This window comes from Hyphomicrobium sp., assembly GCF_019744875.1.
Taxonomy (GTDB): domain Bacteria; phylum Pseudomonadota; class Alphaproteobacteria; order Rhizobiales; family Hyphomicrobiaceae; genus Hyphomicrobium_C.
The window spans coordinates 397,739-513,081 of record NZ_JAIETU010000006.1 but is presented as its reverse complement, the minus strand read 5'-3'; the positions used below and the strand labels follow the sequence as shown (position 1 = coordinate 513,081).

68 protein-coding genes and 1 pseudogene (2 of these 69 running past the window's edge) are annotated in these 115,343 nt (G+C 65.6%); 27 read left to right on the top strand and 42 right to left on the bottom strand.

Features of this window, described 5'->3' with window-relative positions:
- The 9 genes from thrC to coxB form a co-directional block, all read right to left on the bottom strand.
- Positions 1-491 carry the beginning of a threonine synthase gene (gene thrC, locus K2Y42_RS17275; RefSeq protein WP_291154722.1) on the bottom strand. 964 nt of this gene lie to the left of the window's left edge, so 491 of the gene's 1,455 nt are visible here — the first part of the coding sequence; the start codon lies at positions 489-491; its stop codon lies beyond the left edge, outside the window.
- A gap of 31 nt (positions 492-522) precedes the next feature.
- Positions 523-1,287: an SURF1 family protein gene (locus K2Y42_RS17270; protein WP_291154720.1), complete on the bottom strand. Its 765-nt coding sequence runs from the start codon at positions 1,285-1,287 to the stop codon at positions 523-525.
- Positions 1,288-1,290: 3 nt separating this feature from the next.
- Positions 1,291-1,695, bottom strand: coding sequence for a DUF983 domain-containing protein (locus K2Y42_RS17265; protein WP_291154719.1), 405 nt, complete (start codon positions 1,693-1,695; stop codon positions 1,291-1,293).
- A gap of 105 nt (positions 1,696-1,800) precedes the next feature.
- Positions 1,801-2,760: a cytochrome c oxidase subunit 3 gene (locus K2Y42_RS17260; protein ID WP_291154718.1), complete on the bottom strand. Its 960-nt coding sequence runs from the start codon at positions 2,758-2,760 to the stop codon at positions 1,801-1,803.
- 223 nt (positions 2,761-2,983) lie between these two features.
- Entirely contained in the window at positions 2,984-3,622 is a 639-nt protein-coding gene (locus K2Y42_RS17255) for a cytochrome c oxidase assembly protein (protein WP_291154717.1), read from the bottom strand.
- 72 nt (positions 3,623-3,694) lie between these two features.
- The gene (locus K2Y42_RS17250) at positions 3,695-3,832 is read right to left on the bottom strand and encodes a hypothetical protein (RefSeq protein ID WP_291154715.1); all 138 of its coding nucleotides are present in this window, start codon (positions 3,830-3,832) and stop codon (positions 3,695-3,697) included.
- Between the two features lie 38 nt (positions 3,833-3,870).
- Positions 3,871-4,800 (bottom strand): heme o synthase, encoded by a 930-nt coding sequence (locus tag K2Y42_RS17245; RefSeq protein WP_291154713.1) that lies wholly within the window; start codon positions 4,798-4,800, stop codon positions 3,871-3,873.
- A gap of 149 nt (positions 4,801-4,949) precedes the next feature.
- Entirely contained in the window at positions 4,950-6,566 is a 1,617-nt protein-coding gene (gene ctaD, locus K2Y42_RS17240; RefSeq protein WP_291154711.1) for a cytochrome c oxidase subunit I, read from the bottom strand.
- Positions 6,567-6,655: 89 nt separating this feature from the next.
- Positions 6,656-7,552, bottom strand: a complete 897-nt coding sequence (gene coxB / locus K2Y42_RS17235; RefSeq protein ID WP_291154709.1) for a cytochrome c oxidase subunit II — start codon at positions 7,550-7,552, stop codon at positions 6,656-6,658.
- Positions 7,553-8,128: 576 nt separating this feature from the next.
- Here coxB and K2Y42_RS17230 point away from each other — a divergent pair.
- A complete protein-coding gene (locus tag K2Y42_RS17230) occupies positions 8,129-8,662 on the top strand; it encodes an invasion associated locus B family protein (RefSeq protein WP_291154707.1) in 534 nt (177 codons plus the stop codon).
- 95 nt (positions 8,663-8,757) lie between these two features.
- Here K2Y42_RS17230 and K2Y42_RS17225 read toward each other — a convergent pair whose 3' ends face one another.
- Positions 8,758-9,243 (bottom strand): hypothetical protein, encoded by a 486-nt coding sequence (locus K2Y42_RS17225; protein ID WP_291154704.1) that lies wholly within the window; start codon positions 9,241-9,243, stop codon positions 8,758-8,760.
- 377 nt (positions 9,244-9,620) lie between these two features.
- Here K2Y42_RS17225 and K2Y42_RS17220 point away from each other — a divergent pair, with 377 nt between their 5' ends.
- A complete protein-coding gene (locus K2Y42_RS17220; protein ID WP_291154703.1) occupies positions 9,621-11,627 on the top strand; it encodes a PhoX family phosphatase in 2,007 nt (668 codons plus the stop codon).
- Positions 11,628-11,688: 61 nt separating this feature from the next.
- Here the strand turns inward: K2Y42_RS17220 and K2Y42_RS17215 are convergent, their stop codons facing one another.
- Entirely contained in the window at positions 11,689-11,979 is a 291-nt protein-coding gene (locus tag K2Y42_RS17215; protein WP_291154701.1) for a hypothetical protein, read from the bottom strand.
- A gap of 412 nt (positions 11,980-12,391) precedes the next feature.
- On the opposite strand from K2Y42_RS17215, the gene bioB reads away from it, so the two are divergent.
- Genes bioB through K2Y42_RS17195 form a run of 4 tightly spaced genes read left to right on the top strand, consistent with a single transcriptional unit; the run spans position 12,392 to position 16,468 of the window.
- Complete coding sequence (gene bioB, locus K2Y42_RS17210; protein WP_291154849.1) at positions 12,392-13,471, top strand: biotin synthase BioB; 1,080 nt, start codon at positions 12,392-12,394, stop codon at positions 13,469-13,471.
- Positions 13,444-14,577, top strand: a complete 1,134-nt coding sequence (locus K2Y42_RS17205) for an 8-amino-7-oxononanoate synthase (protein ID WP_291154700.1) — start codon at positions 13,444-13,446, stop codon at positions 14,575-14,577. The genes bioB and K2Y42_RS17205 overlap by 28 nt, the downstream gene beginning before the upstream one ends.
- A complete protein-coding gene (bioD, locus tag K2Y42_RS17200; RefSeq protein ID WP_291154698.1) occupies positions 14,574-15,215 on the top strand; it encodes a dethiobiotin synthase in 642 nt (213 codons plus the stop codon). Before K2Y42_RS17205 ends, bioD begins: the two co-directional genes overlap by 4 nt.
- Complete coding sequence (locus K2Y42_RS17195; protein ID WP_291154696.1) at positions 15,215-16,468, top strand: adenosylmethionine--8-amino-7-oxononanoate transaminase; 1,254 nt, start codon at positions 15,215-15,217, stop codon at positions 16,466-16,468. Before bioD ends, K2Y42_RS17195 begins: the two co-directional genes overlap by 1 nt.
- A 3-nt stretch (positions 16,469-16,471) precedes the next feature.
- Here the strand turns inward: K2Y42_RS17195 and K2Y42_RS17190 are convergent, their stop codons facing one another.
- The 5 genes and pseudogenes from K2Y42_RS17190 to K2Y42_RS17170 all read right to left on the bottom strand — a co-directional run bounded on the left by K2Y42_RS17190 (position 16,472) and on the right by K2Y42_RS17170 (position 19,958).
- Positions 16,472-16,621 carry a hypothetical protein gene (locus tag K2Y42_RS17190; RefSeq protein WP_291154847.1) on the bottom strand — a complete coding sequence of 50 codons (150 nt, stop codon included), beginning with the start codon at positions 16,619-16,621 and terminating at the stop codon, positions 16,472-16,474.
- 73 nt (positions 16,622-16,694) lie between these two features.
- A pseudogene (locus K2Y42_RS17185) lies at positions 16,695-17,300 on the bottom strand (hypothetical protein); the annotation flags it as partial.
- Positions 17,269-18,516: a bifunctional glutamate N-acetyltransferase/amino-acid acetyltransferase ArgJ gene (argJ, locus tag K2Y42_RS17180; RefSeq protein WP_291154695.1), complete on the bottom strand. Its 1,248-nt coding sequence runs from the start codon at positions 18,514-18,516 to the stop codon at positions 17,269-17,271. The gene argJ and the pseudogene K2Y42_RS17185, both read right to left, overlap by 32 nt.
- A 62-nt stretch (positions 18,517-18,578) precedes the next feature.
- The gene (locus tag K2Y42_RS17175; RefSeq protein ID WP_291154693.1) at positions 18,579-18,911 is read right to left on the bottom strand and encodes a multidrug efflux SMR transporter; all 333 of its coding nucleotides are present in this window, start codon (positions 18,909-18,911) and stop codon (positions 18,579-18,581) included.
- A gap of 63 nt (positions 18,912-18,974) precedes the next feature.
- Positions 18,975-19,958, bottom strand: coding sequence for a peptidylprolyl isomerase (locus K2Y42_RS17170; protein ID WP_291154691.1), 984 nt, complete (start codon positions 19,956-19,958; stop codon positions 18,975-18,977).
- A 403-nt stretch (positions 19,959-20,361) separates the two neighbouring features.
- Between K2Y42_RS17170 and secA the strand changes: the two genes are divergently transcribed.
- The 11 genes from secA to K2Y42_RS17115 all read left to right on the top strand — a co-directional run bounded on the left by secA (position 20,362) and on the right by K2Y42_RS17115 (position 33,179).
- A complete protein-coding gene (secA, locus tag K2Y42_RS17165; protein ID WP_291154689.1) occupies positions 20,362-23,394 on the top strand; it encodes a preprotein translocase subunit SecA in 3,033 nt (1,010 codons plus the stop codon).
- Positions 23,395-23,982: 588 nt separating this feature from the next.
- The gene (locus K2Y42_RS17160; RefSeq protein ID WP_291154688.1) at positions 23,983-24,153 is read left to right on the top strand and encodes a Flp family type IVb pilin; all 171 of its coding nucleotides are present in this window, start codon (positions 23,983-23,985) and stop codon (positions 24,151-24,153) included.
- 219 nt (positions 24,154-24,372) lie between these two features.
- Positions 24,373-24,543, top strand: coding sequence for a Flp family type IVb pilin (locus K2Y42_RS17155; RefSeq protein ID WP_291154686.1), 171 nt, complete (start codon positions 24,373-24,375; stop codon positions 24,541-24,543).
- 71 nt (positions 24,544-24,614) lie between these two features.
- A complete protein-coding gene (locus K2Y42_RS17150; protein WP_291154684.1) occupies positions 24,615-25,094 on the top strand; it encodes a prepilin peptidase in 480 nt (159 codons plus the stop codon).
- 107 nt (positions 25,095-25,201) lie between these two features.
- Entirely contained in the window at positions 25,202-26,008 is an 807-nt protein-coding gene (gene cpaB, locus K2Y42_RS17145) for a Flp pilus assembly protein CpaB (RefSeq protein ID WP_291154682.1), read from the top strand.
- A gap of 148 nt (positions 26,009-26,156) precedes the next feature.
- Complete coding sequence (locus tag K2Y42_RS17140; protein WP_291154680.1) at positions 26,157-27,626, top strand: type II and III secretion system protein family protein; 1,470 nt, start codon at positions 26,157-26,159, stop codon at positions 27,624-27,626.
- A gap of 23 nt (positions 27,627-27,649) precedes the next feature.
- On the top strand, positions 27,650-28,387 hold the full coding sequence (locus tag K2Y42_RS17135; RefSeq protein ID WP_291154678.1) for a CpaD family pilus assembly protein: 738 nt from the start codon (positions 27,650-27,652) through the stop codon (positions 28,385-28,387).
- 14 nt (positions 28,388-28,401) lie between these two features.
- Positions 28,402-29,700: an AAA family ATPase gene (locus tag K2Y42_RS17130; RefSeq protein WP_291154676.1), complete on the top strand. Its 1,299-nt coding sequence runs from the start codon at positions 28,402-28,404 to the stop codon at positions 29,698-29,700.
- 7 nt (positions 29,701-29,707) lie between these two features.
- Positions 29,708-31,180, top strand: coding sequence for a CpaF family protein (locus K2Y42_RS17125; protein WP_291154674.1), 1,473 nt, complete (start codon positions 29,708-29,710; stop codon positions 31,178-31,180).
- On the top strand, positions 31,173-32,183 hold the full coding sequence (locus K2Y42_RS17120; protein WP_291154673.1) for a type II secretion system F family protein: 1,011 nt from the start codon (positions 31,173-31,175) through the stop codon (positions 32,181-32,183). Before K2Y42_RS17125 ends, K2Y42_RS17120 begins: the two co-directional genes overlap by 8 nt.
- Positions 32,184-32,201: 18 nt before the next feature.
- The gene (locus K2Y42_RS17115) at positions 32,202-33,179 is read left to right on the top strand and encodes a type II secretion system F family protein (RefSeq protein WP_291154672.1); all 978 of its coding nucleotides are present in this window, start codon (positions 32,202-32,204) and stop codon (positions 33,177-33,179) included.
- A 400-nt stretch (positions 33,180-33,579) separates the two neighbouring features.
- On the opposite strand, the gene K2Y42_RS17110 is transcribed toward K2Y42_RS17115, so the two are convergent.
- A complete protein-coding gene (locus tag K2Y42_RS17110; protein WP_291154671.1) occupies positions 33,580-34,596 on the bottom strand; it encodes a tetratricopeptide repeat protein in 1,017 nt (338 codons plus the stop codon).
- A gap of 94 nt (positions 34,597-34,690) precedes the next feature.
- The gene (locus tag K2Y42_RS17105; protein WP_291154670.1) at positions 34,691-35,347 is read right to left on the bottom strand and encodes a glutathione S-transferase family protein; all 657 of its coding nucleotides are present in this window, start codon (positions 35,345-35,347) and stop codon (positions 34,691-34,693) included.
- 131 nt (positions 35,348-35,478) lie between these two features.
- Here K2Y42_RS17105 and K2Y42_RS17100 point away from each other — a divergent pair, with 131 nt between their 5' ends.
- Both K2Y42_RS17100 and K2Y42_RS17095 read left to right on the top strand, forming a co-directional pair.
- Positions 35,479-36,930 (top strand): leucyl aminopeptidase family protein, encoded by a 1,452-nt coding sequence (locus tag K2Y42_RS17100; protein ID WP_291154669.1) that lies wholly within the window; start codon positions 35,479-35,481, stop codon positions 36,928-36,930.
- Entirely contained in the window at positions 36,927-37,895 is a 969-nt protein-coding gene (locus K2Y42_RS17095; RefSeq protein ID WP_291154667.1) for an NlpC/P60 family protein, read from the top strand. The genes K2Y42_RS17100 and K2Y42_RS17095 overlap by 4 nt, the downstream gene beginning before the upstream one ends.
- Positions 37,896-37,921: 26 nt before the next feature.
- Here the strand turns inward: K2Y42_RS17095 and K2Y42_RS17090 are convergent, their stop codons facing one another.
- From K2Y42_RS17090 to K2Y42_RS17060, 7 genes are all read right to left on the bottom strand, one after another.
- Positions 37,922-38,371: a hypothetical protein gene (locus tag K2Y42_RS17090; protein ID WP_291154665.1), complete on the bottom strand. Its 450-nt coding sequence runs from the start codon at positions 38,369-38,371 to the stop codon at positions 37,922-37,924.
- Positions 38,372-38,506: 135 nt separating this feature from the next.
- Positions 38,507-40,138: an ABC transporter ATP-binding protein gene (locus tag K2Y42_RS17085; protein ID WP_291154663.1), complete on the bottom strand. Its 1,632-nt coding sequence runs from the start codon at positions 40,136-40,138 to the stop codon at positions 38,507-38,509.
- Positions 40,139-40,152: 14 nt separating this feature from the next.
- Positions 40,153-41,352, bottom strand: a complete 1,200-nt coding sequence (locus K2Y42_RS17080; protein WP_291154845.1) for an ABC transporter permease — start codon at positions 41,350-41,352, stop codon at positions 40,153-40,155.
- A gap of 75 nt (positions 41,353-41,427) precedes the next feature.
- The gene (locus tag K2Y42_RS17075; protein ID WP_291154661.1) at positions 41,428-42,546 is read right to left on the bottom strand and encodes a microcin C ABC transporter permease YejB; all 1,119 of its coding nucleotides are present in this window, start codon (positions 42,544-42,546) and stop codon (positions 41,428-41,430) included.
- Between the two features lie 57 nt (positions 42,547-42,603).
- Positions 42,604-44,427: an extracellular solute-binding protein gene (locus K2Y42_RS17070; protein WP_291154659.1), complete on the bottom strand. Its 1,824-nt coding sequence runs from the start codon at positions 44,425-44,427 to the stop codon at positions 42,604-42,606.
- Positions 44,428-44,431: 4 nt separating this feature from the next.
- Complete coding sequence (locus K2Y42_RS17065; RefSeq protein WP_291154658.1) at positions 44,432-46,453, bottom strand: extracellular solute-binding protein; 2,022 nt, start codon at positions 46,451-46,453, stop codon at positions 44,432-44,434.
- Between the two features lie 246 nt (positions 46,454-46,699).
- Positions 46,700-47,269, bottom strand: a complete 570-nt coding sequence (locus tag K2Y42_RS17060) for a c-type cytochrome (protein ID WP_291154656.1) — start codon at positions 47,267-47,269, stop codon at positions 46,700-46,702.
- Between the two features lie 479 nt (positions 47,270-47,748).
- Between K2Y42_RS17060 and K2Y42_RS17055 the strand changes: the two genes are divergently transcribed.
- The 3 genes from K2Y42_RS17055 (at position 47,749) to K2Y42_RS17045 (ending at position 50,270) form a co-directional block, all read left to right on the top strand.
- Positions 47,749-48,504: a 3-deoxy-manno-octulosonate cytidylyltransferase gene (locus K2Y42_RS17055; protein WP_291154654.1), complete on the top strand. Its 756-nt coding sequence runs from the start codon at positions 47,749-47,751 to the stop codon at positions 48,502-48,504.
- 107 nt (positions 48,505-48,611) lie between these two features.
- The gene (locus tag K2Y42_RS17050; protein ID WP_291154652.1) at positions 48,612-49,511 is read left to right on the top strand and encodes a prephenate dehydratase; all 900 of its coding nucleotides are present in this window, start codon (positions 48,612-48,614) and stop codon (positions 49,509-49,511) included.
- Positions 49,512-49,520: 9 nt separating this feature from the next.
- The gene (locus K2Y42_RS17045) at positions 49,521-50,270 is read left to right on the top strand and encodes an SDR family oxidoreductase (RefSeq protein WP_291154650.1); all 750 of its coding nucleotides are present in this window, start codon (positions 49,521-49,523) and stop codon (positions 50,268-50,270) included.
- A 130-nt stretch (positions 50,271-50,400) separates the two neighbouring features.
- Here the strand turns inward: K2Y42_RS17045 and K2Y42_RS17040 are convergent, their stop codons facing one another.
- The 10 genes from K2Y42_RS17040 to K2Y42_RS16995 all read right to left on the bottom strand — a co-directional run bounded on the left by K2Y42_RS17040 (position 50,401) and on the right by K2Y42_RS16995 (position 62,546).
- Positions 50,401-51,213, bottom strand: coding sequence for an RNA methyltransferase (locus tag K2Y42_RS17040; protein ID WP_291154648.1), 813 nt, complete (start codon positions 51,211-51,213; stop codon positions 50,401-50,403).
- Positions 51,210-52,160, bottom strand: coding sequence for a class I SAM-dependent methyltransferase (locus tag K2Y42_RS17035; RefSeq protein WP_291154646.1), 951 nt, complete (start codon positions 52,158-52,160; stop codon positions 51,210-51,212). The genes K2Y42_RS17040 and K2Y42_RS17035 overlap by 4 nt, the downstream gene beginning before the upstream one ends.
- A gap of 165 nt (positions 52,161-52,325) precedes the next feature.
- Positions 52,326-53,000, bottom strand: coding sequence for a leucyl/phenylalanyl-tRNA--protein transferase (gene aat, locus K2Y42_RS17030; protein ID WP_291154643.1), 675 nt, complete (start codon positions 52,998-53,000; stop codon positions 52,326-52,328).
- Positions 53,001-53,177: 177 nt separating this feature from the next.
- Positions 53,178-54,524: an acetyl-CoA carboxylase biotin carboxylase subunit gene (gene accC / locus K2Y42_RS17025; RefSeq protein ID WP_291154642.1), complete on the bottom strand. Its 1,347-nt coding sequence runs from the start codon at positions 54,522-54,524 to the stop codon at positions 53,178-53,180.
- 92 nt (positions 54,525-54,616) lie between these two features.
- Entirely contained in the window at positions 54,617-55,096 is a 480-nt protein-coding gene (gene accB, locus K2Y42_RS17020; RefSeq protein WP_291154844.1) for an acetyl-CoA carboxylase biotin carboxyl carrier protein, read from the bottom strand.
- A gap of 53 nt (positions 55,097-55,149) precedes the next feature.
- On the bottom strand, positions 55,150-55,593 hold the full coding sequence (aroQ, locus tag K2Y42_RS17015; protein ID WP_291154640.1) for a type II 3-dehydroquinate dehydratase: 444 nt from the start codon (positions 55,591-55,593) through the stop codon (positions 55,150-55,152).
- 256 nt (positions 55,594-55,849) lie between these two features.
- Positions 55,850-56,701 carry a DsbA family protein gene (locus K2Y42_RS17010; protein WP_291154638.1) on the bottom strand — a complete coding sequence of 284 codons (852 nt, stop codon included), beginning with the start codon at positions 56,699-56,701 and terminating at the stop codon, positions 55,850-55,852.
- A gap of 68 nt (positions 56,702-56,769) precedes the next feature.
- Positions 56,770-58,155 (bottom strand): M48 family metalloprotease, encoded by a 1,386-nt coding sequence (locus K2Y42_RS17005; protein ID WP_291154636.1) that lies wholly within the window; start codon positions 58,153-58,155, stop codon positions 56,770-56,772.
- Positions 58,156-58,461: 306 nt separating this feature from the next.
- Positions 58,462-59,067 (bottom strand): D-Ala-D-Ala carboxypeptidase family metallohydrolase, encoded by a 606-nt coding sequence (locus K2Y42_RS17000; RefSeq protein WP_291154634.1) that lies wholly within the window; start codon positions 59,065-59,067, stop codon positions 58,462-58,464.
- A 416-nt stretch (positions 59,068-59,483) separates the two neighbouring features.
- Positions 59,484-62,546 carry an Rne/Rng family ribonuclease gene (locus K2Y42_RS16995; protein ID WP_291154633.1) on the bottom strand — a complete coding sequence of 1,021 codons (3,063 nt, stop codon included), beginning with the start codon at positions 62,544-62,546 and terminating at the stop codon, positions 59,484-59,486.
- A gap of 912 nt (positions 62,547-63,458) precedes the next feature.
- Between K2Y42_RS16995 and K2Y42_RS16990 the strand changes: the two genes are divergently transcribed.
- From K2Y42_RS16990 to prfB, 3 genes are all read left to right on the top strand, one after another.
- The gene (locus tag K2Y42_RS16990) at positions 63,459-64,700 is read left to right on the top strand and encodes an N-acetylmuramoyl-L-alanine amidase (protein ID WP_291154632.1); all 1,242 of its coding nucleotides are present in this window, start codon (positions 63,459-63,461) and stop codon (positions 64,698-64,700) included.
- A gap of 433 nt (positions 64,701-65,133) precedes the next feature.
- Positions 65,134-67,695, top strand: a complete 2,562-nt coding sequence (locus K2Y42_RS16985) for a penicillin-binding protein 1A (protein WP_291154630.1) — start codon at positions 65,134-65,136, stop codon at positions 67,693-67,695.
- Positions 67,696-67,841: 146 nt separating this feature from the next.
- A protein-coding gene (gene prfB / locus K2Y42_RS16980) for a peptide chain release factor 2 (RefSeq protein WP_291154629.1) occupies positions 67,842-68,973 on the top strand; the annotation gives its coding sequence in 2 pieces (ribosomal slippage) (positions 67,842-67,910 and positions 67,912-68,973; 1,131 coding nt in all).
- Positions 68,974-68,979: 6 nt separating this feature from the next.
- Here the strand turns inward: prfB and K2Y42_RS16975 are convergent.
- The 7 genes from K2Y42_RS16975 to K2Y42_RS16945 form a co-directional block, all read right to left on the bottom strand.
- A complete protein-coding gene (locus tag K2Y42_RS16975; protein ID WP_291154627.1) occupies positions 68,980-69,174 on the bottom strand; it encodes a hypothetical protein in 195 nt (64 codons plus the stop codon).
- Between the two features lie 271 nt (positions 69,175-69,445).
- Positions 69,446-69,619: a hypothetical protein gene (locus K2Y42_RS16970; protein WP_291154626.1), complete on the bottom strand. Its 174-nt coding sequence runs from the start codon at positions 69,617-69,619 to the stop codon at positions 69,446-69,448.
- Between the two features lie 223 nt (positions 69,620-69,842).
- The gene (locus K2Y42_RS16965) at positions 69,843-89,246 is read right to left on the bottom strand and encodes a non-ribosomal peptide synthetase (protein WP_291154624.1); all 19,404 of its coding nucleotides are present in this window, start codon (positions 89,244-89,246) and stop codon (positions 69,843-69,845) included.
- Positions 89,243-108,898, bottom strand: a complete 19,656-nt coding sequence (locus K2Y42_RS16960; protein ID WP_291154622.1) for an SDR family NAD(P)-dependent oxidoreductase — start codon at positions 108,896-108,898, stop codon at positions 89,243-89,245. The genes K2Y42_RS16965 and K2Y42_RS16960 overlap by 4 nt, the downstream gene beginning before the upstream one ends.
- A complete protein-coding gene (gene fabD / locus K2Y42_RS16955; RefSeq protein ID WP_291154620.1) occupies positions 108,895-111,285 on the bottom strand; it encodes an ACP S-malonyltransferase in 2,391 nt (796 codons plus the stop codon). The genes K2Y42_RS16960 and fabD overlap by 4 nt, the downstream gene beginning before the upstream one ends.
- Complete coding sequence (locus tag K2Y42_RS16950) at positions 111,282-112,934, bottom strand: cyclic peptide export ABC transporter (protein WP_291154618.1); 1,653 nt, start codon at positions 112,932-112,934, stop codon at positions 111,282-111,284. Before K2Y42_RS16950 ends, fabD begins: the two co-directional genes overlap by 4 nt.
- 1 nt (position 112,935) lies before the next feature.
- The gene (locus tag K2Y42_RS16945; protein ID WP_291154616.1) at positions 112,936-114,591 is read right to left on the bottom strand and encodes a cyclic peptide export ABC transporter; all 1,656 of its coding nucleotides are present in this window, start codon (positions 114,589-114,591) and stop codon (positions 112,936-112,938) included.
- Positions 114,592-114,871: 280 nt separating this feature from the next.
- Between K2Y42_RS16945 and K2Y42_RS16940 the strand changes: the two genes are divergently transcribed.
- Positions 114,872-115,177, top strand: a complete 306-nt coding sequence (locus K2Y42_RS16940) for an acyl carrier protein (protein ID WP_291154614.1) — start codon at positions 114,872-114,874, stop codon at positions 115,175-115,177.
- 48 nt (positions 115,178-115,225) lie between these two features.
- On the top strand, positions 115,226-115,343 hold the start of the coding sequence (gene asnB, locus K2Y42_RS16935; RefSeq protein WP_291154612.1) for an asparagine synthase (glutamine-hydrolyzing). It continues 1,880 nt past the right edge of the window; only the first 118 of its 1,998 coding nucleotides appear in the window; the start codon lies at positions 115,226-115,228; the stop codon falls past the right edge of the window.

Below are 115,343 nucleotides of genomic sequence, written 5' to 3'. Positions count from 1 at the left end.
ACCGCCGCCCCGCCCGTATCGCCGGACGTCGCGCCGACGATGGTCGCGCGCTGTCCCCGCTTTGACAGCGCATGATCCATGAGCCGCGCCAGGAGCTGCATCGCGACGTCCTTGAACGCCAGCGTCGGGCCGTGAAACAGTTCGAGCACCCACCGGTTGCGATCGATCTGCACCAGCGGCGTCACGGCAGGATGATCGAACCGGCTGTAGGCATCGGCCGCCATCTCATGCAGCGTGGCGCGATCGATGGAGCCCTGCGTGAACGGCAGGATCACCTCGGTCGCGACGTCCGCGAACGGCTTTCCGGCGAAGCCCGCGATGGTCTCGGCCGAAAGCGTCGGCCAGACGTCCGGCAGATAGAGGCCGCCGTCACGCGCGAGACCGTTGAGCAGCACGTCTTCGAACGTCAGCGAAAGCGCTTCGCCCCGGGTGGAGATGTAGGTCACGTCTTCGAAATCCTGGGTTGTAGGGCCGCCATGGCGCGCGGCCATTCTAACGCTGTAACGGTCGCCCCGCCCGGGATCAAGGCGCGCTCCGGCGCCCCAGCCGCGGCCAGGCAAAAACCGCGAAAATCACCACCAGCGTAGCCGCTAGACCAAACCACGTCAGCGCGTATTCCATGTGGCGATTGGGGATTTCGAGCCGCGTCACGCCGCCCTTCGGCCAGCCGCCGGGATTGGCCGGCTCGGCCAGCGCATCGACGAAGAACGGCAGCACCTTGGCCGGATCGACATCGCTGCCGAGCGACGCCGTCAACCCCGGGAGATCGCGCCAATACCAGACGTTGCGGGCGAGGTCCGCGTCCGGCTCGAACCAGCCGTGGACGCCGGGCTTGCGCAAAAGCCCACGTACCTCCACCACGCCGTCCACCTGCCCCGATGCGCGCGTTGCCGCGTCCTTCATCGTGTCGGGCACGAAGCCGCGATTGACGAACAGCACATGGCCGCCCTCGGTCTCGAGCGGCGTGTAGACGTGCCAGCCTGTTGCCCCGTCGGCCGACGCGAAGAGGTGGCGCTCATCCGCATGCCGGAAACGCCCCCTGACCGACACCGGGCGATATTCTTCTGTTTCGAGCGTCTTCCACGCATCTGCCGGCTGTTCCAAGGGCAGCGGCGCCTTGCCGACCTCTGCCGCGATCGAGGCGATCAGCCCTTCCTTCCACGCCAGCCGCTCGAGCTGCCAGACGCCGAGCCCGATCAGGATCGGCAGCGACACGAGCGTCATCAGTCCCGGCCACAACAGGCTGCGCCACCCGGCGAGCGCGCCCGCGCTGTTCTCCGTCGTCATGCTTCAGTCCTTCGCCAGCCGGCCCTCTTCCGCCTTGTGCAGCCATTGCAGTCCGATCAGCGTCGCCTTGAGAAATCTCAGCAGCGCGAACGCGAACAACGGCGTGAGAATGCCCCACAACAGCGCATGGACCCAGACCGGAGGCCCGAACCTGAACTCCACGAACAGCGCCGCCCCGAGCACCACGAACCCGAGGATGAGGATTGCAAACACCGCCGGGCCGTCTCCGGTGTCGATGAACGCATAGTCGAGGTCGCATCTCTCGCACTTCGGCCGCAGCATCAGCCCGTTCCGGAACAACGCGCCGCCCCCGCAGCGCGGGCACCGCGCCAGCAGCCCCGACAGAAGCACGCCCGGCAACCCACGTCCGCCCGACGTCCCGGCATGTCGCTCGTCTTGCCCGGTCATGACCCCTCCCGGATGCTCGCCGCGTCTGCGAGGCGATGCCTGAAATGCAAAGGGGCCGGACGCAAGTCCAGCCCCTCGCTCGTTCCTAGATCCACCGGCAAAGCCTTAGTGGCCAACGCCCGGGTTAGCGCCTGCGCCCCAGATGTAGATGGAGGCGAACAGGAACAGCCAGACGACGTCGACGAAGTGCCAGTACCAGGCAGCGGCTTCGAAACCGAAATGCTGCTGCGGCGTGAAGGCGCCACGAATTGCACGCACCAGGCACACGAGCAGGAAGATCGTGCCGATGATGACGTGCGCGCCGTGGAAGCCGGTCGCCATGAAGAACGCCGAGCCGTAGGCGTGACCGCCGAAGGTGAAGGCGGCGTGCATGTACTCGTAAGCCTGCAGCGCGGTGAAGATGGCGCCGAGGATGACGGTGGCGAGAAGGCCGAGCACGAGACCGCGGCGATCGTTCTTGAGCAGCGCGTGGTGCGCCCACGTCACGGTGACGCCCGACAGGAGCAGGATCAGCGTGTTGACGAACGGAATGCCCCAAGGGTCGAACGTGCCCTTGAAGTAGCCGTTGACGGGCGCGCCCGTGGCGGGAATGACGGCATCGGTCGACTCGACCGGCACCGGCGGCCACTGTCCGCCGAACAGCGTGTTGCGCTGAACCATGCCGAGCGCTTCCTTGACGTTGTCGGGCGTATAGATGTCAGCCGGGAACAACGCGAAGTCGAAGTAGGCCCAGAACCAGGCCACGAAGAACATCACTTCCGACGCGATGAACAGCAGAACGCCGTAACGGAGGTGCAGCTGCACGACCGGCGTATGGTCGCCGCGGTTCGCTTCGATGATGACGTCGCGCCACCACAGGGTGGCCGTGCCGACGAGACCCAGGAAGCCGAGGGCGAAAACCCAAGGTCCGTGCACGCCGAACAGGCCGGTTGCGCCTTCGCCCAGAGAGCGCATCCAGATGACCGCTCCGATGGCCGTCACGAACGCCGAGAGCGAAGCCGTAATCGGCCACGGGCTCGGGTCGAGCAGGTGATAGTCGTGTTGCTTGCCGTGCGCTTGGGCCATTTTCGTCTCCGTAAATCCCCGTTCGCTTTATTTTCCCCCGGCCTCCTCACGCCCCGCGCCCATGATCCCAGAAGATCAGTTCGGCGGCGCGTGTCTCGGCCCGTCCTTTAACCCGAGGCTTGCGGCCCCGGGGTTCCGTCAGATCGAAGGTCCAGCGCCAATCGGCGGAACGCTTCGATCCGTTCGTCTCGTACCGGCGACGAGTGCCCGTCACCGGAAAAACTCATCCGCCCTTTCCCGCCTCGCCCGTCTTGACCTCGGCTTTCGCCCCGGTCCCGTCGATCGGATAGAAGGTGTAGGACAGCGTGATCTCTTTCACGAGCGACGCATCGCGGTCGTTCTCGATCGAAGGATCGACGAAGAACGACAACGGCATCTCGACGCTCTCGCCGGCTGCAAGCGTTTGCTCCGTAAAGCAGAAGCACTCGATCTTGCTGAAATACGCCCCCGCGATATCCGGCGATACGTTGTAGGTCGCCGACCCCGTGATGGCATGCGCCGACGTATTGTGCGCCTTGTAGAAGGCCAGCGCGTTCTCGCCAACCTTGACCTCCATCGTCCGCTGCACGGGCTGGAACTCCCAGGCCATGCCGGGCGACACGTTGGCGTCGAAACGGATGATGATCTTGCGCTGGCCGACAGCGTCCGGCGCCTTGTCGGCGCGCATGGTCGTGCCGCCGTAGCCCGTCACCTGGCAGAACAGCCGATAGAGCGGCACGGCCGCCCACGTCATTCCGCCCATGGCCAGCAGCGCCACGACGCACGTCAGCACGACGCCGCGGTTGGTGCCGCGCCGTACGGGATCGGGCTTTACGCCTTTGGCCGCCGGAGCGGGCCTTGTGCTGTCGTCGTCTGCCGTCACGTCAACTCCTGGCCGGTTGAAGCGCTTCTGATCCGGTAGAACCCGTCTCGATCGAAGCGCGACCGAACAAAACTAGTTTCCCATCCGCACGATCGTCGCCGCGTAGAACAGCAGCACGAGAAAGCCGAGACCGAGCGCAATCGCCACGGAACGGAGACGCTGGCGCTGAAGGCGCTTCGTGTTTTCGTCCTGGTCTTGCGTCACTGCCACCGAGTCTCCTTGCGCTTCGATTGTCTACGTCAGCCAGACTATTGGAACTTGAGCGCGATGTGCTCGCCGAGCAGCACCGCGAACAAGAGGAACAGATAGAAGATCGAGAACACGAAGAGCTGCTTGGCCGCGTGATCGCCTTCGCGTCCTTCGCGCACGCGCCAGACCTTGAAAGCCAGATAGAGGAAGATCAGCCCGAGAACCGTGGAGACGGCCGCATACGCGATGCCGCCGAGCCCGATGAAGTAAGGGCTGATGGCAAGCGGCACGAGCGCGAGCGAATAGAGCAGGATCTGCCGGCGCGTCTCGTCGGGTCCAGCGACCACTGGCAGCATCGGCACGCCGACGCGCTCGTAGTCACGGCAGCGATAAAGCGCGAGCGCCCAGAAATGCGGCGGCGTCCACATGAAGATGATGAGGAACATGAGCACGCTCTCAATCGACACGCCACCGGTCACGGCAGCCCAGCCGATCATCGGAGGAAACGAACCCGCGGCCCCGCCGATCACGATGTTCTGCGGCGTCCGCCGCTTCAGCCACATCGTATAGAAGAACACGTAGTAGGCGATGGTGAGCGCGAGCAGCCCGCCCGCAACCCAGTTGACCAGAACGCCGAGCGTCAGCACCGACACGACCGACAGCACCGAGCCGAAGGCCAGCGCTTCGTCGGCGGTCACGCGACCGCGCGGAATGGGCCGCGCCGCCGTGCGCGCCATGCGCGCATCGATGTCGGCGTCGTACCACATGTTGAGAGCGCCCGACGCGCCAGCGCCGACGGCGATGCAGATGACCGCGATCACGGCCAGCACCGGATGCAATTGGCCGGGCGCTGCAAAAAGTCCGGCTAGCGACGTAAAGACCACGAGCGACATCACGCGCGGCTTCATCAGCTCGAGAAAATCACTGACCGAAGGCTCCGCCGTGGTGATCCGGCTGTCGAGAGTTCCTTCGGCGATAGACGTCGTCATTGGCTTCAGTCCTCCCGGGCGCGGGTTGCCCCCGCAGGTGTCGCTCGCAATTCTGTGTTGCGGCCTTCGAGGTGGCGGCGGACGCGTGAGCGTCCGCCGCCGAGTGTCGTGAAATGTAGCCGGCGAGGCTTCCGTCCCCGCCGATCACACTAGTGGTGCGAGCTGCCCGTGATGCGCGGCAGCGTCTCGAACGAGTGATAGGCAGGCGGCGAAGGCAGCGTCCACTCGAGCGTCGTGGCGCCCACGCCCCACGGGTTGTTTCCGGCCGGCACCTTGCGGGCGAGCGCGACGAACACACCGATGAAGAAGCAGAGCGTACCGACAGCCGTCATGTACGAGCCGATCGACGAGACGTGGTTCCAGAATGCGTAGGCATCCGGGTAGTCCACATAGCGGCGCGGCATGCCGGCGAGGCCGAGGAAGTGCTGCGGGAAGAACAGCACGTTCGCACCGATGAACGTGATGAAGAAGTGCAGCTTGCCCCAGAAGTCCGAGTACATGTAGCCGGTCATCTTCGGGAACCAGTAGTAGTAGCCCGCGAAGATCGAGAACACGGCGCCAAGCGACAGCACGTAGTGGAAGTGCGCGACGACGTAGTAGGTGTCGTGCAGCGCGCGGTCGACGCCGGCGTTGGCCAGCATGACGCCCGTGACGCCACCCACCGTGAACAGGAAGATGAAGCCAAGCGCCCAGATCATCGGCAGCTTGAACTGCAGCGAGCCGCCCCACATCGTTGCGATCCACGAGAAGATCTTAACGCCCGTGGGAACCGCGATCACCATCGTGGCGAACACGAAGTAGGCCTGCGTGTTCACGTTGATGCCGGCTGCGTACATGTGGTGCGCCCACACGATGAAGCCGACGAGGCCGATGGCAACCATGGCGTAGGCCATGCCGAGATAACCGAACACCGGCTTGCGCGAGAACGTAGCGATGATGTGGCTGACCATGCCGAAGCCGGGCAGGATCAGAATGTAAACTTCGGGATGGCCGAAGAACCAGAACAGATGCTGGTACAGGATCGGGTCGCCACCGCCGGCCGGCGAGAAGAACGTCGTGCCGAAGTTACGGTCCGTGAGCAGCATCGTGATCGCGCCGGCGAGAACCGGGAGCGAGAGAAGCAGCAGGAACGCGGTGATCAGCACCGACCACACGAACAGCGGCATCTTGTGGAGCGTCATGCCCGGAGCGCGCATGTTGAAGATGGTGGTGATGAAGTTGATCGCACCGAGGATCGACGAAGCGCCTGCGATGTGAAGCGCAAGGATCGCGAGATCGACGGCCGGCCCAGGATGACCTGCGGTCGACAGCGGAGCGTACATCGTCCAGCCCGCGCCGACGCCGTGCATGCCCGACGGACCCTCGACGAACATCGAGATCACGAGCAGCGACAGAGCGACCGGCAGCAGCCAGAACGAGATGTTGTTCATGCGCGGGAACGCCATGTCCGGCGCGCCGATCTGCAGCGGCACGAACCAGTTGCCGAAGCCGCCCATCGTCGACGGCATCACCATGAAGAACACCATGATGAGACCGTGGCCGGTCACGAACACGTTGAAGGTATGCGGGTTGGCAAAATACTGCATGCCCGGCTCAGCGAGCTCGAGACGCATGGCAATCGACAGGCCGCCGCCGATCAGGCCGGCGATCATGCCGAAGATCAGGTACATCGTGCCGATGTCTTTGTGGTTGGTCGAGAAAAGCCAACGACGAAGCCCGGTTGGGGCGTGATCGTGGTCGTCGGCGTGTGCAGCGGTGCTACCCATTTGTAAAACCTTTGTTGACCTGGGTGTTTCCGTTCCTGGGTTCAGGTCGGCGGCCGTAGCGACGGCCGCCGATTGTGCGCTCCAGCGCGTTATTCAGCAGCAGCGGCGGTCTTCATGCTCGCCTGCTCGAGAGCCACCTTGTCGAGGATCTCTTTTGCCTTCTTGCGATCCTTGGCCTGCATCGCACCGGCCCACTCGCTGAACACGGAATCCGAAACCACGCGAACCGCGATCGGCATGAAGGCGTGGTTGAGACCGCAGAGTTCGGAGCACTGGCCGTAGTAGACGCCTTCCTTCTCGGCCTGGAACCAGGTCGAGGTCAGGCGGCCGGGAACTGCGTCCACCTTCGAGGCGAAGGACTGGATGGTCCAGTTGTGGATGACGTCGTTCGAGGTCACCAGCACGTGCACGACCTTGTTGACCGGCACGACGATCTCGTTGTCGACGCCGAGCAGGCGGGGCGTCGGAATGCCCTTCTGGTTGCGCTCAGCGACTTCCTCGTCCGTCAGCATGTTGGACGTAACCGAGAAGTTGCCGAAGTCCGGGTACTCGTGCTCCCAGAACCAGGCGTTGCCGATCGCCTTGATGGTCACGTCCGGCTTCGGGTACGTGTACTGGTTCATCAGAAGCTTGAACGACGGGATCGCGATCACGACGAGGATCAGGATCGGGATGACCGTCCAGGCCACTTCCAGCAACGTGTGATGGGTCGTGGTGCTGGGGGTCTTGTTGCGCTTCTCGCTGAAGCGGAACATCACGTAGAGCATCAGGATCAGCACGAAGATGGCGATCGCGATGATGATCGTGTTCGTCAGGTGGTAGAAGTCGTGCAGCTCGCGCGCGATCGGGGTCGCGGCAGCCTGCAGGGTCATCTGCCCGGGAAGGGACTGGCCCATGCCCTCAGCCGACGCGGCCGCAGGCAGCAGCAGCGTTGCAAGCCCTGCAAGCGCCGCCTTCGGCCCACACTTGAAAATCCAATTCAGCATTCTCCGCTCCCCGGTTCGTGTCCCAGCTGGTGTGCTGGGAATCTCCCTTGTTTCGGTTCGTTCGATCTTGCCGATCGTCTTGCCCGGCCAGCGCGCCGGCCCGAACGGGACCCCCAAAAAGGCCCCATGTCGCCACATTCAACTGCTCGAATGTGCGCCTATGGCAGAAATCCCCCAAAACCAGAGAGCACAATCGTCAAACACGTCTCAAGTCAAGTTTTCTGCGCTCTAACCCCGCTTAATGCCGCAGCATCGCCCGACAATATCTATTGCGCCGCAACATCGACGCGACGCTCCACGCGCTGATCCGAAGCGTCATCACAACCACAGGCCGTCGCCGACCTGCACGAGTTGCACCACCGAGTCCCACTTTGGCCTTTTTCCTCGCCGAGACGATGACGGTGCGCTAGAGCCGCGGATGCGCTGTTTGCAGGCAGTCGAAGGACAGCATCGGCGCGCATTTCGGGGACCTTTGAAAAACACATGCCCAACACCAACGCCGTGACGCATGGGCGCCATCGCCTGTCCGCTCTCCGCTCCTTACGTATTTTGTGCGCCGCGTTATACGCGCCGATAATGGGACTGCTCAGCACGGGATTACTGCTGCCGGACGCTGCGCTCGCCGGAGCAGCGGAGACCGGTGAGTCGGCGAAGGCCGCAGCCCTCCCGCCTCAGTTCGCCGACGGCACGGTGAAGGGTCAGTACGGCGACTGGCAGTACGTCTGCAAACCGCCGCCGCCGGGCGCTAAGCACGAAGCCTGCGCGCTCGTGCAAAGCGTCACCGCCGAAGACCGCCAGAACGTCGGCCTGACGATCTACTTCCAGCAGTTCTCGAACGGCGTCAGGGTGCTGCGCGTGTTCGCCCCCGTGGGCATCCTGCTGCCGCCGGGCGTCGGCCTCAAGATTGACGGCGCCGACATCGGCCATGCGCCGTTCCTGCGCTGCCATACCTTTGCGTGCTATGCTCAGGTCACTGTCGAAGATAAGCTGATCGAGCAGCTCAAAACCGGCAAAACAGCCATCTTCATTATTTTCCAAACCGAGGAAGCCGGTATCGGCATTCCCATATCTCTTGCCGGTTTCGGAGAGGGTCTCGCCGCCCTGAAATAGGCACGCCAAAGCCGCCGCGGGTCATTCGCGACGGCGAATTCCGACTGCAAGCCTTAAGTCATTGCAACGCGCGTCGAATTCAAGACTGCGAAGCCTCAGGCGACGCGTCGCTGCTTGGTCGCGGCGTCCTGCTTCACGGGCGCGCCGTGTTCCTTGCCGCTGCCGTTGTTGAAGCTGATGTAATCGCGCTCGATGCGTGCTCCGGCCGACGACGGCATCAGATGCGCCCAGGCGTCCGTAATCTTCTGCGAGCTCTCGCCGTACTGCTCCATCGCCGTGTGGAAGAACGCCATCTGTTCATTGAGGAAATCGTGCGGCGTCCGGCAGAGCGCGAGACGCGACGGCGTTTGCAGATAGGCTTGCAGGCGGCGATTGGCGAGCCCCATCACTTCGAGCTGGCAGCGCGCCGCTACCTTCAGCGGTGCAGTAACCTGGGAGGCCATCGCCTGAGGGTCGAACCCCGGCAGGTCTCCGAATGGCGACCGCCCCTGGCTGAACGTCTCGAGGGCTGAAACGTAGTTTTGAAACAACGCGCCGAACGGACCAAAAGCGTTCGGATCGAACCCCGCTTGTGTTGCCATGCCTTGAACTCCCTACATCGGGCCCCGGCTACGTGGCAGAGACCTCGCATACGCGCCTCTGAGATACGACGAGGCTGCTCGGTATTTGATCAGAAAGAAACCGATCAAAGGAAGGCAATAACGAAACTTTGATGAGTTTCGCACTGTTTTTAATTCGACAAAAAACGCCGTATAGGGAGAAGCGCGCCCGCTTAATGCCCAGCGCAGTCTTTGCGAAACCGCCTGCGGCAACGTGGAGAAAGGCCCGGCGTTCCTTACGCAATTACCGTCATCAACCGGTGAAACGGACGCGCTAAGGCGGATCTCGCGCGCAGGAGTTCGCGCTCGATCCCTTCCTGCATGATCCCTCCGTGCATGGCCCCAAGGAGCACCCCGACATGTCCAGCAATCGGCTGCCGCCCGCCGTCGCCTTCGAAGCGGCCGAGAACAAGGGCTCCAACACCACCTCGGGTCCCACCATGGGCGACCTCGTGGCCGAGCGGCTGTCCCGGCGCGACCTGGTGAAGGGGCTGGCCGCCGTCGCGGTCGCCGCCGAGCTGATCTGGCCCGACGCGCTGTCCGCCGCCCCGGCTTCGGGCGAGACGCAGCCGGACGCGAGCCAGTTCTCGTTCGCCGAACTCACCGTCACGCCGGACTCGCCGACCCACCACGTCGCTGAAGGCTACGACGCCGACGTCCTGATCCGCTGGGGCGATGCGGTGCTCGCGGATGCCCCCGCGTTCGAGCCCGGCAAGCCGAACGCCGCCGCCCAGCGCCTCCAATACGGCTACAACAACGATTTCCTTGGCTACCTCCCCATCGACGGCCGCTCGGATCATGGCCTCCTCGTGGTCAATCACGAGTACACCAACGGCGAGCTGATGTTCCCGGGCCTCAGCCCGCGCAGCGACAAGAACGCCGATTTCCACGCCGTGACGCGCGAGATCGTCGACGCAGAGATGACGGCCCACGGCGGCTCCGTGCTCGAAATCCGCCGGGTCGACGGCAAATGGAGCGTCGTGCCGGGCTCGAAGTTTGCGCGCCGCATCACGGCCGAAACGCCGATGGACGTGTCCGGCCCCGCCGCCGGTCACGCCCGCATGAAAACGTCGGCCGATCCAGCCGGCACGCGCGTCCTCGGCATGCTCAACAACTGCGCCGGCGGCGTCACGCCGTGGGGCACGTGGCTCACCTGTGAAGAGAACTTCAACGGCTACTTCTGGGGCAAGGCGGCGGCCGAGCCGATCACGCCCGAAGCCCGCGCGCTACGCCGCTATGGCGCGCCCGCCGAATGGTACGCGTGGGGCCGCTTCCACGACCGCTTCGACGCACTGAAGGAGCCGAATGAACCGAACCGGTTCGGCTGGGTCGTGGAAATCGATCCGTTCGATCCCACCTCTACGCCGGTCAAGCGCACTGCCATGGGCCGCTTCAAGCACGAGGGCGCGGGCAACATCGTCAACTCCGACGGCCGGTTCGTCGTCTACCAGGGCGACGACGAGCGCTTCGACTACGTCTATCGCTTTGTCACCGACGGCAAGGTCGACGCTGAAAATCGCGCCGCCAACAAGCACCTGCTCGATCATGGCGAGCTGTCCGTCGCCCGCTTCCACGCCGACGGCACCGGCGAGTGGCTGCCGCTCGTCCACGGCCGCGCCAACAAGGACGGCCAGGTTTGGCTCTCGCAGCAGAACGGCTTCCAGGACCAGGGCGATGTCGTCATTCACGCGCGCCTCGCCGCCGACCTTCTGGGCGCAACGCGCATGGACCGGCCTGAGGACATCGAAGTCAATCCGCGCAACGGAAAGGTCTATCTGGCGCTCACCAACAACAGCAAACGCAAGGCTGACGGCACGGATGCCGCCAACCCGCGCGGGCCCAACACTTTCGGCCACATCATTGAACTGACACCCACCGGCGGCGACCACGCGGCCCCCACCTTCACGTGGGACATTCTCTTGAAGTGCGGCTCGCCCGAGGTCGCCGAGGTCGGCGCGAGCTTCAACCCGGCCACCTCTGCGAACGGGTGGTTCGCCATGCCGGACAACTTCGCGGTCGACGCCGAAGGCCGGCTCTGGGTTGCGACGGACGGCAATGCAGGCCGCCGCACGGGGCGCAACGACGGCATCTGGGCGATCGACACGGAGGGCACGCAGCGTGGCCTTGCGCGCTGCTTCTTCCAGGTGCCGGTCGGCGCGGAAATGTGCGGGCCGTGTTTCACGCCCGACCTGGAGACGTTCTTCGTCTCCGTCCAGCACCCCGGCGAAACACCGGACGAGGCCGGCGGCACGCCGTCGACGTTCGAAGCGCCGCTGACGCGGTGGCCGGACTTCAAGGACGGTGTCCCGCCGCGTCCGGCAATCGTCGCCATCACGCGCCAGGGCGGCGGCAGGATCGCGAAGTAAGCTGTCTCAGGTCCGACGGCCGGTCCTTATGAACCGGCCGTCGCCAACCTGATGATTGAGCTTAGCCGGCGAGCTTGGCCTTGATGATTCCGAGCACGAGCGCCGTAACAGCGCCGCTCACACCACCGGTCGCGAAACCGGAGATGATGGCGTTGATGTCGAGGCCGGACGTCGCGGCAGCGCCTCCGAGCCCGAGCAGCGGGCCGAGGATCTGGCCACCAAGTCCGCCGCCGAGAGCACCTGCAATGGTGTTGCCGAGCGTTCCCAGAGCATCGTTCTTTGCAACTGCGTTGGCCGCATTGCCGCCGATGGCGCCGCTGACAGCCTGAATAAGCAATGACGTAAGATCCATACTTTCGTCTCCCCAATTTCGATCGGGCGCACGTTTGCGAACGCCCAAATCGACCCAACATGGCCAGCCTTTCGCATGTGCCCGCTCAAAGCAAGCGACCATTCGCGCTAACCACTTTCAGTTTCTGTACGTTCTGCCGGGTGCTGGTAAGCGCTGGAGGGCCTGTTTTTGGTAAATTGTGCCTTGCGGTCCCGGGCCAGGGCGGTGCAAACATCCCCACCCGGCCAGGCCTGCCGGGGGCGCGCGCCCGAGGGCTTCCCAAGGCTGCAAGTTGACGAATACGATACAGAATACAATACAAGAGTATGCAGGCTGATGCGCCGGGAGGCGGTTCCCAATCGAACCGCCGTACCCTACGATGCGCCGGCCGCAAAGTTGGAGAAGACCCTCGATGAACGTGCATGTCGTCCCGATGCCCGCCAACGCCGCCGACGGGCTCCGCGACGTAGTCCGCCATGACTGGACCCGGGCCGAGGCGCAGGCGATCCACGACCTGCCGTTCAACGATCTCCTGTTCCGCGCCGCAACCGTGCAGCGCCGCCATTTCGACCCCAACAAGGTCCAGCTCGCCCGCCTGCTGTCGATCAAGACCGGCGGCTGCGCCGAGGATTGCGGCTACTGCAGCCAGTCCGCCCATCACGAATCCGGCCTCAAGGCCTCGAAGCTGATGGAAGTCCAGCGCGTCATCGCAGAGGCGAAAAAGGCCAAGGAGCAGGGCGCCACGCGCTATTGCATGGGCGCCGCCTGGCGCTCGCCGAAGTCGCGCGACATGGACTCCGTCGTCGCCATGGTCGAAGGCGTCAAGGCGCTCGGCATGGAAACCTGCATGACGCTCGGCATGCTGTCCGACACGGACGTCGCCCAGCTCCAGCACGCCGGCCTCGACTACTACAATCATAACATCGACACCTCCGAGCGCTACTACTCCGAGATCATCAAGACGCGCTCGTTCTCGGACCGCCTGGACACACTCGCGCGCGTGCGTGAAGCGGGCATCAAGGTCTGCTCGGGCGGCATCGTCGGCCTCGGCGAAACCATCGAAGACCGCATCGACATGCTGATCACGCTCGCCAACCTCGACGAGCACCCCGAAAGCGTGCCGATCAACATGCTGATCCCCATTCCGGGCACGCCGCTCGAGAACCGCAAGAAGGTCGATCCGATCGCCTTCATCCGTGTCATCGCGCTCGCCCGCATCATGATGCCGACCTCGTTCGTGCGCCTGTCCGCCGGCCGCACCGAAATGAGCGAGGAAACACAGGCGCTGTGCTTCTTCGCGGGTGCAAATTCGATCTTCTGCGGCGACACCTTGCTCACGGCCGACAATCCCGGCGAGGACAAGGACCAGGCGCTCTTCAACAAGCTCGGCATCGAGCCGATGGTGCTCGAAGGCCAGCCGGCCGCATCGACGGCAGACACCACCGACACGGAGCACGCGGGATGCGGCTGCTCCGGGACCACGACATGTCAGACAGCCACGAGCGGGCTCTAAGGGCGCTGGAGCGTCGCGGACGCCTGCGTGGTCTCGCCGCCCGCAGCGGCATCGACTTCTCCTCCAACGACTACCTGGGTCTCGCCAATGCACCCGAGCTCGTTGAGGCGGTCGCCGCCGCGCTCGACCGGGGCGTCGCGATCGGCGCGGGCGGATCGCGCCTGCTGCGCGGCAACGATCCCGAGCATGAGGCGCTGGAAGAGGAAGCCGCAAGCTTCTTCGGCGCCGAGAGCTGCCTCTATTTCGGCGGCGGCTTCGTTGCGAACTACGCCCTCTTCTCGACGCTCCCCGCGCGCGGCGACCTCGTGGTGCACGATGCGCTGATCCACGCGAGCGTCATCGACGGCATGCGCGCAGGCAAGGCCGCAACTGCTCCCGCCGCCCACAACGACGCCCAAAGCTTCGACGACGCCATCCGCCGCTGGCGCGAAGGCGGCGGCATGGGACGGCCGTGGATCGCCGTCGAAAGCCTCTATTCGATGGACGGCGACTGCGCGCCGCTGGCGGAACTGATCCAGGTGGCCCGGCGCCATGACGCCATGCTCGTGATCGACGAAGCCCACGCCACCGGTGTCCTCGGCCCGGACGGGCGCGGCCTCGGCCACGCGCTCGAAGGCGCCCCGGACGTGATCTCACTGCATACCTGCGGCAAGGCGCTCGGCGCCACCGGCGCCCTCGTGCTCGCCCCGAGCGTCATCCGCGAATTCCTGATCAATCGCGCGCGCCCTTTCATCTACGCCACCGCGCCCTCGCCCCTGATGGCCGCCGCCGTGCGCGCAGCCCTCGGTCTCGTGCGCCGCGAGCCGGCACGCCGCGAACGCCTCGCCAGCCTCGTCGCCTTCGCCGGACGCAGCCTTGCGGATCGATGTGCCATCGCGCCCTCGGGCTCACACATCCAGCCGGTCGTACTCGGTGCCGACGAGAGGGCGATGGACGTGGCGCGAACCCTCGTCGCGCAGGGCTTCGATGTCCGCGCCGTGCGCCCGCCGACTGTCCCGGAAGGCACCGCGCGCCTACGCATTTCCCTCACCCTCAACGCCGGCGAGGAGGCAACCGCCCGCCTCGTCGACGCCCTCGCCGTCATCCTGCAGCGGGTGCCCGCATGACCCAGGGCATCATCGTGACGGGCACCGATACCGGCATCGGCAAGACGGTGTTTGCCGCCGCCCTCGCCGGAGCGCTCGGCGCGACCTACTGGAAACCGATCCAATGCGGCCTCGACGACGACGGCGGAGACGGCGCGGGCGATAGAGAGCGCGTGCAGGCCCTGTCCGGCCTCGCGCCTGCCCGCCTGCTCCCCGAACGCTACCGTCTGGCGATGCCCGCCTCCCCCCACCGCGCCGCCGAAGCCGAAGGCATCGAGATCAGCCTCGCCGATCTTGCCGCGCCGGATGTGCAAGGCCCGTTTGTCGTCGAAGGCGCAGGCGGCCTGATGGTGCCGGTCAACCGCCAGGCCCTGATGATCGACGTCTTCGCGGCCTGGCGCTGGCCGGTCGTGCTCGTCGCGCGCACCGCGCTCGGCACCATCAACCACAGCCTGCTTTCGATCGAAGCGCTCAACGGCCGCAACATCCCGATCCTCGGCATTGCCTTCGTTGGCGACGAGATGCCCGACACCCAGCGCACGATTGCAGAGATGGGCAATGTGCGGGCGCTCGGGCGCCTGCCACACATCGCGCCGCTCGACCGTGACAGCCTTGCGCACGCCTTCGCCGCGCACTTCGACGTTGAGGATTTCCGCTGATGAGACGCTCGGCGGTCTGGCACCCCTTCACGCAGCACGGCCTCGACGCGCCCGCGACCGCCATCTCCGGCGGCGACGGCGCATGGCTCGAAACGGCCAACGGCACGCGCATCCTGGATGCCATCTCGTCGTGGTGGGTCATCACGCACGGCCACCGCCATCCGGCCATCGTCGCGGCCGTCCGCGATCAGCTCGACAAGCTCGATCAGGTGATCTTTGCAGGCTTCACGCACGAGCCCGCCGAGCGGCTGGCCGAAAAACTGATCGAACGCGCCCCCGCCGGTCTCACGCACGTGTTCTATTCGGACAGCGGCTCGACGTCGGTCGAGGTCGCGCTCAAGATGGCGCTCGGTTACTGGCGCAACATCGGCGCGGCGCGCACCCGCATTGCCGCCCTCGAGCACGGTTATCACGGTGACACCATCGGCACCATGTCGGCCGGCAGCCGCGGCGTATTCAACGCCGCCTATGCGCCGCTCCTGTTCGATGTCGTCCGCATTCCGTTTCCTTTCGCGGGACAAGAACAGGCCACCTTCGACGCGCTGGACGCGGCCGGCCGCAACGGCGATCTCGCCGCTTTCATCGCCGAGCCGTTGATTGCCGGCGCCGGCGGCATGCTGATGTACAGCCCCGCCGCACTCGCCGAAATGAAGCGCATCTGCGACCGCCACGGCGCGCTGTTCATCGCGGATGAAGTCATGACCGGCTGGGGCCGCACCGGCACGCTCTTCGCGTGCGAACAGGCCGCCGTCGCACCCGATATCCTCTGCACCGCTAAGGGCCTCACGGGCGGATCGCTGCCCCTCGCCGCGACGCTCGCCAGCGAACGCATCTTCGACGCCCACGTCTCGACCGACCGCGCCCGCACGCTGTTCCACTCGTCGAGCTTTACCGCCAATCCCGTCTGCTGCGCCGCGGCTCTCGCAAACCTCGGCATCTGGGACACCGAGCCGGTGGCCGACCGCGTCCGCAAACTCGGCGAGATGCAGGAAGCGGCCCTGCGCGCGCTCACCGATCCGCGCTTCGAGAACCCGCGCCGCCTTGGCACCATCACCGCCGTCGACCTCAAGGTCGCGGACGAAGGCTACCTCGCGGCGGTGGGACTGAAGCTCAGGGCGCACAGCCTCTCGCACGGCGTCCTGCTGCGCCCGCTTGGCAACACGATCTACGTGATGCCGCCCTATGGCATCACGGAAGCCGAGCTCGCCCTCATCTACGACGCCATCCGCTCCGCGCCCGACGCCGTGGCGTAGCGCCTAGACCTTCCTGCGCGTGAGAATGTAGGCCGACTCGTCGAGCGTCGTGACGCCACGCGATTTGAGGTTCTGGCTCTGCTCGAGCCCGTCGCGCGTTTCCGCGAGCCGGATCGCATGCGTTTCGCCGAACAGCGCCGCGATCTGGGCCAACGGCGTCGAGAACGGCGGCCCCCGAGATCTCGCCTTGCGGATAATAGAGACTGGCAAGCAGGATCGGCGCGGCAGCCGGAAGGATGCTGCTCAGCGTTTCCGCATAGCGCGTCTGCAGGCTCGGCGGCAGCGCCACGAGCGCGGCCCTGTCGTAGGCAGCCTTGACGTCAACCAGCGCCTCCGCCGGCAGCTCGAACAGATCCCCGCACCAGATCGTGAAGGGACCGGACGAGCGCACCACGAACGGCCCTGCAGAGCGCGTCTCGGCTTCGAGATCGTGCTCGCGAAAGAAGTCGTCGACCGCCAACGGCGAAAGCTCGACGCCGATGACCTTGTAGCCGTTTCCGGCCAGCCACATCATGTCGAGGCTCTTGCCGCAGAGCGGCACGAACACGGCAGCGCCGCGCTCGACCTTCAACTGCGGCCAGTACTTCGGCAGGAAGTCGTGCACGCGCGACTGGTGAAAACCGATGTCGCCCTTCTGCCATCTCTCAAGCCAAAAGTCGGGTGTCAAAGGCCACCTCCCTGATGCTGCAGCATTGAATGTCCTGTCCGGGGACAGAACCTTGCGAACCGGTCGATACACGCGTGACGACGATCCTCGCGGCAATTGACCGCCGAGGCCAGTCCGGAACACTCCTAGGTGATCAGCTGCGATAGTCCGCGTTGATGGACACATAGTCGTGCGTGAGATCGCAGGTCCACACGTGCGCGGCCGCCTTGCCTACCCCGACGTCGATGCGGATGACGATTTCGCGGCCCTTCATGTAGTAGGCGACCGTCGCTTCGTCATACTCGTGCGCCCGCTCGCCGTCGCGGGCCACGCAATGCTCGCCGAACCAGATCGACAGCTTGTCGCGATCGGCCGCCTCGCCGGACTTGCCGACCGCCATCACCACGCGCCCCCAGTTCGGATCCTCGCCCGCAATCGCGGTCTTGAGAATAGGAGAGTTGGCGCAGGAGAGCGCGATCTTCCGCGCGGCTTTCTCGCTTTCGGCGCCTTCGACGATGAACGTCACGAACTTCGACAGCCCCTCGCCGTCCTTGGCGACCTGAATGGCGAGATCGCGCATCAGATCGTGCAGTGCCTCGGAAAAAGCTTCGAGCTTCTTCGAGCCGACCTTGGTCACGGGCTCCTGGCCGCGCGCGCTGGCATCGCCGGTCGCAAACAGGAGGCACGTATCGCTCGTGGACGTATCGCCATCCACCGTCATGGCGTTGAAGGTTGTCTCGACATGCTTCGAGAGCAGCGCCTGCAGCGGCTTGGCGGCGATGTGGGCGTCCGTGAAGATGAAGCAGAGCATCGTCGCCATGTCGGGGGCGATCATGCCAGCCCCCTTGCAGAAGCCGTTGATCGTGACCTCGACGTCGCCGATCAGCGCCGTCCGCGTCGCCATCTTCGGATAGGTGTCGGTGGTCATGATGGCGCGCGCCGCGGCCTCGAAGCCGTCAGCGACGGCCGACTGCGAAAGCCCGGCCACAAGGTGAGCAAACCGCGAGGCATCGAGCGGCTCGCCGATCACGCCCGTCGACGCGACGAACACCTCGTGGCGCTTGCACTCGGCAGCCTTCGTTCCCGCCTCAACCGTAATGTCGACAGCCTCGGCGCCCTTCTTGCCGGTGAACGCGTTCGCGTTGCCGGAATTGACCACCAGCAGCCTGGCTTCGCCCTTCTTCAGGTGCTTGCGGCAGGCCAGCACCGGCGCCGACGCGGTCTTGGATTGCGTGAACACGCCGGCCACCTGCGTGCCTTCGTCGAGCACGGCGACCATCAGGTCCGTGCGGCCCTGGTAGCGGATGCCCGCCTCGGCGGTCGCAAAGCGCACACCTTCCAGAGGAGCGAGGACGGTCAAGGTTTCGGGTGCAAACGGAGAGCGAGTGGTAGTCTTGCCCATCGGCGGAACTCCGGGTAGCCGGGCGGACTGCGCGCCCGGCGCGAAAGAATCCGAGACTAGTATCAGTGCCCAGCCGTGCCGGAAAAGACATTCAAGACGAGCACGCCCGCGATGATCAGTCCCATACCGGCCATCGCCGCAAAATCCAGCTTCTGCGCGTACACGAGCCAACCGACAAGCGAGATCAGGACGATTCCGACTGCGGACCAGATGGCATAGGCCACCCCCATCGGAATCGTCTTGAGCGCCAGCGAAAGAAAATAGAAGGCGGCCCCATAACCGGCCACCACGACAATCGAAGGGCCCAGATTGCTGAACCCTTCGGATGCCTTGAGCGCGGAGGTTGCCGCAACCTCCGCCAGGATTGCGATGAGAAGAGCCAGATGGCCCGGCACGCCGGTATCCCCCAAAATTCACTCAGTTCGCGGAATTAGCTCCGAAGCCGGAGCGCCCGCTCACTAGTCCTTCTTTTCGGGCGCGCTGTCTTTGTTTTCAGGCGCGGCGTTTTCAGGCGCGGCGTCCTTGGCCTGCCCTTCGGCACCCATCTTCTTCACCTGGTCTTCCATCTGCTGCTCGAACATCTTCTTCTTGGCAGCGTTGATGGCCGTCTCCTGCTTCACCTGCTCGGCGATCGCGGCATCGACGTATTCCAGGTTGGCCTTGGCGCGCAGATCGGTAGCCGCCTGCTGGCCCTTCTGCTGCACCATGCTGTCGACGATGTGCACCTTGACCTCTTCGAACGTCGGCAGCGGTTTCGTGCGGCGATCGTCGACCTTGATCACATGCCAGCCGAACTGGCTCTTCACGGGCTTCGAGACTTCACCCTTCTTGAGAGCGAACGCCGCAACCTCGAATTCCTTCACCATCTGGCCCTTGGAGAAGTAGCCGAGCTTGCCGCCCTGCGCCTTGGAGCCCGGATCGCTGGAATAGGCCTCGGCGAGCTTGGTGAAGTCTTCGCCCTTGGCGACCTTGTCGAGCACTTCCTTGGCCTTCTCCTCGCTGTCGACCAGGATATGGCGCGCTTCGACCTCTTCCTCGGCCGGGATCATCTTGACCTTGTCGTCGTAGATGCTCTTGGCGAGCGCATCGCTGATCGAACCCTTGATCGAGCCGTCGTAGTAGGCGTCGCGCTTGGCGCGCGTTTCCCAGTACGCGAGGCGCTTTTCGTAGTCGGGGCCGCTGGTCAGCTTTTCCTTGTCGGCAGCGTCCGCGAACAGGCGCATCTCGATGATGAATTCCAGAAGCAGGCGCTTGCGCTTGTCGGCCGGCATCTCAGCCAGCTGAGGACCGACCTCGGCCTCGGCGAACTTGAGATCCGATTCCTTGATTTCATGGCCGTTGACCTTGGCCAGCACCGCATCCGCAGACGCCGCGTTGGGGCCGAGAACGAGCGCGCCGCCGATCACGAGGGCGGCGAGGCGGAGGGCTTGGGATTGAATCACGGGAGACGGCTCCTGCCGGTTGTAGCCTCGATGTGCGCCGGCCGCCTGTTGCATGGGTCCGGTCGAGGCAGGGGATGCGGGATCGCAAATTCCGGGCTTCCTTTAGACCACCCCCCGACGGGCTGCCAAGTTAACAATTGCAGAACTTTGCCCTCTACCGCCTCAGGATGCATCGGAACGCCGGCCGGGGGCAGGCACAAAAGGAAAACCCGCCACGCGTTGACATTTCCGGGTTGCAATCCTTATGTCTGCCCCGGAATGGCCAACGGCCGGATGGGCGCGCACCGCGCTTCTCCAGTTCATGGTGACGACCGCTCCAAGAACGGGATGGCAGCTGGCGCAGGGGGAGACGGATCTCTCCTGCTCTGCTCCGCCAAACCCATGATTTTGAGGATTTTTCTTGATGCTTTCCTTCGGCACCATTGCCTCGAAGATCTTCGGTTCATCCAACGAACGGAGGATCAAGAGCTTTCGCGCCCGCGTTGCGGCGATCAACGCCCTGGAAAGCGAGGTCGAAGTCCTTTCTGACGCCGATTTGCGCGCCCGGACCGAAATGTTCCGCGAGCAGTACCGCAACGGCACCTCGCTGGACGATCTCCTGGTACCGGCTTTCGCTACCGTTCGCGAAGCGGCCAAACGCACCCTCGGCCAACGTCATTTCGACGTTCAGCTCATCGGCGGCATGGTGCTCCATGAAGGCAACATCGCCGAAATGAAGACCGGCGAAGGTAAGACCCTCGTCGCGACTCTCGCCGTGTATCTGAACGCCATTGCAGGCGAGGGCGTCCACGTCGTCACCGTCAACGACTACCTCGCCAAGCGCGACGCCGAATGGATGGGTCAGGTCTACCGCTTCCTCGGCCTCTCGGTCGACACCATCGTCCATGGCCTGGACGACGAGCAGCGCAAGGCCGCCTACGCCGCCGACGTCACCTACGCCACCAACAACGAGCTCGGCTTCGACTACCTGCGCGACAACATGAAACTGCGCAAGGATGACATGTCCCAGCGCGGCCACGCCTTCGCGATCGTGGACGAAGTCGACAGCATTCTCATCGACGAAGCGCGCACGCCGCTGATCATTTCCGGCCCCCTCGAGGATCGCGCCGACCTCTATGTCGCCGTCGACGGCCTCGTCAAAGCTCTGATGGCCGAGCACGCCAAGATCGAGGCGGAGCTGTCCAAGGCACTGTCCAAGGACGAGCTGAAAGAGCAGCTCAAGCTCGAAGGCTACATCGACCTCGATGAAAAGCAACGCCAGGTCGCACTGAACGAGGTCGGCAACGAGCGCATGGAGGCCATGCTGGTCGAAGCGGGCCTCCTCAAGGGCTCGCTCTACGACATCGAGAACGTGTCCCTCGTCCATCACGTCAATCAGGCGCTCAAGGCGCACTCGCTGTTCCAGCGCGACAAGGATTACATCGTCAAGGCTGGCGAGGTGATCATCATCGACGAGTTCACGGGCCGCATGATGCCGGGCCGTCGCTACTCCGAAGGCTTGCACCAGGCGCTCGAAGCCAAGGAGCACGTCGAGATCCAGCCCGAGAACCAGACGCTAGCCTCGATCACCTTCCAGAACTACTTCCGCCTCTACAAGAAGCTCGCCGGCATGACCGGTACGGCACTGACGGAAGCCTCTGAATTCTTGGACATTTACGGCCTCGAGGTGGTTGAGATCCCGACCAACCTGAAGGTGTCGCGCATCGACGACGACGACGAGATCTACCGCACCCAGAAGGAAAAGCTTGCCGCCATCGTGACCACGATTGCGGACTGCGCCCGGCGCGGCCAGCCGATCCTCGTCGGCACGACCTCGATCGAAAAGTCCGAGCAGTTGTCCGAGCTTCTGAAGGACAAGAGCTACGTCGCAAACCTGGGCCGTACGCTCATTGCTCAGGCCGAGACCCTCAAGGACGCCAAGGAAGGCAAGTCGAGCCCCGAAGCCGAGCTCAAGGCTTACTTCAAGGACATCGGCGCCTATCTGGTCGAGATCGCCGACGTCAAGGGTGACGCAGCACCCATCGCCCATCAGGTGCTGAATGCCCGCTACCACGAGCAGGAAGCCAGCATCATCGCCCAGGCAGGCAAACCGGCGGCCGTCACCATCGCCACCAACATGGCCGGCCGCGGCACCGACATTCAGCTCGGCGGCAACGTCGAGTACCAGCTTCGCGACTGGCTCTCCGAAGAGCGCGCCGCCGGCCGCGAGCCGGACGAAGCCGCCACCGCCAAGCGGCGCGCCGAGATCCAGGCCACCATCAACGAGAAGAAGACTGTCGCGCTCGAATCCGGCGGCCTCTACGTGATCGGCACCGAGCGCCATGAAAGCCGGCGCATCGACAATCAGCTCCGCGGCCGTTCGGGCCGTCAGGGCGACCCCGGCCGCTCCAAGTTTTATCTCGCCCTCGATGACGATCTGATGCGCATCTTCGGCTCGGACCGCATGGACAGCGTCCTCAAGACCCTCGGTCTGCAGGAAGGCGAAGCGATCACCCATCCGTGGATGAACAAGAGCCTCGAGATGGCTCAGAAGAAGGTCGAAGCGCGCAACTTCGACATCCGCAAACAGATCCTGAAGTACGACGACGTCATGAACGACCAGCGCAAGGTCATCTTCGACCAGCGCAAGGACATCATGGCCGAGGACGACGTCTCCGAGACCGTCCGGGAGCTCCGCCACCAGGTCGTGAACGACCTCGTCAGCCGCTACATTCCGGAGCGCGCCTACGCCGAGCAGTGGAACATGGTGGAGCTGCGCGCCGCCATCCAGGCGATCTTCGACATCGACCTGCCACTTGAGCAGTGGGCCGCCGAGGAGGGCATCGCCGAGGAGGAGATCTCCGAGCGCCTGCTGACCGCCGTCGATGAGAAGGCCGCCGCCAAGGCAGCCAGCATCGGTCCCGACACGTACCGGCAGATCGAAAAGATGGTGCTTCTGCAGACGCTCGACCACCTGTGGCGCGAGCATCTCGTCACGCTGGAGCACCTGCGTCAGGTCATCGGCTTCCGCGCCTACGGCCAGCGCGACCCGCTCAACGAGTACAAGAGCGAAGCCTTCGTGCTGTTCGAGAGCCTGCTGTCGCGCTTGCGCGAGGCGACTACCGGCCAGCTCATGCACGTCGAGCTTACGCCGCCTGGCGAGGGGGACAGCCCGCTCGATGAGCCCGAACTGCCGGAAATGCGCGCCCACCACATCGACCCGGCCACCGGCATGGACGAGTTGTCGGACGAACTGGCCATGGTCGACGCGGCCATCGCCGCGCGCGGACGCGGCGCAGCCCGTCCGCCGGAAAAGCGCGCGCCGCTCCAAACCCGCCGCGCGGCCGATGCCGTCGATCCCGACCAGCCTGCAACGTGGGGCAAGATCTCCCGCAATGCGCTCTGCCCTTGCGGTTCGGGCAAGAAGTACAAGCACTGCCACGGCAAGCACGACTAGCGTGCTTCACCCGCGCCAGATCCCTCTGCGGGACGGCGCTGACGGCTGAGCAGGCTTAAACAAGTGTAAACGGGCGGCGCGAGCTGCCCGTTTTTCGTTAGAAGCGGCGCGTCGGCAGAGCCAAAGCGTGCCTATCCGGGTTTTCGAGCGCTCGAAAAGTGCAGGACGGAACCCGCATCCCGCACCGCGATAAAAGGCTTCGCGAGTGTCCGCAGGCCTGCCGCCTCGCCGATTTTTGACAGCCCCAGCATTCTCCACGCAATCACGCGCGTGAGAATAAAATGAAAATCAGCGCCAGACGCGAATAATAGAATATTAATTACGATGCACGCATGTGTTTCGAACAAACACTCGAAGAGTCTCCGAAAAACTACATAGACTTCACATAGAAATACATTGCGTTGCTTTGGTTGGATACACTTTTATCAGTTTTCTTCACGTCCATTCAAGACTTGTTCATATCTTTACCTCTGGGTTTTACATCACTTTAACGGATGGGGCGTAGGGTCATTTCCAGTTCAAGGGCGACGGCCAACGCCACGCACCGAACTGAAAAAGAATTCGAAGTCGACATTGGGAGTTAAAATCATGACCACGATCTTCTCGCGTTTCCTCAAGGACGAGTCTGGCGCCACGGCAATCGAATACGGCCTGATCGCCGCCATCATCAGCGTCGGCATTATCTCGGTGCTCGGCGAAGTTCGCACCAGCCTCACGGACACGTTCGGCGAAGTTAAGGACGGCCTCGCCGGCAACTAATCCGAGCGAGCCTCGGATCGCCATGCGATCCTGCACGGAACACGGGCCGCTCAAGCACACGCTGGGCGGCCCGTTTTCATTTCGGAGCCCCGATTTCTTTTCGCGCCGGGGATACCCGCTTCCACGCAGCGTTAATCTCTCTGAGATAGGCTCCCGCGAGATCCAGCAACTGGTGCGTGTCGACTAGTCTCCCGCGCTCACCATCCGAAGAGGATTCCGATGACCACACTGCTCACGAAATTCTGGACGGACGAGAACGGCGCCACATCGATCGAATACGCACTGATCGCAAGCATCGTTTCGATCGCCATTCTGGCAACCCTGCAGCAGATGGCCCCCATGCTGGTCGCGAAGTACGAGGCAATAAACGACGGCTTCAATAATAACTAAGGAAGCCCGGTGCAGCAGCCGCCATGGCGGCGCTCCATGAGGTAGTAATCGTGTTAGAGTATCCATTGCTGATGGCTTTCCCCGCGCTGCTCGCGTTTGGCGGCGCCTATGATCTTCTGACCATGACGATCCCCAACCGGGTCTCGATCGCGCTGGTCGTCTTCTTCATTGCAGCCGCCATCGCGGCCGGGTTGCCTGCACAAACTGTCATGCTCCATTTCGCCGCCGGCCTGGCGGTGCTCACAGCTGGCATCGCGCTCTTTGCCGCAGGCGGCTTCGGCGGCGGCGACGCCAAGTTGCTGGCCGGCGCCGGCCTCTGGATCGGCTTCGACCATCTGCTCCCGTTTCTCATCTACGTGACACTGTTCGGTGGCCTCCTCGCCATCGCCATCGCCTATTTCCGCAAGTTTCCCCTGATCGGCACGATGGCTCCCGACTGGGCCATGCGCCTGCACGGCCGCGAAACCGGCATCCCGTACGGCATCGCCATTGCGAGCGCCGCCCTGACCGTGTTCCCCAAGACACCGCTGTTTCTCGCCGCGCTCAGCTAAAGGTCTAAACCGGCACAGCCATTAACGGCGCGTTGACGATTGTCCTTCAATCTTCCGCACTACGCGAAAGGTTACGGCAAGTTTGCCGGCATGGGACGACGCCCGCTATGAAACGACCGCAGCTCATCGGCCTTGCCATCGCCGCCACCGCCGGCTTGCTCGCGTTCGTCATGGTACGCGGCATGGTCAACAAGCCGCCCGTCGAAAAAACCGTAGAGATCAAGGTCAAGTCGAGCGACGTGCTGGTCGCCCGCACCGACATCGGCCTCGGCCAGATCACCAACGACAGCCAGTTCCGCTGGCAGTCGTGGCCCGAGGAAACCGTCACCCCCGGCTTCATCACGCGCACCGCGCAGCCCGATGCCATGACCCAGCTCTCGGGTTCGATCGCGCGCGCCCCCATCATGGCCGGCGAGCCGATCACGCCCACCAAGCTCGTCAAGGCCGGCCAGGGCGGCGTACTCGCCGCCATCCTGCCCGCCGGCATGCGCGCCATCTCGACCCGGATCAAAGAGGAAACCGCCGTCGGCAACCTCATCCTGCCGAACGACCGCGTCGACGTCATCCTCATTCGCCGCATGCGCGGACGCTCCGGCAACGAAGATTTCGTCAGCGACCTTCTGTTCGGCAACGTACGCGTCCTCGCCATGGGCCAGCAGATCGAGAGCCAGGAAGGCAAGAAGACGGCCGATGGCGTTGCCAACACGGCCACGCTGGAGCTGACGGCGCGTCAAGCCGAGCTTCTGGCCCTCGCGAATTCCATGGGTGACATCAGTCTCTCCCTGCGTTCGATCGCCGACCTCGATGTCGATGCCGGTCCGACCGCAGGCGTGGATCCGTCCTCGGCCAGGGAAAGCACTGCCATTCGAGTGATGCGTTACGGAACTGCTTCGCGTGCATACGGCGTAAACTGAGTAAGCCTCGAGTTTTAGTCCGTCAAAAGGCGATAACATGCGCATCAATGTCGAACCGTTTGCCCGTCGAACAATCGTTCGGGCAGCGGCCCTTGTCCTTGCATCGGCTCTGGCCTTCTTTCCCCACCATGCCGTGGCCGGCGGAGACGTGAACCCTGTCGCGATCGACGGAAGCGCGCACAGCTCGGTGCTTCGCATCAGCTCGGCCGACGTGCTCCCGCAGACACGCGCCGTCCGCATCGGCCGCAACAAATCGCTCCTGGTGGAGCTTCCTGTCGACCTGCGCGACGTCATGGTCTCCGCGCCCGAGATCGTCGACGCCGTCGTCCAGTCGTCCAACCGCGTGCACCTCATCGCCAAGAAGATCGGCCAATCGAACGCCTTCTTCTTCGACGCGAGCGGCGAGCAGGTGCTGACGCTTGAGATCAGCGTCGAGCAGGACACCGCCGTGCTCGACGCGCTGCTGACGCGCCTGCTGCCGGGCTCGAACGTCAAAACCGAGATTTTGAACGACACGATCATTCTGACGGGCACCGTCCGCACGCCGGTCGACTCGAATCGCGCCAACGACATCGCCTCCCGCTTCATCGTCGCCGCCCCTGAATCCGACACGCGCGACAAGAACAAGGTCGTCAACCTGCTCGGCGTCGAAGGCGAGGAGCAGGTGATGCTGCGCGTCGTCGTGGCCGAAGTTCAGCGCGAGCTTCTGAAACAGTTCGGTATCAACCTCGCAGCCGACATCAACGCAGGTAATTTTAGCCTCGGCCTGCTGACGGCCAACGCGCTGCCCTTGACGACCGCGGCCGGCCTCGGCGGCCTGCCTGTCCCGGGTATCAGCTCTGTCGTGGACCCGGACAATGCCTGCGCGGGCACAACCTGCTTTTACAACGACGGGCCGAACGACACCTTCGGCAACTCCGGTACAACGTCGGGCTGGTCCGGCGGCGACGCCCGCGTGCGTAAGGCCATGCGAGCTCTCGAGCGCGACGGCCTGGTCCGCACGCTCGCCGAGCCCAATCTGACCGCTATTTCCGGCGAGCCCGCGAAGTTCCTGGCCGGCGGCGAATACCCGATCCCGGTCAAGGACAGCACCGGCCAGACCTCGATCACCTACAAGGAGTTCGGCGTCGGCGTGGCGTTCACACCGACCGTGCTCTCCGAGGGCCGCATCAGCCTCAAGATCGAAAGCGAAGTGAGCGAGCTTTCAAACGCGGGCGCCATCGTGCTCGACTCGACCTCGATTCCCGCCCTCAAGAAACGCCAGGCGAATTCGACGGTCGAGTTGCCGTCTGGTGGCTCGATCGCCCTTGCGGGCCTGATCTCCGACGACGTGCGCCAGAACATCGACGGCTTCCCCGGCCTCAAGGATCTGCCGATGCTCGGTACGCTCTTCCGCAGCCGCGACTTCATCAAGCGCGAAACGGAGCTCGTGGTCATCGTCACACCGTACCTCGTCAAGCCGGTCGCCCAGAAGGATCTTGCCAAGCCCCTGGACGGCCTCGCCGAAGCGACGGACCGCAAGGCCAACTTCATGGGTCACCTCAACCAGATCTACGGCACCGAGAGCGCTGCGCCTGTGGGCGATCTCAAGGGCGACTACGGCTTTATTGTTGAATAGCGGCTGACGCTGGAGACGCGATTATGACGTATCGATTTGCATCGCTGCCAGAGCAACGCGCACGCATGCGCCTGCGGCCTGCCACCTGCGCGATCCTGGTGCTTGCCGCCACGGCCGTCGCCGGCTGCGAGCACGACGTCGCCCAGCCCCAGGTTGCGGGCTGGTCGATGGTCGACCCCTCGCAGCGCCATCCGATTTCTGTCTCGCAAGAGCCGCAGACCATGGAGATCCACGTCGGCGCCGGAGCGCGCGGCCTGGGTCCGCGCCAGCGCGCTGAAGTGCTCGGCTTCGCCGATCGCGCGCGCGTCAGCGATGCCGGCAACAGCCGCCTCGTCATTCAGGCGCCGGGCGGGGGCAACAACGAGATCGCCGCCATGAACGCGGTTGGCGAAATCCGCCAGATCCTGAGTGACATGGGCTTCTCCGAAAGCTCGATCGCGGTCGAGGCCTACCACGCCAGCAACAACCACAACGCGCCCGTGCGCCTCTCCTATCTGCGGTACGTCGCTGAAGCGCCGACGTGCGGCTACTGGCCGACCAACCTCGCCAACCAGCGTGACAACGGCAACTACCCCAACTTCGGCTGCGCCAACCAGCGCAACCTCGCGGTGATGGTCGCCAACCCGGCCGACCTGCTCGGACCGCGCACCGAAAGCGGCCGCCCTGGCGAACGCCGCGACGCTGCGTGGGACAAGTACGTGAAGGGTGAGTCCACCGGCGCCAAGAAGTCCGACGACGAAAAGGTCAAGATCGCAAAGTGACGATAGGCACACCCATGTCCAAGCAGATGAGGGGGTCCGCGCCTGAGGCGTTCGATCCGCAGGGCCCGCACGATGGTCCAGACGCGATTTCTCCGAGCGATCGCGCACGCCCCTTGCCACGCATCTCGATCCAGGCGTTCTGCGAGTCGCCGGGCGTGGCTGAGGCCGTGCAGATGGCGTCGGAAGACCGCCGCCTGAGCAAGACGCACGTCACGATCCAGATGGGCGGCGCGGCGGCCGCCGTCGCGCACTATCAGGAAAGCCCGACGCCCAACCTGATCATCCTCGAATCGCAGCTATCGCGCGGCGAGCTGGTCGCCGAGCTCGACGAGCTGGCGCAGAGCTGCGACCCCGGCACGAAAGTCGTCATCGTCGGCAAGACGAATGACGTCGTGCTCTATCGCGATCTCATGAAGCGCGGCATTTCGGAATACCTCGTCGCGCCGATCTCGGCGTTCGACCTGATGGAATGCCTGTCGGGGCTCTATAACAATCCGGAGACGGACCCGGTCGGCCAGGTGTTCGCATTCGTCGGCGCCAAGGGCGGCGTCGGATCGTCGACCATCTGCCACAACGTCGCCTGGACACTGTCGGAGGCGCTCGCGACCGACATCGTCATCGCCGACATGGATCTCGCGTTCGGCACCACCGGCCTCGATTTCAACCAGGACCCCGTGCAGGGCATCGCCGATGCCTTGCAGAACCCCGACCGCCTCGACGAGGTCCTGCTCGACCGCTTGCTGACCACGTGTTCGAAGCATCTCTCGATCTTCGCCGCGCCCGTCGTGCTCGATCGCGACTACGACATGTCGCCTGAAGGGTGCGAGACGGTGATCGACGTCGTGCGCCAGAACGTGCCGTTCGTGGCCGTCGACCTGCCGCACACCTGGGCGCCGTGGACCAAGCGCCTTCTGACGCAGGCCGACGAGATCGTCATCACGGCGATCCCCGATCTCGCCAACCTGCGCAACGCCAAGAACATCATCGATCTCGTGCGCACCACGCGCAAGAACGACAGCCCTCCGCACCTCGTGCTCAACATGGCGAACATGCAGAAGCGCCCCGAGATCACGGCCAAGGAGTTCGAAGCGGCCCTGGACGTCAAGACGCTCGCCGTGATCGATTTCGATTGCGAGAACTTCGGCCAGGCCGCCAACAACGGCCAGATGATCGAAGAGTACAACGCGAAGTCGAAGGCTCCACAGGCGTTCCGCGACATCGCCCTCACCCTCGCTCATCGCCGCGAAACCAAAGTCGAGAAGAAGTCGTCGCCCCTCGCGCCCTTCCTCGAAAAGCTCAAACTGATGCGTTGAGGTCACCATGTTCGGCAGGCGTACGAATGATCCTGGAGCGCAACGCAGGTTGCCGGCGAGCCCGTCGGCGACGCCGCCGCCTGCCGCTGCCCTCGCGCCTCAAAGCGCCCCGCAGCCGGTCTCGGCTCCCGCACGCCATGAGCCCGTCGAACAGCAGCGCCACCACTCCGAAGAATACTATGACGTCAAGACGACCGTCTTCAACGCGCTGATCGACACGATCGACCTCACGCAGCTCGCCAAGCTCGACTCCGCCGCCGCGCGCGAAGAGATCCGCGACATCGTGAGCGAGATCATCCAGGTCAAGAACGTCGTCATGTCCATCGCCGAGCAGGAAGAGCTGCTCGAGGACATCTGCAACGACGTGCTCGGCTATGGCCCGCTCGAACCGCTGCTCGCCCGCGACGACATCGCCGACATCATGGTCAACGGCGCCGCGACCACGTTCATCGAAGTCAACGGCAAGACTCAGAAAACCGGCGTCCGCTTTGCCGACAACCAGCAGCTGATGAACATCTGCCAGCGCATCGTCAGCCAGGTTGGTCGCCGCGTCGATGAATCGAGCCCGATCTGCGACGCCCGCCTCCCGGACGGCTCGCGCGTCAACGTCATCGCCCCGCCGCTCTCCATCGACGGGCCGTGCCTCACGATTCGTAAGTTCAAGAAAGACCGCCTCACGCTTGAACAGCTGATGCGGTTCGGCGCCATCACGCCTCAGGCCAAGACCATCCTCGAGATCATCGGCCGCGTACGCTGCAACGTGCTGATTTCAGGCGGCACGGGCTCCGGCAAGACGACGCTGCTCAACTGCCTCACGGGCACGATCGACCACGATGAGCGCATCATCACATGCGAGGACTCGGCCGAACTTCAGCTCCAGCAGCCCCACGTCGTCCGCCTCGAAACGCGCCCCCCGAACCTCGAAGGCGAGGGCGAAATCACGATGCGCGACCTCGTCAAGAACTGCCTGCGTATGCGTCCCGAACGCATCATCGTCGGCGAAGTCCGCGGCCCCGAAGCCTTCGACCTTCTGCAGGCGATGAACACGGGCCACGACGGCTCGATGGGAACGCTCCACTCCAACAGCCCGCGCGAAGCCCTGAGCCGTCTCGAATCCATGATCATGATGGGCGGCTTTACGCTCCCCATCAAAACCATCCGCGAGATGATCGTCGGCTCAATCGACGTCGTCATTCAGGCCGCGCGCCTGCGCGACGGCTCGCGCAAGGTTACGCACATCACTGAAATCACGGGCATGGAGGGCGACATCATCACGCTCCAGAACCTGCTCGTCTACGAAATCACCGGCGAAGACGCGAACGGCAAGCTGATCGGGCACCATCGCTCGACGGGCATTGCGCGCCCGGCCTTCTGGGAGCGCGCCCAGTATTACAAGGAAGATTCCCGCCTCGCCGCAGCCCTCGCGGCCGCCGAACTGCTCGACGGCAACGGCAACCCGATCGGTGAAAAACATGGCTGACGCAGGCATGATGCCCCTGCTGACGGCAATGGTTGCCGCGATCGCGATCGCCGCGACCGCGTATGCCCTCATGTACCCCTACATTTCGAGCGACCGCATCAAGGACAAGCGCGTCGCGAGCGTCACCGAGAGCCGCGTCAAGAAGCTGAACGTCCGTAGCCAGGCCGAAATCGCCGCCAGCCGAAAAAAGCAGGTGAGCGACAGCGTCAAGGATATGGAGACCCGGCAGAAGGCGAAGGAGAAGGTGACGCTGCGCCTGCTCATCGAGCGCGCCGGCCTCGAAATCGAACCCAAGATCTTCTGGATGGCGAGCGCGGTCTCAGCCATCGTTGTGGCCCTCGCCTCGCGCTACGCCGTCCCCGCGTCCAGCGCGGCCATCACGCCGATGGTCATGCTTGCGGGACTTTTCGTCGGTGGCTTCGGCCTGCCCCGCTTCGTCCTGTCCAAGATGATCCAGCGCCGCCAGAAGGCATTCCTGGCGGAACTCGCAAATTCCATCGACATCATCGTGCGCGGCATCAAATCCGGACTCCCGCTCAACGAGTGCCTGGCCGTCATCGCCAAAGAAAGCCCCCAGCCCGTGGCTGGCGAATTCAACGAGGTGATCGAGCAGCAGCGCGTCGGCGTGACCCTCGGCGATGCGCTCGAGCGCATGACGCACCGCATGCCGCTGGATGAAGTCAAGTTCTTCGCCATCGTCGTCGCCATTCAGCAGCAGTCCGGCGGCAACCTCGCCGAGGCGCTTGCCAACCTGTCGGGCGTCCTGCGCGACCGCTACAAGATGCAGATGAAGGTGAAGGCCCTTTCTGCCGAAGCCAAGGCGTCCGCCGGCATCCTCGGCTGCCTACCGCCCGGCGTGATGTTCATGGTCGCCAGCTCCTCGCCGGACTACATCGCGCCTCTGTTCGACACACGTGCGGGCAACCTGTTCATTCTCGTCGGCCTGTCTTGGATGATCATCGGCATCTTGCTCATGCGCAAGATGATCAACTTCAAATTCTAGTACCCTAAGAGAGCTCGCATGCAAGATCTGGTCAACACGATCATGTCACCGCAGTTCCTGGCGACCCTCCTGGCCGCTGTGGCTGCGTTTGCGACGATTCTGACCCTTGTCATGCCGATGCTCGCGCGCGATCAGATGAACCAGCGCATGCGCATCATGGCGACCGAGCGCGACAAGCTGAGATCTCAGCGCCTGACCGATCTGTCAAAGGACCGCAGCGGTCAGGCCAAGCTTCGGCAAACCCCGAAAGGGTTCATGCAGAACATTGTCGACAAGCTCAACCTGCGCAAGCAGTTCGACAACGAGGAGCTGCGCAACAAGCTGAAGATGGCGGGCCTGCGGGGCCAGGGCCCTCTTGTGGCGTTCATGTTCTTCCGCGTTGCGGCTCCGCCGCTGTCATTCGTCGTCGCACTCGTCTACTTCTTCCTGATCGCCCACATCGACCAATCGAACTCGATGAAGCTGCTGTATGCAACGGCGGCGGGTGGCGCGGGCTACTACTTCCCGAACGTCTTCATCGAGAACCTCGCTCAGAAGCGCCAGCAGGCCATCAAGGTCGCGTTCCCGGAAGCGCTCGACATGCTGCTCATCTGTGTCCAGTCCGGCATGTCGGTCGAATCCGCTTTCGGCAAGGTCGCCAAGGAAGTCGCCAACCAGAGCATCGAGCTCAGCGAGGAACTGGCCCTGACGACAGCCGAGCTTTCCTACCTGCCCGAGCGCCGACAGGCATTCGAGAACCTGGCCAAGCGCACCGCTCTGCCGACCGTCAAGGCCGTCACCACCGCGCTGATCCAGGCCGATCGCTACGGCACGCCCGTCGGCCAAGCCCTGCGCGTGATGGCGAAGGAAAACCGCGACATGCGCATGGCGGACGCAGAGAAGAAGGCGGCGGCCCTCCCGCCGAAACTCACGGTTCCCATGATCGTGTTCTTCCTGCCGGTGCTGTTCCTCGTCATTCTGGGCCCGGCCGCAATCAACTACTTCAAGATGCAGTGACGAACGACGCGCTGCGCCGACCCGAGGCCCGCGCGCGTATGCGTGAGACCGTGCGGCACCCACCCGCGTAATCTCAGCGGCGATTGGGGACCTATCTCGTGCGTGCCGGCGGAGTTCAGCATACCTAGCCAATGCCCCATTGAAGCGGCGACGAGCACCCGGTGCGCGTGTTCGCATCAACGCGCAAGCACGTCACACATCCTCCTTTCGCATCATGTCACGCCGCGTCTCAGTCGATCCAGTCGCGCGGCAGAGGACGCCTGGCCGCAGGAGATCTGCAGAGCCGCATCGTCTCCCGGACGCGCGAAAGCGCGCCCGACGAGGAATCTCTCCGGACGCGACGTGATGGGCATAACAAACTTTGAAAGCAGGCCGGCGGGATCGCGGCCGGCGCGTAGGCCTAGTCGGCCTCGAACAGCGATGCGGCCTTGCCGCTTCCCGTCGCGTCGCCGAATCCGGTTTCGACCTTGCTCGCACGCAGCATGGGCGCAGCCGAGGGCGCCGCGGCCTTGGCGACGGCCACAGGTGCCGCCTTGGTCACGGCGACAGGCACCGGAGCCTTGGTTGCGACAACAGCCGGCGCCCACGTGTCGGCGTCGGGCGCGGACGGCGTCATCGGCTTGCCGTCGAGCTTGACCATCTTCTTCAGCAACGCCGTGTTGGCCTTGGCTTGTGCGGCATCGAGATCGACGGACGCGACCTTCGTGGCCTCGTCGTACTTGCCTTGCAGGCCGAGGACGAGAGCCAGGTTCTGGCGAACCTTGGCGTTCTCTGTGCCGCTGGCCGAAGCCTGCCGCAGAAGCTGTTCGCCGCGCTCCGGTTCCCCGCTCATCGTATAAGCGAGCGCGAGGTTGTTGAGCACCGAGGGGTGCCCGGGGTTCAGAGCCTGCGCGCGCTCGTAGAACGTGATCGCTTCGCGGTAGCTGCCTTCCTTGGCGAGCGCCGTGCCGCGCGCAAGAACGATGCGCCAGTCGGGATTCGTCGGGTCGTCGGCAACGGCGAGCACCTTTTTGGCGACACCGATCTGATCGAGCTCCAGCGCCAGCCGGCCATAGTCCGCCGCGAGCTTCTTGTCCGATCCGTGCACGATGGAGGCCTGCTGCAGAACGGCCATTGCCTCGCGCTTCTGTCCCGTCACGCGGAGGTTCTGGGCATAGGCCAGCGCCGCGTCGAGGTCGCGCGGGTTCTTGCCGTACTCTTTGCCCCAGTATTCGGTTGCGAGCCGCGGATCGGAAGGCGCCTGCGCCGCTGCGGGCTCTGCGGCACCGGGCGTAAGAGCCGAGAACAGACCCCCGCTCTCGTCGCCGCCGCCGACCTGCGCGCATGCGCCAAGCATCAGGCACGCCGACAGGGCCGCAATGACGCCAATGGAGCGAACCGGCTTCGGCACCGCGTTGCGCGCGTCGAGGACGGCCATAGACTTCTCCCGCTGATCGCATGACATGAGGGTGCCCGGCACCCTCTCCCGTCACTTTCCGATACAGCGGTCAATAAAGGCTTAACCGATGGGGCTAGGCCCCCGTCTCCTGGCGCGCGCCTTCCGACCATTCGGCCATGCCCGGAAGGGCGAAGATGGCATCGATGTAGGCCGCGGCCGTGCCGTCGTCACCGAACGGCGCGAGGTCTGGAACGTACGTCCGGAACCGCGAGGCGACCGGCGCGTACATCGCATCCGCAATCGTGAAGTGCGAAAACAGGAAGGGGCCGCTGCCGCCGAAGCGCTTCCGGCACTCCGACCAGATTTCGACGATGCGGCGGATGTTCACCTGCACCGGGTCGATCAGCTCGTCTTTGGGCTCCCGCGCCAGAAGCTTCATCGGGCAATGCTCGCGCAGCGCCTGAAACCCCGAATGCATCTCCGCACTGACGGACCGCGCCAAGGCCCGCGCCTCGGTCTGGGACGGCCACAAAGCTTTATCGGGGTACTGCTCGGCCAGAAATTCGAGGATGGCGAGGCTGTCCCAGATCGCGATATCGCCCGTCTCCAGAACCGGCACCTTGCCGGCCTTCGAATGGGCCAGAATCTGATCCTTCATGTCAGGAGCGCGAAGATTGATCCGGACCTCCTCGAAGGGAATCGCGGCCTCTTTCATCGCAAGCCACGGCCTTAGGCTCCAGCTGGACGTATTCTTGTTTCCGATGACCAGTCGGTACCCATTCGCCGCCATGAACGAAGCCCCCTTGCGATTATCCTTCCGTGCGTGTGTAAGGATATTGCCCCATTCCGCAAGACGACGCCAAGCGGCCAAACTTCGCCCTGATGTCGTCGTCGTGACGCAGTTCCAGAGACCAGCCCTCCATGACCGAATCGACCGCTGCCGCGCCCACGCTCTCCCCCTCGGACGTGTTCGCCCCGCACGATGAAAAAGACCCCAGCACACCAATCTGGCTGGTGTCGGATGCCGCCTCGCTATCCACCGTTGGAGAGATCGACGCCACGGCGCAGCACTGGCTCGCGGGCGCGCGGTTCACGAGCGCGCCCCGCAAGCAGGCCGTATTCCCGGGCCCTGGAGGCGCGCTTGGAGGCGTCGTGCTCGGCCAGGGCAATGGGCAGGCCGCCGATCCCTGCGGCCCCTCGGAGCTGCTGGTGGGCCAGCTTCCCCAGACGCTGCCGGCCGGCCTCTATCACCTGGCCCGCGAGACCCCGCACGCCGAGCTGGCGGCAATCGCCTGGGGCCTCGGGGCTTATCGCTTCCGCCGCTACAAGACCCAGGGCGGCGCCGAACCGCCTGCGCGCCTCAAGATCCCGGCCGGGCTGGACCACCAGGCTATCGTCAACCAGGTCGGCGCCGTCTGGAAAGGCCGCGACCTGATCAACACGCCCGCCTCCGACCTTGGACCCGAGGAGCTCGAGGCCGCAGCCGCCACGCTGGCCCGCGCGCACGGAGCCAGCATCCACACCATCGTCGGCGACGACCTGCTCGCGGGCGGCTTCCGCTTGATCCACGCCGTCGGCCGCGCCCATCCGCGCAGTCCCCGCCTGATCGACGTGCGCTGGCAGCGCCCGGGCGGCCGCGCCGACGCACCGGCCATCACGCTGGTCGGCAAGGGCATCACGTTCGACACGGGCGGCCTCGACATCAAGCCGGCCTCCGCCATGCTGCTCATGAAAAAGGACATGGGTGGCGCGGCCGCCGCCCTGACGCTCGCCGAGCTGATCATGAGCCGCGGCCTCGACGTGCGCTTGAGGCTGCTCATCGCCACCGCCGAGAACAGCATCGCGGGCGACGCCTTCCGCCCGGGCGACGTGCTGACGAGCCGCTCCGGCCGGACGGTCGAAATCGGCAACACGGACGCCGAAGGGCGTCTCGTGCTGGCCGACGCGCTCTCCCTGGCCGACGAGGAAAGCCCCGACACGCTGATCACGTTCGCAACGCTCACGGGCGCGGCGCGCGTGGCGCTCGGCCCCGACCTTCCCGCTCTCTTCACCGACGACGACGCCTTTGCCGCCTCCGTCGCGAGCCACGGCATGGCCACCGGCGATCCGGTCTGGCGGCTGCCGCTCTGGCCCGGTTACGAACGCCACCTCGACAGCGACGTGGCCGACATGAATAACGTCTACGAGTCGCCCTTCGCCGGCGCCATCACGGCCGCGCTCTTCCTCAAGCGGTTCGTCAAGAACGCGCGCCGCTTCGCCCACTTCGACCTCTATGGCTGGCGCCCGGCTCCGCGCCCCCTCGGTCCCAAGGGCGGCGAGCCGCACACGGCCCGCGCCCTGTTTTCGATGCTCGCCAAAGAAGCACAGGCATGACGAACGACGCACCCGACAAGGACGCACCGAAGCAACCGCCCGCCGAGACGGCGGCAGGCGACGCCCCGGCGCAAAAGCTCGATCCCCGCCGCCACGTTTTCCGCGACGACCTTGCGGCCCTGTCGCTGCGTGGCGCCGTCACCGCACCACGTTACTCTGCAGGCTCCGTTCGCCAGGTCGCGCGCCCCGCCGTGCCCTTGCGCCGCGCCCCCAATCCGACGCTCGGCCTGGACACGGAAGCCCTCTTCGGAGAGCTGGTGAAGGTCTACGACGAGGCCGAAGGCTGGGCATGGATCCAGCTTCAGCGCGACCGCTACGTCGGCTACCTGCCCGCCGCCGCCCTCACGACCGAAATTCTCTCGACCACGCATCGCGTCAAATCGCTCGGCACGTTCGTCTACCCGGTGGCCGACATCAAGACGCCGCCGCTCATGCATCTGCCCCTCAACGCCGAGGTCCGCGTCGTCGACTGGAGCGAAAAATTCTGCCGCCTCGAACGCGGCGGCTTCGTCGTCACGCGCCATCTCACGGAGCGCGATCGTTTCGAGCGCGACTTCGTCGACATCGCCGAACGCCACATCGGCTCGCCCTATCTCTGGGGCGGGCGAACGCGCATCGGCATCGATTGCTCGGGCCTCGTCCAGGTCTCGCTCGAGGCGGCCGGGCGGAGCTGCCCGCGCGATTCCGACATGCAGGCCGCCGAGCTGGGTGAAGCCGTGCCGATCCAGCCGCAGCTCGAAAACCTCGTGCGCGGCGACCTCGTGTTCTGGAAGGGCCACGTCGGCATCATGTCGGACGGCCTGATGCTCGTGCACGCCAATGCCCACCACATGGCCGTCACGGCGGAAACGCTGCCTGAAGCCGCCGAACGCATCGCGCGTGCCAAGGACGGCTCGCCGATCATCGCCATCCGCCGATTGAAAGCAGCCGAAGGCGAAGCCAAGCCGAGCGCGCCGGAAGCCTGATCGTGCGGGGTTGCGTAGCGCGTCACTCAGATGCGCCGGTAAGGCAGGAAGTGGCGGTCGCGCCGCTCGGAAGCCCCATCCGGCTCGGGGCCATTGCGCCAGACCAATCCGTCTCCCAAGGGCACCATCGTCTCGACGCCCGTCGCAGCGCCCGTCGCCCGGCTAACCCAGCGGCGCTGCACGACGCGGCCGTCGGCGATGCGCTCCAAGAGCGCCACGATCTGATCGAGCGAACCGAACCCGCGATCCGCGTAGCCCTCCCCCGCGATCACGATATCGAAGCGTCCGCTCTCCCGCAGCGTGATCGCCACCGGACAGGCTGATGCGACTTTGGGAACGATGTTGAGCGTCCACCCGTTGCCCGTATCGTCGCTTTCGATCACGCGCGCCACGTCCTTGATCGTCGGCACCCAATAGCGCAGTTGCTCGATCGTGGCGGAAACCGGCGTCGATGCGAAATCGTTCGGCATAGTCATACACGGAACCAAAGAGGGTGGGGGCGGCTCAACATGTCCCAAATGCCGGTGTCTCTCAAGCAGAGAACCGCGATCCGAGACCGGAAAGGAAAACTAAAAAAGCGCACAGCGTTCAGCCTGCGACCGCCGCGCGGTTCAGCCTGAGACCGCCGCGCGATGCGCCACCTTGAGATCGAACGCAGCAGCCAAAAGCGCCTTCGTGTATTCGGCCTTCGGCGCGGTGAAGATCTCGTCAGCCGGCCCTTCCTCGACGGCGCGGCCGTTGCGCATCACGATCACGTAGTTGCACAGCGCCCGCACGACCCTGAGGTCGTGACTGATGAAGACATAGGCCAGGTTACGCTTGGCCTGCAGCTCCCGCAGCAGATCGACGATCTGCGCCTGCACGCTCATGTCGAGCGCGCTGGTCGGCTCGTCGAGCACGATGAACTTCGGCTCGAGCGCCATGGCGCGCGCGATGGCAATGCGCTGGCGCTGCCCACCCGAGAACTCGTGCGGGTAGCGATCGAGAGCCTTGGGATCGAGACCGACGTCCTGGAGCGCTCGCGCGGCCTGCTCGCGCCGCTGCTCGCTCGTCCATTCCGGCTTCTGGATCAGAAGCCCTTCCTCGATGATCTCGAAAATCGAAAGCCTGGGCGACAGCGATCCGTAGGGATCCTGGAACACGACCTGCATATCGCGCCGGAACGGCCGCATCTCGCGCGACGACAGCCCGTCGATCCGTTTGCCCATGTAGACGATCGGGCCGCTCGACGAGATCAACCGCAGCATCGCCAGGCCGAGCGTGGTCTTGCCGGACCCGGACTCACCCACCACACCGACCGTCTGCCCCGCGTAAATCTTGACCGACAGCCCGTCCACCGCCTTGACGTGATCGACGGTGCGCTGGAGCAATCCGCGCTTGATCGGAAACCACACCTTGAGATCCTGCGTCTCTGCCACGACGGGCGCCGAGGCGTCGAAACGCGGCGGCTCTCCCCTCGGCTCGGCGGCAATGAGATGGCGCGTGTAGGGATGCTTCGGCGCGGCGAACAGCGCCTCCGTCGGCTGCTCCTCCACGATCTCGCCGTTCTGCATCACGTAGACGCGCTCGGCCATCCGCCGCACTATGCCGAGATCGTGCGTGATCAGCAGCATCGCCATGCCCATTTCGCGCTGCAGGTTGCGCAAGAGCTCGAGGATCTGGGCCTGGATGGTCACGTCGAGCGCCGTCGTCGGCTCGTCCGCGATCAGGAGATCCGGCTCGTTCGCAAGCGCCATCGCGATCATCACGCGCTGACGCTGTCCGCCCGAGAGCTGATGCGGAAACGCATCGAGACGCTTCTCCGGCTCCGGAATACCGACCTTGGTCAACAGCTCCAGCACGCGCTTGCGTGCCGCCGGCCCCTTCAATCCGCGATGAAGCATCAGCGTCTCACCTACCTGCCGCTCGATCGTGTGCAGCGGATTGAGCGACGTCATCGGCTCCTGAAAGATGATCGAGACCCGCCCGCCGCGAATGCGCTTGAGCGCGGATTCCGGCGCGCTGAGGATATCCTTGCCATCGAGAAAGATCTGCCCCGTGGGGTGCGAGGCGGCCGGATAGGGCAACAGGCGCAGGATCGAGAGCGCGGACACGGACTTGCCGCTGCCGGACTCGCCCACCAGCGCGACGGTCTCGCCCTTGTTGATCGTGAACGACACGCCCTTGACCGCCGTCGTCGTCACGCCGCCGGAGCGAAACGCCACCGACAGGTTCTTGACGTTGATGAGCACCTCTTTGGCCATCTGTGCTGCGCTCCTCAGGCGAACGTCTTGCGCGGGTCGAGCGCGTCGCGCACCGCTTCGAAGATGAAGATCAACAGCGACAGCATGATCGCAATCGAGAAGAACGCGGACATGCCGAGCCACCACGCGCCGAGGTCACCCTTGCCTTGCAGCAGCAGCTCACCCAGCGACGGCGAGCCAGGCGGCAGGCCGAGACCGAGGAAGTCGAGCGAGGTCAGCGTCGTGATCGAGCTCGAAAGCTGGAACGGCATGAACGTCAACGCGGCCACCATGGCGTTCGGCAGCACGTGCTTTCGCATGATCGTCCGGTCCGGAAGACCGAGCGCACGCGCCGCGCGCACGTACTCGAAATTGCGCGCCCGCAGGAATTCGGCCCGCACGACGCCAACGAGTGACGTCCATTGGAAAGCGAGCAGCACGAGCAGCAGCGTCCAGAACCCCGGCACGAGCACGGCCGCGATGATGATCAGCACGTAGAGCGTCGGAATGTTGCCCCAGATCTCTAGGAAGCGCTGCATGACGAGGTCGATCCAGCCGCCGTAATAGCCCTGAACCGCACCCGCGGCGACGCCAACAATGCTCGAAAGGATCGTCAGGATGAGCCCGAACAGCACCGAGATCCTGAACCCGTAGATCACGCGGGCGAGCACGTCGCGGCCCTGGTTGTCGAGGCCCAGCCAGTTCCAATTCCCAATCGCGTTGTAGCGCGCAAGCTGATCTGGCGGCGCGTCGCAGAGCTTGGCCCGTCCCGCCCATTGCGGTGGCGCCGGGTACCCGAGCCCACCCTGGCGCTGTGCGCCGTCGCGCTCGATCGTACACTTGCCTTCCGCGTCAGCCCGGTTGGGATAGTCCTTGTTGATCGTGTCGTAGGAATAGCGGATCGGCGGCCAGAGCATCCAGCCGTTCGCCTCGATCTCGTCGATGATGGTCGGGTCGCGATAGTCCGTGACAGCCAGGAACCCGCCAAACTTCGATTCCGGATAGTCGACCAGCACCGGAAAAAGCGTCTCGCCCTTGTAGCGCGCGATCAGCGGCCGGTCGTTGGCGAGCAGCTCCGCGAACATCATCACGAAGCAGAGCCCCAGGAAAATGAGGAAGCTCCAGTAGCCGCGGCGGTTGGCTTTGAAGTTGGCCCAGCGCCGCGCGTTGATCGGGGTCAGCGTAAAGTCGGGCCATAGTCGCGCAAACAGCGGCGGGCGCACCGTGTCCGTCACGGGAACCTCCACCGCGTCGCCCGCTTGGGGGGCGCCGCCATCGTTCGGAACGTCGTCGCGTCGCGCGTCCACGGCTCAGACCTCCCGGCTTTCGAAATCGATGCGAGGATCGACGAGCGTGTAGATGAAATCGGTGATCACGTTCACGACCAGGCCCATCAGCGCGAAGATGTAGAGCGTCGCGAAAACCACCGCGTAGTCGCGCTTGATCGCGGACTCGAAGCCCAGCAGCCCCAGCCCATCGAGCGAGAAGATCGTCTCGATCAGCAGCGACCCCGAGAAGAACGCGCCGATGAAGGTTGCTGGGAAGCCAGCGATAATGATCAGCATCGCGTTGCGGAACACGTGCCCGTACAGCACGTCTCGCTCGCCGAGCCCCTTCGACCGGGCGGTCGTGACGTACTGCTTGCGGATCTCATCGAGGAAGCTGTTCTTGGTCAGGAACGCCATCGTCGTGAACGACCCGATCGCCATGGCGATGATCGGCAGCGTCAGATGCCAGAAATAGTCGACCACCTTGCCGAACAGCGACAGGCTCTCCCAGTTGTCCGATGTCAGCCCGCGCGACGGGAACCACTGGAAGAACGACGAGCCCGCGAACACGATCAGCAGCAACACGGCGATGAGGAACCCGGGCACCGCATAGCCGATCACCAGCACCGTACTGGTCCAGGTGTCGAACGGCTCGCCGTCTCGCACGGCCTTGCGGATGCCGAGCGGGATCGAAATGAAGTAGGTGATCAGCGTCATCCAGAGGCCGAGGGAAATCGAGACCGGCATCTTTTCCTTGATCAGCTCGATCACCGACACGTCGCGGAAGTAGCTCTTGCCGAAATCGAACGTCAGGTAGTTCTTCATCATCAAGAGAAAGCGCTCGTGCGCCGGCTTATCGAAGCCGAACTGCTTCTCGAGGCTCTTGATGAACTCCGGGTCCAATCCCTGCGCGCCGCGATACTTCGAGGTGACGCTGTCGCCTGCCCCCTGCCCGAGCTGGCTCTGGTTGCCGCCGCCCAGCGTATCGCGGCCGCCGCCGCCCAGCCGCTCCGAAGTCGACACATCGCTGCCCGTGAGCTTGGCGATCATCTGCTCGACGGGGCCACCCGGCGCGAACTGGATGATGACAAAGCTGATCAGCATGATCCCGAGCATGGTCGGGATAATGAGCAGCATGCGTTTCAGGAGGTAGGCAGCCATTGTCCGTTCTCGTCCCGTTGCGCCGTCAGCGCCTCAATCGCCCGTCGCGAGGTCGCTTTACCGCTGCGACAGCGCTTTGGCCTTCGCCTCGTCATACCACCACGTTTCGGCCGCCCCCCGCGCATACTTCGGTTTGACGTCCGGCCAGCCGAACTTGTTCCAGAACACCAGGTTGTGGGCACCCTTGTACCACTGCGGCACCCAATAGTGCCCGGCCCGCAGCACGCGATCCGCAGCCCGCGTTGCCGTCACGAGCTCGCTCCGCGACTGGGCGCTCACGATCTTGTCGATCAGCGCATCGACAACCGGATCGGCGATGCCGGCGAGGTTGAAGCTGCCGTTGGTGGCCGCCGCCTGCGATCCCCAGAACGTCTTGAGCTCGACGCCGGGCGTCAGCCGGAGCGCATAGCGCTGCGTCGTGAGGTCGAAATCGAAATCCTTCATGCGCCGTTCGTACTGCGCGGCATCCACGCGCCGCATGGAGGCATCGATGCCGATCGCCTTCAGGTTCTTGAGGTACGGCCCCACGATCCTCTCGAAGCTCGGGCTGTCGATCAGGATCTCGACCGTCAACGGCTCGCCCTTGGCGTTCTTCCAGCCTTCCGGCGTCTGCGTCCAGCCTGCGTCCGTCAGCAGCTTGACCGCCTGGCGCAGCTCCTTGCGATTGTTGCCGCTGCCATCGGTTACGGGCGGCGAGACCGGTGCTCCGAACACGGCCGGCGGAAGCTTGTCGCGAAACGGCTCCAGCAGCGCCAGCTCCTCCGGCGAAGGCGGCCCTTCCGCCTTCATGTCGGAATTCTCGAAGTAGCTCGCCGTGCGCGTATAGAGGCCGAAGAAGAGGTTCTTGTTACTCCACTCGAAATCGAACGCGAGGCCGAGCGCTTCACGCACCCTCACGTCCTTGAACTTGTCGCGCCGCGTGTTGATGAAGAAACCCTGCGCGCCCGAAGGCCGCTCGTCCGGAAGCGTCTGCAGCAGCACGCGGCCGTCCTTCACGGGCTGTTTGTCGTAACCGGTCGCCCAATCCTTGGAGGTGAACTCCTCGCGCAGGTCGAAATTGCCCGCCAGCAGGTTTTCAAGCTCCAGCGTCCGGTCGCGATAGTACTCGTAACGCACCTCGTCGAAGTTGTTCTGGCCGCGATTGACCGGCAGGTCGCGGCCCCAATAGTCGGCGCGGCGCAGATAGCTGACGTAGGTGCCAGCCTTGAAAGGGCCGACCTTGTACGGCCCCGAGCCGAGCGGCGCCTCGAGCGACGTCTTCTCGAAATCGTGCGTTGTATAGTACGCCTTGGAGAGGATCGGCAGCGTTGCGACCGTGATCGGCAGATCACGCACCAGCGAGCCCGTGAAGGTGTAGCGCACCGTGTGCGGGTCGATCGCCTGCGCCGCGCTCACGTCGCGCAGCGGAAACGCGAACGCCGGATGCCCCTTGGCCTTCAGCGTCTCGAACGAGAAGACCACGTCATCGGCGGTCAGCGGGCTTCCATCCGCGAATTTCGCCTCGGGCCTCAACTTAAATGTGACCGACATCTTGTCGTCGGCGACGTCCGCCGTCTCGGCCACCAGCGAATAGACCGCATCCGGCTCGTCCTCCGCCCGCACCATCAGGCTGTCGAACACCAAGTTCATGCCCTGGGCTGCGTCGCCCTTGAGGATGTAGGCGTTGAAGCTATCGAACGTGGTAAGGCCCGCCGTGCCGATCTGCGAGACGCGCCCGCCTTTCGGCGCGTCTGGATTGACGTAGTCGAAGTGCTTGAAGTCAGCGGGATACTTGAGTTCGCCGAAAATCGAGAGGCCATGACGCGGCTCGGCCGCCAGTGGCGTTGCAAACGCGCTGGCCAGGAGGGCCGCGGCAGCCGGCAGGAAGCTGAGCGCTCTCATGGCGTCAATTCCCGCGCGCGGCTTGCAGCGACTTCTGCTTCATCGGATCGACCCACCACACCTGGGTAAACGCCGCTGTCTGCGACGGCAGCTTCTCCGGACGCCCGAAGATATCCCAGGACGCGAGCCACTCATTCGGATTGTACCACTGCGGCACGACATAGTGGTTCCACAGCAGCACGCGGTCCAACGCGCGCGTGTACGCCACGAGCTCAGCGCGATCCTTAGCCACCACGAGCTGCTCGATCAGCTTGTCGACGACCGGATTCTTGATGCCGATGGTGTTGCGGCTTCCGTCCTGCCCTGCCGCGGCAGAGCCCCAGAAATCGCGCTGCTCGTTGCCGGGCGACATCGACTGCGGGAAGCTGTCGATGATGATGTCGTAGTCGAAGCTCATTTCGCGCCGCTCGTACTGCGCCGGGTCGACCACACGCGTCGAAGCCTTGATGCCGATCAGCGCGAGGCTTGCGGTGTACTGCGCAATGTGGCGCTGGAACGCCTCCGAGCCGATCAGGAATTCGGCCGTGAACGGCTCGCCCTTGGCGTTGCGCAGCACGGTTTCCGTTTTCGCCGATCCGATCCCGATGGCGCGCCCGGCCTTGCACAGCATGCCGCACGACGGATCGTCCACCTCTTCCTGGCGCACTTCCCAGCCCGCTTCCTTCATCAGGCGCATGGCTTCGGCGAGGTTGGCGCGCACGTCGTCGCGCGAGGCGTTGACCGGGTTCTTCCACTCCTTCGTGAACACGTCCGGCGGCAGCTCCTTCTCGAACTGCTTCAGGATCTCAAGCTCGCGCCCTTCGGGCAGTCCCTTGGCGGCAAGCTCCGAATTGTCGAAGTAGCTCGCCACGCGCGTGTACTGGCCGAACAGAACGCTCTTGTTCAGCTCCTCGAAGTTGAACGCATAGTTGAACGCTTGCCGGACGCGCGGATCCTCGAACTTGGCGCGGCGCGTGTTGAAGATGAAGCCCTGCATCTGCGCGACGCCCTTGGTCGGCAGCGACTCCTTCTTCACCCAGCCCTTTTTGATCGCATCGAACCCGAACTGCGTCGCCCAGGCGCTCGCCGTGTTCTCGCGCCAGAAGTCGGCGCGACCGGCCTTGAAGTCCTCGAACGCGGCAACCCGGTCGCGGAAATACTGGAAGCGCAACTCGTCGAAGTTCCACTTGCCGATCGAAACCGGCAGATCCTTCGCCCAATAGTCCGCCACGCGCTCGATGGTGATGCGGCTGCCCGGATCGAAGCTCTTGATCTTGTAGGGGCCGGACCCGAGCGGAATTTCGAGCGTGCTCTTGGAAAGGTCCCGCGGCTCGCCGTTTGCGCCCGTGCCTTCCCAGTAGTGCTTCGGCAGCACCGGAAGCTGGCCCAGGATCTGCGGCAGCTCGCGATTGCCCTTGATGTCGAACGTGAAGGTGACCTCGTTCTCGCCGGTCTTCTCGGCCTTGACGACGTTCTTGTAGTAACGCGCATACATCGGATGCGCCTTCTTGAGCGCATCGAGGCTGAAGATCACGTCGTCGGCCGTGATGGGCTTGCCGTCGTGAAAGCGCGCCTGCGGGCGAAGCCCGAACGTCGCCGACGAGAAATCATCCGGGAACGACACCCACTCTGCGACGAGACCGTACTCGGTCGACTCCTCGTCCGGGCTGCCGGCCATGAGCGAGTCGTAGATCATGCCCGCACCCGATGCGGTCACGCCCTTGATCGAATACGGGTTGAGCGAGTCGAACGTACCCTCGACTGCGAACCGCACGACGCCGCCCTTCGGCGCGTCCGGATTGACCCAGTCGAAATGTTTGAAGTCCGGGCCGAAGCGCGGCTCGCCGATGAGCGACAGCGCGTGATGGCGGACGGGCGTGCTGCCGGCAGAAGCCGCGGGAGCGGGCGCGGCCGGCGCGCCGGCGTCCTGGGCGAGGCCCGCCGTGGAGAAAACCGCGCCGGAGACCAGAGTGGCTGCGGCCACCGCCGTCAGGACGTTTACGAAGCGCGCCGAACGAAGGTGGAATGCGAAGTCCGCTGCCATCATCAAGTGTGTCCCGTGCGATTTGAGTTGATCGCGAGCCGAGCAGGTAAGACATGGCCCGCCCACGGCCACCGCAGGAAAAGCGGCGGCAGGGAAAGTCGAAGTCCTAGCATGCCTTGCGCGGCGTTCGGATTAAAGATCGGCAAGATGCCCCCGGCCAGGGATCATGCCCGGGCACAAACGACTTGCCGCCGGATGCGGGCGGCACCGGCGGCAAAAAGCGCTTGAACGTCAATGGGGCCGAAAACCCTAGGGAAGCGCCTTCGGCGCATCGGACAGGGTACGGAGATAAGCGATCAGATTGGCCAGCTCGTCCGGATCGGCAACGCCCGCAAACAGCATCTTGGTGCCTGGGATGGCAACCTTGGGCGAGTGCAGGAAGGCTGCGAGTTCTGCGTAGCCCCAGGCGGTGCCCTTCTTGGCCTTCATGGCCTCCGAGTAGCCGGGGAAATCGGCTTTGCCGGCGTGGTCGCGGCCGACGATGTTCCAGAGGTTCGGACCAGCCTTGTTGCCGGACGTTGCGTCGGCCGTATGGCAGCCGAGGCACTTCTTGAACGTGCCCTGGGCTTCGTCGGGCTTTGCGGCCGCGAGCTTGGCGACGATGGCGGCCGGATCGAAAGCGGCAGCGGCAGGCGCAGCCCCACCAGCCGGATTGGCCGTCTCGGTCGCAACCGGCAGCGTAAACCCGGTCTTCGATTCTTCTGCGGCGTGGTGATGACCCTGCCGCGCCATGTCGATCGCGGTCTTGGGTGCGAAGATCAGGAGGAGAGCCGCAAGCACGCCGCCGGCGACCTTGGTCAGTTCGAACGAATCCATCATCTCTTCACCCTCGATGCGCGGAATGTCTGTTCCCCGCGCGAATCCAAGACACGACTTACCTACCAGCAGTCCCCGCACTCGGCCAGCATGCGCCGCCGATTGCCCACTCTCCCGGCGATTACGGGCGCCTGGATGGAAATACGGAAAGTAGACCCAACGAGGCATCTACAAGGGCCCGCTCAGCCTTGCAATGAGCCGCCCCGCCAGTCTACAGCTTTCACAGGCAAAAAATGACGCAGAGGACCCGCCCATGTGGGTTCCGCAGAATAGTGAATCCGGCCCGCCGTTCCATGGGGCCAAGTGTCCCGCTCTGTGTGTTCCGCGTGCGTCCCGATCCATGACCGGTTTACGACATTGCGGCTCCCCAAATCGACGGGCCTGCCGAGCCGGGGCGCCGCAGCGCTCCATTTTCTTGTCCCGTGGCCCGGCCGGCGAGCCCCACGCCCGGGCCGTCCTGACCACGACAGAAAAGAAGTCACATGACGAAAACCCTGATCATCATTCCCGCCCGCATGTCGTCGACCCGCCTGCCCGACAAGCCCATGGCCGATATCGAAGGCGAGCCGATGATCGTCCACGTCTGGCGCCGCGCCCATGACGCGGGAATGGGACGGGTCGTCGTGGCGGCCGACGCCGAGGAGATCTGCCAGGCCGTCCGCGCGGCAGGCGGCGAGGCCCTCATGACACGTCCGGACCACGTGTCGGGCTCAGACCGCATTTTCGAAGCCCTGAACAGGATCGATCCCGACGCCGAAGCCGACGTCGTCGTCAACCTTCAGGGCGACCTGCCCACCATCGAGCCCGACCTGATCCGCGAGTGCGCAGCCGTGCTGTCCGCCAAGGGCCCTGACATCGCCACCCTCGCCGCCGAGATCCGCGATCCGGAAGAGCGCACCAACCCCAACGTGGTCAAGGTTGTCGGCACGCCGCTGCAGCAATCGAACCGCCTGCGCGCGCTCTACTTCACGCGCGCCACGGCCCCCCACGGCGATGGACCGCTCTTTCACCATATCGGCCTCTATGCCTACCGCCGCACCGCCCTGGAGCGGTTCGTCTCCCTCAAGGCCTCCTACCTCGAAACGCGCGAGCGCCTGGAGCAACTCCGCGCCCTGGAGGACGGCATGCGCATCGACGTGGTCGTCGTTGACACTGTTCCCCTCGGTGTCGATACTCCCGCCGATCTCGAACGGGCCCGCCAAATGGTCAGAAAGGCGCGCCGGACGGGCTCAATCTGACCGTCATCCGTCGCGCAAGTTCCCCTGTGAGCCCGGTCGCGGCCGGCAGGCGTCGCGCACGCGTTTTTTCTTCTCGCCCCCTTCAATCTTCGAACCCCGGCACCCTCATGTCCACCACGCCCACGGCCACGCGCATCGCATACCAGGGAGAGCCGGGCGCAAACTCGCACCTCGCCTGCGCGGAAGCATTCCCGGATGCCGAAGCCGTGGCATATCCGACCTTCGAGGACGCCCTCGCAGCGGTGAAGACCGGCGACACGCACTACGCGATGATCCCGATCGAGAACTCAGTGGCCGGCCGCGTCGCCGACATCCACCACCTGCTTCCGGCCGCCAACCTCTACATCGTGGGCGAGCACTTCCTGCGCGTGCGCCATCAGCTCATGGCCATCAAGGGCGCGGACATCAAATCGATCAAGAAAGCGCTGAGCCACACGCAGGCCCTCGGCCAGTGCCGCAGAACGCTGCGCGACCTCGGCATCACGCCGGTGCCCGAAGCCGATACGGCAGGCTCAGCCCGCCTCGTCAGCGAACAGCGCGACCCGACGCTCGCCGCCATCGCCTCCAAGCTTGCGGCCGAAATCTACGGGCTCGAAATCCTGCGCTCCGACATTGAGGACGAGGCCCACAACACCACGCGCTTCATCGTGCTCGCCAAAGACCCCGACGACGCCGAGCCCGAGGACGGCCCCGTCATCACCACGTTCCTCTTCCGCGTGCGCAACGTGCCGGCCGCGCTCTACAAGGCGCTCGGCGGGTTCGCCACCAACGGCGTCAACATGATGAAGCTCGAGAGCTACCAGCTCGAAGGCACGTTCAACGCCACCATGTTCCACGCCGACATCCAAGGTCACCCGGCCGATCGGTCGGTGCAATTGGCTCTGGAGGAACTGTCGTTCTTCTCCACCGAGCTGCGCATTCTCGGCACCTACCTGGCAAGCCCCTACCGCGAGGAGGCGGCCCGCGCCGCCGCGCCCCCGGCCGGCCCCAACGGCAATCACGCTTGAGGATCGCCCATGCGGCTCGCCGGTAAAGTTGCAATCGTGACAGGCGCCGGCTCGGGCTTCGGCCGCGGCATCGCGGAACTGTTCGCCGAAGAGGGCGCCAAGGTGATCGTGGCCGACATCCACGCCACGCGCGCTTCCGACGTCGCAGCGGGCATCGGCTCGCGCGCCGTGCCCGTCACCGTCGACGTGACAGTCAAATCGCACGTCGAGCAGATGATGCGCGCAACCATGAGCGCGTTCGGCGGCATCGACATCCTCGTCAACAACGCCGGCATCACGCACAAGAACCAGTCGCTGATGACTGTGACGGAAGACGAGTTCGACCGCATCTACGCCGTCAACGTGAAGTCGATCTACCTCACCACGCTGGCTGTCGTGCCGGAAATGGAGAAGCGCGGCGGCGGCTCGATCATCAACACGGCCTCCACCGCGGGCCTGCGGCCCCGCCCGGGCCTCACCTGGTACAACGGCAGCAAAGGCGCGGTCATCACGCTGACGAAGTCGATGGCGGCCGAGCTCGCCCCGCGCAACATCCGCGTCAACGCCATCAATCCGGTGATCGGCGAAACGGGCATGCTGGAAGATTTCATGGGCGCCCCGGACACGGCCGAAAACCGCGCACGCTTCCTGGCCGGCATTCCCCTGGGCCGGATGTCGAAACCGTCCGACATCGCCAACGCGGCGCTGTTCCTGGCCGATCCCGCGTCGAACTTCGTGACCGGCGTCGCCATCGAAGTCGACGGCGGAAGGTGCATCTAGAGTGCATCCGGAAAAGTGGGGACCAGGTCACGGCGGAGCCGTGCACGCTACCATGCCCGATAAGAAGCACGACAAGACAAAGAGCTAGAGCCTTTCCGCGATTCAATTAAAAACCGGAAGGCTCTAGTCGTCACATCTTCAGAGCGCCGCCGCGGATCTGATACAGCGTCAGCGCCGTGGCCACCGCCAGGTTGAGACTGTCGAGCTTTCCCGCCATGGGGATCTTCACGAGCCGCGAGCATGACCGCGTCAGGCTCTCCGAGAGGCCCGGCCCTTCACTGCCCATCACCAGCAGCACCGGCCCCTGATAGGCCGCACGGCGGAAATCCTCGCGCCCGTCGAGATGCGTGCCCACCACGTCGCCGCGCCAGCTAGCGCGCCACGCCAGGAATTCCTCGCGCGTTGTCCGAACAAGAGGCACCGCGAACACCGAGCCCATCGTCGCCCGCACAGCTTCACGCGAGTAGGGATCGCACGAATTGCCGATCAGGATGATGCCCTTCGCGCCGACCGCGTCCACGGTGCGGATGATCGTGCCGAGGTTGCCCGGATCGCGCACCTCTTCGAGCGCCAGCCAGCAGTCGTCCTTGCCGGCATCTTTCGGCAGGCTGCCCCAGCGCTGCTTGAACACGCCCAGCATCGTCTGCGGATTGTCTTTCGCGGAGAGCTTGGAGAGCACGCCCTCTGACACTTCGAGCACATCCGCGCCCGCTTCCAGCGCCCAGCCCACGAGAGATCGCGGCGTCGGACTGTTGATCCCGTCCGCCTGATAAACAAGGCTTGTCGGCGCAAAGCCGGCTTCGCGCGCCGTGACGAGGATCGACGCGCCTTCCGCCACGAAAAGCCCCGTCTCCTTCCGCTCCTTGCGCATTTCCAGCGCCCGGATGGCCTTGACCCTGTCGTTCGTCAGGCTCGTGATGACGCGCGGTGACGGGCTGCTCATGACGTCCACCGCACGAACAGGGAGGTCGGCACCGAGACTCCGCCGGCGCGCGCTTCGAGCGCCAGCTCGCCCGCCGAAAGCGTGCCCCCGCGGGCAGCGAACACATCCGCCATGAGTTGCTCGAACGCCAGCGCCGATGCGCGGATCGCGTAGACTGTCAGCACCATCGCCGCCCTGTCGGGGGCCAGCAGTTGCGCCGCGTTGCGCAGTAGCGATGGCAGTCCCTCGAACAGATCCCACACCTCGCCGTCGGGCCCGCGCCCGAACTTCGGCGGATCGATCAGGATCGCATGATAGGTTTTTCCGCGCCTCACCTCGCGCGCCACGAACTTCGCTGCATCGTCCACGATCCAGCGAATGGGCGCCGCTCCGAGCCCGGAGGCCGCCTGATTGTCCTTCGCCCACTGCACGGCCTTCTTGGAGGCATCCACGTGCGTGACCTCGGCTCCGGCCTGCGCCGCCAGCAGCGACGCCGCCCCCGTGTAGGCAAACAGATTGAGCACGCGGGGTTTCTCGCCCGTGATGGCGCGAATCTCCTCGAGCGCCCACGTCCAATGCGGAAGCTGCTCGGGAAAGAGGCCCAGATGCCAAAGGCCCTGCAGCCGGCAACTCACCGTCACGTCTCCCACGCGCACGGGCCAGCTTTCCGGCACGCGTTTGTCCTGCCGCCACTTGCCCTTTTCGTCGTCTTCGCCGGAGGCGGAGAAAACGGCATGCGCCGCCCCCCAGTCAGCCGAGCCGAGACGGCGCGCCCACAGCGCCTGTGGCTCCGGTCGATCCACGACCACGGGGCCGAAGCGTTCGAGCTTGCGCCCCTCGCCGCTGTCGAGCAGCTCATAGTCCGTTGGACCCGGCGTGCGGATCAGCTCAAGGCCCCTCGCACGCGCCAAGGAGCGCGCCCCTGTCGCGGCCTTTGTCCCGGCCGTCTTTTCCGCATTTGAACTCATGCGCGTGTCCCGCGATTGGTAGAAGAACGCGCCCCGGCGCGCCTGAGTGGGTTGGAAAGCAGAAACCGGCCCGCCCTGCCATTCGGCGCCAGCCTGTCCGGCCAGAAGGCACGGCGAAAGAAAGGGCTAGAATCCGTCCCCGATTCAACAAAAATCGGAAGAGCTTTAGCCGCTGGCCCTCTCGACGATGTCGAGAACGGCCGCCCCAGGCATCTCGCGGGGCAGCGCCAGGAAGTCGGCCGTATGCTTAAGGGCCACGTCGAGCTGGCGGTGGAACTCGTCGCGATCGACCTCGATCGTGCCGAACTGGCGCAGATGATCGGTGACAAACTGCGTATCGAGCAGCGTGAACCCACCGGCCATCAACCGCCCGACCAAGTGCACCAGCGCCACCTTGGAGGCGTCGCGCGCATACGAGAACATGCTCTCGCCGAAGAAGGCGCCGCCCAGAGCCACGCCATAAAGCCCGCCGACCAGCCGCTCCCCGTCCCACACCTCGACGGTGTGGCAATGGCCGAGCCGGAACAGCTCCTGATACAGCAGCCGGATGCGCGAATTGATCCACGTCGAGCGCCGCCCGGCCCGCTCCGCCGCGCATCCCTCGATCACGCCGTCGTAGTCGGTATCGATGGAGACGCGATAGGTGTCGTTGCGCACCGTCCGCGCCAGGCGGCGGGGGACATGCACGGTTTTCAGCGGCAGAATTCCGCGATGCTGCGGCTCGATCCAGTAGAGCGCCGGATCATCTGCGCTTTCCGCCATGGGAAAGATGCCGCAACTGTAGGCCTTGAGAAGGACCTGCGGCGTTATTTCGATCATGATGTCGTCGCGCGACGCCATCACCGGAAGCTCCCACCCTGCCTGCAAGGCGCATAACGGCTTTCAGCCAGTCGCACGCCCCGCAACCCTCGCGACATGCGAGAGCATCGACCATCTCCACACGAGAGGCGGAGAATAGGTTGGCACAGCTCCCGCCGAATTCAATCCCAAGCAGCGGACAGACCTGCGCCCGCCGGCTTAGACGTTGGTCTTGCCGAGGTACTTTTCCAGCCAGTGGATGTCGTACAGGCCGTTTGCGATGTCGGGTTGCCGAACCAGCTCGTTGAAGAGCGGGATCGTCGTCTCGATGCCGTCGATCACGAACTCGGACAGAGCCCGCCGCAGGCGCATCAGGCACTCGTTGCGGTTCTTGCCGTGAACGATCAGCTTACCGATCAAGCTGTCGTAGAACGGCGGGATGCGGTAGCCCTGGTACACGCCGCTGTCGACGCGCACGCCGAGACCACCCGGCGGATGCCAGTAGGTGATCTGCCCGGGCGACGGCCGGAAGGTCCGCGGATTTTCCGCGTTGATGCGGCATTCGATGGCGTGGCCGGAGAACGTGACGTCCTCCTGCTTGAAGCTCAGGTTCGCGCCCGACGCGATGCGGATCTGCTCCAGCACGAGGTCGATGCCCGTCACCGCTTCCGTCACCGGATGCTCGACCTGCAGGCGCGTGTTCATTTCGATGAAGTAGAATTCGCCGTCCTCGAACAGGAACTCGACCGTTCCCGCGCCGCGGTACTTGATCTTCTTCATCGCGTTCGCGACGACCTCGCCGATCTTCTTGCGCGAGGCCGCGTTGAGCGCGGGCGAGGGGCTTTCTTCGAGGATCTTCTGGTGGCGGCGCTGCAGCGAGCAGTCGCGCTCACCGAGATGCACCGCGTTGCCGCGGCCGTCGCCGAACACCTGGATCTCGATATGGCGGGGCTTGGTGAGATACTTCTCGATATAGACGGAATCGTTGCCGAAGGCGGCCTTGGCTTCTGCACGCGCCGTCGAGAAAGCGAGCCCGAGATCGGCCGCCGAGTGCGCAACCTTCATGCCGCGCCCGCCGCCGCCGGCGGTCGCCTTGATGAGAACCGGAAAACCCATCTCCTTGGCGATTTTCATCGCCTCGGCTTCCGTCGCCACCTCGCCGTCGGATCCCGGAACGCAGGGAATGCCGAGGCTGCGCGCCGTTTCCTTGGCCGTGATCTTGTCGCCCATGATCCGGATATGCTCGGAGGTCGGGCCGATGAAGGTGATCGAATGCTCTTCGAGGATTTCCGCGAAGCGCGCGTTTTCGGAGAGGAACCCGTAGCCGGGGTGCACGGCGTCCGCGCCCGTGATCTCGCACGCCGCCAGCAGCCTCGGAATGTTGAGATAGCTGTCGCTCGCGGGCGGAGAGCCGATGCAGACGCTCTCGTCTGCGAGCCTTACGTGCATCGCGTCGGCGTCGGCGGTGGAATGAACCGCAACGGTGGCGATGCCGAGTTCCTTGCACGCCCGCTGGATGCGAAGCGCAATCTCGCCTCGGTTAGCGATCAGAACCTTGTCGAACATTCTTTTTCCCGGGCAACCGGCAACGCGCAAGAGGCAGCGATATTGGGATCAACTCTGCTGCCTGCTGCCGGTTGCCTGCCGCCTCTTCTCCCTTATTCGATGATCACGAGCGGCTCGCCGAATTCCACCGGCTGTCCGTTTTCAACCATGACGGCCGTCACCGTGCCGGAACGCGGCGCCGGGATCTGGTTCATGGTCTTCATGGCTTCGATGATCAGCAGCGTATCACCCTGCTGCACGCGCGTGCCAACTTCAACGAAGGGCGGTGCCTTGGGATCCGGCGACCGGTAGGCCGTTCCGACCATCGGCGACTTGACGGCGCCCGGATGCTTGCCGGGATCGGCAGACGCGGCCGGGCTGCTCGGCACTGGCGCCGGGCTGCTGGACGGCGCGAACGGGGTCGGAGCCGGCGGCACGGCGGCCGCGATGGTGACCGTGCGGGCCACCCGGACCTTGAGTCCGCTCTTTTCGATTTCGATCTCGGACAGCCCGGTGTCATTCAGAAGCTGCGCCAGCTCGCGAATGAGCTGCTGCTCGCCACTCGGTTTGTCGGCTTCGTGCTTGGCCGTCATGCGCTCGAGCCCTTTCCCTTTCGGTTTCTTGTCGTTGTCTTGCGATTTCTGTTTCACGATACTGGCGCCAGCTTGGCCATTGCATCCAGGGCAAGTTCATAACCCTGAACGCCGAAACCGCAAATGACACCTTTGGCGGCTGCGGAAACGTAGGAATGATGGCGGAAGCTCTCGCGGCGGAAAATATTCGAAAGATGAACCTCGATCACGGGCAGCTCGGCCGCGGAGAGCGCGTCGAGCACGCCGATGGAGGTGTGCGTGAGGGACCCGGCGTTCAGGATGATCCCCGAGGCCGCGCCGCGCGCCTCCTGGATCCACCCGATCAGCTCGCCCTCGTGGTTCGTCTGCCGGAAATCGATTGAAAGCCCGAGCTGGCTTGCGCGCCCCTGCGCACGGGCGCGAACGTCATCCAGCGTGTCGCGGCCATAGATCTCAGGCTCGCGCGTGCCGAGCATGTTGAGGTTCGGACCGTTGAGAATGAATACCGGTTTGGCCATGGACACGAGTAAGGCTGACGATGTTGGGAGCGACCTCGTCTTGCGAATGACGGATCTGGCGAATGACAGATCCGCCAGCGCCAGCTCTCCCGGCGCCGGGGTAGCCTAACGAGGTCCCTGGCAGCTTTACCGCACCCGCGAAGGGACGCCAAGCCAAACGTTTCCCGGAGGCCCGCCAGCCACGGCGGGCCGCCTCCTCAGGCCACGGAGCCAGCCCAGGCCATTCCGGCCCGGGCCAGAGCGCCTTATGTGCGCCTTAGCAGTACTTGCAGCCCGCCTTGCGCATCTCGGCGACGTGGCCTTCCAGCACGTTGAACAGGTCTTCCGGCGCGCCCTGGACGGCCCGGTCGCCGACCAGGAAGTGCGGGGTGCCGTTGATCGAGAGCTTCTGAGCCAGATCCTTGACGCGGTCGAGCTCGGCCTGGATGTCGGGCGAGGCCATGTCGGCCTTGAGCTTGGCCATGTCGAGGCCGGCCTTTTCCGCGACCTTGAGCGCGGTCGCCTCGTTCACCTTGCCGCCGCTCGAGAGAATGCCGCTGTGGACTTCCCAGTACTTGCCCTGCTTGCGGGCGGCCAGGGCGACGCGCGAGGCGTGCACCGAGTCGTCGCCCAGGATCGGGAACTCGGCAAACACGACGCGAACGGTCTTGTCGGATTCAACGAGCTTCTGGATTTCGCTGAACCCACGGCGGCAATAGCCGCAGTTGTAGTCGAAGAACTCGACGATGGTGATATCGCCGTCAGGGTTGCCGGCCACCGGCGAGTTGGGCGCGCGATAGATGTCCTTGGCGTGCTCGGCTACGAGCGCTTTCGTCTTGGCCGCGTCCTGCTCGGCCACCTTGGTCTCGAGCGCGGACTGCACCTCGAGCAGGATTTCCGGGTTCTTGAGCAGGTACTCCTTCACGATGCTCTCGATGGCGATGCGCTGATCGTTCGAGAACGTCTTGTCGGACGTGACGGCTTGCGCGGAAGGCCCGGGCTCGGCGTGGCCGCCGTCGCCGGTCAGCACGAACCAGAGCCCGGCGAGAATGAGCAGGGGTGCCGCGACCACCGCGGCAATGCTGATGGCGGGGGGGCGGGGATTTTTGTCGTCGTCGAGCTGTGTCAATTGAAACTCCATGAGCGCGAACGAAGCCGGCGCATCGCCGGACCTCGAAGATGTCGATCAAGACCCCGTCAGGTCTGGGGCTTGTAGTTGATGATGTCGTCCGCCTTGACCCAGTCCGGTGATCCGGCCTTCAGGCCCGCCTGAGCGCGCTTCGCAAATTCCTGCGCCATTTTCAAGGATCCGGCATAGAAGAGACCCTGCGCGCGTGACAGCTCGGCTTGCGGCATGAGCCCCTTGTCGTAATAGGCCTGCCCCAGCGTGTTGTAGGCGGTGGCGTTGTCCGGTTCCTTCTGCACGGCCTTGCGCAACAGCCCGATGGCCTCGTCCGCCACCTTCGGATCCTTGGTTTGCAGCAGCGACTGCGCAAGCTGCACCCCCACGAGCGGCGCATCGCCGTTGTGAAGCTGCAAAGCCTTGCGCAGCGGACCGACGGCCTCCCGGGCGCGGCCCGCTTTCTGCAGGAAGTCGCCCTTCACTTCCCAGAAATAGGGATTGTTCGGACGATCGCGGATCAGCGAGTCGATGCCCGCCAGCGCCGTCTCGAGTCCTCCCCCGCCCTGCCGGAACGACGCGATCGCCCGCGCATAGCGCGCCGGGATGCTCGTGTCCGAGGCTTGATACCGGTTGAACACGACCGACGGCGGCTCGATGTAGCCGGACAGCTTCGCCCGGATCATGTCGTGGCGGAACTGCAGCTCGGGCGGGTCGGTGTTTTTGTAGTAGGGGCTCGTTTCGACGATCTGGCGCAGCCGCGCCAGGCGGTCCGTCGCCACGGGATGGGTGCGGGCGAAGGCGTCCTTGTGCGCATCCGAAAACAGTTCCTGCCCCGCGAACCGCTCGAACGTGGCGAGCATCCCCCGGCCCGACTGATGCGTGGCGCTGAGATACTGCAAGCCGGCCTGGTCGGCGGCCGATTCCTGGGACCGCCTTTCAGCGGTGAGGCCACGCAGGATGAGTTCGTTGCCGCCCATCATGACGCCCTGGCCGGCGCTGCCGATTTCACGCCCGCTGTCGCCGCCGGAAACCGCACCGCCGATCATGGCGCCGATACCGAGCAGCTGCACGAGCAGCGCGCGCGTCTGATCCTTGGCGATGCGCGACCGGAGCGCCGCCATGTGGCCGCCCGCGATATGGCCCGCCTCGTGCGCCAGCACGCCGATCACCTCGTTCGGCGTATTGGCCTGCATCAGCGTGCCGGTGTGCATGAACACGTTGCGCCCGTCGATGACGAATGCGTTGAAGGCCTCGTTGTTGACGATGCGGACCGTCACGCGCCCCGTGCCAAGCCCGGCCGCGCGGAAAATGCTCTGCGAGTAATCGTTCAGCAGAAGCTCGATTTCGGTGTCGCGGATCAGCGGCAAGCCCTGCGCCCGCGCGGGCGTGACAGGCAGCAATCCCGCAAGAAGCACCGCCACGAGCACTGTGCCGAGGATCGCGCGCAAACCGTTTCTCATGTCCGAACTGCTCACGATTGTTGGATCGCTTGGGCGGCCTGCGCCGCGTCGAGCGCCGGGCACCGTTCCACGCCGGGTAAATGGGCATAGGGCGTGGATCAAGGCAAGACCGCGAAGACACTGAGCGAGGCTGGCCAAACGCGCATCCCGACCCCCAGCGCCACGCGCGACGCACACCGACGCATTCGCCTTTTAATGGGTGATTTCAATGCGGCTAAAGGAAGGCGCCGCGGCACCGCACGGGGGCGGCCTGGGTCAAAAAAAAGGGAGCGACCCGCGCTCCCTTTTTCTCGGCTCTTGTACCGATCAGCCCCTGCGCCGGCCGCCCGCACCGAGCGACACGAAGTGCGGCCCGATGTCGATATGGATGTGGCTCATGCCGGCGTACGTCATGGTGCCACCGGCGTGATGGTTGGCGCGCAGCCAGTTGACGATCGCGCCCTTGCGCGACCCGGCCTCGAAATCGACAGCAAGACCGAAGCCATGCTTGGACGGCTTGCCGCTGCCGGCGATGCGCGCGCCAGGGCGGCACGTGGAGATCACATTCACCGGACCGAACTGCGCCTCGACGCGGGCGAGCAGTGCCGCGGCCGAAGCCTGCAGGCAGCTACGCGAAGCGCTTGCTCCGCCACCGCCGCCGCGATGGGTCACGGCGCGCGCAGCCAGCCGGCCGGCGCGACCACGTCCTGCGGACGAGCCGCGGTTGGCAACCTTCTTGCTCCGGTAAGTCTTGTTCTGGGCCGCGCGGCGCGCAACCGGCCGCTTGCTGGCCGTGGCCTTGTGAGCGGACTTCCGCCCATCCCGTTCGTAAAGCGAGCTGATCGGCCCGTTGTCGACGGCCGCCTGAGCTGGCGAAGTGATGGCGGCTCCGAGCCCCAGGCACACCAACGCAGCACAAATCCCCTTGCTCATGGAGAACTCCTTTAAATCCTACTTGATCGTTGCTAAATTCCGGGATCCAAACCAAGAAGATCGGGAAAAATTAGAAGTATTCCCCCCGGAACACCAAAGATCATGCCGATGACGTCTCGCCGTTAGGCTGCAGACATGGTGATCGCAACGGGATGAACTGAGGGATGATCGGCCCGATTGGCCACCTGTCCTCGACTGTTCCCATTGGTTTACTCGACATGACATCCCCGCACTGACCAGTCGGTCGTGGTCAAAATGTGGCTGCAGCGCGCCCTGCGACGGAATGCGCAGGCGCACGGAAAATCCGCTGTCACAGTGGATTTCGAGACCTCGACCAAGGGCATGAAATTACTAAATAAAAACGGGCCAGACTTTCGTCCGGCCCGTTGCGATGATTATGTCATCAAACCGCGCAGTCAGCCGCCGAGGCGACGCTGCCACCATCCGCGACGAACGGGTTCGGTCCCCGCGTCTTCAGATGCACCGGCCGCCTGCTCCGGGGAGACGACGACGCGTTCGAGTTTGGGCTCGGCTGTCGCCGTCGTGGCTCCGTTGCGGGCACGCACGCGCGCGATCAGCGGATCTTCGCCAGCAGCGGCAGCCGGAGCCGCCTGAACGGCAGGTTCGACTTCGGCGGGCGCGACGGCCGCGGGTGCCTCGCTCCGGCGCGAACGTCCACCGGACGCCTGAGGCGCGGCTTCTGCCTTAGAGCGGCGGCCCTCGGCAGGCGCGCGATCGGCGGCCGGAGGTGCGGCTTCCTCTGCTGCGACCGGCGCATCGTCGTTCGCCCGTGCCCCGGCATCGACCGGCACATGATCGACGGCGTCGTCATGATCGGAATCATCGGCACCATCGGATGCTTCGGCGTCGGCTCCGTTCAGGGTCGCATTGCCGTTCTCGCCTTCACCCGGACGACGGTTGCGGTCACGGCCGCGACGGCCACCGCGACGTCCACGACGGCGACGGCGTCCACCACCCTCTTCAGAGCGTTCTCCACCCTCGCGGGTGCGGTTGCCCTCGCGCGCACCCTGCGCCGGACCATCGCCGTCTTCGAAACCTTCTCCATCGCCGCCTGCTGCGCCGCCTGCTTCTTCGAGCGCGGGGGCATCGTCGTCATCATAGGGCTGCTCGCCGTCACCCCGGCTTGCTTCGTGACGCGGCTCGCCGCGGCCCCCATCGGCACCGTTACGGCGTCCACGGCGACGACGGCGGCGACGGCCACCCTCTTCGCCGCGACCCCGGCTTTCGCCCGACGACGAAACGGTGGTTTCGTCATCCGCCTCGGCATCGGCTTCCACGTCGGCTTCCGCGGCAGCATCGCTCTGCGCCTCTTCGCCTTCGAAGCCCCAATCCATGTTGACGGCGGCCCGGTCGGGACGACGCACTGCGACCGGCGCAGCCTGGCCCTTCTCGATCAGGAAGTTCGCGCCCTGCAGCTTATCGCTGGCCTGCACCGTGACGAACACCCCGTTCCGGGTCTCCATCTCGTTGATGAAGTGGCGCTTGTTGTTGAGAATGTAGAGCGCGACCGCCGACGTCGTGGTGGCGATAAGCGAGGTGCGCGCACCCGCCATGAGCGCGTCTTCGATGGCGCGCAGCACGGCCAGCGCCACGCTCTCCGTGGAGCGGATGATGCCGGTGCCCTGGCAATGCGGGCACTGCGAGGTCGACCCTTCGAGCACGCCCGACCGCAGACGCTGGCGGCTCATTTCCATGAGACCGAAGTGGCTGATCCGCCCGAGCTGGATGCGGGCGCGGTCGAAGCGAAGCGCATCCTTCAGGCGCCGTTCGACGGCCCTGTTGTTGCGCTTCTCCTCCATGTCGATGAAGTCGATCACGATGAGGCCCGCGAGGTCGCGCAGCTTGAGCTGGCGCGCGATTTCGTCGGACGCTTCAAGGTTGGTATTGAGCGCCGTTTCCTCGATCGAAAACTCGCGAGTCGACTTGCCGGAGTTGACGTCGATCGCGACGAGGGCCTCGGTCTGGTTGATGACCAGATAGCCGCCCGACTTCAGCGTCACGTACGGATTGAACATCGCGTTGAGCTGGCGCTCGATGCCGTACTTCGTGAACAGCGGCTCGGCATCGGCATGCGCGATGACGTTCTTCGCATGGCTCGGCATGAGCATGCGCATGAAGTCCTTGGCGTCCTTGTGCGCGTGGTCGCCGGCGACGACCACCTCGTCCACGTCCTTGTTGTAAAGGTCGCGGATCGAACGCTTGATCAGGTTGCCTTCTTCGTAGACGAGGCTCGGCGCGGTGGATTCGAGCGTCAGGTCACGCACGCTCTCCCACAGCCGCAGCAGGTATTCAAAGTCGCGCTTGATCTCCTGCTTGGTGCGCGATGCGCCCGCCGTGCGGATGATCAGCCCCATGCCTTCCGGCACTTCGAGCTCCTGGGCGATGGCCTTGAGGCGCTTGCGATCCTGCGGGTTGGTGATCTTGCGCGAAATGCCGCCGCCGCGCGCGGTGTTGGGCATCAGCACGGTATAGCGGCCGGCCAGCGACAGATACGTCGTGAGAGCCGCGCCCTTGTTGCCGCGCTCTTCCTTGACGACCTGAACCAGGATGACCTGGCGGCGCTTGATGACTTCCTGGATCTTGTAGCTGCGCGGCCTGCGGCGCGGACGCGACGGCAGTTCCTCGAGCGCGTCTTCCGAACCGGCGCTTTCGAGGGCTTCCGGCTCAGCGGCAGCGCTCGCAACAACTTGCACGCCGCCTGCGTCGCCGCCGGCATCGGCCGGTACGTCGCCCGCTCCAGCGGAGATGGGCGCATCCGCCTCGTCGTCGCTCTCGCCCTCGTCGTCCTGCTCGGCTGAACCTGCGTCCGCCTCGTCGTCGTTGGCGCCGGCGTCGTGATCGCCCTCGTAGTTGCCGGCCGTTTCCGGCTCCGGCGCATCTTCGACGATGATCTCGTCGCGCGCCGACGCTTCCGCAATCACCTGCGGACGCTCGTCGCCCTCGTCGTGGTGGGCATCGTCGGCGTGATCGTGGTCATGATCGTGCGCGTGGTCGTCGTGGCCGTGGTCGTCGTGCTCGTCTGCCTCGTGGGCATGATCGTGCGAGCGGCCCTCGTCACGCGGAGCGCGGTCCTCGGAGCCCCCGCGGCCACCGCGCTGCTCGTTGTTCGGTCGGCGCCGTGCGAGGCGCTCGGCGCGCGCGTCTGCCGCGGCCTCTTCTTCGGCCTCGGCTGCTGCCTCTTCCTCGAGCAGCGCCCGGCGATCCGCCATCGGGATCTGATAGTAATCGGGATGGATTTCGTTGAAGGCGAGGAAGCCGTGGCGGTTTCCACCGTAGTCGACGAAGGCCGCCTGCAACGACGGCTCAACGCGCGTGACCTTGGCGAGGTAGATATTCCCGCGGAGAAGTTTGCGGGCCGCGCTTTCGAAATCGAATTCCTCTACACGTCCATTGCGCAGCACCACGACCCGAGTCTCCTCGGGATGGGTGGCGTCGATAAGCATCTTGTTCGGTGCCATGTTTTTTTATCCTTTGCGCGCCGGTGGGCCGAACCACCGGAACCGGCCAAGCGGCCGGAGGCGTCATGCGGCCAGGTCGAGGCGCGCGCCTTTGTTGTTATGTGGGGGTTGATGAAGATTGTGGCGAAGGGTGGGGCGCCCATCCCGATTGCGCCCGGAAGGTCCGGGCACAATCTGCCGTGAGCCGTCATGGGCTCGAAGGCTTGTTCAGGAGATGTGCGTTCGATCTGCATAGGGTTGAGAAAAAGAGATCCTTGGATTGACGCCGCATCCCATGCGCTGCCCGATTAGGCCGCGCGGATGCGTGAACGTGGTCGTGAGGCTCAGACACATGGGCGACAGGGTGCTGCGCGAGCGCCTGAGCAGAGCCGGATTTCCACTGATGACAGCCTCAGCCAAATCGGACAAAAAGCCCGCGCTGATGCTTGCCTTGCCAGCCCGCGACACCCCTTTCACTGGTGCCGGCGGACAAGCTGCATCGTGTCAGCGATCGCGCGTGGCTCGCGACATCGCAGGCGGCGCTTCCGGCAACTATGGATCAATAGACCCCGCGCCCGTAGAGAGGCGCAATTTGCCGTTCGCGAAGCACGCACCAAGCTGCCTTCGAGCCATGCGCATCGTTTGCTTCCGGAGTGGTGAACCCTGCCGGAGGAAACCGATCTAAACCTGACCGAGCATCCGGCATACGACTAAACTTCCGCGCGAAGCAGACGAACACGACACGATACGGGTTAATTTTGTACGGGTTCACCGCCTGCGTGGCAAGCCCGTTTACAGGGCAATTGGCCCACCTGGACCCGGAATCGGTGCGGCCCTTGCGCAAATCCGTCGAATATGAGCTAACTTGTAGCGCCTACGTCATATTTTGCGAACAATCGCGATAGGGTACGCGTGCGACCGCGCAGGGGAATTATGACCGGAGCTGGGGGGCTGCGAGCGGCGTTGGCCCTCACGGCAGGGTTGCTGTTGCCCCTTTTGACGCCACGGGATGCAGCTGCACAACCGGCCGCCACCGCCACCCAGGCAGCCCTGTCCGGCGACAAGACCCGCACCACCTTCCGGATAGAAATGACGGCGGGCGTCACCGCCGAGATCTACACGCTGGCCAATCCGTACCGGGTCATTGTCGACCTGCCGGACGTCTCGTTCCGCCTGCCCGACGGCACCGGACAGGCAGGCGCCGGCCTCGTCCAGACCTTCCGCTACGGCCTGTTCGCCGAGAAGAAGGCGCGCATCGTCCTTGATACGACGGGCCCGGTCCGCATCGAAAAAGCAGCCATGACTGCGGCCTCCGCCGACAAGGGCATCATTTTCACGTTCGACATGGTGACGACTGCGCCGGAGAGCTTCGGCCTCGGCACCGGAGCCGATCGGGCCTCGGAAGCGCCACCCCCCGCGCCCGAAGGTGGCCCGGACAAGATCAAACCCAAACATGCGGGCAAACCGATCATCATGATCGACCCCGGCCACGGCGGCATCGACGGCGGCGCAGTCAGCGCCTCCAACATCCTCGAGAAGAACGTCGTCCTCGCCGTCGGCACGGAGCTCGCGAAACAGCTCACCGCGACCGGCCGCTACGACGTCCGCCTGACCCGCTCGTCGGATGTTTTTATTTCTCTAGATCAGCGCCTTAACTTGTCCACCCAGAACGACGTCGATCTCTTCATCTCGCTCCACGCGGACTCGCTGGCGGATACGAATGGCGCCTCCGGCATCCGCGGCGCGACCGTCTACACCCTGTCCGAGCGCGCCTCCGACGAGCACGCCCGCCGCATGGCTGAAAAGGAGAACGCCTCAGACGCCGTGGCCGGCCTCAGCGTCGCCAATTCCCAGGCCGACGATGCGGTCAAGAACATCCTGTTCGACCTCATGAAGCGCGAGACCGCGAACTTCTCGACCGACTTTTCGAACGTTTTGATCCGCCAACTGAAGCGCACGACGCTTCTCTCCCGCGTGCCCCAGCGCGCCGCGGCCTTCAAGGTGTTGAAGCAGACCCATTCGCCGTCCGTGCTCGTGGAGCTCGGCTACCTGAGCCATCCCGAAGACGAAAAACTGCTCAACGCGCCCGCCTGGCACAAGCAGACGGCAAACGCGATCGCGACCGCCATCGAGACGTACTTCTCGAAGCGCACCGCCGGCCCGTCTGCCCCATAGCCATCCCATAGCCGGCAGAAACGCTATGGCCGCCGCGCAGGCCCAGCCCGCGCGGGCGCAATGCCGCAGTCAAAACCGCCGTCGGAATATCGTTGCGAGGCATATGTTTAGGATGACAGGAATCCGGACGACGTGATGCCACATTTCATGTTAATGTCCGTTAGGCTTGCTGCACCGCAATAGCATGGTGGCGGCGCGCCTCGTGTCGCGCCGCTTCGATGCTGTTTCCGGTGATCCTGTGTTCGGTGAACCTGCGTTTGGCGCCCATTGTGCGATTGTGTGCGATTGCCGAACCAAATGATTTTCGTTCGTTGCCCAAATTCGGTTGCTGGATCAATTCCAGACACAAAGCGAAGATAAGCCAATCCTTCGCACAACACCCGGTATGACGACCACGACGCCCCTGAGACGTCTCGAGCGGATCCTATCCTGAATGAGAGTGCCGACCCTTCCACCCCAGCCCGAGCCAACCCGCCGCAGATCCGGCAGGCGCAAGAAGAGCTTGCTGCTCAGCTTCCTCGGCTGGAGCTTTGCCGCGTTCGTCGTGCTGTTCCTCGTCGGCTCCGCCGGCGCCGGTTTCGTCCTCTGGAAGGCCTCGAACGATCTGCCCGACTACGAAAGCCTCGCCCGCTACGAACCGCCCGTCATGACGCGCATCCACGCCCACGACGGCTCGCTGATCGCCGAGTACGCGCGCGAGCGGCGCATCTTCGTGCCCATCAACACCATCCCGAAGCGCGTCGTCGCCGCGTTCCTGTCGGCTGAGGACAAGCGCTTCTACGAGCACGGCGGCCTCGACATGCAGGGCATCGCCCGCGCCGTCTTCAAGGCGATCGAAACGAAGGCCCGGGGCGGCGACCGGCGCACGGAAGGCGCCTCGACCATTACCCAGCAGGTCGCGAAGAACTTCCTGCTCACCAGCGACCGCACCATGGAGCGCAAGATCAAGGAGGCGATCCTCGCCATCCGCATCGAGCGCGCCTACTCCAAGGATAAGATCCTCGAGCTCTACCTGAACGAGATCTATCTCGGCATCGGCGCTTACGGCGTCGCGGCGGCGAGCCTCGCCTACTTCAACAAGGAGCTGAAGGATCTGACGGTCGAAGAGGTCGCCTACCTCGCCGCCCTGCCGAAGGCGCCGAACAACTATCACCCGTTCCGCCAGGCCAAGCGCGCCACCGAGCGCCGCGACTGGATCATCGGCCAGATGGCCGAAAACGGCTACATCACCGAAGAGGAAGAGGCCGCCGCGAAGGCCGTGCCCCTCAAGGTCAACATCCGCCCCGGCGGCGCGCACATCTTCGCCGCCGAATATTTCGCCGAGGAAGTCCGCCGTTCGCTGATGTCGGCCTACGGCGAAGCCAAGCTCTATGCCGGCGGCTTGTCGGTGCGCACGACACTCGATCCCAACCTCCAGCGCATCGGCCGCAAGGCGTTGACCGACGGCCTCGTCGGCTACGACCGCAAGCAGGGCTGGCGCGGCCCCGTCAGCAAGATCGACGTCACCGGCGACTGGGGCGTCCCGCTCGGCGCGGCCGAAAGCCCGACCGACATCGCACCCTGGCGGCTCGGCGTCGTGCTCTCGATGGAAAAGACCAAGGCGGTCGTCGGCCTGCGCCCCGCGCGCAAGCAGGACGGCTCACTTACGGCTGAGCGCCACGCGGTCGAGATCACCCTCGATGAAATCAAGTGGGCCAAGGTTCCCGGCAAACGCACGGAGCCCAAGCAGATCGCGGATATTCTGGCCCCGGGCGACGTGATCTACGTCACGCCGAAAGACGAAAAGAACCTCGCCGGCGTCTGGTCGCTCGTGCAGATCCCCGAAGTCTCGGGCGGTCTGATCGCCATGGACCCGCACACGGGCCGCGTGCTGGCTGTCGTCGGCGGCTTCTCGTTCTCCATGAGCCAGTTCGACCGCGCGCTCCAGGCCAAGCGCCAGCCCGGCTCGTCCTTCAAGCCGTTCGTGTTCGCGGCTGCCCTGGACAACGGCTACAAGCCGACCTCCATCGTGCTCGACGCACCGATCGAAATCGAGCAAGGCCCCGGCCAGGATATCTGGAAGCCTTCGAACTACGAGAAGGATCAATCCGGCGGACCGACCACGCTGCGCGTCGGCGTCGAGAAATCGCGCAACCAGATGACCGTGCGCCTGGCCCAGGACATGGGTATGCCGATCATCACCGAGTACGCCAAGCGCTTCGGCATCTACGACGATCTTCTGCCCGTCCTGTCCATGTCGCTCGGCGCGGGCGAAACCACGTTGCTGCGCATGGCAACCGCCTACAGCATGATCGCGAACGGCGGCAAAACGGTCCGCCCGACGCTGATCGACCGCATCCAGGATCGCTGGGGCAAGTCCGTCTGGCGCCACGACGCGCGCGAATGCACGGGATGCGCCGCCGACCAGTGGGCCAACCAGGAAGAGCCGGAGATTGCGGACGACCGCAAGGAAATCATCGACCCCCACACCGCCTATCAGATGACCTCCATCATGGAAGGCGTCGTCCAGCGCGGCACGGCCACGACGCTCAAATCCCTCAACCGTCCGCTCGCGGGCAAAACCGGCACCACCAACGAGGAAAAGGACGCCTGGTTCGTGGGCTATTCGCCCGACCTCGTCGTCGGCGTGTTCGTCGGCTATGACAATCCGCGCCCGATGGGCAAGGGCAACACCGGCGGCCAGGTCGCCGCGCCGATCTTCGGTGCGTTCATGAAGGAAGCACTGGCCGACCAGCCGGCGATGCCGTTCCGCGTTCCGCCCGGCATCAAGCTCGTGCGCGTCAACGCCCGCACCGGCCTGCGCGCCTCCCCCGACGATCCGTCCGCGATTGTCGAAGCTTTCAAACCGAACGAGGAACCGGACGACGCATACTCCGTCATCGGCTTCTCAGATCCCTACGCGCAGCAAAGCTCGGCAAGCGGCGCGCCTCCGCCTGGAAACTGGCAGTCCACGCCCCAGGCCGCCCCGCAAAATGGTGCAGGCGGCCTCTGGTAGAACGGTGCGCCGATCGGGATGACAAGCCCGGTCTCGCTCCCGCCCGTCCAGGTCGAAAGTCCCGCTATCGCGCCGCGTTTACATTGAACGCGGCGGTTACTATATCTCTCGCCGAGCACAAATTTCATTCCCCCAGGAGGCAACTCATGCGCGCTGAAGCGCAAAAAGTCGTGGCTTCGATTGAAGAGGCCCTTGCCCTCTTGAGGAGGTATCTTTGACCCGGAGCAAGCCGAAGCTCGGCTAGACGATCTCAACCGCCGCGCGGAAGACCCCGCGCTGTGGAACGACCCCGCGCAAGCGCAGAAGATCATGCGCCAGCGCCAATCTCTCGAGCAGTCGCTCGCTGATTTCCGCCGCGTCGTCCGCGAATTCGAGGACAACCTCACGCTCATCGAGCTCGGCGAGGCCGAGGACGACGACGCAACCGTGTCCGAAGGCGAAGCGGCGCTGAAGCGGCTGGACGAAGAGGTCCAGCGCAAGAGCGTCGAAGTCATGCTCTCCGGCGAAGCCGACGGCATGGACACCTACGTCGAAGTGCACGCCGGCGCAGGCGGCACCGAGAGCCAGGACTGGGCCTCTATGCTCGCGCGCATGTATCAGCGGTGGGGCGAGCGGCGCGGCTTCAAGGTGAAGCTGATCGACGAAAGCCCCGGCGAAGAAGCCGGCATCAAATCGGCGACGCTCGAAATTACCGGCGAGAACGCATTCGGCTGGCTGAAGACGGAAGCGGGCGTGCACCGGCTTGTGCGCATTTCGCCGTTCGACTCGAACGCGCGCCGCCACACGAGCTTTGCCTCCGTCACGGTCTACCCCGTCATCGACGACACCATCGACGTCGAGATCAATCCGGCCGACGTCGAGATGAGCTTCGCGCGGTCGAGCGGCGCGGGCGGCCAGCACGTCAACCGAACGGAATCGGCCGTGCGCCTCGTGCACAAGCCGACGGGCATAGTGATCTTTGCCCAGGAGCAGCGCTCGCAGCACCAGAACAAGGACATCGCCTATAAGCGCCTCAAGGCTCGCATTTACGAAATGGAGTTGAAGAAGCGCGAGCAGAAGGCGTCGGCCGATCAGGCGGCGAAGACGGATATCGGCTGGGGACACCAGATCCGGTCCTACGTGCTTCAGCCCTATCAGCTCGTCAAAGACCTGCGGACTGGCGCGCAAAGCTCGAGCCCCGATACCGTGCTCGACGGCGACATCGATCCCTTCATCGAAGCGACTCTGGCGCAGCGCATGAAGGGCGGTACGTCGGCCGAGATCGCGGATCTCGACTAAACGGCGCTAGTCGTCCTTCTTTTGCTTGCGCAGTTCAGCCTGCACCTTGGGCGGGATCGGGGGCCCGGGCAGGATGGACTGCGAGCCTTTCACATTCATGCGGTCGGTGACGGCGCGGGCCACGGCCTCGTCGTCCTCGCGGACGGATTCGCGCGCGGTCACCGACAGGGGATCGGGCGCCTGGGTTTTCTTGGATTTCATGGCACATCCTCCGCCATCGCCTGCTTCGGCACCGCCATGGGATGGCGTCGCCTTCTGGTTACGCAATCGGGGGAAACGCAAACGGTCGCGTGCGGTTCCAGCCATCGGCCCGGTTTCGTCTGCCGGCGTTGGCGCACATCGGTGAGTGCGTCACAGATCTCGCGCAGGAACCGCGCTCCGAGCGCGCCATCGACGGCCCTATCGGGCGCACTGGCCCGCGCAGGATCCGGCTGTTAAGCCATCGGCACGCGGCGTTGGGAAGCGGTGTGCCCTAGTTGGGCAGCGCCCGCGAAGCCCGCCACTCCGAAAGCTGGATCACCTCCGCGCTGTGCCCCGTTGGGAGCGACAGCGAAAGCACCCGCCGCGCCATGCGGTAGCGGAAGCATTCGACGAGAAAACTGATGGGGGCACCGTACACGTAGAAGCTTGCCTTGGTCTTGGACATAGGAAGGCTCCGTGCTGTTGAGCACGATCCATCTCAATGTGCGTCGCGATATTTCGCTAGTGCCGCATGGCCACTATAGGAACTGCAACCTGTCAAAAATTAGCGGATCATCCCGAGCGTGAAACAGAAGGACGCGTAAAACATGAGCGTCGGCCCGCACGTTGTAGAGGGCCGGCAGCGGATTGAGATTGAAGTCGGTCGTCGCGCACCCAACGCCTCAGGGCTATCCGGACCGTCGACCCTGCATCTTGTCCGGGTTGGTCCGCACATCCGTCCCGCCCTCGCACGCACCGAGATCGCGCGACACCTCGTCTGCGAGATGCGCGAGAGCAGGATCCGCGAGGATCGAATAATGATCGCCTGGGATCTCGCACACCGAAAAGCCACCTCGCACGAGCGCACCCCACCCGCGCGACCGGTTCGGATGACCGCTCGTTGCCAGATAGAGCCGCGCCGAAACCGCGCACGGCTCCGGCCGATAGGCGCGCGCCATGAGCAGGTTCGCGCGGAAAGCTTCGAACCGCGAACGCAGGCGCGCTTCGTCGATGCCCTCGAGCAGGCTGGCGAGCTCCGGCGCCCGATAGAGCTCATCGATCGTTGCAAACCGGCCTTTGCCGGATAGCGTGGCGATGTCCGTCGCGCCCGCCAGATCGCGCGCGAACAGGTCCAGAATGTCGGCCGCGCTGTCGCCGGTGCCGCCGTCGATCGCGGCCAGAAGCGCTGGCGCATAGCTGTCGATCAGGCCCAGATATGCAACCTCCTCGCCCGCCGCCTTGAGCCTGCGCGCCATGTCGAACGCCATGATGCCCCCGAACGACCAGCCGCCCAGCCGATACGGTCCATGCGGCTGGACGGCACGCACGGCGGCGAGATAGCGCGCCGTGCGCTCTGAAACGCGCGGCAATGGCGCATCCGACATCTGTTCCGGCGCCTCGATGCCATAGACCGGCCCCGGCGTCGCAAGCCGCCGCGCGAGCCCGACATAGCGCGACACGCCACCTCCCACGGGATGCACGAGAAACAGCGGCGTTCCCGTCCCCGACCGCAGAACGACGACGGCCGGCTCACCGGGCGCGAGCGTCTCGGCAGCTCGCGCCGCGATCCGCCGCGCCTGCGCGGCAAGCGTCGGCGCAGCGAGCAAGTCCGCCATGTTGAGCCGCCGGCCGAAGGTGCTCTCGATGGCCGACAACAGCCGGACCGCGAGCAGCGAGTGCCCGCCGCACGCGAAGAAATCGCTCTCGCGTCCGATCGGCATTCGCTCCGCAGAGACTCCGAGCACCTCACGCCAGAGACCGGCGAGGCGATCTTCCGTGGCACCCGTCGGAAAAGTGAACGATTCCGGAGCCGCAACGGCGGCTCCCGACGAGCGAGCCACGGTCTCCAACGCGCGCCTGTCGACCTTGCCCGCGGGCGTGAGCGGCAACGCATCGATGCGAAACACGACGTGCGGGCACATCGCGCTTGGCAGGCGCGCGGCCAGGCCAGCCGCGAGATTTTGCGCATCGAAGTGCGCCTCATCCTGCACCACGAAGCCCACCAGACTGCCGTCGCAGAGGACCGCCGCCGCTTGTGCCTTGCTGCACGCCGCGAGCGCCGCATCGACCTCGCCAAGCTCGATCCTGAAACCGCGGATTTTCACCTGACTGTCGAAACGCCCGAGAAAAGCGAGACAGCCGTCGCGTCCGGGCAGAAACGCCACGCGATCGCCAGTGCGGAAAAGGCGGCCAGCGCCGAATGGATTGTCGATAAAGCGCCCACGCGTTGCTTCGTCGTCCGGGATGTAGCCCTGCGCGACGCGCGGCCCCCCGACGTAAAGCTCGCCCGGCACCCCTTCGGGCACGAGTTGGCCGTAGGCATCAAGAATGTAGACATCCGTGCCCGGCAGCGGACGCCCGATCGGGATGGCGCCAGTATCACCCGGACAGACCTCGTGCGCCGTTGCCGTGATCGTCGTCTCGGTCGGACCATAGGCGTTGATCAGGCGCGTGGCTGATAGAGCGCTGTCGCGCCAAAGACGAACGGTTTCGGGAGCGAGAACGTCTCCGCCACAGATGAGCAGGCGCGGGGCGTGCTTGGGCGCGTCGCCCGATTTGCCCCACGCCGCAAGCACCTCAGCCAGATAGGCGGGCGGCAGATCGGCCACCGTAACGCGCTGCCGGTCCATGACGTGGCGCAGTTGACGTGGCGTCCACAGCGTGGCGTCGCGCATCACGACGGTGGCGCCGCAGATGAGCGCGGGCAGAATCTGTTCAAGCGCCGGATCGACACTGAGCGCGGAGAACTGCAGCACGCGATCGTCTTCAGTCAACGCGAAGCGTTCGATCACGGCACGGCAATGATGCGCCAGAGCGCCGTGCGACACGGAAACGCCCTTCGGCCGCCCGGTCGAGCCCGACGTGAAAATAATGTAGGCCGCGCGGTTCAGGTCAAGCTCCGGCCGGTCGGCTCGCAGCGGTTTGCGTGCGGTCGCCTGCTGGCGATCCGCGTCGAGGATCACGGGAACGGCAATCTTCGCATGCGCAAGACGATCCGCGTTCCTGGCATCGACGACGATTGCATTGGCGCGCGCGCCAGAAAGCATCGCTGCGAGGCGTGCGTCCGGCTGCGCGCCATCGAGCGGAACATAGACCGCCCCGATTCTGACCACACCGAGCAGCGCGATGATTGCATCCGCGCCGCGCTCCATCAGCACCGCCACCGGATCGCCCGCCGTGACGCCGCGCTCGGACAGGTGACCGGCCACGCATTCGGCACGCTCCAGCAATTCGCGGTACGACAACGAGCGCGCCCCGACCACGAGCGCCACGGCATCAGGACGCCGCGCAGCCGTCGCGGCGATCCAACCGGGCACATCGCCGTCCGGATGCGCAAGCACTCCACCCGTCGCGAGCGACCCGAGAAGGCGATCTCTTTCGGTATCCGAAAGCATATCCAGCGCAGCGAGACACGTTCCGGGCGCGCGCACCATGGCGTCCACGATGGCCAGATAGTGCTCCAGCATACGCACAATGCGCGGCGCATCGAAGCGCGCGACATCAAAGTTCGCCACGAGCCTCAGGCCATCGCCGTCCTCGTAGATCTCAAACCCGAGGGCGTCGCCACCCTCCTGGCGAAGAGACGTGATCGGCTCCGCCACGCCGTCAGCAGAATGAAGTGCGATAAAGTTCTGGTAGGCAAAGCTCACCTGATAGAGCGGCCCATCCTGTGGCGTGCGCCCCAGCGCGCGGGCAATCGCGGCGAACGGAACATCGGCATGATCGAGGCCGTCCGTCAGCCGCGCCTGCACGTCGGCCACGACATCGCCCGCCGCCATCGCGCACGACATTTCAGCGCGCAGCACGATCATGTTCGCGAAGCAGCCCACGCTCTCCTCGAACCGCCGCGCCGGCCGCCCCATCACGGGCATGCCCACGCAGATGTCCTGCTGGCCGGTGTAACGATGGAGCAGCGCAAAAAGCGCGCCGAGGAAGAATGCCGGGCGATCCGCGCCAAGACCGCGTGCCGCAGCCGTCGCCGCCGACGCCAGCTCTGCCCCTATGACGCGTTCCACGCACGCGCTTCGCATCACGGGCCGCGTGGGATCAACCGCCCGGTCGGACGGCAGGTCCAGTACCGGAGGCGCATCCGAGAGCCGCTCCGTCCAGTAGCCGAGCTGCGCGTTGCCTTGCGCCGACGCCATGTGCGCGCGTTCAAAGGCAACGAATTCGCTGAAATCAGCAGCTCTCGAACGCGCGGACAGCTCTCTCCCGTCAACGGCACACGCGTAAGCTTGCCAGAACGTGCGCGCGAGGAGTGCCGCCGAGACACCGTCTATTGCAATGTGGTGGACGACAAACAGAACGACGGCCTGCTCGGGATGCGCCGCGCTCCGGATCAACTCGAACCGAATGGGCGCTGCGGCGAAAAGATCGAACGGGCGCGCAACGCGCGCACGCAGGAACTCCATCTCGTCCGCATCGTGGGGCATCACGACGGGCTGCATCGAGGGAGCTTCGGGCGCGACCGCAACACGCGGCGCTCCGTCGACGACTTCGATACGGCGGCTCAGAATTGGATAGCGGCCCAGCACGTCCACGAAGGCCCGCTGGAGCGCGCCTGGGTCGGCGCGCGTGACGCGGAACGCGAGCGGCACATTGTAGGCGCTCATCTCTGGGTGCAGCGTCTGCAGCGCCCAAAGGCCATGCTGCCCTTCGGAGAGACCGGCCTCCAGAGGATCACCCGCCACGCCCACCACGGCGGAAAGATCGCGACCCTCCAGAGCGCGCGCAGCGATCAGGTCTGCCAGCGCGTCCACGCTGTCGTGCGCCGCAAGCTCGCGGTGGGTCACGGCAACGCCGAGCTCGTCGGCGCATCTCCGGATCAACCGCAGCGCAAACATCGACGACGCACCGAGATCACGGAAGGACGCGCGCGCTGGAATGGCCTCGATACTGAGCCCTGTCTGCTCCGCCAGCGTCTCGAGAATGAGCTGTCGCGGAGAGAGCGGAGCACGCTGCGCGTCGTCGCGCGAAGCCGCGGCAACCGGCGGCGCCGACACGGGAGATCCCGTAATCCAATGGCGCACCCGCTTGAAGGGATAGTCCGGCAGCCGGAGCGGCGGTCCAGCTCCTTGATCAGAACGAGACGCGCCGCCGTTGGCAGAGGTGGCAACATCACGCGGGCCATCCAGCCAGGCGGCAAGAGCGTCACAAAGCTCGCGCTGGCTGCCGGCCTCGATCTCGATCGCGCAAGCCAGCCGCTCCCGGCACACGTCAAGCGTCCACGCCAATCGCCCAAGGGGCACATCAACATTTGCGGCCAGATAGGCAGCCATGTCCGAGACAACGGCCGCAACGCTGTCCTCGTCGGCCGCCGACAACACGAAGCGCCACGGGCCCGCCTCGCCGATATCGTCCGGCAACGCATCCGGCGCTTCTTCGAGAATGAGATGCACGTTGGTGCCGCCCGCGCCGAACGAGCTGATCGCCGCGCGCAACGGCTGATCCGGCGCCATTCGTGTCCAGGGCATGGACGCACGCGGCACGAAGAACGGCGACCCGTCGATGGGCAAATCCGGATCGATATCCGCGACCGGGAACGGCGCCAACGTGCGGCTCCGAAGCTGGAACAGGGCTTTCGTGATTTGTGCGAGGCCGGACGCGGCCTCCGCGTGGCCCATGTTCGCCTTGACCGAGCCCAGCGCGCAGAACCCGGTATCCGAAGTGAAGGCACCGAACGCGCGCGCCAGAGCCCGCATCTCGATCGCGTCGCCGAGCGCCGATCCGCTCGCCGCCACCTCGACGCAGCCGACCGTGCGTGGGTCGATACCCGTGGCGCGGAAATTGTCCTCGATGAGTTGACGCTGCGCCTCCGCACTCGGCACGCCGTAGCCCGCAGACCGGCCGGAGTGGTTGACGGCCGATCCCTTGATCACGCCGATCACGATGTCGCGGCTTGCGCGCGCCGCCGCGAGCGGCTTCAACAGCACCGCGCCGACGCCTTCAGCCGGAATGTAGCCGTCACCCCCCGCAAACGCGCGGCTTCCACGATGACTTCCGACAAGCCCTGCCTCGCTGAGGGCCACGTACTTGTCGGGATGCAGCGTGAGATTCACGGCACTGGCAATCGCCATCTGGCATTCGCCGCGCAGCAACGCCTGACAGGCAAGATGGATGGCCTCGATACCCGACGAGCACATGGAATCGACGGCCACGCTCGGCCCGCTGAAATCGAAGGCGTGCGAAATGCGATTGGCGAGCGAGGCCTGCGAAGCCAGCATCAGCGCCGCGCGATCTTCGGAGTGAAGCTCCAGCGCGCGATACTGCTGCGACATCGAACCGGCGAACACCCCGACGCGCCCACCGAGCACGTCCCGGATGCGGCGCGGCGGATACCCGCCGCGTTCAAGAACGTGCCACGCCGTCTCAAGCAGCAGCCGCTCCTGCGGATCCATCCGGCGCGCATCACGCGGCGAAATGCCGAAGAAGCCCGCATCGAACCGGGCGACATCATCCAGGAACCCGCCCCAGCGGCAGCAGCTTTTGCCGGGCTCGCCCGCGCCCTCGGCGTAAATCTCGTCGATATCCCAGCGGTCCGGCGGAACCTCGGTGACGAGATCGCGGCCAGCGCTCAGCGCCTCCCAGAGCGCTTCCGGCGTTTCGGCTCCCGGATAGCGCCCGGCGACTGCAAGGATGGCAATGTCGGCGTCGGACGCGATCGCGGCAGGCACTACGGCGGGGCTGACCGAAGCCAAGCGGGGCGGCGAGATTTCCGCCGGCGACGGCACGCTGAGGAGCGCGCGCAATGCCGCCCCATGCATCTCCATGAGCGCAGCAGCGAGCTTCGCAATCGTCGGATATTCGAACAGCAGCGTTTTCGGCAGCGCGCCGAACGAGGCCTCCAGCGCATCGACGATCTTGAGCCCCGAAATGGAATCGAGGCCGTAGCGGTCGAGCCCTTCATGGACATCGAGCCTGTGCGCCGCAACGCCCAGCACGGTTGCGATCCGCTCCGCCAGATAGGCCCGCACTGCGCCAGCCTCTGGGCCTTCACCTGTCAGCGGCTCGACAGCACCAACCTCCGATGCCATAGGCGCTTCGAGCAACATGGCCCGCAGGCGCGCGCGATCGCCGTCCAGCACAAGGATCTGCGAGAGGCCATCCGCGCGCGCAGCAGCCAGCGCCGCGTCGAGCGCGGCAAAGGCAACGTCTGTCGCGAGCGGCCGAACGCCGGACGCGCGCTCAGCCGCATCGATGGCCGCTTGCGGCATAGTCATGCCGCCATCGCGCCAGAAGGGCCAATCAATTGCGAGCGTGTGCCCGTGTCTGCGGCCCTGCGCCACGAGAGCATTCCGCTCCTCCGCGAACGCATCCATGAACGCGTTTGCGGCAGCATAATCCGCCTGCCCCATGTTACCGAGCGCCCCCGAGGCGGACGCGAACAGCAGCATCACATCCAGATCGCAGTCCGAGCTTGCGGCGTCGAGCGCGGCAAGCCCGGCGACCTTCGGCGCCAGCACCTCGCGCAGCTCCCCCGCGTTTTTATGCACGAGCCGCTTGTCACGCGTGATGCCGGCCGCATGCACGATGCCGTCGAGACGGCCGGACGTCCGGCGAATGTCGGCGATCAATGCGGCCACGGCGGCACTGTCCGCGACGTCCGCACAGCGATGCATGACGATCGCATCGAGCCGGTCGAGGCGTGCTTGCGTTTCGCGCGAAGGCGCTGTGCGGCTCGTGAGCCACAAGACGGGTCGGCGAACGCAGCTCGCAATGCGTTCCGCCAGCAGCAGTCCGAGCCCGCCTGTCCCACCGGTGATGAGATAGACACCGCCGTCTTTCCACGGCGATGAGGGCGACCGCGAAGCAGAGCCAGCGACCTCGCGCCACTGGCGCACACGCCGCACCCCGTTTTCGTAGCGGATATCGCTATCGCTCCCGCGCGCATCCTCCGCGAGGCGCGCCGCGAGCGAGCCATGCGAGGCCGCATCCGCCGCGATCATCTGGCACCGCAGCTCGGGCACCTCATGCATGGCCGTGCGCAGCAGGCCGCCGAGCCCTTCGAGCCCATCGCCCGAGCCGTCTCGCGCAACGACGACTTGCAGCAACACGGGGCCCGAACGCGACGTCACAAGCGACTGGATCAGTTGCAGCACATAGTCCGCCGCGCAGCCGAACCGGTCGCCAGCGGGCACAACCAACGCATGAACTTCAGCCGATGCGATGGGACACGGCGCAAGACCGCAGAACACCACGACCCTCCGCACCGTAGAATCCAAGTCCGAGGACGGCGCCGCCGCACGGGGCTGCCAATCCGGCGTCAACAGCAGCGGAAGCGCCGCAGCTCCAGCGGACTTGAAAGGCGTTGGTGCGTCGGACGCGGGCCCAACCGGCGGCACGAGTCCCGGAACCCAGTAGATCTCTCGCAGAAACGGATACGTCGGAAGGCTGATCTTGCGCGGCCGCAATCCGCGCCAGAACCGCGCCCATTCAATCGTTGCACCGTCCGCCCATGCGCGCGCGATCTCGTCCGGAGACCTCGGATTGAGTTCCGCCGCAGGGCTCATGCCCGGGCGACAAGTCCCCTTGTAGACATGACGCAGGTCGCCCGAGAGGGCATCACGCAGACGGCTCCGTAACTCAGCACAGTCCGCCGCCACGATGGCCACGCGCTGTTCGAACGCCTCGCGCCCCTGCTGCAGCACGAAAGCCGCCGATGCGAGATCGGCGTCGCCCAGCCCGTCCAGCGCCGCGAGGAAACGGCGCAGAATGTTTTCAAGCACACCCTCGTCGCGGGCCGAGAATGGGAACACGAACGGGCCCGCATGCACAGCCGTGTCGGGCGATGCTTCGTGATCCTCAAGTATGAGATGCGCATTCGAGCCGCCAGCTCCGAACGAGGACAGCCCCGCCAGTCGCCCCCGCGCTCCCGCCGGACGCTCCCACGTCTCGACGCGCCGTTGAACGGAGAACGGCGTCGCGTCAAAATCGATGCCCGGGTTAAGAGTCTCGGAATGCAGCGACGGCACGAGCTGGCGATTGCGCATCTGCAGCAGCACCTTCGCCAACCCGGCAATCCCGGCCGCGCTCTCGCCATGACCGATGTTGGATTTGACCGACCCGATACGGCAGAACCCGGTGTCGGAAGTGTCAGCGCGGTAGGCGGCCGAGAGCGCCGCAATCTCGATCGGATCGCCGAGCTTCGTGCCCGTGCCGTGCGCTTCCAAATAGCTGATGTCGCGCGCGGCCACGCAGGCCTTTGCGAGCGCGCGGCGGATCACCGCCGTCTGCGCCTGCGGATTCGGCACTGTGTATCCGTTGGTCTTGCCACCGTGGTTCAGCGCCGAGCCGCGGATTACGCCATAGATCTGGTCGCCATCGGCAATGGCTCGGTCGAGACGCTTCAACACCGCCGCGCCGACACCCTCACTCGGCACGTAGCCGTCCCCGCCCGCACCGAAACTCTCGCAACGCCCCGAGCCCGAAAGGAAGCGCCCCTGCGAAAGCGCGCGATACTTGTTGGGGTGCAGCGAAAGATTGACGCCACCCGCGATGGCCGCCGCACAGGATCCGCTCCGCAGGCTCTCGCACGCCAGGTGGATCGCCGAGAGCGACGACGAGCACATGCTGTCCACGGCCAGGCTCGGACCATGGAAATCGCACACCGACGAAACGCGATTGGCGATCGAGGCGGGGCTGCTCGAGAGCGCAAGCGGACCGCCGGCCGACGTGCGCTCGACGCCGTAGAGCTGATACTCCTCCCACATGACGCCCACGAACACGCCGACATCGCCGCCGCGTGCGAGGCCGGACCGCGTGTTGCCGGAATCCTCGATGGCCTCGTGCGCGCATTGCAGGAACAGGCGCTCCTGCGGATCCATGAACGGGGCTTCCCGCGGCGAGATGTTGAAGAACAGCGGATCGAACTCCGCAATCCCGTCGATGAACCCGCCCCAAGCCGCGCCGCTGCTCAAAGCGCCGGAGACGCGCCCGCGATCCCACCTTTCGAGCGGCACTTCCGTGATGCAGTCGCGACCCGCAACGAGATTGCCCCAGAACCCGTCGAGATCGCGCGCACCGGGATAGCGCCCGGCAAGACCGACCACCGCAATCGGCGCGTCCAGATCGACAGTGGCTGTGGACGCGGGTTCCTCGCTGAGACCCCGATCCCGCACTCGGGCGGCCCCCAAGGCGGCCGTCGTGCGCGTCACCTCCGCGAGGCGCTCCCCGTGATTGTCGACGAAGTAGTCGACCACGGCCTGCAACGTCCGATGCTCGAAGAAGAGCGTCTTGGGAAGCGCGCCGAAGGTCTTTTCCAGCTCGTCCGTCAGCCGGACGATCATGAAGGAATCGATGCCATAAGCATCGAGCGGAGCGCTCAAGGCGATCTGGCTCGCTGGAACGGCCGTCTCGGCCGCGATGGCCTGCACAAAAAAGCGCGCACCAGCTTCGCGAAGCACATCCGTCGATCTGGCCGGGCGATCGCGCGCCGGCAGGAGCCGCACGGAAAAGCCCACCAGCCGGACGCAGATCGTGCCGCTGTCGTCGGCGAGATCGATGTCGATCTTCCTGATCGCCCCCGACGAAGGACGCTGCCGGATGTGCGCCCACATCTCTCGCGCCGTCGGCCTGAGAACATCCACGCGGTCGAGCGCGAACGGAATGGCGGTGCCACCGTCTATCTGTTCACCGTAGAGCGCCAGCGACGCCTGCAGCGCGCCGTCCATCACACTCGGATGGAGCATAAAGTCGCCGCCGGCCCGCGCCGCCGCATGAGGCAGCGCCAGGCGCGCCAGCACCTCATCGACCCCGCACGCAAGTTCGGTCACGGAGCGGAAGGCGGGGCCATAGTGCATGCCGAGCTGCTCGAACGCCCCGTAGAGCCACTCCGGCGTGCGCGAACGCGAGCAGCGTGCGCGCACCGCCGAGACATCGAGAATTCCCGCCGCCTCAGCAGACGCGCGTAGCTTGCCCTGCGCGTGCACGGCTTCAGTCTCGCCGTCGCCCGAAAGCAAGCGGAACGCGTGCCCGCCAGCGTCGAACGCGATCCGCGACGATGCCCCCGCCGAAGCGCTCACCGGCTTCAGCCAGACGATATCTCCAAGAGACAACGGCAGAGCTTGGCCGGATGCGGCGCGCGCCAGCTCCAGCGTCATCACGCCCGGAAGCATCGGAGCGCCCGCGATACGATGATCGCTGAAGTAGAAGGCATCCGGATCGCGCAAGAGCGTTTGCCCCGGTGCTTGCGGAGCGAGCGCTTGCGATCTCACAACGGCAGCAGCATTGGCTGCAGCGCCGCGTTCGATCGCGCGTCCGCCCTTGTAGATCTCGCGCGCAAACGGATACGTCGGCAGATGCAGACGTCGCCGCGCCGGATTTGCCCGGTCCCAATCGACCTCACCGCCGGAAACCCAGTGCGCCGCGATTTCCTGAAGCGTTGCACCGGCCGCGGGTGCAATGCCAGCGGCCTCGCTGACGGCTACGCCATCCGCCACCGGAACCCCCGCGGCGAGAAAACGGTCGAGTTCCATCTTGAGTGCTTCGACCGACCTGACCACGAACGCCGCGCGGCACGCCAGATGCGTCCGCCCCGACTGCAGCGTGAACGCCAGATCCGCGAGCGAGATTTCACCTGCGCGATCCTTGGTGAGATGCTCGCGGAGAAGGCGTACCTGATCGGCAAGGCGTAGCGCATCGCGCCCCGACAGCGGCACGATGACGGGCTCTTCGCGACGTGGCTGCGAACTCCGGCGATCGACGAACTCTTCGAGCACCACATGCGCATTCACGCCGCCGAACCCGAAGCTGCTGACACCGGCCCGTCGCGGCAGCTCGCGGCCATCGCGATCGCGCATAGCACGCCAGGGCTGGCGCTCCCGCACGACGAAGAACGGGCTTCCCGTCAAATCGATGTACGGGTTGGCGGGCTCGCTCTTGAGGCTCGGCGCCAAGGCGCGATGACGAAGCTGCAACAAAACCTTTATGACGCCCGCAATTCCCGCCGCAAGTTCGAGGTGGCCGATGTTGGTCTTGACCGAACCGAGACCGCACGGCTCAGCACCCGCCTCGCGCGCTGCAAAAACGTGCTTCAGCGCATTGATTTCAACCGGGTCACCGAGCGGCGTCCCCGTCCCGTGCGCTTCGATGTAGCCGACCGTGGACGGGTCGATGCCAGCGACCGCATAGGCACGCGAAATCACGTCCGCCTGCGCGGCCGTGTTGGGCGCCGTCAGCGAATTGGCGCGCCCGCCGTGATTGACCGCGGTGCCGCGCACGACGGCATAAATGGCGTCCCCATCGCGCAGCGCGTCAGACTGGTGCTTGAGAACCACCACACCGGCGCCTTCGCCGCGCACATAGCCGTTCGCGTTGCGCGAGAACGTGTGGCACGCCCCATCGCGCGACAGCATGCCGGCCCTGGCGAACGTGATGTGCGCCTCGGGCGTGACGATGGTGTTGACGCCGCCGGCGAGCGCCAAGTCGCACTCGCCGGACTTGAGGCTTTGAACCGCGCGATGAAGCGCGACGAGCGAGCTGGAACAGGCGGTTTCGACAGGCTCGCTGGGCCCGTGCCAGTCGAAGAAGTAGCTGATGCGATTGGGCCCGATCGAGGACGCCGAGCCAGTCGCTGCGTACCCCTGGCCAGAGGTGTCGTCGTCGCTGAGCAAATCGGAATAGCCGCTCGCCGCAGTTCCGACGAAGACGCCAACGGCGCGCCCGGCGAGGCTACGCGGATCGTGCCCCGCGTCCTCCAGCGCCTTCCACGCATGCATCATCATGAGGCGCTGCTGCGGATCCATGAGCAGCGCTTCGCGCGGCGAAATGCCGAAGAACAGCGGATCGAACGCGAACACCCCGTCGATGAAGCCGCCGAACTTGATGTCGGTTTTTCCAGTTTCGGTTTTTGGATCGCCGTGGATCGCTCGCCAGTCCCAGCGGTCGGAGGGGATTTCGCGGATCGAATCCACGCCGGTGGCGAGATTCTCCCAGAATGCGGCAGCGTCCGCCGCTCCGGGGAAGCAGCAGCTCACCCCGACGATCACAACTGGATCGTCATCGGGCGGCGAAATAGGAGACGGCACGGAAGCGCGCTCTTCGACCGCGACGCGCCCACGCGCCATCGGCGCCCGCCCCAGGCTCTCGATATGCGCGGCAAGGCGCGCGAGCGTTGCAAATTCGAAGAAGTCGGCAGGTGAAAGCGACAATCCGAGCGCGTCGTTCACTTTCCCCGCGAAGGCTGTCATGGAGATCGAGTCGAGACCGAACTCGCCAAGTTCGGTATCAGGATCCAGCACATCGACATCGGTTTCGAGCAGGCGGGCGGCGATCTCCGTCAGCCGTTCGAGCATCGCGGGCGCGGGCCCGCCTTCGGAGTGTTCCGCCACAGCCACTTCGGACGGACCTGCGAATGCCCGCGCATGAACCGTCGACGAGCCAGCCGACTCGGAGTGAACCCCACGAACCCAATGCACGGTCCGCGCAAAGGGATACCCCGGCAGCACCACACGGCTCGGCCGCTCTGCCCCATAGAGTGCCGACCAGTCGAACGAGAATCCGTGCACCCAGAGATCGAGCAGCAAATCCTGGCGTCCGCGCTCCGGCAGGCCCAGCAAGGCACGGCGCACCTCGGCGTCGCTGTCGAGTAGCCCAAGCATGCCCCGGCCCGCCTTGACACGGCCGGTCCGAACGTCGCCATCCAAAACGCCGGAAAGAAACGCCGACAGGTGCCGGCGCACATCGGAAATATGCGACGCGGCGAACGCAAGCCGATGCTCCATCGCATCCCGGCCCTTCTGCAGCGTGAATGCGATGCTGGCGAGATCCGCGTCGGAAAACGCATCCAGCGCGGCAAGTAGCTCCTGCGCGCTCTCGCCGAGTTGCTGCTCAGAGCGGGCGGAAAGCACGATGGCAAACGGCCCCGCTACCCCGGTTAGAGACTGCATCACATCGGCGGGCGCATACTCTTCCAGCACGAGATGCGCATTGCTGCCGCCGAACCCGAAACTGCTGACGCCCGCGCGGCGCGGCACCTCACGCCCCTCCGCATCGCGCGCGCGCACCCATGCTTCCGTCTCGCGCACGACCCGGAAAACGCCGTCGTCGAGTTTCAGGTACGGATTGAGCGTTTCGCAGTTGATCGAACGCGCAAGCGTTCCGGCCCGCATCATCAGCAGAACTTTGATGAGACCGGCCGCCCCCGCCGCTAGCTCCAGATGCCCGATATTCGACTTGACCGAGCCGATCCCGCAGGGCATGCGCGGCGCGGGCCCGAACCGCGTCTCCGCCTCATCAGACAACACAGCGAAAGCGGCGTTCAGCGCTTCCACCTCGATCGGGTCGCCCAACGGCGTCCCCGTTCCGTGCGCCTCGATATAGGTCACGGTGCGCGGATCGAACCCTGCGCGCGCGTAAGCCTGTTTGAGAAGTGCGGCCTGCGCCTTGGGGTTCGGCGCCGTCAGCGTGCTGGCGCGCCCACCGTGATTTTCAGCGCTTCCGCGCAGCACCGCGAGAACACGATCGCCATCCCGCTCTGCATCGGCAAGCCGCTTCAGGAAAACGAGACCTAGTCCCTCTCCGCGACCGTAGCCGTCTGCGTCCGCCGAGAACGTCTTGCACCGCCCGTCGGCTGCGAGCATGCCCGCGCGCGCGAACCCTTCGAACGTCTCGGGCGACAGCAGCGCATTGACGCCGCCCGCGATGGCGGCCTCGCAGTCACCCGAATGAATAGCCTCGGCAGCCCGATGGATGGCGACAAGCGCGCTGGAGCACGCCGTCTCTATGGCGACGCTCGGCCCTGTAAAATTGAAATGGAAGCTGACGCGGTTCGGACCGACCGACGGCGCAAGCCCGGTCATCGCGTAGCCCTCGGTCGGGCCGCCCGCCTCGGCGACCAGCCGGCCGTATCCCGTATCCGCAACGCCGACGAAAACGCCGATGCTTGTGCCCGACAATGCCCGCGGCGCGTAGCCCGCGTTTTCGAGCAAGCGCCATGTCTGCGTCAAGAGCAGCCGCTGCTGCGGATCGATGAGGCGCGCTTCCGGCGCCGAAAGTCCGAAAAACGCGGCGTCGAACTCACCGATCCCATCGATGAAGCCGCCGCGTTGAGGCGTATCGACCGGCTGTCGCGACCAGCGATCCTCCGGCAACGCGCGCGTGGAGTCGCGCCCTGCGAGAAGGTTCTGCCACAACGCATCCGGGTCAGCCGCACCGGGGAACACGCCGCTCATGCCGACGATGGCAATCGGCGCGCGCCCGGCCGCATCGCGCGTGTCAGGCCGCGGCTGCTCGCGAGGCTGTGCCGGCGTCGATCGCTCAGCCGGTCGCGGAGCTGACGCGACGGCGGCCGGTATGGTCGGCGCCGCAACCCCGAGCACCGATGAAAACTCCGGCGCATGGTCACGCGCAAAATAGGCCGCGAGTTCGCCCAGCGTTGCATGCTCGAAAAACACAGTCGGCGTGAGCGCCAGGCCGAAGCGGTCGTTCAACAGGTTCGCGAGCTGCGTGAAGGAAATCGAATCGTAGCCGTACTCGGTGAGTTCGAGATCCGGCGCGAGATCGTCCAGCGCCACCTTGAGCTGCGCCGACACGATCTGCAACAAAGCGGGAAGAATGGCACGTTCGAGATCGGAGGCATCGGCAGTCGCGTTCCGCACGTGAGACTTCGCCTCCGTTGGCGTTTCATGGTCCAGCCCTGACGCAGGCTGCTGCTCGCTCGCAGCCATCCCGAACCGCGCCTCGATCCGTGCGCGGTCTCCCGCCGCCACCACCACCTGCGGCTCGCCGCTCGCCAGCGCATCGTAAAGCGCGGAGAACGCATCCTCCGTCTCGAGCAACGTGAACCCCGTCGTCCGCGTCATCAGCTTCTCGGCCTGAGGCGCGAGACGCATGCCGCCCTCGCGCCAGACCGGCCAATCCACAGCCAGTGTGCGGCCATGGCACAGCCCGGCCTTCCGGCGCGCTTCGCGATCGATCGCGAACGCGTCCAGGAATGCATTGGCGGCGGCGTAGTCCGTCTGTCCCGGATTTCCGAGAGCCCCCGAGAGGGACGCAAACAGCAGCAACAGATCGAGCGGCTCCGCGCCGAGTGCGCGATCGAGATGACACGTCCCGGCGACCTTGGGAGCGAGCACGGCGCGCAAGCTCTGCGCCGTCTTTGCCGCGAGCGCGCAGTCGTCGAGCAATCCGGCCGCGTGCAGCACACCATCCAGGCGGCCGTGGCGGGACCGAATGCCGGCAATCGCCGCGGCGACCGACTCTGCATCGGAAACATCGAGCGCTATGATCTCCACCCGCGCGCTGCTCAATTCAGATGACCACTCCGGCGGCAGCGCCGGTTCAGTTGCGCTTCGGCTCGCCAGCACGAGCGTCGCATCTGCGACGCACCTCGAAATTTCACGCGTGAACAACCTGCCCAAACCGCCTGTTCCGCCCGTGATGAGATACACACCGCCATCACGCCACGGATGCGGAGACGCCGCTGCGGGCCGCGCCAATGCACGCCAACGCAACACTTGGAACGCGCTGCCCTGCGCGCGCACGTGCGACGCCTGAGGACAACGCGACGCGGCAGCAATCTGCCGGGCAAGATCCTCCGGAGACGCTCCGGCATCTGTCATGAGCAGCCGGCACGTGACGCTCGGCACTTCCAAGTCCACGCTTTTGAGCAGGCCTTGCAAGCTCGCAAGCCACGGCGCATCGCTGGGCACGACCACCTGCAATTCCGTAGAGCGACCAGCGCGCGCCAGCGCTTGAACGTGCGCGAGCAGTGCTTCGGCACACGCCGCGAAGCCGCCATCGAGCACCGTGCCGTCGATTTCGAAACCACAGCACGACCAGCCGGGCAACGCCGTAGCCAGTGCCTCAGCGTACGAAGCCCCCCAACCGCAGAGAAACGCATCGCGGCGGACAACCCGTCCCGGCGCCTCAGCCTCGCCCGGCGACAAGCCATGCCAATCGGGCGCGAACAGCAACGTCGCGTGCTCGTCCTTCTCCGGCACAGCCCGCGCCAATTGGCGCGTCGCAAACCCGCTCATGCGGATGCACACCATGCCATCGGCGTCCATGAGATCGATGTCCAGCTTCTGGATGCGGCGCACACGCGCGCCGCTGGACCGGACCGAAACCGTCATCTCCCGAGCGCATGGCGCAAACACATCGATGCGATCCAGCGCGAACGGCAGAGCCGCGCCGCCAGATCCCGCGCCGTCTTCATCCAGCGCCGTCCCGAGTGCGCACTGAAAAGCGCCATCCAGCAGGCTCGGATGCAGCGCGAAATCCGTAAGCGGTCCAGCCGCAGGCGGGAGATGAAGGTGGCCGCTGACGCGCGGATACCCCGGCTCGTCGGAACCACAATCGAGCGACACAATTGCGCGATGGGACGGTCCGTAGGAAAGCCCCATGCCATCGAAAACCGCGTACACATGTTCAGCACCGTACAGGCGCGACTGCGACGCGTCGCGGTCCGAGCTGGCCGGTGAAGGAGCCGGGCGTTCGGCAAGCGGCAGAAGCCGCGCTTCGGCATGCACCTGCCGCGTCCCATCGCCTCCGACCCGCGTCACCTCGATACGTGGCCGCCCCGGCGACCCGAGATCGATGGCAACTTCGATCTCGACCGGGTGCGTCACGGCAAGCGGTTTCAGCCACACGATCTGCCCAAGCGCGCCGTCCAGCCCCGCGGCCTTCACAGCTCGGCGCATCAGCTCGAGGTATGCAACGCCGGGCAGCGTCGGCGTGCCGCCGACCACGTGATCGCGCAGGAAAAACGCGTCGGGCGAAAGCTGCAGCGTAAACCGCCCCGGCGCGGACTCCGTGAGGTCCATCGGCCCACGTCCGGGGCCGGGACGGGCGCCCGCCGCACCGTCAACCGGCAGCCAGTAGCGCTTGCCTTGAAACGGATAGGTCGGCAACCGCACGCGCCTGCGCGCTTGTCCCGCATGCAGCGCGGCCCAATCGACTGTGCCACCGGCCACCCAATGGCCCGCAATACGCGCGAGATCGTCGTCGACGTCGTCGGTGCCAATCGAAGGCAACGCAAGGCCCGGCGCACCTTTACGCGCCACGGTACCGGTAACGACGCCAACCGCCGCTCCATGCGCGAGAAAAGCCTCAAGCTGGGCCCGCAATTCGAGCTTGTCGTGCGCAACGCACGCCAGCCGCGCGCGCATCGCGTCGCGGCCCGTCTGCAGGGTGAAAGCAATGTCGGCGAGATCCTGTTCGGCAGCATCGTCGCTCGCGAGATGCGCGGCCAGGTTCCGCGCAGCGTCGCGCAGCGCGCTCTCGGTGCGGGCCGAGAGCACAATGACGTGTGGGCCGCCAGCGGCCTCTTCGCGCGGCGCGGACACATACTCTTCGATCACGACATGCGCGTTGGCGCCGCCCGCTCCGAACGAGCTGACGGCGGACCGGCGCGGCAGCTCACGCCCATCGATCACCGGGCGCGGCCAGTCCCGCGCGCTGTCCATCAGATAGAACGGCGTGCCGCGCAGATCGATGAGCGGATTGGGATCCTCGCAATGCAGTGTCTTCCAGAGGCGCCCGGCGCGCAATCCGAGCAGCACCTTGATGACACCCGCGATACCCGCCGCGGTCTCCGCATGCCCGATGTTCGACTTCACGGACCCGAGGCCGCACGACGCCTCCCGCATTGAATGCCCGTGCTCCGCATAAAGCTCAGCGAACGCCGCCTTCAAGCCCTCGATTTCGACCGGATCTCCGAGCACCGTTCCGGTTCCGTGGCATTCGATCATGCCGAGCGAGCGCGGATCGATCCCCGCCTGCCGGTGCGCCTCGACGATCAGCCTCGCTTGCGCGCGCGGATTGGGCGCCGTCAGCGACGACGCAGCCCCGCCATGATTTTCCGCCGATCCTCGCACGACACCGAGAATGCAATCGCCGTCCCGCTCTGCCAGATCGAGGCGCTTCAGCAGCACGGCGCCCACGCCTTCCGCCCGCGCATAGCCATTCGCCGCCCGCGAGAACGTCTTGCATCGACCATCCGGCGCCAGCATGCCGACGCGCGAGAACAGGATGTGCTGCGTCGGCGTCAGCATGAGGTTGGCGCCGCCCGCGATGGCCAGTTCGCAGCCCTCGTGGCGGATGCACTGGACAGCACGATGCAGCGCCACGAGCGAACTCGAGCACGCCGTGTCGATCACCTGGCTGGGGCCGTGGATATCGAGCAGATAGGACAACCGGTTGGCGCAGAAGGCGTGCCCGAGGCCCGTGAGCTGCGCCGGATCGACCGCGCCCGCGCGGTTGGCGAGATCGGCGTAGTCCTGCAAGTTGATGCCCAGAAACAACCCGACCTTGCGGCCCGCCAGAGAGCCCGGCGCATGGCCAGCCCCCTCGATCAGCTTCCACACGCACGTGAGAAACAGCCGATGCTGCGGGTCCATCATCTCGGCTCCGTTGGGCGGGATCTTGAAGAAACCCGCGTCGAACAGATCGTGCCCCGGCACGAAGCCGCCATGCCGGACATTGGAATACGGCCCGCGCTTCGGATCGCCGTCAACGGCGCGCCAGTCCCAGCGCGCGCGTGGAATTTCTTCGATGCAATCGTCGCCTGCCGCGAGATGCGCCGCGAACGCCGCGAGATCGGCGCTCTTCGGGAACATCCCCTCCATGCCGATGATCGCCACCGGCTCGGCGGTGCCGGCTTGCGTGCGCTGGACGGCTGGAGCCGGATGCGGCGCTTCGAGCAGTTCCGCGCGCGGCGCGACCGGGATCTGCTTCGGCACAATCCCTTTCGCTGCATGTGGCTTCGCGTAGTGCGCCTCGATAGCGGCGCCGTAGCGCCTGCGCAGGATCTGCGAGAGATCCTTGAGATGGCGCGTTTCGAAAAACGTCGTCGGCGCGATGGACACCGAGAAAAAGCGCGAGATGGACGCCATCACTTCGGTTATTGCGATGGAATCGATGCCGTAGTTGGCGAGGTTTTCTTCCGGATCGATCTGCTCGGGCCGCATGCGCAGCGCGTCCGCGGCGAGACGCAGAACATCCTGCTCGAGACCGTCGCCCCCAGCAGGAGCAATCGGCATAGACGCGCCCGCGTGAGGCGCGACCACCGTATCATCACCGCCCCGCACCTTCGCGCGCGCCATCACCTCTCGCTCGATCAGCTCGCGCATGTCGCCCCTGAGGTCGCGGGTCATTGCGCGGCATCCATGTCGGCTGCACGGGCGTCTGTCAGCATGTCGCGATATTTCCGCATTTCAGCGAGCAGCTTCCAGAGATCCGCCTCCCAAAGATGACGATACGACTGCACGAAGTGGTCTTGCCCGAGGTCCGGCGCATCTACGCGCTTGGCGCTAAGAAACGCGCTGAGCCCGCGCGTGCGGCCGAAATAGGCACGCGCGTAATCGCGCACGAACAGCCCCTGCGTCTTGAGGCCGTCGCCGAGCCCGCCTGCCGCGTTGATGAAGCCCATGAACAGGAGGTTGTCGTGATTGCGCGGCACGGAATGCAAGAAGAGATCGGGAATCCCCGCCTTCCAGTCGAGCAGTGACGCGTCGAGGAACGGGAAGTCGCGGCGATAGCCGGTGGCGTAGATGATCGTATCCACCTCCTTGGACGATCCGTCCCGGAAGTGAACCGTATGCCCCGCGAAGCGCGCCACGTCGCCCTTCGGCGTCAGGTTGCCGTGGCCGATGTGATGCAGCACCTGCGAGTTCATCACCGGATGCGCGCCATCAAGCGCGTGATCCGGCGCGGGCAGCCCGTAATCGGTGCCGTCATAGCCTGCGAGCCGGAAGACCTCGGCGATGTAGGCCATCGTCTCGGCCTTGGTCGCGAACTTGCCGCCGAGCTCCATCATCCATTGCGGCGTCGGCTTTCCGGCGATGAACTTCGGCTGGTAGTGATAGCCGCGCCGGGTGCTGTGAATCACGGAAGCCGCGTGATGCACCGCCTCGGCCGCCACATCGCACCCCGAGTTGCCGCCGCCGATGACGAGCACGCGGCGACCCCGGATCTGGTCCGGCGACTTGTAGTCCCGCGTATGCAGCGTCTCGCCGTCGAATGAGCCAGGATAGGCAGGGACCGGATAGAGCGGCACGCGCTGCAGCCCGTTCGCCACCACGGCGAGATCGTAGACCCGGCTGAAGCCGTCGCCGCTCGCAAGCCGCCATCCGCGCCCTTCAGGCGACAGCCGCGTAACCGGCGCATTGAAGCGCGTCCGTTCGTAGAGCCCCGATGCCCGCGCATAGGCACGAACGTAGGCGAGCATCTGCGCATGGCTGGGATAGGCCGGATAGTCGTCCGGCATCGGGTAGTCTTGCACCTGCGTGTTGAACTTGGGCGAGATCAGATGGAGCGACGCATAGGTGCGCCCGCACGCGCCGTCGCCGTTCCACACGCCGCCGAAATCGGCCTCCGCCTCGAACAGGTCAAACGCGATGCCCGCATCGTTGAGCTCACGCCCGACACCGATGCCTGTGGGCCCGCCGCCGATGATCGCAACCCTCGCCTCGCCCGCCACGCGCACGTCTCCCCTCGCCGGTCTGTGAAGCTGCACGGGCGCTTTCGGCGCGGCTGGCACCGGCTCCGCCCAGTACCGTTCCGTTGCGAACGGATAGCCGGGGGCCGAGAGACGCCGCGCATCGCTGCCCGGCCAGTCGACATGCTCACCCGCCGTCCAGGCCCTCGCCAACGCATCCAGCGGATCGCCGGTGTGAGGCATCGCGGAATTCGCATCGTGCGCGAGACGGCCAAGAGCATGGAGAAGCGCGGCGCGATCCCGGAACACGATGGCCCGGCGCACCGCCAAGGCCACCCGCCCGCGCTGGAACGTGGCCGCGAGCGCGCCGAGATCGAGATCAGGTTTGCGCGCTACGAAATCCGCAAGCGCCTGCGCATAGGCCGAGAGCCGATCCGCCGAGCGCGCCGAAATCGGCAGCACCCACGGCCCTGCATTCGCGGCCGGACGAGAGGCAACGCCAGGCGCCGCCTCGAAAACCACATGCGCATTCGTGCCACTGAAGCCGAACGCACTCACCCCGGCGCGGCGCACACCGCTTGCCGGAGCCGCCCAGGCGCGCGCCTCCGTGTTGACGACAAACGGCGTGCCGCTGAGCGCGAGATGCGGGTTCAGCGTCTCGACGTGAGCCGTCGGCGGCAGCTCGGCGTGCTCCAGCGCCAGCACCGCCTTCATGGCTCCGGCGACACCGGCGGAGGCCAGCAGATGCCCGACGTTGCTCTTGACCGAGCCGATGGCGCACGAAGCTTCCGCAGCGCCCGATCCCGCAAAAGCCCCGGCAAGCCCTTCGATCTCGATCGGATCGCCAAGCGCCGTCCCCGTGCCGTGACATTCGATCAGCCCGACGCTCTCGGGCGCGATGCCATAGCGCTCGTGAACCCCGCGGATGAGGCGGGCCTGCGCCTCCGGATTGGGCGCCGCGATGCCGTTGGTTTTTCCGTCCTGATTGGCGCCCCAGCCACGAATGACAGCCCGGATCGGATCGCCGTCGCGAACCGCATCGTCAAGACGCTTGAGCAGCATCACGCCGACGCCTTCACCCGGAACGAAACCATTGGCGCGCCGATCGAAGGTGAAGCAGCGTCCACCCGGCGACAGCATGCTCACCTTCGACGTGTCGACGAACATCGAAGGCCCGATCAGCACGCACGCTCCGCCCGCGAGCGCCAGATCGCTATCGCCGAGCACGAGGCTGTTGCACGCCTGCGCAATGGCAACCAACGAGCTGGAGCATGCCGTATCGAGCGAAACCGCTGGCCCCGTCAGATCGAGCAGATAGGCAATCCGCGCCGCGAGGATCGATCCCGCCGCGCCGAGCAGGCTGTAGGCGTTGCGATCCGTGATGAGGTCGGCATACCCGCTCGGCCCGGCTCCCACGAACACGCCGCACGCCGCCCCGGCAAGCGTCGTCGGATCGATGGCCGCGTCCTCGATGGCATGCCACGCGTGCTGCAGGAACAGCCGCTGCTGCGGATCCATCAGCTCCGCTTCGCGCGGCGTAATGTTGAAGAAGCCGGGATCGAAGCGGTCCACCCCGGAAATCGCGCCCATCCACTTGCAATAGGATTTGCCCGGCGCCTGCGGATCCGGATCGTAATGGGTCGCGATATCCCAGCGGTCGCGCGGCACCTCGGTGATGCAGTCGCGCTTCGTACGGATGTTGGTCCAGAACGTGTCGAGATCTGGGGCCTGCGGGAAACGTCCGGACATGCCGATCACGGCGATGGCCGGCCGATCATTCTGAGAAAGCTGACTCGCGCGCTTCGACGCGGGAGACGCGTTGGGCGGCAACGCGGCAGCCACGACCGGCGAAGCCACTGCAACGGCGCTACTCGTCGGCGCCTCCCTCGTCTCCGGTACGCGTGCCACCTCGGCCAGCGGCGCCTCGCGCGCCAACCGGTCCACCAGCGCGCCCACGCTTGGGTTGGCATAGACGGCCGTAGCGGGAAGCTCCGTCGCGAACATCGAATTGAGACGCCGGATCCAGGTCACGGCAAGGATGGAATCGAGGCCGAGATCGAGGAATCCCGATCCGTCGCGAATTTCGGCCGCATCGATCATCAGCTCTTCAGCGAGGCTCGCGACCACGGCCGCGCGAACCTCGTCGCGGCGGCGGTGCGGCAGGGCGGCGGGCTCATCCACGGCCACGCGCTCAGCCGACGGCAGAGACGAAAACGCAGTGCGGATTCGCGCCAGAACGTCGTCGTTCCCGACAAAAGTCCGCCGATGCATATCGAGCTCGCGCGCGAGAAAGCGCGGCAGCGCGTCGATGAGCGGAGCCGATGCTTCGGCCTTTGCCGCGATCAGCTCCTCACGCGAACGCTGCGCCAGACCGTGCGCGAGCCGCAGCGCCGCCGCCAGAACTTCAGAAGCGGGACGCACAGTGAGGCCTGGCGCGCGTGCCTTCAGATCGCGCCCCTTGAACGGCGTAGCAGAGAACAGCACTTCGCGCCCGAGCCGATCACCGAGCCGGTACGGGAACGCAAGCGTCGCGCCCGCTCCCGGCGTGAATCCGAGTTCCAGGTAGTTGCTGTGATAGACGCTGTCCTCCGCGAACAGCGCGATGTCCGAGAACATACCCAACGCCCATCCCGCGCCGATGGCGTGCCCCTGCATGGCCGCGATGACGGGCAGCGGGCATTCGAGCGGCAAGCTGTAGATGCGCCGGTCCGTGAACTGCGTCTCGCCGCGCTGCAGGCTCTCCAATCCCTCCACCGTGCCGCCACGCGCGAAGTAGCCATCGAAGCCCGTCAGCACAACCGCCTTGAACCCGGCCGAACGCCCGATCAGGTCGAACGCCTCGCAGAGCCCGTCCATCAAGTTGGGCGTGAACGTGTTCCGGCCGCTCCGCTCCTCCATGCGCACCAGCACGACGCCGTCGTCGAACGCGTCCAGCGTAACCGCTCTCGATGCGAGCGCGATCCGGCGCAATGCGCCCGCGAAGGCCGCGACCTCGGCTGTGCCGGAAACCTCAAGCACGTCACGGGTCGGCGCAGTCGGTGACTGTTCGGTCCGCAGATGACGCTTCAGCTCCACGAGTGCCAGCCGGGGGGCACGCGCGATGGCCCGAGCAAGCAGGACGGCGTCCTCCCTCGGCGCATCAAAATCGCAACCAAGCAAGGTGGCGTGCTCCGCCCGCACCTCCGGAAGCCCGACAACAACCGGAACGGCGCAGTCCCGTACGGCTTGCAGGAACCCGCGGGCCGCCTCGCGCGTAACCGGCAGCGCCCCATCTTGCACATCCAGCAGCACGCAGCGCACATCCGCCAGCTCCGACACGCGCTGCACCTCATCCGCCAGAGCCATGTCCAATGGCGCGGTCCAGGGCTGGCTGAGCGCGAGCGTGCACACTCCGTCCGCCCCGATCTCGCGTTCGATCTGGACCGAGACATGCGCGGCGGGAGCGTCGTGCGGCATCGCTGCGTCGAGCGGCGCGAGCTTGACCTTCACCCGTTCGCCGGACCGGGCGGACGCGAGACCCGCCCCCGACGCATCCGACGGCGCGCTCACAACGTCCACCGGATCGGCGGCATGCACTGCGGAAGCGGAAAGTTTTGCAAGAGGAACCTCATCGACCCAATAGCGGGTTTCCGCGAAGGGATAGACCGGAAGCGGCACACGCCGCCGTCCCGATCCGGCGAACAGCGCTTCTGCATCCAGCGTCACACCGGCGAGGAACCGATCCGCCATCCCGGACGCGTCGGACGCGCCGCCGGCAAGCACACCGGAAAACGGCGCATCGGCCACGGCGGTCTTCACAGTGCTCACATCGCCCGCCAGCCACGCCGCGAGCGCGGCCACCGCGTCGGCCACATCCTTAGCGACCAGCGCCAGCCGGTGCGGCAGATGACGCCGTCCGCCGAGCAGCGTGAAGGCAACGTCGCGCAGCGCAAGACCGGGCGTGCGTCCGAGATGCGCCGCGAGCCGCTCCGCCTGCTGGCGAAGCTGCGCAGGCGTGCGCGCCGAAAGCACAATGAGATATTCGCGCCCCGCATCCGGCACGCCGTCGAGAGGCGGCGCCTGTTCGATCACCACGTGCGCATTTGTGCCGCTGAACCCGAACGAGCTGACGGCCGCTCGGCACGGCGCGTCTGCATGGGGCCAGCGCTCGGCTTCCGCATTGACCCGGAACGGACCGTCATCGAACCGAATGGCGAGATTGGTGCGCGCAACATGCAGCGCAGGCGGCACGACACCCTCTTTGAGCGCGCAAAGAAGCTTGATCACGCTCGTGATCCCGGCGGCCGTCGTTGCGTGCCCGAGATTGGCTTTCACCGACCCGAGCAGACACGATCCGCGCGGAGCCCCTGCATCCGAATAGACACGCGCCAGCGCGTCATACTCGATGGGATCGCCGAGCCGTGTGCCGGTTCCATGCGCTTCCACGTATCCGATCTGCGCCGCATCGATCCCGAATGACGCATAGACTTCGCGCATCAGGCGCTCTTGCGACACCGCGCTCGGAGCCGTGATGCCATTGGTCGCCCCATCCTGGTTTGTGCCCGAGGCAACGATAAGACCATGTATGGTATCGCCGTCGGCGAGCGCTTGCGACAGCGGGCGCAGCAGCACCGCGGCAGCCGCCTCGCCGGGCACGATGCCGTCCGCATCCGCGCCGAAAGCGGCGCACCGGCCGGACGGCGACAGCATGCCGGCCGCTTCCGCATACCGGAAAAACCGGTCCGTGCATTGCACGAACACGCCGCCCGCGAGCGCCATCTCGCATTCGCCACTCCAAAGACTGCGGCACGCGAGATCGAGCGCGACCAACGAGCTCGAGCACGCCGTATCGACGGCAATCGCCGGCCCCTTGAGATCGAGGCAGTAGGCAATACGCGCAGGGATCAGCGACGCCGTGTTGCCCCAGAAGGCCTGCCCCGGAGGCTGGCTGCGGAACACCTCCTGATAGTCGCCCGCACTGCACCCAACGAACACGCCGCAGCGGCGGCCCTCCATGGCGGCGCCCGCGTGCCCGCCGTGCTCCAGCGCCTTCCACGCCTCTTCCAGGAACACGCGCTGCTGCGGATCCATGTAGGTCGCTTCAAGACCGGAGATGCCGAAGAACACGGAATCGAAACGGTCGAAGCTGTCAATGAAGCTGCCGTGGCGCCCATTTGCAGTGCTGAAGCGCGTCACAGGCTCGACGAGATCACGACCCGCCAACAGATGAGACCAGAGCGCGTCGACATCGGGCGACTGCGCGAAACGCCCGCTGAGGCCCACGACGGCAATCGGCTCGCGGCGGTCGTGCCTCGCAATCGCCGGAGCAAGCTTCGCCTCCTCGACCGGCGAAGGCGGCGTGGCCGCCACCGCAACATCTATCTTCGGCGCAGCGGCGTCCGGGAAGGCGCTCGCGACGTAATCTTCGAGACGAAGCACACTGCCGAAATCGTAGAGGCGCGTTTGCTCGATCCGGATGCCGAGCACACCCCGCAGCCGCTCGACCAGCTCCGCCCCCAGAATGGAATCGAGCCCGTAATCGGCAAACGGCGTCTCAACGGCGATGGCCTCAGCCGGCATGTTCAAGGTCTTGGCAACGGCGCCGCGAATGACATCGCGGAGGCTTCGCGAGTGGTCGCTCGCTCGTTTCTCGGCCACCACAGCGGGACGCTCTGCAACGATGATCTGCTGGCCTAGCGCAAGCTCGCGATCCTGTGAGCCGGCGCGCCACACAAATCCTGCGTCCTCAAGCGCGCGCCGCCAACCGTCTGGCGAAAGCGACGGCGTGCCGGGAATGCGCCGCTCCGCATCCGTGAAGCGCCACCACCCGTCGAGCAGGCCGAACGTCACGTGCGTGAACAGGGACGCACGACTGGTCTCGTTCAAGAGCAGCGCCCCGCCCGGCGCCAGCGTCTCGCGCACATGCCGCAAAGTCCGGCCGATGTCGGAGGTCGCGTGCAGCACGTTGGCGGCGATCACGAGATCGAAGCGACCTGCCGCGAGACCCTGTTCGGCCGGCGGCTTCTCGACATCGAACAGCGCCGTCGACAGAGACGGTGCATCGTTCTTGAAGCGCTGTTCCGCCTTGATGAGAAACGCGCGCGAAACGTCGGTGTAGCAATAGTCGGCGATGGCTGCGCCGAACGGCGCCAGCGCCGCGAACACATGCGCGCTCGTGGCCCCCGTACCCGCGCCGATCTCTAGGACGCGGATCGACGCTCCGGGCGCAACCTTCAGCCGATCCGCAACCCACGCGGCTGCAGCGCGCGCCACACCTGCACTGAAACGGGCCGCGACGGGGTTTGCCGTATAGACGCCCTCGACGAGATCGAGCTTCCCGCCTGGGAACATGACGGCGGGGGCGGCGCGTCGGCCCGACAGGATGTCCGGCAATGCCCGGAGCATGGTTTCAGCGAGCGTAATCTGCGCCGCGAGCGACGGCGACGCCTGCGACTTGAAACGATCCCACGCAGCCCACGCGGCATCACGCGGCTCCACGAGCGTGGCGGGCAGAAGCACATCGAGGGCGTCGCACCAGCGACCGAAGGGATCGGCAAGCGTGCGGCCAGAGAACGCGGCAACACTTGCGCGAACCACCGCCGCAATCGCAGCGTCGAGCGCTTCCATATCCGTCGCCAGACGAGCAATATCCGTCTCTTCGGGCCGCGACGCCGTATCGCTCATCAACTGCCCGGCATTCGGAATCCAATAACGCTCGCGCGCGAACGGGTAGCACGGCAGCGATACGACCCGCCCAGCAGCAGGCCCCGCAAGGCTCTCCCAGTCGAGGTCCAGCCCTTGCACCCAAAGCGTCAGCAGGCGGCCGAGGCTGCCCCGCGCGATCCAGCTCTCCGCGAGCGAGCGGATCTCGTCATCGCCGCTAAGGACGGAAATGGTCGCACGGTGATCGTTCGCATTGCCGATGTGAAGACCCGGGTGTTCGATCTTCCCGTCGAGGAAAGCGCGCAAACCGGCTTGAAACTCATCGAGGTCGGCCGCTTCGATCGCAAGCCGCGCGTCCATCGCTTCGCGCCCGACCTGCAGCGTCCACGCTATATCAGCAATGCTGAGCGAACCCACGTCGTTGCCCGCCTCGAACACCGGCTCTTGCGCAACGAGACCCGCCCCGAGTTGCGCCAGCGTCTCGACGCTATCCACGGCCCGTTGCGCAGATCCAATCTGGAAGTCACTCTCAAGCCAGGACGCGAGCGCAACGCGATGCCCGCGATCAACGCCGAGCGAGTCGAACGACTCGGCGTCATCGATCTCAGCCGGTGAAACATCCAGCAATTCGGCAAGCTTTGCGCGCAGAACCGCGACGGTCGGGCCGCCCAAACCGTCGATTGCACCTCGTGAGTTTTTCGCGGCAAGGTTCTTTTCCACCACCGCGAGCAGCCGCCCGGCCGCCACGCGCAACCTCTCCGGATCCCGCGCCGACAAAAGAATTGGATAGCTTCGCGTGGCGCCACCTGTCCGCAGCCCCTCGTCGTGCCGCCACTCCTCGACCAGCACATGTGCGTTGGCGCCGCCCGCGCCGAACGAGGAAATGCCGGCAATACGCGGCCCATTCCACGGGCCGAGCGACGTCTGCAGCCGGAACGGCGTAGTGTCGAGATCGAGCTTGGGGTTGGCCTCTGCGGCATGCAACGTCGGCGCGATCATCCCGTGCTTCATTTGCAGCACGGCCTTCGTCAGCCCCGCGATGCCCGCCGCGGCTTCGAGATGGCCGATGTTAGATTTCACCGACCCGAGCGCGCAGAACCCGCGCTCCGCGGTATCCATTCCGAACGCCTGCGCGAGCCCTTCCACCTCGATCGGATCGCCGAGGTCCGTCCCCGTGCCGTGCGCTTCAATGCACGTCACGTCGCGCGCATTGAGCCCGGCCGCGTCGAGCGCGGCACGGATCACGTCCCGCTGCGCGGCAAGATTGGGCACCGTGTAGCCGTTCGTTCGCCCTCCGTGATTGACAGCGGTGCCACGGATCACGGCATGAATGCGATCCCCGTCGGCCAGCGCACGTGACAGCGGCTTCAGCAGCAGGCACCCCACGCCCTCGCCCGGCACGAATCCGTTGGCACCCGCGCCGAAGCTCTTGCACGTCCCGTCCGGGCTCAACATGCGCGCAGCAGACAGCTCCGCGAAGTTCGACGGATGCAAATAGAGATTCACGCCGCCCGTAAGCGCCATCTCGCAGGTGCCGGCGCGCAGCGCCTCGCACGCCACGTGAATGGCGGTGAGCGACGACGAGCACATGGTATCGACCGGCACGCTCGGTCCGTTGAGATCGAGCACATGCGAGACGCGGTTGGCGATGCCAGCAAACGAGGTCGTAGGCCGCACCACCGCACCACCGGCCCCCGTGAAAGGCCCGTGCAGCGCAAAGCCGGTTTTGGTGACGCCCACATAGACGCCGACGCGCGATCGGTGCCGGAATGCGAGACGCGCGCGGCTGTAGCCGGCATCCTCGCACGCGGCCCAGGCCGCCATCAGGAACAAGCGCTCCTGCGGATCCATCGACGCGGCCTCGCGCGGCGAGATCTTGAACAGCAGCGCATCGAACTCGGCGAAGCCATCGAGGAAGCCGCCCCACTTGGCATAGCTCTGCCCGCGCGCCACGGCCGTTTCGACGTCCGGCTCGAAAAAGCCCGCGAGCGGCCAGCGATCCTGCGGCACCTCGCCGACGAGATCGCGACCCGCCGCCAAGTTGTCCCAGAAGGCATCGAGATCCTCGGCGCCCGGATATCGCCCGCTCATGCCGATGATGGCGATGGGCTCGCGCTCAGTCGCAGGCGAACGCTCCGGCGACGTACGCAACCGCACGTCCGGCCGCGCGTCACACGCTGCCCCCGGCGCGGCGGGAATTTCCGTTTCCACCGCCTCTTCGCCCGTGAAACGGCGGCATCCGTCCGGATGCTGGTCCGTGAGATGACGCGCGAGCGCCGCGAGCGTGCGATGCTCGAACAGCAACGCGGCCGACAGCGGCCCGAACATGTCGCCAAGCTCGCGATTGAGCCGCGTGATCATGAGCGAGTCGATACCGTAGGCGTCGAGTGGTGTATCCGCCGCAATGGACGCAGCCGCCACGCCGCTGACCCGCGACAGCAGATGGCGCAGCGCCTCCTCCGTGCGCTCGACGAGGCGGCGTGAAACCGGTCGCGCAGGCACAGACGCAGCGGCGACATCGGTTGCGGCGATATCCGTACAAGCGCCCGCCAGCGCCGCAGCCTCGAAATAAGTCCGGATGCGCCGCGCATCACCCGCGACGACCGCCACCTGCGGCTCATCCATGGCGAGCGCTGCACCCAACGCAGCGAGACCATCATCGGAGGAAAGCGGGCGCTGCCCCATCGCCGCGAACAGTGCCGCTTGCCCAGCGGCGTCGATCCGCATCCCGCCGTCGCGCCACAGCGGCCAGTTCACAGAAACAGCGGGAAGCTCGCCGCGCAGCGTGTGAGCCAGCGCGTCGAGGAACGCGTTCGCAGCGGCATAGTCCCCCTGCCCCGCGTTTCCGAAAGCCCCCGCGAGCGAGGAAAACAGCACGAAGCAATCGAGCGAAAGCCCTTTGCACGCCTCAGCGAGCGCCAGCGCGCCGGTCACCTTGGGAGCGAGCACGGCGTAGAGATCGGCGCGCGTCTTGTTCAAAAGCGTGCGATCCCGCAGGACACCCGCGCAGTGGAACACGCCGTTGAGAGCGCCCTCACAGCGCACCGTCTCCGCCACGAGTTCCACGACCGCGTCCGCATCGCAAACGTCGACCTGATGATAGCGGGCTCGCGCGCCGGCCTTCTGCAGCGCATCGAGAAGGGACTGGCGCTCGGGATCGAGCGGCGACGCCCCGGTCAACACGAGAACCGGCGCGTTCGCGCGCGCCGCGATGTCGAACGCAAGGAGACGTCCAAGCCCGCCCAAGCCGCCCGTGATGAGATAGACACCCCCGTCGCGCCAGGCCGGCCGCGCGAGCGGCGCATGCGGGCTTTCCTCCCACGTTAAAACGAGGCGGCGGTCCCTCTCTATTCGAACACACCGATACGCCGACTGGCGTGCCTCGGCATCGAGCAGCGCCGCAACTGCGCCCGGTGCAAGCCCTGCGGAAACGCCAACCACCTGGCCCGTGAGATGCGCGCATTCCGCGCGGGCGGTATCAAGCAACGCACCGAGCCCAGCGAACAGAGGCCCGTCATCCTCCAAGGCATGAACAAGCTGAACGAAGACCGGCGCGGCATCCCTGCGGGCCAGCTCCGATTGCAGCGCCTCGAGCAAGACGCCCGCGGACGCCGCATACCGGGCCGCAACATCCCCCGTCGCGGGCATACAATCGATGACGCGACACCCCGCCGTCTCAGACACGTCGACCCCGCACGAGAGAACGAGGCGCCGTCGCGGCGCGTCGCGCTTCGGCTGCGAAAGCGCCGCCTCAGTCCAACGCGGGACATGAAGCACGACCTCGCCTTTTGGAGTGGCTTCCGGAGACGCAGAGCCAATCTTCTGGCCCGGAATCCAGAAGCGCGTGTCGGCAAACGCGCGCGCAGCCAATGGCGGACGCCGGTTGCGCCCGCCCGCATACGCCTCGACCACGACATGCGCATTGACGCCCCCGAACCCGAAGCTCGAAACGCCCGCGCGCTTCGGAAGCTCGGAGCCCTGCGCATCGACACGGCGCGGCCACGGCGTCGGCTCGCGAACGATTAAGAACGGCGTCCCGCTAAGCTCGACATGCGGATTGAGCGCGCGGCAGTGGAGCGTCGGCGGCATGATCCCGCGCTCCATCGCGCCGAGCACCTTCACAACCCCGGCCAGTCCCGCGGCGGCTTCCAGATGCCCGATGTTCGATTTCACCGCGCCGAGACCGATCGGAGGCAGCACACCCCCGTCGCCCGCAAGCTTCCGGTACGCGGCACCGAGCGCTGCGACCTCGACCGGATCTCCCAACGCCGTCCCGGTGCCGTGGGCCTCGATGAAACCGATGGTGGCCGGATCGATGCCCGCCATCGCCTGTTCGATGAGTTCCGCCTGCGCCTTCGCGTTAGGCGCCGTCAGCGCGCCCGCCCGTCCGCCATGATTGACGGCGCCGCCGACAAGAACGCCGAAAATAGAGTCGCCGTCGGCTTCGGCGTTCGTAAGCGGCTTCAGCAACAGCGCCACCACGCCCTCGCCACGCGCATAGCCATTGGCATCCACCGAGAACGTCTTGCAGCGCCCGTCCGGGCTCAGCATGCCGGCGAGGTGCGGCCCCTCGAAGCCCTCGACCGCCAGCGTAAGATTGACGCCGCCCACCAGCGCCATCGCGCAGCGGCCCGCCGCCAGCGCATCCGCCGCACGCACCAGCGCCACGAGCGAGCTGGAACACGCCGTATCGATCGCCTCGCTCGGACCCCGAACGTCGAGGACATGCGAGATGCGATTGGCGACCATCGCCAGCGAATTGCCCGTGGCTGCGAACCCGTCGTGCGCAATGGCGTGGGCTTCGAGCAGGCTCGCATAGTCACGTCCCGACACACCGACGAACACGCCCGTATCGCGCGGCAGGTCTTCCGGACGATATCCAGCCTGCTCCAGCGCCCGCCACGACGTCTCGAGCATGAGACGCTGCTGGGGATCCAAGCGCTCCGCTTCCACCGGCGAGATACGGAAGAACGCCGCGTCGAAACGGTCCACGTCAGCCAGGAAGCCACCGCGCTTCGCGAAGCTCGCCTGCTTCAGGCGGTCCGCATAGGCGCCCGTGTAGCGATGGTGCGGGAACGGGCTTGTCAGATCCTCACCCGCGAGCAAACGCTCGATGAAGTCATCGACCGACTCCGCCCCCGGCAATCGCGCCGCCATGCCCACGATCGCGATGCTCATGCCGCCGCTCTTACGCCCCGGCGAACGCTCGTCCTGAGAAGCAATCCCTGCCCCCGGGAGCACAGCCACTTCGCTGGCGCCCCCGGCGCCGCGCGACGCGAGATGCTGCGCGAGCGCCTCGATGTGCTCGCAGTCGAAGAAGATCGCGGGCGAGACCGGCACGCCGAAGCGCTCGCCGATCAGCGCTGCGAACCGCGTCAGCGAGATGGAATCGAACCCGAGATCGTAGAACGACGTACGCGCGCTCAGCGTCCCGCGATCGAACTTGAGAAGATCGGCCGCAAGCTCCGTCAACGCGCTCGCGAGCTGCCCTTCACCGGCCGAGCGCGCGGGCTGCCGCGGGTCAGCTTTGAGTTCCGTGTACAGGCCGTCGCTCAACGCGCGCGCGCCGAGCGGCCGAACCACGGACGGCGCATCGGCCCGCGCCGGATACCAGCACCGCACCCGCTCGAAGGGATACGTCGGCAAGGAAACACGGTAGGGGCGCCGCCCCGCGTGATGCGCCTCCCAGTCGATGCCGGTGCCGTCCACCCACGCCGTCGCCACCCGATCCAGCGCGCGGGCGCCCGTATCCGCCGCAACGCGCACCGTATCGAAACGCGGCTCGCGATCAAGCGTACTCGGCGTGTACCAGACGCGGCTTCCGCTCGCGGGCTTCGCCAGGAACGCGGCCAGCTTGACGACAAGATCGTCACAGCCTTCGGCCACGACCGCGAGACGGCACGGCAGCTCCGTTCGGCCCGTTTGCAGTGTAAAGGCGATGTCGGCGAGCGCCGGCTCGGGAGCCGACGCGATGAAGTCGCGCATCCGCGCCACGAGCCGGAGAAGCGCGGCCTCGGTCATCGCCGAAAAGACGCAAACTTCAGCCCCACCCGGATGCGGCATGCGCGAGCCGGGGATGTGCTCCTCGATGATCAGATGCGCGTTCATGCCGCCCGCGCCGATCGAGGTCACGCCGGCCCGGCGCGGCAGCGCGCGACCGTCAGGCCCAGCCACACGCGGCCACGGCGCAAGCGCGCGCTGGACGTAGAACGGCGTCGTCGCGAACGGAATATCGGGATTGAGCGTTTCGGCATGCAGAGACGGCGCAAGCTGGCCGTGCTTCATCTGCATCAGAACCTTCGCCACACCCGCCACGGCCGCCGCCGCCAGCAGATGCGCGACGTTCGATTTCACGGTTCCGATCGGGCAGAACTGCGTGTCGGCTGTGTGCGCGCGATACGCCTGCGTCAGCGCCCGGACTTCGATCGGATCTCCGAGCGCAGTGCCCGACCCATGCCCCTCGACATACCCGATCGTTCGCGGATCGATCCCCGCATCGTCGATCGCACCGCTAACGGCCGCGGCCTGTTGCGCGGGGCTCGGCACCGTAAAGCCGTTCCGCACGCCAGCGTTGGTGACGGCCGTGCCCTTGATCACACCATAGATGTGGTCGCCGTCCCGAATGGCATCGGCGCGTCGCTTCAGGACGACCGCACCCACCCCTTCGCCGAGGATCGTGCCGTCCGCGCCGACGCCATAACCGCGCACGACATCAGCGGTCTTGCTCGTGAAATGTTCCTGCGAAACGGCGATCAGCTTCTGCGGGTGCAGCAGCAGGCTCACGCCACCCGCAAGCGCCATCTTGCAGCGCCCCGCGCGCAGCATGTGCACGGCTTCGTGCATGCAGGTCGCCGCCGCCGAGCACATCGTGTCGAGAAAATATGAGGGCCCCGTCAGGCCGTAGAAATAGGACACCATGTTCGGCAACGTGCCGGTATAGCTGCCGCTCGCCCGCGCTCCGCCCGACAGCATGCTCTCGAAACCGAAATAATCGTACTCGTTGGTCATCGACCCCACGAGAACCGCAACGTCGCCGCCCATCTTCGTTTGCAGCGTCTCGCGCGAATAGCCGGCGTCCTCGAACGCCTCCACGCTCGCCTCCAGGAACAGCCGCACCTCCGGGCTCATCAGCTCGGCTTCGGCCTGCGATATCCGGAAATAACGCGGATCGAACGCGTCGATATCGTCGAGAAACGCGCCGGTTTTGACGACCGTCTTGCCGAGCACGTCGCGGTCCGGATGATAGATCGCCTCGTGATCCCATCGCTCGCGCGGCACCGGCCCGACGCCGTGCAGCCCCTTCGACAGCATCTCCCAGAACGCGTCTTTATCCGCCGCCTTGGCGACGCGAAGGGAGATGCCGATGATCGCGATATCGTGCGTGTCGTCGTGATCGGCGGATGCGAGATTTTCTTGCGGCGCTTCCCGCTTTACGTCGTCTCGCTTTTGCAAAGCCGCAACCTGCATCGGCGCGGCGGCACCCGGTAACGCCCGCGCAAGAGCCGCCCCGTGCTCCTCAACCAAATGAGCGGCAAGGCTCGCGAGCGTGACATACTCGAAGAACAACGTCTTCGACAACGGCCCGAGCACGCTTTCCAGGCGCGCCGTCACATCGACGATGATGATCGAATCGAGACCGTACTCGACGAGCGCGGTTTCGGCGCGAATGCGAGCCGCATCGATCTGCGTCGCGTCCGACAGAAGCTCTTTGAGATGCGCGATGGTGCGCGCAACGAGATCCGCATCGGGAAGGACCGCGCGGTCCGCATCGGCGGGCGGCGTCTCTGGCGCCGCGGCCTCCTCCAAAAGAGGACCGATGCGCGTGGGATCGCCGTGCAGAACAACTGAACGGGTCGCGTCCGGCAACGAGAGCAGCCGCCACAGCGCGTCAAGGCCGACGTCGCTCGGCAGCGGCTCAGTCCCGAAGCGGCGGCGCAGAGCTTCCACGAACGGCGGCGCGACCGACATGCCGCCCTCAGCCCACAACGGCCAGGCGATGGCGCGCGTTACACCACGGCGCTCGCCGCGGAGCATAGCCTCCGCGCGATGCTCGGCGAATGCGTCCATGAACGCATTTGCGCCCGCATACGCGCCTTGCCCAGCGTTGCCGAACACGGATGCGACGGACGAACAGAGCACGAAGAACTGCAAATCGATATGCGCCGTCGCGGCATCGACAATGAGCGTGCCGTCGATTTTCGGCCGGAGCACTTTGTCCGCGCGATCCGCATCGCCACCAAAAATGAACGCGTCGTCCAGCACGCCCGCGCCATGAATGACGCCGCGCAACGGCGCGAATGTTCTCTCGACGTTTGCAACAAGCCCCGCAACGTCTTCACGGCAAGCAACGTCGCACGGAATGACCCGGACGTCGGCGCCGCGCTGTGCCAGCGCTTCGATCCGCTCTGCCTGCGGGCCCGAGACCGACCCGCTGCGCCCACTGAGAACGATGCGACGCGCACCGCGCGCAACCAGTCCCCCCGCAAACAACAGCCCCAGCCCGCCGAGGCCGCCGGTGATCCAGTACGCGCCATCAGGATCGAGTTGCAGCGCCGATCGTTCGGACACCGGATCGTCAACGGGCTCAGGCTGCCAGACGCACCTCTCGCCATCCCGGCTGTAGCGAACCTCGACGAACGTATCCGAACAGGCGGCCTCCGCCGCAACGATGCCAGCGAGCCCGGCAGCATCTTGCGCGCCATCGACGCGAACGACGACACCGCACAGCTTGGGATTTTCAAGCGCGGCAGTTCGCAGAAGCCCAACGAGCGGCGCGGAGAGGTAGGCCGGCAAAGCGTCCGGCACGACAATGACAATTTTCCGCGACTCCTTCAGCCCCGACGCCATCGCCGCCGCCAGATGAGCGTGGATCGCGCGCCACCAGCGCCCGGCCGTGTCCGCATCGTCGGACTCGTCACGCAACGGCAAAACATGAACCTTCAGCCCCATCCGCTGCGCGAGCAGACCTTGAAAACCGGAAAGCTCACCAGACACGAAAAGGTCGACATCAATCTTGCGCGCAGGCCCGCCGACTTTCTGCGCGGGGCGCTCCTGCCAGATCCCGCGCGCGAGCACGAGGCGAGTGCTGCTTCCCTCATCCAAAGCGGGTCTGTCCGCGTCTGTCACGCGATGGGCAGCGTCCCCAACGAGACGCAAGGCCACCTCGCGAAAAGCCACGCACACGTTGCCGTCGCGATCGGTGAGATCGATGTCGAGATGCAGCACGGCACCGGATGCTCCAGCGTCGCGCCGCGAGCGCACGCACGGTCGCACGTACGCCCACATGCGCGCCTCACACGCCCGCGCAACGATCACCTCGCGGCAGGCGAACGGAACGCCCGCACCCTTCGGTGCGTCGGCATCGAGCGCGACCCACGCCTGAATGGCCGCGTCGAGCAAAACAGGATGCAGCGGAAGCTCACCGAGCGACCCCGCGAGGCGGCGCGCAAGCCGAAGCTCCGCCAGCACGAAGCCGTCTCCGCGATGCACCGGCGCCAGCGCTTGGAAGGAGGGCCCGTGCGTAATGCCGCGCGCGGAAAGGCGCTCATAGCACGTCAGCGGGTCGATCATTTCAGAAGCCCGAGCCTTCAAGGCAGCGAGATCGTGCCGCGTGGCCGAAGCCTCAGCAGGTTCGATGCGCCCCTGCACGGACGTCGCGCTCGCCCCCTCGCTGTCCTGCGTCGCTACGGTGAAGTCCGCGCCTTCACCCGATCGGGACAGCCGCATGTCGACATCGACTGGACCTTCCCCGGCGACGATCGCGCGCCTCCAGACCACATCCGTCATCCGCAACGGCCGTACGGCGGATGCCGCGCTGGCAAAAGCCGCCCGCGCCATCTCGAGCGCAACAACGCCGGGAAGGATCGTCCTTCCCTGCACGACATGCTCGGCGAAGAAGAATTCCGATCCCGAAAAGCGCGACCGGTAGGCGATCGCATCGAACGTCGAGACGTTGCGATGCAGGAACGGATGCGCCACAGGCTCGGCGTCCTTGGAGCCGAAAGCCGTATCGAACCAATGGCGCTCGCGCATGAACGGATAGAGCGGCGCATGCAGCCTGCGCGCGCCCTCCGGCACATCGAATATGACCTCTCCGCCCGCCACCCACAGGTCGGCGCCGCGCCACGGATCTTCGCTCGCAATCTCTCCGCCCGGCAACCGCACGCGCTCGTCGCTCGTGCCCGCGATGAAGGTGGACAACGCCGCCGCGAGCCCGGCGCAATCCTCGACAACGAACGCGACGCGGCACGCCATCGGCTCGCGCGCCGTCTGGAACGTCAGCGCGACATCCGCGAAATCCACGTTCGGCCGCTGCAAGATGAAATCACGCAGGTCGGCGGCATAGCGCTTCAGCGCGTCATCGGTCCGTGCCGAAAGCGGAAACACGATACGCCCGTTCGCCGATGACGCGCGCCTTGATGGCCGTTTCGCGTCCTCAATCACCACATGCGCATTGGTGCCGCCAAAACCGAACGAGCTCACGCCAGCGCGCCTCGGATGGCCAGCAACGCGCGGCCACGCCGTCATGTCGCTCTGGATGCGGAACGGCGATCCCGCGAAGTCGATGAGCGGATTGAGCGTCTCGAATCCGACGTTCGGCGGCAACGCCTCGTGACGCAGGGCGGCCAGCACCTTGACGACACCGGCGACACCCGCGGCACCTTCGAGATGTCCGATGTTCGTCTTGACCGATCCGATACCACATGAGCCGGCCTCCAGCTCCACGCCGGTCTCCGCCGCGCGCACCCGGAATGCGGTCTTGAGGCCCGCGATCTCGATCGGATCGCCAAGCGGCGTGCCAGGCCCGTGCGCCTCCACATAGCTCACGCTCTGCGGCGCGACACCAGCCCGGCGATGCACGTCAGCGATCAGATCTGCCTGCGCGTTCGGATTGGTGACTGTAAGCGAGCTGGTGCGCCCACCGTGGTTGGTGCCGATGCCCGCGATGACCGCGTGGATCGGATCGCCGTCCTGCTCGGCGCGCGCCAGCGGCTTCAGCAGCAACACCGCGCCGCCCTCGCCACGCACATAGCCGTCCGCTCGCGCATCGAACGCTTTCGCGAGACCGTCGCGCGAGAGCATGCCGCTCTTTGCAAACGCGATGAAGTGATCCGGCGACCACGCGAGGTTCACCCCGCCCGCAAGCGCCAGGTCGCAAACGCCACGGTCGAGATCACGCACGGCATCGTTGATGGCCACGAGCGACGCCGCGCACGCCGTATCGTTCGTGACACTGGGCCCGCGAAAATCGAAGGCATGCGACACGCGGTTCGCGATCACGGAGAACGCGATACCGGTCGGCGTATGCGCTTCGACGCGCGCGAGGTGCTTCTGGATCAGCTCGGCGTAGTCCCAATGGCAAACGCCCATGTAGACGCCGGTACGGCTGCCGGCCAGCGCGCTCGCGCACAGCCCCGCATCCTCGATCGCGTGCCAGGCCATCTCCAGCGCGAAGCGCTGTTGCGGATCCATCCACGCGGCCTCGCGCGGGGAAATGTTGAAGAAGTCCGCGTCGAACGCGTCCGCGTCGGCAACAAAGCCGCCCCAGATGCTGTTGGTCTTGTGGCCCGTCGCGGGATTGCCGCGGAACTCGCGCGTGCTCCAGCGACGCGCCGGAACCTCGGTGATCAGCGAGCGGCCCGCCGCCAGATGCGCCCAAAACGCATCGAGGTTGTCCGCGCCGGGCAGCCGCATCCCCACGCCGATGATGGCGACCGGCCCTGTCATGGCAGCGCCGATCCCGCCTGCATGGCCGAGAAGCGGCGACCGAGCAGGTTCGCCGTCTCGTCCATCAGACGAAGCCCGATTTCGTCAATGTGCCGGTCGCGCCAATCGGAAAGACCGGCCACCTTGGCCCACTGATTGAACGCGCCCTGCGCCGGGCCGCACTGCACCTGGAAATCCACCTTGTGCGCAAGATCGCCCGCCAGCGCCCATCGCGTCGCATCGCGGAAGTAGGCCTTGAACACCAGCGCCATGCGGTGCTTCGGAGAGCGGCGCGCACGGTCCACCTCGGGGCCCGGATAGCGCGCACTGATCTCCTCGAACACAGCCGCGAGGCTGCGCTTGAAGTAGCGCTCCTCGATCAGCCCGCGCGTCTTCGCGTCGATCTCGTCAAGCGCGTCATGCTGGCGATAGAGCCCCACCAGCTTGGTCGCCCGCGCCGGAAAGAAAATGCCCTTCTTGAGCACCTGCACGCGCGATCCGAGTTCGAACAGCTCGCCGGAGGGCGCGTAATCCGTGTCGTGCACGTTCATGGACTGAAGCAGGTCCTTGACGGCATCGCTGGTCGCGGCTTCGACAGTGCACTGGTTGATCGACCCGGTGAGGATGAAGTCCGCCCCCATCACCCACATCGCCGCCGCGGCTTCCGGCGTGCCGATGCCGCCGGCCGCGCCAACATGCACGCGCCCAAAACGCGGCGTACGCGCCGCGCACGTGTCGCGCAGCATGAGGATGGCGGGCAGCAGCGTCAGCGGCATACGCTGGTCGGTATGGCCGCCACTGTCGGCTTCGACGCAAATGGAGTCCGCAACCGGCGCGTGGCGCGCAAGCTCCGCTTCGTCCGGCGTCAGCGCCCCGCCTGCTAAGAGCTTGACGAGGATCGTCTCCGGCGGCGGCAAGAGGAACTGCTCGGCCACATCGGGACGCGAAACCTTGGCGATGATCCTGTGCCGCCCGCGGATACGGCTACCATCCTTGACCAGCCCCTTCGCGCGATAGCGCACGAGCGCCGGCGTCACCTGCATGAAGGCGGACGCCTCGATGGTCGTCACGCCAAGCGACATGAGGAGATCGGCAAGCTCCTCCTCGCGCTCAGGCGCATGCGTATGGGCGATGAAATTGACGCCGTACGGTGCCCCGGCCGGGATCCGGGCCTGGATTTCTCGGACCGCCGCCTCGATAGCCGGAAGCCGCAGGCCACCAGCTCCAAGGAACCCGAGAAGACCGGCGTTCGCCATGCGAACGACGACATCCGCGGAGGCGATGCCCTGATACATGCCGCCGGACAGATAGGGATAGCGAACGTCGAAGTCCGCGCAGAACGCGCGCGACCCGAGCCGTTCCATGCTGAAGCCTGACGCACCGTTCCGTGTCGCCTCGCGCGGCGCGATCTCGACGGCAGTCGCCGAATTCGTAGCCGCGCTCCCATTGACATGCGCATGGCCGTTGAGCTTGCCGTTCGGCGTGCCCTCCGGCGAATGCTTATCTGGTGCCTTCTGTGGCGCGGGCTCGCGCAGCGCCACGTCGACCGGCCCGCCTTCGCTGAGCGTGCGTGCCACCATCGCCTTGACGACGCTCACGCCCTTCGGCGCGATCTCGTCGAAGTCTCCAACCGTCAGTCCCTGCGCCAGGAGATAGCGGATGCTGTCAGCCCAGCGCACGGGTGCCGTGATCTGCTCCACCATGCGCTCACGAAGCAGCCCCGCCTCGTGCGGCCGCGCGGTGACGTTGGAAATGACGGGAATGCGGGGTGCGGAGAACGTGGCATTGGCCGCAACCTCGCGAAACGCATCGCGCGCGGGCGTCATGAACGGCGTATGAAATGCCCCGCTGACGTCGAGCACTTTGAAGAACGTCGCGCCCGCGTCGTGGAACGCAGCCTCCAGCCGCACGACCGCGTCGCGCTTCCCCGAGATCACGATCTGGCGCGGCGTGTTGACGTTGGCCGCGTAGACGTCGCCCGCGCCATGACGCGCGAGCACATCCGCGACCTGATCGGCGTCGAGGCCGAGCACCGCCGCCATGCCGCCACCGTGCACCGCGCCCATCAGCTCGCCGCGCGCCTTGACGAGGCGAAGCCCGGTTTCGAAGTCCAAAGCCTCGGCCGCAAACAGCGCGACATACTCGGCCACCGAGTGGCCCATCAGATAGTCCGGACGCGGCAAGGCATCACGTCGGCTGAGGTAAGCGAGCGCACCCACCGCAAACAGCGCCGGCTGCGTGAAGCGCGTCTGCATGAGGCGCTCTGCTGGCCCTTCAAGACAAAGCTGCACCAGCGAAACACCGAGAATGTCGTCGGCGCGCGCGACGAGATCCGGAAAGGCGCCGAACAGCTCCGCGCCCATGCCGACGCGCTGCGCACCCTGACCGGGAAAGAGGAAGGCCCTCATGCCTCCCTCCAGGCCGCGCCGGGACGCTCCCAAAGCACCGCGCCGAGATCGAGCCGCACGACCCTGTCGGCCACATGCCAGTAGCGCTCGTCGTGCGTGACGGCGATGATCGTTTTGCCCTTCGCCTTCAGGTCTGCGAGGATCTTCGTGTAGAAGTACTTGCGGAAGAGAACGTCCTGTTCCGCCGACCACTCGTCGAACACATAGATCGGGCGATCCTCGAGCAGCGCCGCGATCAGCGCGAGCCGCTTGCGCTGCCCCGTCGACAGGCTGATCTGGGTGAAGCGGCCGTTCTCGAAGCGGACTTTGTGCGCAAGTCCCATCTCCAGGATCATCCGCTGCACCTCGGCCGGATCGGCATCCTCGATGCCGTAGAGCCGGTCGAACAGATGGAAGTCCGCGAACACGGCGCTGAACTGCTCGCGAAGCCCCGCCACCGCGCGCTCTTCGAGCGGCCGCCCGTCGATTTCGATGACGCCGTCGTCCGCCGGGTAAAGTCCCGTCAGAAGACGCAGCGTCGTGGACTTGCCGCTGCCGTTGCCGCCAACCAGGAACAGCGTCTCGCCAGCGTGAACGACAAGATCCAGCGGACCCACCCGGAATCCCGCGCCGTCGTGGTTGCGCCCGTGCGTGTACGTGAGCCCGCGATAAGCAATCTCACGGAAACCGCGGCAGGCCCCGCCCATGGCACGCGCCTCGGCGGGCGACACCGCCCCACCGGCGTCCAGTTGCCGCTCGATGTCCGCAATCGCCCTCAACCCCACGTCCGCCTGGATGAACAGTGGCGACTGCGCCACGATCTTGGCCAGCGGCCCCATGCAGAACAACAGCGTCGGGATGAGCTGGAAGACCAGAACGCCGTGCGCGGTGAGATATTGAGGCAGGATGAATCCCACGACGCCGAGCATCAGGTAGGTCACGAAGCTGCTCAGGAGAATGAGTGACGCCCAGTGCTCGCCGGCCTCGACGGCGGCCGTTTCGGCTGCGGCCGACGCGGTGCCGTATGCGGCCATGGCCGCGTCGCTCCGGCGCGTATTGAGCCGCAGCTCCTTGAAGCCGTTGATGATGTCACCCGTAGCATCGAGCATCCGGGATTGGTGGCCAAAACCGCGCTCGAGCGTGTCGCGGAAATCGTCGTTGATCCGCCGATAGCCGAGGATGCCGATCGCAACCGCGGCGATGAAAATGACGAGCGCCATCGGCGACAGGTAGGCGAGATAGAGCAGCGACACGACCAGAAGCACGCTTTGCTGGAAGCTGTCCACGATCAGAGGAAATGTCACCGACAGATGCGTTGTCTCGCGCGAAATCAGGCCGTAGAGCTGGCTGCGGCCGATGCCGTCCACCACCGGCAGCTCCGACATGCGCAACTTGTCCGTGACGCGCACGCGCAAGTCCCGCAACAGCCGCTCGATCACGATGTTGGCGCGCAGAAGCGCAATTCGGTTGCATTGGTAGTAGATCCCGAACGACGCGACGAAGAGCAGCCACAGCCAGAGCGCCGGGCTCGCGCCGACCGCCACTTTGTTCGCCACCTCATTGACGACAACAACCAGCAGCGCATTGGCGACGCCCGCCACGAGCGTCAGCAGCAGCATCCTCCTGAGGTCGTTGGCGCTGGCGCCCCTTATGAAGTTTAGGATGACCACGTCAGCCCGCCCCCGCCGCAATGAGCTGCTGCTCGGGAACGATCTCTCCGACATCGAGCGCGATGCACCGGTCCGCGCAGCTCCAGTAGCGGTCGTCGTGCGTGACCGCGATCACGGTCTTGCCGGTGCGCTTCAACGCCGGCAGCAGGCCCTTGTAGAAAACATCGCGGAACCACGCGTCTTGATCCGCCGCCCACTCGTCGAACAGGTAGACCTCGCGCTGCTCCAGAAGCGCCACGACCATCGCCAGCCGCTTGCGCTGCCCCGTCGAAAGATCCTGCGTCGAGAACCGCCCGTCCGAAAACGTGACCTTGTCCTCTAGCCCCATGTACTGCAGCAGCATGTCGACCTGCTCCCGATCGACGGCGTCCAGACCGTAGAGCCGATCGAAGAGATGGAAGTCGGTGAAGATGGCCGAGAACATTTCGCGGTAGCTTTGCAGCGTCGCATCCGTCACGGGCACGCCGTCGACTCGGATCGCGCCGCTATCGGGCTGATAGAGCCCGGAGATCAGCTTGAGCGCCGTCGATTTGCCGCTGCCGTTGCCGCCGACGAGGAAGATGATCTCCCCTCGGGCAATCCTAAAATCCCATGGGCCCGCCTTGAACAGGCTCGCCCCGCTTTCGCTCCGGTAGTTGAACAGCAGGCGATCGACCGCGATTTCGCGAAAAGCGCGGAAGTCAGGCGCGAGCGCGTCGCGAGCCGACTCGGGCTGCTTGACCGCTCCCGCATCGAGGCGCTGTTCGAGCGCGAATACGTGCGCGAGACCGACGTTCGCCTTGTCGTACAGCGGCGCCGTCGACGTCACGGCCATCACCGGCCCGACGCAGAAGATCGCAACCGCCACGATTTTATAGATCACGTCGGTATAGCCGCTGAAGAACATCGGCAGCACGAAGATCACCACGCCGACGAGGAAGTAGAGAAACGCATTCGAGAACAGCAGGAGGCCGACCCACGTCCCACCGATGCCCACGAGCTTCGCTTCGAGGCCTTCCACGATGGACGCGAAGCTGCGCTGCAGCGCGTCGCTCTTGTCGGCGTTGAGGCGGATCTCCTGGAAGCCTTCGGTGAAATGGCCGAGCGCGTTCAACATCTCGGCTTCCTGCGCGTGCACGCTGGCCATGGCGCGCGAGAGCCGCCGCCGCCGCAGCCAGAACTGCAGCAACCCCACGACAGTCACCCCGAGAACGACGGCGAACGAAGCAACGGAGAGATAGGCGATGTAGAGCAGGCAAAATGCCAGCAGGCAGACGCTCTGTGCCGCGCTGACCAGCAGCGGAAAGCTCTGCGAGAGATGATTGGTCTCTTGCACGACCGTCGCGTAAATCTCGCCACGACTGATGTGCTCCAGTGGCCTGAGCTCCGCCGAGCGGATCTTCTCCACCACACGCGTACGCAGGTCCGCGAGCCGCCGCTGCAGCAGCCGGTTCGCCTCCCGCAAGGAAATCCGGTCGGCCACGTAGAAGATCGCAAACGCGATGACGTACATCACCAGAAGCTGGATGCCGACGGGCTCACCCACCACCGCCGTCTCCGCTGCGGAATTGATGAGGCCGATCAGCAGAACATTGCCGAGCCCGGCGATGCAGGTGACCAGCAGTCCGCTGCGGAACGTATCGAACGACCCGATGGAGAGTAAGCGCAGCACATGCATTTTACGCTCCACGCCCCCCGACGGTGGTCAGCGTCATTCGGCGCCAGTGACGCTCAGACGGTCATTTCGTTGCAGATAGCAGCTAAGTGAAAGGGCGACGGGACCGCAAGGCGACCACCCGGGATGTGCACGCTTATCCCCATGAGATGCGTAAACGCAGAAATGGCGTGACATTTCCGTTGCTACGCACGTCGGCCGTCCCCTAGATTCCGGAAGGGGATTCGCGAACTTTGGCTCCTGCCACGGAGCATCTCCGTTCAGTCGGTTGGGGGGCTGCCTGATGCAAGTGGAAGACAGAATTCGCGCGTTTATCGAACAGCAGTTTCTTGTCGAATTCGACGCAACCTTTCCCGAAGACACGGATCTCTTTCGCGAAGGCGTGATGGATTCCTTCGGCTACGTTCAGCTTCACCGCTTTCTGGAGCGGGAATTCGACATCAAGTTCACTGAATCCGAACTGACGGACGCGTTGCTCGTGAGTTGCACTCAGATCTGCGTCCACGTTCTGCGCAAGATCGCCCAACGCGGCGCGGCGACCAGCGGTGCGGCAATGGACGACGTTCAGCCGCTGCCGATCACAGCCTGACAATCTGCCTACGTCGCAATACGGCCGGCCACGAAGGACCTCTCCTCCATGTGCGGTATCGTCGGCTTCCTGGCACGCGACGCGGACAGCACGAAGTTCGACGGTATTCTGGCATCCATGCTCGGCCGCATCGGCCACCGCGGTCCGGACGCCGCAGGAGGATTTG

Coding starts and splice junctions, on each gene's coding strand:
- bioB (WP_291154849.1), top strand. CDS start 12,392: ATGCCCGCCAACGCCGCCGACGGGCTCCGCGACGTAGTCCGCCATGAC.
- K2Y42_RS17070 (WP_291154659.1), bottom strand. CDS start 44,427: ATGAGAGCGCTCAGCTTCCTGCCGGCTGCCGCGGCCCTCCTGGCCAGC.
- K2Y42_RS17060 (WP_291154656.1), bottom strand. CDS start 47,269: ATGATGGATTCGTTCGAACTGACCAAGGTCGCCGGCGGCGTGCTTGCG.
- K2Y42_RS17085 (WP_291154663.1), bottom strand. CDS start 40,138: ATGGCCAAAGAGGTGCTCATCAACGTCAAGAACCTGTCGGTGGCGTTT.
- K2Y42_RS17120 (WP_291154673.1), top strand. CDS start 31,173: ATGGCTGACGCAGGCATGATGCCCCTGCTGACGGCAATGGTTGCCGCG.
- K2Y42_RS16945 (WP_291154616.1), bottom strand. CDS start 114,591: ATGCATGTGCTGCGCTTACTCTCCATCGGGTCGTTCGATACGTTCCGC.
- K2Y42_RS16995 (WP_291154633.1), bottom strand. CDS start 62,546: ATGGCACCGAACAAGATGCTTATCGACGCCACCCATCCCGAGGAGACT.
- K2Y42_RS17065 (WP_291154658.1), bottom strand. CDS start 46,453: ATGATGGCAGCGGACTTCGCATTCCACCTTCGTTCGGCGCGCTTCGTA.
- K2Y42_RS17000 (WP_291154634.1), bottom strand. CDS start 59,067: ATGAGCAAGGGGATTTGTGCTGCGTTGGTGTGCCTGGGGCTCGGAGCC.
- K2Y42_RS17155 (WP_291154686.1), top strand. CDS start 24,373: ATGACCACACTGCTCACGAAATTCTGGACGGACGAGAACGGCGCCACA.
- bioD (WP_291154698.1), top strand. CDS start 14,574: ATGACCCAGGGCATCATCGTGACGGGCACCGATACCGGCATCGGCAAG.
- K2Y42_RS17150 (WP_291154684.1), top strand. CDS start 24,615: ATGGCTTTCCCCGCGCTGCTCGCGTTTGGCGGCGCCTATGATCTTCTG.
- K2Y42_RS17230 (WP_291154707.1), top strand. CDS start 8,129: ATGGGACTGCTCAGCACGGGATTACTGCTGCCGGACGCTGCGCTCGCC.
- K2Y42_RS16960 (WP_291154622.1), bottom strand. CDS start 108,898: ATGACAGGGCCGGTCGCCATCATCGGCGTGGGGATGCGGCTGCCCGGC.
- K2Y42_RS16940 (WP_291154614.1), top strand. CDS start 114,872: ATGCAAGTGGAAGACAGAATTCGCGCGTTTATCGAACAGCAGTTTCTT.
- K2Y42_RS16965 (WP_291154624.1), bottom strand. CDS start 89,246: ATGACCCGCGACCTCAGGGGCGACATGCGCGAGCTGATCGAGCGAGAG.
- K2Y42_RS17110 (WP_291154671.1), bottom strand. CDS start 34,596: ATGGCCGTCCTCGACGCGCGCAACGCGGTGCCGAAGCCGGTTCGCTCC.
- K2Y42_RS17260 (WP_291154718.1), bottom strand. CDS start 2,760: ATGGCCCAAGCGCACGGCAAGCAACACGACTATCACCTGCTCGACCCG.
- K2Y42_RS17090 (WP_291154665.1), bottom strand. CDS start 38,371: ATGACTATGCCGAACGATTTCGCATCGACGCCGGTTTCCGCCACGATC.
- cpaB (WP_291154682.1), top strand. CDS start 25,202: ATGAAACGACCGCAGCTCATCGGCCTTGCCATCGCCGCCACCGCCGGC.
- K2Y42_RS17050 (WP_291154652.1), top strand. CDS start 48,612: ATGTCCACCACGCCCACGGCCACGCGCATCGCATACCAGGGAGAGCCG.
- K2Y42_RS17215 (WP_291154701.1), bottom strand. CDS start 11,979: ATGGATCTTACGTCATTGCTTATTCAGGCTGTCAGCGGCGCCATCGGC.
- K2Y42_RS17105 (WP_291154670.1), bottom strand. CDS start 35,347: ATGGCGGCGAATGGGTACCGACTGGTCATCGGAAACAAGAATACGTCC.
- aat (WP_291154643.1), bottom strand. CDS start 53,000: ATGGCGTCGCGCGACGACATCATGATCGAAATAACGCCGCAGGTCCTT.
- K2Y42_RS17160 (WP_291154688.1), top strand. CDS start 23,983: ATGACCACGATCTTCTCGCGTTTCCTCAAGGACGAGTCTGGCGCCACG.
- K2Y42_RS17045 (WP_291154650.1), top strand. CDS start 49,521: ATGCGGCTCGCCGGTAAAGTTGCAATCGTGACAGGCGCCGGCTCGGGC.
- K2Y42_RS16985 (WP_291154630.1), top strand. CDS start 65,134: ATGAGAGTGCCGACCCTTCCACCCCAGCCCGAGCCAACCCGCCGCAGA.
- K2Y42_RS17220 (WP_291154703.1), top strand. CDS start 9,621: ATGTCCAGCAATCGGCTGCCGCCCGCCGTCGCCTTCGAAGCGGCCGAG.
- K2Y42_RS17095 (WP_291154667.1), top strand. CDS start 36,927: ATGACGAACGACGCACCCGACAAGGACGCACCGAAGCAACCGCCCGCC.
- K2Y42_RS17205 (WP_291154700.1), top strand. CDS start 13,444: ATGTCAGACAGCCACGAGCGGGCTCTAAGGGCGCTGGAGCGTCGCGGA.
- K2Y42_RS17100 (WP_291154669.1), top strand. CDS start 35,479: ATGACCGAATCGACCGCTGCCGCGCCCACGCTCTCCCCCTCGGACGTG.
- K2Y42_RS16970 (WP_291154626.1), bottom strand. CDS start 69,619: ATGTCCAAGACCAAGGCAAGCTTCTACGTGTACGGTGCCCCCATCAGT.
- K2Y42_RS17195 (WP_291154696.1), top strand. CDS start 15,215: ATGAGACGCTCGGCGGTCTGGCACCCCTTCACGCAGCACGGCCTCGAC.
- K2Y42_RS17125 (WP_291154674.1), top strand. CDS start 29,708: ATGTTCGGCAGGCGTACGAATGATCCTGGAGCGCAACGCAGGTTGCCG.
- K2Y42_RS17135 (WP_291154678.1), top strand. CDS start 27,650: ATGACGTATCGATTTGCATCGCTGCCAGAGCAACGCGCACGCATGCGC.
- K2Y42_RS17265 (WP_291154719.1), bottom strand. CDS start 1,695: ATGACCGGGCAAGACGAGCGACATGCCGGGACGTCGGGCGGACGTGGG.
- secA (WP_291154689.1), top strand. CDS start 20,362: ATGCTTTCCTTCGGCACCATTGCCTCGAAGATCTTCGGTTCATCCAAC.
- K2Y42_RS16990 (WP_291154632.1), top strand. CDS start 63,459: ATGACCGGAGCTGGGGGGCTGCGAGCGGCGTTGGCCCTCACGGCAGGG.
- coxB (WP_291154709.1), bottom strand. CDS start 7,552: ATGCTGAATTGGATTTTCAAGTGTGGGCCGAAGGCGGCGCTTGCAGGG.
- K2Y42_RS17270 (WP_291154720.1), bottom strand. CDS start 1,287: ATGACGACGGAGAACAGCGCGGGCGCGCTCGCCGGGTGGCGCAGCCTG.
- aroQ (WP_291154640.1), bottom strand. CDS start 55,593: ATGGCCAAACCGGTATTCATTCTCAACGGTCCGAACCTCAACATGCTC.
- ctaD (WP_291154711.1), bottom strand. CDS start 6,566: ATGGGTAGCACCGCTGCACACGCCGACGACCACGATCACGCCCCAACC.
- K2Y42_RS17040 (WP_291154648.1), bottom strand. CDS start 51,213: ATGAGCAGCCCGTCACCGCGCGTCATCACGAGCCTGACGAACGACAGG.
- K2Y42_RS17245 (WP_291154713.1), bottom strand. CDS start 4,800: ATGACGACGTCTATCGCCGAAGGAACTCTCGACAGCCGGATCACCACG.
- argJ (WP_291154695.1), bottom strand. CDS start 18,516: ATGGGCAAGACTACCACTCGCTCTCCGTTTGCACCCGAAACCTTGACC.
- K2Y42_RS17130 (WP_291154676.1), top strand. CDS start 28,402: ATGTCCAAGCAGATGAGGGGGTCCGCGCCTGAGGCGTTCGATCCGCAG.
- K2Y42_RS17115 (WP_291154672.1), top strand. CDS start 32,202: ATGCAAGATCTGGTCAACACGATCATGTCACCGCAGTTCCTGGCGACC.
- accC (WP_291154642.1), bottom strand. CDS start 54,524: ATGTTCGACAAGGTTCTGATCGCTAACCGAGGCGAGATTGCGCTTCGC.
- fabD (WP_291154620.1), bottom strand. CDS start 111,285: ATGAGGGCCTTCCTCTTTCCCGGTCAGGGTGCGCAGCGCGTCGGCATG.
- K2Y42_RS17055 (WP_291154654.1), top strand. CDS start 47,749: ATGACGAAAACCCTGATCATCATTCCCGCCCGCATGTCGTCGACCCGC.
- K2Y42_RS17225 (WP_291154704.1), bottom strand. CDS start 9,243: ATGGCAACACAAGCGGGGTTCGATCCGAACGCTTTTGGTCCGTTCGGC.
- accB (WP_291154844.1), bottom strand. CDS start 55,096: ATGACGGCCAAGCACGAAGCCGACAAACCGAGTGGCGAGCAGCAGCTC.
- K2Y42_RS17075 (WP_291154661.1), bottom strand. CDS start 42,546: ATGGCTGCCTACCTCCTGAAACGCATGCTGCTCATTATCCCGACCATG.
- K2Y42_RS16975 (WP_291154627.1), bottom strand. CDS start 69,174: ATGAAATCCAAGAAAACCCAGGCGCCCGATCCCCTGTCGGTGACCGCG.
- K2Y42_RS17035 (WP_291154646.1), bottom strand. CDS start 52,160: ATGAGTTCAAATGCGGAAAAGACGGCCGGGACAAAGGCCGCGACAGGG.
- K2Y42_RS17005 (WP_291154636.1), bottom strand. CDS start 58,155: ATGAGAAACGGTTTGCGCGCGATCCTCGGCACAGTGCTCGTGGCGGTG.